Genomic DNA, 82,987 nt, shown 5'->3' with positions numbered 1-82,987 from the left:
GGCCATCGAGCTCGTCACTGCTGATCACGCCATCATTGTTGGCGTCTTCGGTGATGGTGACCGTCGGCGCGCTGTTGTCCTCACCCGCCTGGGTGTCGACCGTATGCTCTGATGAACCGGTGCTCTCTACCGTATTGCCCGCGTCATCCGACGAGCTCACGACCACCTCGAACTCGGTGTCCGCCGCCAGGTCGCTGCCGGCCACGTCCACGCTCCACTCGCCGTTTTCATCCACGGTGGTGGTGTAGTCTTCGCCGTTGATGGTCATCGCAACGGTATCGCCTTCGGCGATGTCGCCGCCGCTCGCGCTGCCGGTGACCGTGATGGTCTCGCCCGCTTCTTGCGCGTTGATCACGTCATCGCTGGTGATGTTGTTCACGCTGACCGTGCCGGCATCCGCGCTGGTATCAACCTCAGCTTGATCACTCCCCGGCTCGGAGGTGTTGCCGGAGGTGTCGGTAATGGTGGCTTCTACGGTTAATGTTTCTCCGTCTGCAGGAGTGTCTGGCAGTGTGATGGTGACGGTGCCGTCTATGATATTTTGCGCGGTAATCGTCGAGGTTTGACCATTTACGGTTAATACATCACCCGGATTAGCACCAGTATCGGACAGATCGATCAATACCTGGATCCCATCACCAAGCTCTTGCCCACTAATAATGCCATCGTTGTTAGCATCATTAACAATGGTTACGCCAGGGATTCCGGGAGCGGTGGTGTCAATCGCAAGCCCCGCTCCGCCTTCTGCATCGCTACCAATCGCCCCGTCGTTGGTTGCAAGCGAATCAGTATCAAATCCTGAGCTTGCAATGGTCTCGCTTCCATCACGCTCAACATTGACATAACTCCATGAGCCACTGCCGGCTGCAGCGTCACCACCAGCGGCGGTCGCTTGGTCATCTTCAATGGTGATCTCGCCTTCACCATCAAGGATTTGTTGCTGAATCTCGGCTATTTCATCTTGAACATCTTGCGGCAATCCATCGAGCACGGCGCCGGGCTGCTCTCCCTGAGCCTCAACGGCGAGTAACGTTCCGTCGCTAAGTACAATAACAGCCTCACTGTTATCTGGCAGAACCAGCTCGGTTCCAGACGGAAAGGACGTACCTTCGGTCACTGTCATTGGCGTGCCATTGACAAGCAGTACACCATTTCCTTGGATACTTTCGACGTTTACATTGCGAGAGAGCGAGATTGATTTCATAGCCGGGACTCTTTATCCATAAAAAATGTGAGGTGCATTCAAAGTCTATCACTTGCATTATCTAAGGAATTAGACTTCTTCGAAAGTAATTTTACGCCGAAATGTGCACTTTGTACGGCTCAACATTGAGACAATACGTAAGTATAGGTGGGTGTTTGAAACGGCGCGAAACTATGCTCTCAAACCATGCCCTTAAAGTATGCTCTTAAATGTCACTATTAACGGGATTGAGTGTTTTATCTCTTAGTCACATCAATGCATTACGGTTGAACTGGCTTTTTCGATGAAGTCTTGGATGTAATCATCTCTTTGTCCCTCGCGTACACCCAAATGGATCGATTTATGAATGCCTGTTTTGCCCATGCGAAGAATATGTAGGTTTAAACGCTGTTGATATTCCAAAGCCAGCCATTTGGGGAGTGCCGCGATCCCGCGCTCAGCGGCAACCATTTGCAGCATGATATCGGTTGTTTCTATGGTTTTGTGTTTGCGCGGTGCACAGTGCGCCGGCGCCAAAAACTGGGTAAAGACATCTAAACGCGATTGATCAACAGGGTAGGTAATCAGCACTTCCTGTGTTACTTGCTCAGGATCAACATGGTCAAACGCCGCGAGTGCACTTCGTCCGCTCACCACCAGCACCTGTTCGTAATCAAACACGGATACGTATTCTATGCCTGGTTTAAGTAAGGGATCGGGCGTGACGAGCACATCAATCTCATGGCCAAACAATGCGCCCAAACCACCGAATTGGAACTTTTGTTTGACGTCAACATCCACATCCGGCCATTGATGTAAGAAAGGCTCAACCACCTTAAGCAACCACTGATAACAAGGGTGACACTCCATGCCGATGCGCAATGTACCGCGCTGGCCTTGAGCAAATTGTTTAAGCTGCTGTTCAGCGTGCTCGAACTGAGGAAGCATACGCTCAGACAGCGTAAGCAAGTACTCACCCGCTCGCGTGAAATGAAGCTGCCGTCCGGATTTTTGCCACAAGCTAATCCCGAGCTGGCTTTCTAGCTTTTTCATCGCATGGCTAATCGCGGACTGGGTGAGATAAAGCGTCTCTGCGGCTGCGGTAAGCGACCCTTGCTCTTTGATCGCTCGCAAAATATGAAGGTGGTGACGTTCTAACATGTCTATTCCATGACTAAAATTCATTGACTGATGAAATAATGCCATTTTAGTTCATAACGAGAAAGCCCTATGCTGAATTCAATCAAAAAGGAGGACGTATAGATGGCTAAAACTCATAATCTCGGCTTTCCACGTATCGGCGCCCAGCGCGAACTTAAATTTGCACTCGAGCGTTACTGGCGTGGCGAATCATCCCAACAAAACTTAACCGATCTTGCGAAAGATCTGCGCCGCAGTCACTGGCAACAACAAAGTGAACTCGACATCGCTCCCGTTGGCGACTTTTCATTTTATGACCATGTACTCGACACCAGCTTTTTAGTCGGCAATGTCCCTGACCGTGTGGCTGACCATCAAGATAACACCCTGGATAACTACTTCCGCGTCGCTCGTGGCCGCTCGGCAAACGATAGTACTTGCCAGTGCGTGCATGCCGGTGAAATGACCAAATGGTTCGATACCAATTATCACTACATCGTGCCAGAATTTACCGCGCAAACAACGTTTAGTCTTCATGCTGAAAATCTATTGACGCAAATAGAAGAAGCCAAAATAACCGGTATAAACACCAAGCCAGTTTTAGTCGGCCCCGTGACTTACCTTTGGCTGGGCAAAGAAAAAGATGCATCGAACAAACTGGATCTGCTCGATAAGCTCTTGCCCGTGTATCAAACACTGCTGAGCAAACTGGCAGAAAAAGGCATTGAGTGGGTCCAAATCGACGAACCGATCTTAGTCACGGAGCTCGCGCCTGAATGGCAGACGGCACTAAAAACCGCGTATCGTGCATTAAGCCAAACCAAGGTCAAGTTATTGCTGGCGAGCTACTTCGGCGAGCAAGCTGAAAATCGTCCATTGGCGCAATCGTTGCCCGTTGACGGCTGGCACTTGGATGCTATTCGTGGTCGAGGGGATGTGGATGCATACCGTGACACGCTTGGCGATCAACACGTTCTGTCTCTGGGTGTAATTAATGGTCGTAATGTTTGGAAAACTAACCTTGATGCCACGTTAGAATGGCTCGAACCGATTCATCAATCTCTGGGGGATCGCCTCTGGCTCGCGCCGTCTTGCTCTTTGCTTCATGTGCCGGTCGATTTGGCGAGCGAACAAAAGCTCGATCCTGAGGTAAAAAACTGGCTTGCCTTTGCGTATCAAAAGCTAGAGGAGCTGGATGTACTCGCGCGCGCCCTTAATCACGGCCGTCAAACCGTTCAGCCCGCGCTGGACAATAACCGTGAGGCAATAGAAAGCCGTCAGCAATCACCACGCGTACACAACCCTAAGGTGCAAGCCGCATTAGCAGCAATTACACCACAATTAGGGACACGGCAGCGTCCGTTTGCAGAGCGCATTCGCTTGCAACACGAGCAGCTCAACCTGCCACGCTTCCCGACCACCACCATAGGCTCATTTCCACAAACCAGTGCCATTCGCCAAACGCGCTTGCAATACAAGAAGGGCGACATTGATGCCGCCACTTATCAAGACATTATGCGCAAAGAGATCGCCCATGCGGTGGAAAAGCAAGAAGCGTTAGGGCTCGATGTGTTAGTGCATGGTGAGGCTGAGCGTAATGATATGGTGGAGTACTTTGGCGAACAGCTGGATGGGTATGTGTTCAGTCAGTTTGGCTGGGTGCAGTCGTATGGCTCTCGCTGCGTAAAACCGCCGATTTTGTTTGGTGATATTGAACGCCCTAAAGCAATGACAGTGGAATGGACCCAGTACGCGCAATCTCTGACGGATAAGCCGCTGAAAGGCATGCTTACCGGACCGGTCACTATTCTTAATTGGTCATTTGTGCGTGATGATCAGCCTCGATCACAGACCTGTAACCAACTGGCGCTGGCGATCCGCCAAGAAGTGCAGGATCTTGAGAAAGCTGGCACCCAAATCATTCAAATAGATGAAGCGGCGCTGCGTGAAGGTTTACCTTTGCGTCGCAGTGAGTGGCAAAATTACCTCGATTGGGCAATCAACGCGTTTAAAATTGCCGCCAACGGCGTGAGTGACGAGACGCAAATCCATACCCATATGTGTTATTCCGAGTTTAACGATATCATCGCATCCATCGCGGATATGGACGCCGACGTGATCACCATAGAGACCTCTCGCTCGGATATGGAACTGTTGGACGCATTTGATCACTTTGACTATCCCAATGACATTGGCCCTGGCGTGTATGACATTCACTCCCCCAATACGCCAAGCCAAGCGCAAATTGTTGGGTTAATGGAAAAAGCCGCCGCCCGTATTCCTGCAGAAAGATTGTGGGTGAACCCAGATTGCGGCCTAAAAACCCGCCAATGGGATGAGGTGATCCCGGCATTAGAAAACATGGTTGCAGCGGCGAAAGCGCTTCGTCAGTGACGCTGCATCAGTGATACTGCGTCAGTAGCGCGAAGATCAAAACATCGTCAAACAAAAAAACGTGCCACGGATTGCTCCGGTGGCGCGTTTTTTATATAAAGAAAAGGGAGCCTGAGCTCCCTTTTCTCCAGAATCTTAGCGACGGATGCCTAGACGCTTGATAACGTCCAAGTAACGGTCAACACTGTTCTTTTTCAGGTAGTCCAGCAGCTTACGACGACGTGAAACCATGCGTAGCAGGCCACGGCGGCTGTGGTGGTCACCTTTGTGCTCAGCGAAGTGCGATTGCAGATCGTTGATTGATGCGGTCAAAAGGGCGATTTGAACTTCCGGTGAACCCGTGTCGTTCTCGGTTTTGCCAAAATCAGCAACGATTTGTGCTTTTGCTTCTGCAGTCAGAGACATAATGCTCTCCTAATAAGAGTGTGTGATTATCATGCACCAGCCAATCTCTGATTCAGCCGGTGCCCGAAGGCGCGTATTCTACTGACTTTCGTCTAAGGTAGCAATCTATCCACGCCGCTTTTTCCGTTAAACACGCGCAAATGGCAGCGTGTTTTTTAGCCTGCTTCCGGCTGGCGACTGGCCACTAAACGACGTGGCGCCACCAAGCCATCGGCGTCAATTTCACCAACACCAATAAAGTGACGTTCCTCGCCCGCGGTTAAGCGAACAAAGCCACTGGTAGGTGCATTCGGCACCTGTACCGCTTGGCCTTGTAATGCATAGCTGGCCATTACCGGCAACAAGTTGATTTCTCGCAAGTCTTGTACCGCGGTATCAAGTGGGAGTAACAAAGGATCCAGCAACTGCTTAGGTTGGATCTCTTGTTCTCTGGCTTCATTCAACAAGCTTTCGAGCTGCTCTAATGTCACCATCTGGCGCGTCGGATAGCCAGAAACACCCGTGCGACGCAGTGCGGTGACGTGGGCACCACAGCCTAGCATTTCCCCAAGATCATCGACGATGGTTCGAATGTAAGTGCCTTTAGAACAATGGACTTCCATCTCAATCTCATCACCTTCAAAGCGCAACAATTCAATTTGATGAACATGAATCGTACGCGCTTCACGCGGTACTTCAATGCCTTGACGCGCATATTCATACAAAGGCTTACCTTGATATTTGAGCGCGGAGAACATCGATGGGATCTGCTGGGTTTCACCACGGAACTTAGCAATACAGCGCTCCAGCAATCCTAAATTGACTTTTACATCGCGGGTTTCTACCACTTCACCATCGGCGTCTGAGGTATTGGTGCGCTGACCCAACTTTGCCACCACCCGATAACGTTTGTCGGCATCCAGCAAAAACTGAGAGAACTTGGTCGCTTCACCTAGGCAAATTGGCAACATGCCCGTTGCAAGCGGATCCAAGGCTCCAGTGTGTCCTGCTTTCTCGGCAAAAAAGATACGTTTTACTTTCTGCAGAGCATCATTAGAGGTTATGCCCGTGGGTTTATCGAGTAGGATAATCCCATCAACGGGGCGACCTCGACGACGTTGACGACGCGCCATCTTTTATTCCTCACCTTTGTCATCATCATCACGGCGCTCATTATCACTGCGCACCGCTTTGCTCACCAGGTTCGAGATACGAATACCTTCAGTCAGCGACTCATCAAATACAAAAGTCAGTTCCGGCGTGATACGTAAACGAATTGCCTTACCGACCAATGAGCGAATGTATCCGCTCGCTTCATTGAGTGCCTTTAGGCTCTCGGTTGGTGCTTGTTCGTCAACGGTTAAAAAGGTGACGAAGACTTTGGCGTAAGCAAGGTCACGCGAGATTTGGACGTCAGAGACGGTCACCATACCGATACGTGGATCTTTCACTTCACGCTGCAGAATCAGTGCAATTTCTTTTTGCAACTGATGGGCGACGCGGTCCGTCCGGCTAAAATCTTTACCCATTTTCTTTTCTCTCAACAAAATGGGGGTAAGCGCATGCGCCTCCCCCCACGGTGTATCCAAACGACCTGGCTGTTTTTAAACGCTTAATTAGTCAATTGAGCGCTGAATTTCAACCGTTTCAAAGACTTCGATTTGGTCACCAACGCGAACATCATTGTAGTTCTTCACGCCAATACCACACTCGTAGCCTTTCTTCACTTCGTTCACATCATCTTTAAAGCGACGCAGTGATTCCAGCTCCCCTTCGTAGATAACCACGTTATCACGCAGAACACGAATTGGGTTGTTACGCTTAATCAAGCCTTCAGACACCTGACACCCGGCAATTGCGCCTAGTTTTGGTGACTTAAAGACATCGCGAACTTCTGCCAAACCAATGATTTCTTGTTTGAACTCAGGCGCAAGCATACCGCTCATCGCTTGTTTCACTTCATCAATCATGGTGTAGATAACAGAATAGTAGCGAAGATCTAAGCTTTCATTCTCGATAGTCTTACGTGCGGTCGCATCGGCACGCACGTTAAAGCCACAAATGATCGCGTTCGATGCCGCTGCCAGTACCGCGTCGGTTTCAGTAATACCGCCCACGCCGGAACCAACAATCTTCACTTTGACTTCGTCAGTTGACAGTTTAACCAGTGAATCGGCAATTGCCTCAATCGAACCTTGTACATCGGCTTTCAGAACGATGTTGAGCTCAGAGACTTCACCTTCTTCCATGTTCGAGAACATGTTTTCCAGTTTGGCTTTTTGCTGACGCGCCAGTTTCACATCACGGAATTTACCTTGACGATAAAGTGCCACTTCACGGGCTTTCTTCTCGTCACGTACAACCGTAGCTTCATCACCGGCGGCAGGGACACCTGACAGACCTAAGATCTCAACCGGAATGGATGGACCAGCATGTTCGATGTCTTGACCGTTCTCATCACGCATCGCACGAACACGACCGTATTCAAGGCCACAAAGTACAATATCGCCTTTATTCAAGGTACCTTCTTGAACCAAGACAGTCGCAACAGGACCACGGCCTTTATCCAGACGAGATTCAACCACAACGCCACGCGCCATGCCTTTCTCAACCGCTTTCAGCTCAAGGACTTCTGATTGCAACAAGATGGACTCGAGCAAGGTATCAATGTTTTCACCCTGTTTAGCAGAGACGTGAACAAAGATGTTCTCACCGCCCCACTCTTCTGGGATAACATCATACTGCGCGAGCTCATTCTTGACGCTGTCAGGGTTAGCACCTTCTTTATCCATCTTGTTGACGGCAACAATCAAAGGTACACCCGCGGCTTTGGCGTGTTGAATCGCTTCTTTGGTTTGTGGCATCACACCATCATCGGCCGCAACCACCAACACAACGATATCCGTCGCACCCGCACCACGTGCACGCATCGCGGTAAACGCTGCGTGTCCTGGCGTATCCAGGAAGGTGATCATGCCGTTATCAGTTTGTACATGGTACGCACCGATATGCTGAGTAATACCGCCAGCTTCACCCGTTGCAACGTGTGCTTTACGGATGTAGTCGAGCAAGGATGTCTTACCGTGGTCAACGTGACCCATGATAGTAACAACCGGTGCACGCGGTGCCATAGGTGCATCGTTATCACGATCAGAGAGTACGGCCTCTTCCAGCTCATTCTCTCTGCGCAGGATAACTTTGTGACCCATTTCTTCCGCGACAAGCTGTGCGGTTTCTTGGTCAATCACCTGGTTAATGGTCGCCATTGCACCCATTTTCATCATGGTTTTAATGACTTCTGCACCTTTCACCGCCATTTTATTCGCGAGCTCAGCAACCGTAATGGTTTCACCGATCTCGACTTCGCGGTTTACTTTCTGGGCAGGTTTTTTAAAGCCATGCTGCATCGAAGACGGCTTAGCCATACGGCCTTTGCCTTTACCACCTTTGCCACGACGGCCTCGGGGGTTTTTGTCTTCTGTTGCAGTGGCTTTTTTCTTTTTCTTACGACGCGGCGCGGCCGTTTCTTCGCGGCGATCCGCTTCGTCTTCCGCTTCGCGGGCATATTCGGAGGTAACCGTATGGTGGTCAGCCGCCTCCATGGTACTTAGCGCTTTGTCTTGATCTGACCAGCGCTCTTGATTTGCTTCTGCCATTTTGCGTGCCTCTTCTAACTGCCGCTGACTTTCTTCTTCAGCTTTACGCTTGGCTTCCTCTTCCTGGCGACGCTTAAGTTCATCAGCTTCTTTCTTCGCTTGCGCATCAGCAGCACGAGTGGCAGCAGTATCCGCTGCGTCGTCTTCAGGCTGCTCAGATTTTGGTTGCGCTTGCGGCTTGGCTTCACGCTTAGCTTTTTCTTCAGCTTCGCGTTTGGCTTTCTCTTGTGCTTCACGCTTGGCTTTTTCTTCGGCCTCACGTTTCGCTTTCTCTTCTGCTTCGCGTTTTGCTTGCTCTTCCGCTTCTAGACGCGCTTTTTCTTCGGCTTCGCGTTGGGCTTGCTCTTCCGCTTCTTGCGCTGACTTTTGGTCTTCAAGCTCGCTACGCTTCACATAAGTGCGCTTTTTACGCACTTCGACTTGGACATCTTTGTTTTTTCCGCCAGCCCCTGACACGCTCAGTGTGCTACGTTTCTTGCGCTGAAGCGTCAGACGCGTCGGAGCATTGCCGTTGTCACCATGCTCACGCTTTAAATGCGTCAACAAAGCTTGTTTTTCATCTTGGCTTACCTGATCGTCCGCCGATTTTTGCATACCAGCTTCTTTAAACTGCTTCAGCAGACGATCAACCGGCGTATCAATTTCCTTCGCCAGTGTATGTACTGTAACCTCTGACATTCTGCTCCTCCTTTGCCGTCTTTACGCTTCGTCGCTGAACCAGCAGATATTACGCGCTGCCATAATAAGCTCGCCTGCACTGGTTTCGTCCAATCCATCAATATCTAACAGATCGTCAGTGCCTTGATCAGCAAGATCTTCCAGCGTCTTCACGCCTTTCGCGGCCAGTTTAAAGGCCATCTCACGAGAAAGGCTGTCTAATGCCAGCAGATCTTCGGCAGGTTCAGCGTCTCCCAGCGATTCTTCTTGTGCGAGCGCGATGGTGGTCAACGCTTCTTTCGCACGTGCGCGCAAAATGTCGACAGTATCTTCGTCTAAGCCGTCAATTTCGAGCATTTCGCTGGTTGGCACATAGGCCACTTCTTCAAGGGTGGTGAAACCTTCTTCCACCAAGGTTTGTGCAAAGTCTTCGTCAATATCGAGATATTTAACAAACAGCTCTAACGAAGCTTGTGCTTCTTCTTGGTGTTTTTTCTGGAGGTCTTCAACCGTCATCACGTTCAGTTCCCAACCGGTCAGTTGAGAGGCCAAACGCACGTTTTGTCCGTTACGCCCAATCGCTTGCGCCAGGTTATCAGCCTCGACGGCAATATCCATGGAGTGGGTATCTTCATCGACGATGATAGAGGCGACGTCTGCAGGCGCCATGGCATTGATCACAAATTGGGCAGGATTATCGTCCCAAAGCACGATATCAATACGCTCGCCACCCAGTTCAGTTGATACCGCTTGTACACGTGCACCACGCATCCCCACACACGCACCGACGGGATCGATACGTTTGTCGTTGGTTTTCACGGCAATTTTAGCGCGTGAAGCAGGATCGCGGGCAGCGCCCATCAGCTCAATCATCTCTTCGCCAATTTCTGGCACTTCGATGCGGAATAGCTCACTGAGCATTTCTGGCTTGGAGCGCGTCATGAACAATTGGAAGCCTCGCGCTTCAGGACGCACAGCATACAACAGACCACGTACTCGGTCGCCAGGACGGAAGTTTTCACGAGGGAGTTGATCATCACGTTGAATAACCGCTTCCGCGTTGTTTCCTAAGTCGACAATGATAACATCGCGATTGACTTTTTTGACCACACCGGTGACAAGCTCACCTTCGTTATCCATGAACTGCTCAACCACTTGTGCACGCTCAGCTTCACGCACTTTTTGTACGATCACTTGCTTAGCGGTTTGGGTGGTAATGCGGTCGAAAACAACCGATTCAATTTGATCTTCTACAAACCCGCCTAGTTCGAGGGTTTCATCATCATATTGGGCCGCTTCCAACGTGATTTCACGCGTTGGCTGGGTGACTTCATCGACGACAAGCCAACGACGGAAGGTGTCGAATTCACCGGATTTGCGATCAATGGCGACACGCACATCGATTTCGGCCTCGTACTTCTTTTTGGTTGCCGTTGCCAGCGCGGTTTCCAGTGCTTCGAAAATACGCTCTCGTGGAACGGCTTTTTCGTTTGAGACCGCTTCGACAACAGCCAAGATTTCTTTATTCATCTACTAATGCCTCATTTACTCTTAAAATGAAGGAACCAGGTTTGCTTTGGCGATGTTACTCAAGGCAAACGCCTCATCTTGGCCGTCCACGCGAACCGTGATGGTATCGCCATCGACAGAAAGGATTTCGCCTTTCCACTTACGGCGGTTTTGCATAGCCATTTTCAGCACGATGTTCACTTCATGCCCGATGAATTGCTGATAGTGATCAGCGGTGAACAGTGGACGATCAACACCTGGAGATGACACCTCTAGGTTGTACGCCACTGTGATTGGGTCTTCCACATCCATTACCGCGCTCACTTGACGGCTCACATCGGCACAATCGTCCACCGTGATACCATTTTCATGGTCAATAAAGATACGCAGTGTTGAATGCTGGCCAGCTCGAACAAATTCAAGCCCAACCAACTCATAATCCAACGCCTCAACAGGCGCGGTTAAAAGTTCAGCCAGTTGTTTCTCTAATCCTGTCATTCCAAACCCCAGAAATAAAAAAAGGGCTTAAAAGCCCAGTTACTATCCGAATGGTCTTCTTCAGATAACAAAAAACCCCGAAAATCGGGGTTTAATGTAACTGGACCCTGATGCTATGCCATCAACATAAGTCGTTAGCATAGCCGTTATTGCTGGTGTCGGAATCATCGCAACAATAACGAGAGAGTAACTCTCTACACAAAGGCTTATTGGTCCGCTTCGTGCTGCCCCGAGGGCAAAAAGGCTAGCACGTGGCTAGCCCGGTCAGCGTGGCTTTGACAACAAACGCTGACGCGTTATTCAGTTTAGCCGTTATTTAAACAACAAACTTAAAATTGGTTGCGGGAGACGGATTTGAACCGCCGACCTTCGGGTTATGAGCCCGACGAGCTACCAAACTGCTCCATCCCGCGTCCGATTCGCGATAATTATATCGCTTTTTACAACAAAGGTGCAAGTGATTGCCCTTTGTGAACTTGGTGCCGAGAGCGGGACTTGAACCCGCACGCCTATAAAGGCACTACCCCCTCAAGATAGCGTGTCTACCAATTCCACCACCTCGGCTCAATTCTTACTGAGGGATCTCACTGTTATCAACAGGGATTTCATCCTCTTTTGGCGCAGCTTGCTGTTGTGTAGCAGGCTCGCTTAAATCTTCAAAACCGCTTTTTGCTTTAGGGTCATGCGCTGTCAAGTTACCGAGCACAAGACTCAGTGCGAAGAACGCGATTGCAAAACCGGTTGTCATTCGGGTTAAAAAGTTTCCAGAGCCGCCAGAGCCAAACACAGTGTTTGATGCCCCAGCCCCGAATGAGGCTCCCATATCTGCGCCTTTACCTTGCTGAACCAGAACCAGGCCAATTACACCGATTGCGGCCAACAGATAAATCACAAGTAGAATTTCGTACATGGTTCCACCTATGCTCCAGGTTGTTGAGCCGGCAGTGTTACTTCTCAGCCAGCGCAGCCCCCTTTGTTGGGAGCGGGTGAATACTAGCGAAAGCGCGGTGATGAAACAAGAGAAATTTACAAAAAACCTTGATTTCGACGTCGTTTGCGCAATCTATGACCACCCGCCCGTTATTATTAACAGTTCGCCTTCACCGCCTCTGCAATTTCGAGTGCGTAGGCGTTCACGTTATCAGCATCCGGTCCTTCGACCATCACCCGAATCAAAGGCTCAGTGCCTGATTTGCGCAGCAACACGCGCCCCTGCTCACCCAGTTTATTTTCCACTGCGGCTTTGGCAGCCAGTACGGGCTCACTTTGGAGTGGGTCGACACTGCCACTAAAGCGCACGTTTTCTAGTACTTGTGGCAATAACGTCATGCCATCGCTTAACGCTTTTAAATCCATTCCCGTGGCGGCAACACTAGCCAGTACCTGCAATGCCGCCACAATGCCGTCTCCGGTGGTGACTTTATCCAAGACAATCACATGGCCTGAATTTTCCGCACCAATTCGCCAGCCTTTTTCTTGGAGTAGCTCCATCACATAGCGATCACCCACTTTGGCACGTGCGAATGGGATCCCGAGCGATTGTAATGCCAACTCCATGCCCATGTTGGTCATCAAAGTGCCAACCACGCCGCCTTTCAGCTCACCACGGCGTAAACTTTCGCGCGCGATGATGTAGGCAATTTGGTCGCCATCAATTTTATTGCCAAGGTGATCAACCATGATCACACGATCACCGTCACCATCAAAGGCTACCCCAAGGTCTGCTTTTTCTTCCAACACGCGTTGCTGCAGCGCGCGTACATCGGTAGCTCCCACTTCATCATTGATATTGGTCCCGTTTGGCGCACAGCCAATGGTCAGCACGTCTGCCCCTAATTCACGAAAAACAGAGGGGGCAATGTGATACGTCGCACCATGGGCGCAATCAAGGATAATTTTTAAGCCACTCAGGCTTAACGCACTGGGGAAGGTGCCTTTACAGAATTCGATGTAACGTCCGGCCGCATCGTTGATGCGGCTTGCTTTGCCCAATTCGGCAGATTCGACACAAGTAAGTGTTTTTTCGAGTTCCGCTTCAATCGCAAGCTCAACATCATCGGGAAGTTTGGTGCCCTCGGAGGAGAAGAATTTAATGCCGTTGTCGTAATGCGGGTTATGTGAGGCAGAAATAACGATCCCTGCTTCAGCGCGAAACGTTTGAGTCAGATACGCAATCGCCGGCGTTGGCATAGGGCCAGTGAAAGCGGCTTCTAAGCCTGCTGCGGATAAGCCTGATTCGAGTGCAGACTCAAGCATGTAGCCCGATATTCGAGTATCTTTACCAATCAGCACTTTGCGGGTACCTTGTTGCGACAAGACGCGCCCGGCGGCCCAACCTAGTTTGAGCATAAACTCTGGGGTGATCGGAAATTCGCCCACCTTACCGCGCACACCATCTGTGCCAAAGTATTTACGTTCTGCCATTGTTTTTATTCTCCTGGTGCTTCATTTTCTTGCATCGTCAACGCCACGACCTTGAGCGCATCGGCCGTCTCTTTAACATCGTGAACACGGATAATCTGTGCGCCTTTCACTGCCGCTAACGTGGCACAAGCGATGCTGCCACCTAGCACGTCGTGAGGTGTTTTATCTAGCGCTTTGTAAATCATAGATTTGCGCGACATCCCCGCCAAGATCGGCAGACCAAAGTGATGGAAATGATCTAATTGTGCGAGCAACTGATAGTTGTGTGCCAAGGTTTTACCAAACCCATAGCCCGGATCCAAAATGATATTTTGCCTGATAACACCAGCATCCAGGCAAGCATCTATTCGCTGGTTTAGAAATTGTATTACGTCTTGGATAACATCCGTGTAGTCGGGTGCCGCTTGCATGGTTCTAGGCTGACCCTGCATGTGCATGATGCACACGGGTACCTGGAGATCGGCAGCGGCAGTCAATGCGCCAGGCTCTCTGAGCGCGCGAACATCATTGATCAGGTTCGCGCCAGCTTCGACAGCGGCGCGCATGACCGCAGCTTTGCTGGTATCAATCGAGATCCAGCAATCCGATCGCTCGCGGATAGCTTTTATCACTGGTACAACACGATTAATTTCGTCTTGCTCTGCCACATCAGCGGCACCAGGACGGGTCGACTCGCCCCCAATATCGATAATCGTCGCGCCATCAGCCAGCATCTGTCGTGCCCGCTCAACGGCTTTGCTTTGTTGTTGAAACAATCCGCCATCAGAAAAGGAATCCGGCGTGACATTGAGGATCCCCATAACGACGGGGCTATCAAGAGACAGGGTTTTATTCTGGTGTGTTATTTCCATGCGTTTACTTCCAAGCACGATCAAAAAAACCCCGACGTATCGGGGTTTGTACTACTGTTGGTTTACGCTTCAGATTGGTTTTCTGAATCTAACGGCTTTTGTTTTTTATCATCTGATTGTTCATCAGATGCTTTCGTCGCTGATTCATCCGGTTTTTTGGGCGTGTCATCCGATGAAGACCCCCCGTCACCGCCTTCCCAACCTGCAGGCTCGCGAACATCACGACGGGCCATCAAGTCATCGATTTGTGCCGCATCGATGGTCTCGTATTTCATCAACGCATCTTTCATCGAATGCATGATATCGAGATTGTCTGCCAAGATTTGTTTTGCACGGTCGTAGTTACTGTCAATGATTTGACGGATTTCTCCATCAATCAAGCGCGCCGTTTCGTCCGAAATATGCTTGGTCTGTGCCATTGAACGGCCAAGGAAAACTTCGCCTTCCTCTTCCGCATAGAGCAATGGACCTAGTTTCTCTGAAAAGCCCCATTGCGTGACCATTTTGCGAGCAATTTCTGTTGCACGTTCAATGTCATTGGATGCCCCGGTCGAGACTTTGTCTTTTCCGTAAATCAGCTCTTCGGCTAAACGACCGCCATAAAGGCTTGAGATCATCGAGTTCAGGTGCTGACGCGACATGCTGATGCGGTCCTGCTCAGGCAGGTACATGGTCACACCCAATGCGCGTCCACGTGGGATGATCGAGACTTTGTAGACAGGATCATGTTCCGGCACTAAACGTCCAACAATGGCATGGCCTGCTTCGTGATAGGCAGTCGACTCTTTGATTTCTTCTGACATCACCATCGAACGGCGCTCTGCACCCATCATGATTTTGTCTTTAGCCAGTTCAAACTCGACCATGGAGACCACACGCTTGTTACCGCGAGCCGAGAACAATGCTGCCTCGTTGACCAAGTTAGCTAAATCGGCCCCTGAGAACCCTGGGGTACCACGTGCAATAAGCGATGCATCGACATCATTGCCGAGGGGGACTTTGCGCATGTGCACTTTTAGAATATGCTCACGGCCGCGGACATCAGGCAAGCTCACCACGACTTGGCGGTCAAAACGCCCCGGACGTAATAACGCAGGATCCAAGACATCAGGACGGTTCGTCGCGGCGATAACAATCACCCCTTCGTTCCCTTCAAAGCCGTCCATTTCGACCAGCATTTGGTTAAGGGTTTGTTCACGCTCATCGTGACCGCCGCCTAAGCCAGCGCCACGTTGACGACCCACTGCATCGATCTCATCGATAAAGATAATACACGGTGCCGCTTTCTTGGCTTGCTCAAACATATCACGGACACGTGATGCACCAACACCCACGAACATTTCGACGAAGTCAGAGCCGGAAATGGTGAAGAAAGGCACTTTCGCTTCGCCTGCAATGGCCTTCGCCAGCAAGGTTTTACCCGTACCCGGAGGCCCTACCATCAATACACCGGTTGGAATTTTACCGCCCAGTTTTTGGAATCGGCTTGGATCACGCAGGTAATCCACCAGCTCTTTGACGTCTTCTTTTGCTTCGTCACAACCAGCGACATCGGTGAACGATGTTTTGACCTGCTCTTCGCTCATCATTTTGGCTTTTGATTTGCCAAATGACATAGCGCCTTTGCCGCCCCCGCCTTGCATCTGACGCATGAAGAATATCCATACCCCGATAAGCAACAGCATAGGGAACCACGAGATGAAGATAGACGCCAACATGCTTGGCTCTTCTGGTGGTGTCCCTTTGACACTGACATTTTTGTTAAGCAAGTCATCTAACAACTTTGGATCGTTCATAACAGGCATGTAGGTGACATAATTCGAGCCGTCACGTCGGGTGACACTCAGCTCGCGATCGTCAAATTTTACTTCCTGTATTTGATCGTTGCCGATTTCGCGTACGAAAGAGGTATAGTCGACTTGACGACCGGCGTTGTCACCTGGTCCAAAACTTTGGAACACAGACATTAAGACAACGGCGATAACCAGCCACAGAATCAAGTTTTTTGCCATGTCACTCAAGGTGTTAGCCTCGCATAACTGAGATAGATAAATGTAAGGGTACTACAGTTTATAACCTGTAGCCACAATGTAGACCTCTCGCGACCGTGCGCGGGATGAGTCGGGTTTACGAATTTTGACCGCTGTAAACATTTTACGGACTTCGGCCAGATAATGATCAAAGCCTTCTCCTTGAAATACTTTTACCACGAAGCAGCCTTTGGGGCCTAACACTTCCCGGCACATATCCAACGCCAGCTCCACCAAATACATCGCACGCGGTTGGTCTGCCGCCTGGTTGCCACTCATGTTCGGCGCCATGTCAGACATCACCACGTCAACCATGTCAGGTTGTATACGATCAAGAAGGGCATCAAGAACGGTTTGTTCACGAAAATCACCTTGGAGAAAGCTGACGCCTGGCATCGAATCCATCGGTAAGATGTCGCACGCGATCACTTGGCCTTCATCGCCGACTTGCGTCGCCGCATACTGCGACCATCCGCCAGGCGCGGCCCCTAAATCGACCACTGTCATACCGGGCTTTAAGATGCGATCTTTTTGCTGGATTTCTTCCAGTTTAAAGATAGCGCGTGAGCGATAACCTTTTTTTTGCGCTTCGTGCACATACTTATCGTCAAAGTGTTCTTTCAACCAACGTCCTGAGCTAGCTGAATGCTTTTTGTTCGCCATGTTGTTCCTAACCAAACCCTATTGTTGGCAACGCATTATCATAAAATTCAATCGATTGCGCACTGAATGTTATTATTAAAGGTAGCTCAAAAGCGGCTATCTAGATAATTCGGTTGCCATGGAGCGTCTTTATACTGTTTCAGTTTGTGATGAGATGGCGTTAGAATGGCATGTTTTCAACCCCTAGCAAATAGAAATCGAGCCAACATGAAACTCAGCACCAAACAAAAACAGTATCTCAAAGGACTGGCTCACCAGCTTAAGCCTGTAGTCTTAATGGGCGCCAATGGCTTAACCGAAGCCGTGGTCGCTGAAATTGAGCTTGCGCTTGACCACCATGAATTGATCAAAGTGAAAGTCGCATCAGAAGACCGCGAGACCAAAAACCTGATTGTCGACGCTATCATTCGTGAAACTGGCGCCGAAAAAGTGCAGGTTATCGGCAAAACACTGGTGATTTACCGTCAAAGCGAAGAGCGTAAAATCACATTACCACGCAAATAGTTTGGGTGGCCTTAGTGGTTTGCCGCACTTGCGCTGAAGCATAACAAAAAAGGCCGCGTCGCGGCCTTTTTACTGTTGAAAACTCAGCGAAAAGTTACATCTCGTAACACTTTACTTAGACGTAATCGACGCTGCCAATCTCAAATTCTTTCACACCACCCGGTGTGGTGATGCTCACTTCTTCGCCTTCTTCTTTACCAATTAAGCCTCGGGCAATCGGTGAGTTCACTGAAATAAGGTTGGCTTTAATGTCCGCCTCATCATCACCCACGATACGATAGGTCAGTTCTTCGTCGGTATTGATGTCAATCACAGTCACGGTAGCACCAAAAATCACTTTGCCATTATTCGGCATTTTGGTGACATCAATCACTTGAGCGACCGATAGTTTGTATTCAATATCGCGGATTTGCGCTTCACAAATCCCCTGCTCTTCTCGCGCAGCATGATATTCCGCGTTTTCTTTTAAATCACCCAGCTCACGCGCCTCTGCAATGGCGTTAGAGATCTCTGGGCGACGTTTGGTCAACTTGTCCAGCTCTTCTCGTAGCAGCTGCTCGCCGCGTACGGTCATTGGCACTTTATCCATAAATGACATTACCTCTTTCAATCCACAGCAAAGGGATTTTGGCAAAACAAAGCCACGCCCAAACAAAAATTTGGGCGCGGCGGAATTCAACGCTTTTTTTCGATTGTAAACAAGAATTGGCGCAAAATCATCTCTGATCCGGCAATAGCGTGACCGACCAGCCGGTGATTGTCCAGCAGATGAGGTGTATCAGGCCATGCGTGCGGCTTGTCTTCAAGGCTGGACAGGGTAGGATAAACACGATGCAATAACACAAAGGCTCTCACTCATGATTCGCGCTCTTTTTCGCTGCCTAGCACCGATACGTTGCCTAGCGGTTATTTTCTGCCTCGCACTTAGCGTATTATTCACGACATCACTAGCTTATGCATCGAATCAGCTGACGATTGAACAGCTGACCCCTTTATTGCCCAAAGGCAGTCAGGCCGCCTTGTGGGTCAGCGATCCCCAACACACACAACCGCAGCTTAGTCAGCAAGTGGATGCATTGCTTCCCCCTGCGAGTACACAAAAGCTACTCACCGGGCTCGCCGCTCGCCTTTATTTACCGAGTACCTTCCGTTTTTCGACACGGCTGGTACAAGCTGGCGATGACATCGCGCTTATTTTTAATGGCGATCCCTTATTAACTCGCAAAGATATTCGTCAGCTACTTAGTCAACTGCCTCGTCGAGGGCTGGATAATATCAATCATCTTTACCTGGACGGCCAAGCCTTCGCCGGTCGCTCTCGCGCCCCCGGATGGCCTTGGGATATTCTCGCCGTCTGTTACAGCGCTCCCTCAACCGCAATAACACTGGATCATAATTGTGTGCAGGGGGCAATATACAGCCAGCCCGATCAAGTACAAACACGCGTTCATGTTCCTCGTCATCAGCCAATTTCAGTGACTAGCGACGCCCTTACGGTGACAGAAGAACAGCAAACAGCGCGTCACTGCGGGCTTGATTTAACCGCCACCGCGGATAATCAGTATCACTTTTCTGGCTGTCTTGCCCACCGGGACAGGCCGCTGCCATTAAATTTTGCGGTTCAAACCCCTTCCGCCTATGTGAAAGCCATTGTTGCCGATGAGCTCGCACGATTGAATGTGCACCTCAATGGTCAAATTCTGGTCGCACCGGCTCCTAGCCAACATCGTGAACTTGCCCGCCATCACTCTGTCCCGTTACCATCACTGCTGACCACCATGTTGAGAGACTCAGACAACTTGATTGCGGATAATCTTTTGAAAGCGCTCGGGCGGCGCTATTTTCAGCAGCCGGGATCTTACCGCAATGGCGTCGCGGCAGCTAAAGCCATCTTGCAAAAGACAGGGATCGATCTATCCCGCGCGATCTTAGTGGACGGATCTGGTTTATCCCGAAACAACCGTTTAAGCGCGCGCCAGTTGGCCAGTGTTCTTCACTATATCTCGACGCACCCTGAGCTGGGACTGATTGATATGCTCCCCACGGCAGGCATGGATGGCACACTTAAGTATCGGCAAAGTGTCCGACACGCACCGATTAAAGGGCGATTAAAAGCCAAGAGCGGCTCGCTTTATGGCAGTTATAACTTGGCCGGTTTACTAGAGGATGACACCGGGCAGGCGCATATTGTGGTGCAGTTGGTCAGTCATTATCATCCGGATGAAGACGCGTTACCTGACAATGTCCCCGCACCGATCACCCAATTTGAACGTGAGTTTTATCACGCATTGATCCGTGGCCAGCTCGTACCTGCTTTCGCTCGCGCTCAGCCATAAACGCGCGATAAGAAAGACCCGCCAAAAAGGCGGGTCTGATGGCTGCTTATTGACGTCTCATCGGGGTTAAGACTTGGTCAGTACTCGTGCGTGCAGCGATTGCACCGGATTCACTTTGGTGGTATCGGCCGCCGTTAACGCCATGCACGTGGCGAAGGCCGCATTCAGTGTGGTGGTATAATTGACCTTGGCGGCCAGCGCACCACGACGTAAGACTTTTGAATCTTCAATCGCTTGGCGCCCCTCGGTGGTATTGACAATATAGCTATACTCACCGTTTTTGATGCGGTCAAGAATGTGCGGACGTCCTTCGTGCACTTTGTTGACAAGGCGCGGATTGATCCCCGCTTCTCCCAGAATAACGGCAGTGCCGTGGGTGGCATCAAGCTCAAAGCCAAGTTTCAGCAGCTTCGCGGCCAGATCGACCACGCGCTGCTTATCGTTATTGCGAACCGACAACAAAGCTCGCCCGCTTTCGCTATAGGCTTTGCCACAGGCTAAGTCCGCTTTAGCAAACGCTTCAGCAAAGGTATCGCCCACACCCATCACTTCACCGGTTGAGCGCATTTCTGGCCCAAGTAAAGGATCCACGCCTGGGAACTTATTAAACGGGAGTACCACCTCTTTCACGGAATAGTAAGGTGGAATCACTTCGTTCACGAACCCTTGCTCGGCAAGTGATTGTCCTGCCATGACGCGAGCAGCAATTTTCGCCAGCGGCACCCCTGTCGCTTTAGACACAAATGGAACCGTTCGTGCAGCCCGCGGATTTACTTCAATCAGATAAATTTCATCATCTTTCACCGCAAACTGGGTATTCACCAAGCCGCGTACACCAAGCTCTAAGGCTAATTTACGTACTTGTTCACGCATCCGATCTTGAACGTCATCGCTCAACGTATACGCTGGTAGTGAACACGCCGAATCGCCCGAGTGCACTCCCGCTTGCTCAATGTGCTCCATAATGCCACCAATGACAACGATGTCACCGTCACACACGGCATCAATATCTACTTCGGTCGCGTCATCAAGGAAGTGATCGAGCAAGACGGGAGATTCATGCGACACACTCACGGCCTCATTAAAGTAGCGACGCAAATCCGTTTCGTCATACACGATTTCCATCGCCCGCCCCCCAAGCACATAAGACGGACGCACCACTAGCGGGTAGCCAATCTCTTTCGCTTTTTCCACCGCCTGCTCTAATGCCGTCACGGTGGCGTTGGCAGGTTGTTTCAGCCCTAGGCGCTCTACCGCATCTTGGAAACGTTCACGGTCTTCCGCGCGGTCAATTGCATCAGGACTGGTACCAATGATCGGCACCCCAGCCGCTTCTAGCGCTCGAGCCAGTTTAAGTGGGGTTTGGCCACCATACTGAACAATTACCCCTTCAGGGTTTTCGACCCGAACAATCGCCAATACATCTTCCAAGGTCACCGGCTCAAAGTAGAGGCGATCGGAAGTATCATAGTCGGTAGAGACGGTTTCAGGGTTACAGTTCACCATGATGGTCTCATAGCCGTCTTCGCGCAGCGCTAACGAAGCATGGACGCAGCAATAATCAAATTCGATGCCCTGTCCGATACGGTTCGGCCCACCACCGATAACCATGATTTTCTTTTTATCGGTTGGTTGCGATTCACATTCATCATCATAGCTTGAGTACATGTACGCGGTATCAGAGGAAAACTCAGCTGCGCACGTATCAACGCGTTTGTAGACCGGATGGATGTTGAATTTATCCCGTAGTTTGCGCACTTCAATTTCAGACACCCCGAGAAGACTCGCCAAGCGCACATCGGAAAAACCTTTACGTTTTAATTGGCGTAGCGCGACCGCATTAAGACCAGCAAACCCATTATCTCGGACTTGTTGTTCATGTTTGACGATGTCTTCGATTTGCACCAAGAACCAGCGATCAATATTGGTGAGGTTGAAAACCCCATCGACCGACATGCCTGCACGGAAGGCATCCGCGACATACCAAATCCGCTCGGCGCCCGGCTCTTTCAGCTCATGGCGAATACGCGTCAATGCGGTATCGTCATCCAGGTTGACTATCTCATCAAAACCAGACGCGCCGGTTTCTAGACCGCGTAATGCTTTCTGTAACGATTCTTGTTGGTTACGGCCAATGGCCATCACCTCGCCCACGGATTTCATCTGGGTCGTCAGTCTATCATTGGCGCCAGCAAATTTTTCAAAATTAAAGCGTGGGATTTTCGTGACCACGTAATCAATGGTCGGCTCAAATGAAGCCGGTGTGGCGCCGCCGGTAATATCATTCATCAGCTCATCAAGGGTAAAGCCAACCGCTAATTTGGCCGCTACTTTGGCAATCGGGAAACCGGTTGCTTTTGATGCTAAGGCTGATGAACGGGAGACACGCGGGTTCATTTCAATGATCACCATGCGCCCATTATTAGGGTTGATCCCAAACTGAACGTTTGACCCACCGGTTTCGACACCGATTTCACGCAGCACAGCCACAGAGGCATTGCGCATCAGTTGGTATTCTTTATCGGTCAATGTTTGAGCGGGCGCGACGGTGATCGAATCACCAGTGTGGACACCCATCGCATCGACGTTTTCAATCGAGCAGACAATGATGCAGTTATCGTTTTTATCCCGCACCACTTCCATTTCGTACTCTTTCCAACCAATCAAGGATTCATCAATCAACAGCTCGTTGGTTGGCGACAAATCCAAGCCCCGCTCGCAAATGTCTTTAAATTCTTCTTGGTTGTAGGCAATACCGCCACCGGTGCCGCCCATGGTAAATGAAGGGCGGATAATACAAGGGAAACCCACTTCGTCGAGTACCTTGTGAGCCTCATCCATGCTGTGGGCAATGCCCGCACGCGGACACTCAAGGTTAATGCTGCGCATCGCTTCATCAAAACGGTGTCGGTCTTCCGCTTTATCAATGGCGTCGGCTGTTGCACCAATCATCTCTACGCCAAATTCCGCCAGTACACCGTGACGCTCGAGATCAAGTGCACAGTTTAATCCCGTTTGACCGCCCATGGTCGGTAACACCGCATCGGGGCGCTCTTTCTCAATAATATGTTTCACTACCTGCCACTGAATCGGCTCGATATAGGTCGCATCGGCCATTTCGGGATCAGTCATGATGGTCGCTGGGTTCGAGTTCACGAGAATAACCCGGTACCCCTCTTCGCGTAGCGCTTTACACGCTTGTGCCCCTGAGTAGTCAAATTCACAGGCTTGGCCGATGACAATCGGGCCTGCGCCCAGGATTAGAATGCTTTTTATGTCTGTGCGTTTTGGCATGCTCAACGACTCCGATTAGGCGCGATGTTGTTTGATAAGGTCGATAAAATGGTCAAAAAGAGGCGCCGCATCATGCGGTCCTGGACTTGCCTCTGGGTGGCCTTGGAAGCTAAAGGCGGGTTTTTCAATATGATGAATGCCTTGTAAGCTGCCATCGAACAAAGACACATGGGTCGCCCGCAATGTGTCTGGCAAGCTATCTTTATCAGCCGCAAAGCCATGGTTTTGGCTGGTGATCATCACCACGTCTCGGTCTAAATCTTTCACCGGGTGATTGGCACCATGATGGCCAAATTTCATTTTCACCGTCTTAGCACCGCTCGCCAGTGCTAAAATTTGGTGGCCCAAGCAAATACCAAATAAAGGCACGCCTTTCGCTAAGAAGGTTTGCGTCGCCGCAATCGCGTAGTCACACGGGGCTGGATCGCCAGGACCGTTGGATAGGAAAACTCCATCCGGATTCATCGCCAGCACCTCGTCTGCGGGTGTGGTGGCAGGCACCACCGTCAAACGACAGCCACGGTCAACCAGCATACGCAAAATGTTACGTTTAGCACCAAAGTCATACGCCACTACGTGATAAGGCAATTCACTATCAGGTAAAGCATCGGGTAAGCCTTGATGAAGTTGCCAAGAGCCTTGTGTCCAGCTATAGCTTTCCTGAGTGGTCACTTCTTTGGCGAGATCCATGCCCTTGAGGCCAGGAAAATCTTGCGCGTTAGCCAAAGCCAATGCTTCATCCACGCTGTCGCCAGCGACAATGCAACCATTTTGCGCCCCTTTTTCACGCAACAAACGGGTGAGCTTACGCGTATCAATGTCGGCAATGCCAACAATGTTGTGTTGCTTGAGGTAATCAGAAAGGGATTGTTGATTGCGGAAGTTGCTAGCTAAGAGAGGGAGATCACGAATCACGAGGCCTTGAGCGTGAACTTGGGAGGATTCTTCGTCTTCGGTATTGGTGCCGGTGTTGCCAATGTGGGGATAAGTAAGAGTGACTATTTGACGGGAATAAGAGGGGTCGGTGACAATTTCTTGATACCCCGTCATCGAGGTATTGAAAACCACTTCTCCCACCGCGGAGCCATCCGCGCCGATCGGGGTACCGTGGAACACTGTCCCATCTTCTAGGACTAAGAGCGCAAACTTGCTCAAGACAACCTCCAGTTTATATAAAAATGCACTTTTAACGACTAACGTTGCATTTACGTATTCCATCTAAGATCAAAACCCGCGTCAAGCTGAATTTTGACAAATTGCGCGCATTCTAGGGATGCATGGAGAAGCTGTCAATCAAACCCGCGTTTTTTTGTTTTCTTTATTCACCACTCAATAGCTTTCTTCATCTAAACCGCCATAAAACACAGCTTAAATCGACTTTACGGTACAAAAAACACCCAAATCACTGCCAGCATCATTACGTAAGACACAATATCTGTCTAAAAAAATAAAAGCTCATTAGCAAACGTTTACCTTTACTTTTAACAGCTGAGAAATACAGTCTCGTGCAAAAATAGCGATATGAGCCCAGTAAAAAATAGATAAAGCTGGAGGAGTAACACAAACAGAGAGGGCGTTTTACGTATAAGCAAAAAACATCGCGCCGAAGCGCGATGAATAGTTATTTTAAATCGAGGACATCTTGCATGGTATAAAAACCCGACGGGTGCTGATTGAGCCAAACCGCTGCACGGACCGCGCCTTTGGCAAAGGTATTACGGTTTGAGGCCTTGTGCGTGATCTCAACACGCTCACCGATATCGGCAAACATCGCAGTATGTTCGCCAATAATGTCACCGGCACGAAGGGTGGCAAAACCAATCTCGTCTTTGCTGCGCTCGCCCGTATTCCCTTCTCGCGCATAGACAGCCACATCGCTGAGGTTGTTACCCATTGCCCCTGCAATCGCTTCGCCCATACCTAGCGCTGTGCCTGAAGGGGCATCCACTTTATGGCGGTGGTGGGCTTCAACAATTTCAATATCGCATTCCTCCCCCATCACTTTGGCGGCTTGCTCGAGCAACTTAAACACTAGGTTCACCCCCACACTGTAGTTGGGCGCCATGACTAAGGCAGTTGACTCAGCGGCCTCATGAATGACTTGTTTTTGCGCCTCGTCAAACCCGGTGGTGCCAATGACTAATTGTTTACCTTGTTGTTGGCATAACGCCAAATGCGCCATCGTGGCCGATGGTGCGGTAAAGTCGATAATCACGTCGAAGTCATCACTGACATTAGCAAGGTCGTCCACCACGTTAACCCCTAAACGGCCAATTCCTGCCAACTCACCCGCATCTGTGCCTACTAGGCTAGATTCAGGGCGCTCACTCGCCGCGCCCAATGTTGCGCCCGAGTATTGTGCAACCGCTTGAATAAGGTTGCGGCCCATTCGTCCAGCCGCGCCTGCAATGGCAATACGTACCATGATTTTCCCCTTTGTCACTTTGCCAGCAAATTGGCTCCTTGATCGTAACTGACCACTCTAGCGCGTTCCCTGGCACTTGTATATTGGCGAAAAAAAGGGAAGCTTTCGCTTCCCTTTTTGGTCTGGATCATCACGGTTAAGTGACTTCACGAATTTGTAATTCCTTCGGCACTTCAAAGAACATGTTTTCTTCTCGTCCAGAGAGATTTTCAACCTCTGTGGCACCAAGCTGCTTGATGCGCTCGATAATATGATTCACCAGCTCTTCAGGCGCCGATGCCCCTGCCGTGATCCCAACGGTATGCTTGCCGTCTAACCAAGCGGGGGCAATGTCTTGTGCTGTATCGACCAAATACCCAGGCGTACCTAGCTTTTCAGAAAGCTCACGGAGGCGATTTGAATTTGAGCTATTTTTCGATCCAACGACAATCATCACATCACAGCTTTGCGCAAGATCGCGTACTGCATCTTGGCGGTTCTGTGTGGCATAACAAATATCATCTTTGCGCGGGCCTTGGATATTGGGAAATACCTGCCGCAAGGTATCAATCACATCTGCCGTTTCATCCACAGACAGTGTAGTTTGACTGACATAGTGTAGGTTATCTGGATCGTTGACCTTGAGGGTATAGACATCGTCTGGGGTTTCAACCAAATACATGCCACCCGTTTCGCTGGCGTATTGACCCATGGTGCCTTCCACTTCTGGGTGGCCCGCATGGCCTATCAGCACCACTTCCATGTTTTTGCGGCTTGCGCGCGCCACTTCCATATGGACCTTGGTCACCAATGGACAGGTGGCATCAAACACGGTCAATTGACGCGATTTCGCCTCGTTCCGCACCGCTTGTGATACACCGTGTGCAGAGAAGATCACAATACTGTCGTCAGGCACTTCGCTGATCTGCTCAACAAAAATCGCCCCACGCTGCTTTAACCCTTCCACGACGAAACGGTTGTGCACCACTTCATGACGCACATAAATCGGCGGTTGATAGATTTCTAACGCTCGTTCAACAATACTGATTGCACGATCGACGCCCGCACAAAAGCCACGGGGATTGGCAAGTAGGATCTTCATGACTACGCCTTATTGCACACTTATAATTTCAACGTCAAAAATGACGGTTTTACCCGCCAAAGGATGATTAAAGTCAACGGTGACTGAGTCGCCAGAGACCGCGGTAATAATCCCCGGAATTTCTTGCCCTTGAGGACCACTAAACGCAATGATCGCACCTTCTTCGGCGGGTGTTTCTCCTCCGAAATGGCGGCGATCCATATAATGAATATTATCAGGGTTTGGCTGCCCAAAGGCATCTTCAGGCGCTAAGGTAAAGCTACTCGAGGCGCCTTCTTTTAAGCCCAGTAAGCAGTTTTCAAAGTTTTCGGTCAGACTGCCGTCTCCCATCACCAATTTCGCAGGCTTCCCCGCATTATGGGTGGTATCGGCCACCGAGCCATCTTCAAGCTTGATGGTAAAATGCATAATCACTTCGCTAGCGGCGCTGATCGCTTTCATGATTCATCCTTTTTGAAAGTCGGAGTGTGCAGATAGATACGCATTATCCCTGCTTGGTCGATGACGCGTCCTGACGAAAACTTTCCAGAATTACCAACGCCGCCCCCAAACAAATCGCGGAATCCGCCAAGTTAAACGCCGGCCAATGCGACGTGCCAATGTAAAAATCTAAAAAGTCGATGACATAACCATGAACAAGCCGATCAAATAAATTACCCAATGCGCCGCCGATGATCATCGCATAGGCAATATTGATCAACCGTTGGCTTGCTGGGGTGGTCCGCATCCAATAAGCCAGTAATCCACTGACTCCTAGTGCAATCACGCTAAATAGCCAACGCTGCCAGCCTCCAGCATCACTCAAAAAACTAAAGGCTGCGCCATGGTTATGCACGTAGGTAAGATTAAAAAAAGGCAACAGTTCAATGCGGTTAGCAAACCCGTATTCCATGGTTTGCATCACCAGCCACTTACTACCAATATCGAGCGCAAACACCAGAGGCGCCAGCCAAAGCCAGCGCCATCCTGATTGCGAGAGGGAAAGAGTCTGCATCACGCAAATTGGCGAGTTTCGCCTTCTCCTGCAATGTTGGTCACACAACGGCCACAGATCTCTTCATGGCCAGCAATGGTGCCCACGTCGGCGACGTGATGCCAGCAGCGTTCGCACTTCGCCGCACTTGAAGCCGTCACCTCAACAGCAAGGCCTTCAACATCCGTTTTCGTCGCAGATATTGGGGCTTCACCGGCGACCACAGTTGCTTTTGACGTTAACAGCACAAAGCGAAGTTCATCGCCCATTAAGCGCAGTTTTTCGGCAAAATCGGCGGGCGCATACAGGGTCACTTCGGCTTCTAGTGAGCCACCAATGACTTTTTCGTTACGGGCCTGTTCAAGCGTTTTATTGACCGCATCGCGTACGTTTAACAATTTCGCCCAGAACGCCTGATTAAGGGCTGCACTGTCTTCTAGATCAAATAGGCCGTCATACCAGACATCGGTAAAGACAAACTTGCTACGCTCACCCGGCATTTCATTCCAAATTTCATCCGCCGTGAACGACATAATAGGAGCCATCCAACGGACCAAGGCTTCGACAATGTGGAACAGTGCCGTTTGGCAGCTTCGGTGCGCATGGCTGCCGGCTTTCGCGGTGTATTGGCGATCTTTAATAATATCGAGATAAAAAGAGCCCATCTCAATCGAGCAGAACTGCATCAAGCGTTGCGTGACTTGGTGGAAATTACAGGCTTCAAATGCTTCTGTAATTTCTTGCTGTGCCGCCAACGCACGTCCCACCGCCCAACGATCAACCGCGACCAAATCGTCTGGGGCAACCAAGTCGGTTTTAGGATCAAAGCCATGTAGGTTCGCCAGCAAGAAACGCGAGGTGTTGCGGATACGACGATACGCATCGGCGCTGCGTTTTAGGATTTCATCCGAAACGGTGATCTCACCCGTGTAATCGGTTGATGCCACCCACAAACGCAAAATATCGGCACCCAGCTTGTTCATCACGTCTTGCGGCGCGATGGTGTTCCCCAAAGATTTCGACATCTTGCGGCCTTTGCCGTCAACGGTGAAACCATGAGTCAGCACTTTTCGATACGGGGCCTTTTCTTTGATGGCGACCGAGGTCATTAACGATGATTGGAACCAACCACGGTGCTGATCCGACCCTTCGAGGTACATGTCAGCTTCTTGGCCGTTGAACTCGTCACGCTGGTTAACCACCGCATAGTGCGTCGCGCCTGAATCAAACCATACATCGAGCGTATCCAGCACTTTCTCGTACTGGTCTGCTTCATCGCCAAGCAGCTCGTTAAGATCCAAATCCCACCACGCTTGAATGCCCGATTGCTCTACCCGCTGTGCAACCTGCTCAATCAGGTTAATCGTATCGGGGTGAAGCTCTGACGTTTCTTTGTGAACGAACAAGGCAATGGGTACGCCCCAGGTACGCTGACGAGAAATACACCAGTCTGGACGGCCTTCAACCATGGATTCAATGCGGCTTTGCCCCCAGTCAGGGATCCATTCAACGTTTTTGATCTCTTGTAAGGCTTTATCTCGCAGACCGGCTTTATCCATGCCGATAAACCACTGTGGCGTCGCTCGGAAAATAATCGGCGTTTTGTGGCGCCAGCAGTGCGGATAGCTGTGTTCATAGGCATGATGATGCAGCAGCGCGCCATGCGTTTTAAGCGTCTCAATGACATTATCATTGGCTTTAAACACGTGCTGACCGGCAAACAGTGGTGTATCAGGTAAATACACACCATTGCTCCCCACAGGATTGGCCACTTCTAGGTCGTATTTTTTCCCCACCACGAAGTCTTCTTGGCCGTGTCCAGGCGCAGTGTGGACAACCCCCGTACCCGACTCAGTTGTCACGTGATCGCCAAGGATCACCGGCACGTCAAAATCATAAAATGGGTGTTGAACACGTTGCAGCTCTAACGCTTCACCTTTACAAAAACCAAGGTTGTGATAGTGCTCAATACCAGCACGATCCATGACGTCTTTGGCCAACTCTGCCGCCAGAATTAAGCGCTGTGGCTGCTCGCCTTCGACTTGCACCAGCACATATTCCAGATCCGCGGACACAGCCACGGCGCGGTTAGCCGGCAGAGTCCAAGGCGTCGTCGTCCAGATCACCGCCGAAACAGGCCCTTCGCCTTGATGCTCACCAGCAAGGGTAAAGGTGTTCACGAGCGCCTGCTCATCGACCGCACGGAACATGACGTCAATCGATGGAGACGTCTTGTCTTGATACTCGACTTCGGCTTCGGCAAGGGCTGAACCACAATCCGTACACCAGTGAACCGGTTTAAACCCTTTGTGCAAGTGGCCATTATCCGCAATCTTACCCAAGGCACGGATGATGCTGGCCTCAGTTTTAAAATCCATGGTGAGATAGGGTTTATCCCACTCACCTAACACGCCAAGACGTTTGAAGTCGGCTTTTTGACCTTCCACTTGCTTGGCCGCGTATTCACGACATTTTTCACGGAACTCGGCGGTGGAGATTTTCTGACCCGGCTTGCCCACTTTTTTCTCTACCATCAATTCGATAGGTAGACCATGGCAGTCCCAGCCAGGGACATACGGTGCGTCATAGTCCGCCAGCGTTTTCGATTTAATAATAATGTCTTTGAGAATTTTATTAACAGAGTGACCAATATGAATATTGCCGTTCGCGTACGGAGGGCCGTCGTGCAAAATAAATGTTTTTTTGCCGTGCTTCGCTTGACGGATTGCACCGTAAAGATCTTCATCATACCAACGCTTGAGCATATCAGGCTCGCGCTTAGCAAGATTACCTCGCATCGGAAACGCAGTTTCCGGCAGGTTTAAGGTATCTTTGTAGTCACTCATTGATTATTGATTCCGTATGGAGGTTACTCTAGACATTATTGCCATCAGCCAGCCACGCACGCGCTGCCGATGCATCTCGTTGAATTTGCATTTTTAATGCGTCTACTGACGCGAATTTGGTTTCATCACGCAATTTGTGCAGTAGGCTAACTTCTAATTGTTTGCCGTATAAATCGAGCGTTTGATCGAATAGATGCACTTCTAACTGCTGATGGGTGCCATTGACCGTCGGTCGATTACCCACGTTGGCAACGCCCGGCAAAGATTGCCCTGCACGCGCACCGGACACGGTTACCGCGTACACACCCGATACAGGAGAGACTCGCCGCTTAAGCAGCACATTCGCGGTAGGAAAGCCGATCGTACGTCCAAGCTTTCGCCCATGCGCGACCCGCCCGCAAATACTGTAGGGTCGCCCCAACATATCGGCTGCCGCCTCTAACTGGCCCGCGAGAAGCGCATCTCGTATTGCGGTGCTACTCACCCGTCGGTCGCTGACACAAAAGCTTTCGGTACTCACTACCGCAAAGTGATGCTCTTTCCCGGCTTGCTCTAATCGAGCGAAGTCACCGGCACGCTTGAGGCCAAAGCGAAAGTCGTCACCCACTACCAGAAACTTAACACCCAATTGATTGACCAACAAGCGATCAACAAAGGCATCCGGGCTCATGGCGGCAAATGCTGGTGTAAAGCTGACACACAACAGCCTATCCACGCCTAACTTAGCCAGTTGAGTATATTTGTCGCGCAGCCGGGATAAACGTGCAGGGGCCTGATCGCCTTGAAACAATTCGAGCGGTTGAGGCTCAAACAGCATGACAGTCGCAGGCAAATCGAGGGCCCTGGCCTTCTCGACCACTTGGCGCAAGACCGCTTGGTGCCCAAGGTGGACACCATCAAAGTTACCGATGGTGAGTACACAGCCTCGGTGTTTGGCCCGGATATTGTGAATGCCTCGAATTAATTCCATCGCCTGCTGACTATTTGAACTATAAAAACTGGCGGATTATATACTAGTCAGCGCTGGCAATCAGCCCTGGATTGATATTCCGCGCTTACCATCATCCTCGGTGGCGGATATCGCCTAATCTCACACCAAACATCACTGCCGTGATCAGATAGAGGCTCCCCCCGCCAAGAATACAGCCAGCCAAGCTAATGCTGCGAGAGAATAATGGCATAGCCACCCATTGTGACAAACTTGGCATTAAAACATAAAGCCCAATAACCATGGCACAAACAGCCACCAGTAACTTAACAATAAACATCACTGTTTCCCGAGAAAGGCGATAAATATGACGACGGTGTAGCCCTTGATACAACAGGCCTGCATTAATCAGCGCCGATAAGGCCGTGGCCATTGCTAACCCCACGTAGCTGAAGAAATAGGCAAAAATCGCGTTAAAGACCATATTGCTGACCATTGCGATGACACCGTATTTGACCGGTGTTTTAGTATCTTGGCGCGCATAATAACCAGGCGCCAGGACTTTGATCACCATAAAATTGACCAAACCACAGGCATAAGCCACCAGAGAAAGACTGGCCGCCTCCACGTCAGGTACACCAAATTCACCCCGCATAAACAGCACCATCAATATGGGCTTGGCGAGCACAATTAATCCAGCCATGGCGGGGATCCCGAGTAGCAGAACCATACGTACGCCCCAATCCATGGTCGCAGCAAACTGATCCGCCGATTTATCGACATGTTTTTTGGATAACGCGGGCAAGATCACCGTCGCAATCGCAATGCCAAATAACCCCAGTGGGAACTCTAATAAACGATCGGAGTAATACAGCCAACTGATAGAACCCGTCATTAAGAAGCTAGCAATAAAGGTATCGAATAACAGATTAATCTGACTGACGGATACCCCAAACAATGCTGGAATCATTAACTGTCGAATTTTGACAACGCCGGGATGATGCCATCCCCATTTAGGCCGCACGAGCATCCCCTCTTGCGCTAAAAAAGGCAGTTGGAACAAAAGTTGAATCACACCGCCTGCAAACACACCGATCGCAAGGCCTATTTCAGGTTGTGCCAAATGCGGGGATAGACCGATCGCCGCAGCAATAATCGCAACGTTTAAAAACACCGGCGTAAAGCTGGAAACTGCAAATTTATTCAGCGTGTTAAGGATAGCCCCCGATAGCGCAACAAAGGTAATAAACCACAAATAGGGGAAAGTGATTTTCAACATCAAGCTGGCCAACTCAAATTTTGCACCATCAGGCCCGCCGTCTAGCCAATCGACAAACCAACCGGTACCAAACAACGCGGCTAAAACGGGCGAACCGACCACACCTAGCAATGTCACAACAGTGACCAGCCCACCAAGCGTGCCGACCACATTGGCCACCAACTCGCGTGAGTAGGCTCGGGTGGTATCATCTTTATCAAGCGCCTGGTATTCGGTTAATACCGGCACAAACGCTTGTGAAAATGCCCCTTCGGCAAATAGACGACGCAAAAAATTAGGGATTTTATTGGCAAAGAAAAAGACATCGGCGGCCGCACCCGCGCCCATTAAGTTGGCAATGACAACATCGCGCACCAATCCTAAAACACGGGACACTAATGTCATGGTGCTCACGATGAGCCCAGAGCGTAAAAGTCGCTTACTCACGGTTACCTCTTGAAAACACGTGCCCGATGCGCGCGTTGCTTCTACTTTTTCGCCCCTGGCGATACGCCGAAAGGGAGAACAAATCGAAATATAGGTGACGTCGGGGCTGAAATGCTGATAGAATCAGCCGCCATATTAACTGTGATAACCCCGCAGCGCCAATACTACCTTGGAGCGGCGGATCTTTGCACAAATGAATTGACAATAGAGGCAAAAAGAGGCATAGTCCTCCGCCTTGAAATGTCACCGAACAAAAAGATTTGGGAGTTAGACCCTTGGCGAATATCAAATCTGCTAAGAAGCGTGCGATCCAGTCTGAAAAGCGTCGCCAGCACAACGCAAGCCGTCGCTCTATGATGCGCACCTATATGAAGAAAACTGCTTCAGCAATTGCTGCAGGCGACAAAGAAGCGGCAACTGCTGCTTTTGCACAAGTTCAGCCTATTCTTGATCGTTCAGCCACTAAAGGCATGATCCACAAGAATAAAGCAGCTCGTTACAAAGCAGCATTCTCAGCACAAATTAAAGCGCTGTAAGATTGCTCTTTGCTTAGAGATAAAAAAAACCGGCCCTGGCCGGTTTTTTTTTGCTTATCACTTGTTGCTTACCTAGGTGCTAATTTGCGGTTTCGCTGCAGTAGAGGTCATGTAAAAGCTGAATGACGGCAACGACTTCATCACTTTTTAGCGAATAATATACCGTCTGCGCCTCTTTGCGCGTTGTCACCAGACCATCTTTTCGTAACCAAGCAAGATGCTGCGATAAGGCTGACTGGCTCAGAGGAACCCGCTCCACTAACTGCCCCACCGACAATTCACCTTGTAGTAAATAACACAGAATAAAAAGGCGTTTTTCATTGGCCATGGCTTTTAGCAGGCTGACTGCCTTAGGCCCATTCTGCTGCATGCGGGCTAAATCCATTCAACTTCCATCATCAGTTAATACTCAATGGCACGAGTCTAGCACGATCTTTATGCTAGCTTGTAATTAAACAAACAAGTGACTGTAATCTGCCTCACAAATCCTTTTTACCGCTGGGTGCTGGATCATACGTTCCGCAAAGATGACGAAATATTCCTCTTTTACCATACTTAGCTCAGCAATTTGTATCGCTTGACCCAAACGGGTGACTTCCTCAGCATAGGTCGTAGGTGCAATAAATAACGCTTGATGACTAATCCCAAACGCTTTCATTAAGGCGGAATCGTCAAATTCTCCCAGAATATTAGGTACGATGCCTTGTTGATCAAACCACTGCGTTAACTTACGTCCCATTGCGGTCGATTTGCTAGGAATTAAGACTTTCTGTGTCGCTAAACGTATGGGTAACGGCACATCAGGATCTTCTGCAGGGTTTGATGAATATAAGCTCATGCTACTTTCACCTAACTTGACGCTAAACAAGCCGGCCTGTTGGGTCGAATCTATCGGGCAATCTGAAAGGATCATATCTAATTTATGCTCTGCGAGTTGCTCAAGCAGCATTTCATGCGTGGATTCAAAACAGCGCAGGTGGATGGCGTTATCGTGAGGTATCGCATGCAAGAGAATTTGGCTAATCAGCCGCTTCGATAATGCATCAGCAACCCCAACATCGAATAAGATATTCTCTTGCTGGCTGTAATTGACAATATCTAGCATTTCGTAGCTCAGACCAAACATACGATCAGCATATTTAAAAACCAGCTGGCCGAGCTCAGTGGGCTCCACGTAGCGCCCATTGCGTTTAGTGAGCTTACCATTTAAGCGCTGTTCCAGAGCCCGAATTTGCCCAGTAACGGTTTGTGGTGTTAAACAAAGCTTATCCGCCCCTTGGGTGATTGAACCTTGCTTGCAGACCATCCAGAAGTAGTACAGGTGGTTGTAATTTAGGTGAGCCATGCTGATAGATAAAAAAACGCCAGACGAAGCAGCTTACGCTGCCTCTCTGGCGCCTTCAAGTGGCATACGCGTTTTAGTTTTTCACATCGTCTTTATCAAGCGGTTTTCTTACCCGCTCACCCGCTCGATGCTCTAAAGCACGCTCTGAGAAGCTTGAGGATTTATCTTGTTCTTCTCTGTCAACCTTATCAACGTTCGATGTCACCATCGCCTTTCCGGCCGCGACACCTGCGCGATAGGCTTGGCAAACATCGCTTTGGTCTTGCTTTCCGTTGCAATACATATCTTGGTTTACCGCCATGGCAGAGCCAGAAACGGTAACCAGGCTAGTAATCAACGCCAGTATTACCTTCTTCATACTCGTCTCCTTGTTCATCTGCAAGCGCGCTGGCTGGTGGCAGTGCAAAGTGCAACACTACGTAGCCAATCACGGCCGCCAAAGTCGATCCTATCAAGATACCAAGACGAGAGAGTGTGACGAACTCGCCATTCACACCAACAAAGGCCAGTGATGAGATGAAGATAGACATGGTGAAACCAATACCACAGAGCACTGACACGGCAAAGATATGGGTGAAATTCACGCGTGCTGGCAGTTTGGCAATACCTAATTTCACTGCGGCCCAACTAAAGGTAAAGATCCCAAGTGGTTTACCCAGAAGCAAGCCCAAGGCAATACCCAGCGGCAACATTTCCGTCAAGTTAGCCAGTGATACACCGTCAAGCGATACCCCAGCATTCGCGAACGCAAAAATCGGCAGAATCAGATACGATACGTATGGATGCAGCGCATGTTCCATTTTTTTCAATGGCGAGGGGGCATCATCCGTTTTACCTTTAAGCGGGATGGCAAAGCCAAGCACCACACCGGCAAGCGTCGCATGAACGCCCGATTGCAACACGCTGAACCATAAAATCAGTCCAACCACGACGTACGCAGGAATACTGGTCACTTTGCGCATATTCATCGCCACCAGTACCACAGTGGCTATAAAGGCTGACGCAAGGGCAACCAGCGATAAATCGCTACTGTAAAACAGGGCAATGATCACAATCACCCCAAGATCATCAATGATCGCCAATGCCAGTAAGAATACTTTTAACGCAAGCGGGACACGATTACCCAACAACGCCAACACACCGAGCGCAAACGCGATATCCGTAGCAGCCGGGATAGCCCAACCAGACACGGCCAGTGGGTCGCCCCAGTTGAACGCCAAGTAAATCAGTGCGGGGGCAAGCATACCTCCGATCGCTGCAACCGCAGGGAATGTGGCTTTGTCTTTTGAGTTTAGGGCACCTTGAACCAACTCACGTTTAACTTCCAAACCAATCAACAGGAAAAAAATCACCATCAGGCCATCGTTGATCCAATGACCAACGGATAAGCCTGCTACATAGGTATGAAGCGTGCTGTCATATAAAGGCTGTAAATCCGAGTTCGCTACGAACATCGCTAATACCGCCGCTACAATCAGCACAATACCTCCTGCGGATTCCATTTTCAGAAACTGACGAATGACATCAGTCATTTAGAGCACTCCATACAATAAAAGTGGATTTCAGTAGTCTAGACAGTCAGACCACTTTTAGAAAAATCGTTTGTTCTGATAGTAAACATCGGGAAAACCGATGTTAAAACTAACTTACCATTGATTTATTCGTAGTCTAACGCTTTTATATCCTGTTTACCGATTTATAGCTTAACGCTTTCTCTCTAGCATAGTGTCGATTTCAACCTTGTTGTTACATTTTTATCTCTGTTTTTTCTAGCCGTGTATTTAGAGACAAATAACGCTAGGAATCAGGGGGGTAACAGCGCTTTTGCTGCGGCATATCCGTGCCAAGATCGTATTTTCAACTCACTGCAGTATTTATGTCATATTTCTGAAATATTCCCTTTTTACTATCGCCTCAGATTTTGCTTTGACACTAAACTGACATCGAATTGTCACGGAGATATCTTATGACTCCCCATGCTACAGCAGTAGAGGCAACTCAGAGCTCCTCAAATTGGTTCCGTTGGACCAAGCTTGCCGTCATGCTTTACCTCCTGCTCGTGGCCGTTGCCATGGTAGGAAGCGGCTTTAAATGGGCCGTAGGCGACGAAGCGAAGACGCTCTTTGCGTTTGCGTCTCATCCCGTAGCTGGCTTAATGATTGGTATTGTTGCCACTGCATTGATTCAGTCTTCAAGTACCGTGACGTCTATTATCGTCGGCCTGGTCGCGGGTGGCTTGCCGGTTGAAGCGGCGATTCCCATGGTAATGGGAGCCAACGTGGGTACCTCAGTGACTAATACTATCGTCAGTTTAGGCCATGCCCGCTGTAAAGTAGAGTTTAGTCGTGCCTTTAGTTGTGCCACTGTTCATGACTTCTTTAATCTCTTTGCCGTAGCTATTTTTCTCCCACTCGAAATGGCGTTTGGAATACTGAATAAAATTTCTGGCTGGTTGGTGTCTCCACTGGCACAAGCGAACGATATGAGTATCAAGGGGTTAAACTTTATTAAGCCATTGACCAAACCCGTCGTTAATGCTGTGCAATCGCCCTTGGATGCTATCTTTCCGGGCAACATTGGTGGCTTCGTGATGATTGCCATGGGGATTGTTACTATTGTCGTTGCCATCACCGTGATGGGTCGCGTGATGAAAAAACTGATGGTGGGTCGGGCAAAAGACATGCTTAAAAATGCTATCGGTCGCGGTCCATTGCACGGTATTTTCTCAGGCTCAATCGTCACTGTGTTGGTGCAATCTTCATCAACGACCACTAGCTTGATGGTGCCATTGGTCGGCTCAGGCGTGTTAAAGGTGCGTGATATTTATCCATTCACATTGGGCGCAAACATTGGTACCTGCATTACCGCGTTACTTGCCGCCACAGCCGTCACGGGCGAGTTCGCCGTCTTTGCGCTGCAAATTGCATTAGTACACCTTAGTTTTAATATCCTAGCCACCGCGCTTATCTTTGGTGTGCCGTTTTTACGCGAATTACCGCTCAAAGGTGCAGACTTGTTGGGCAAAATGGCCGCCAAATCAAAAATGGCCGTCCTCGTTTATATCAGTTTAGTCTTTGTTGTGATTCCAGGCAGCATTGTCTTCTTATCCCAATAAGCCTGAGATTTAGGTCACACACAAAAAACGCAGCCAGCTGGCTGCGTTTTTTTATTGAAAATTGGCTCAAGATGACACCAAGTCGTATCGCCTCGTTAACGTTACTGCCTATCAAACAGCAATGCGTTAAACAGCTATGTGTTAAACCGCAATCGGCGCTTTAATGGTCGGATGCGGATCGTAGCCTGCAATCTCAAAGTCATCGATTTTATATTCAAAGATAGAGGCAGGCTTGCGTTTAATAGTCAATGTCGGCAACGCACGCGGTTCACGCTTTAGCTGTTCATGGACAATATCATCGGTCAGATGGTTATGATAAAGGTGAGCATCACCGAAAGTATGGACAAAATCACCGACCGCTAGGTCGCACTGTTGCGCCACCATATGGGTGAACAGCGCATAGCTGGCAATATTAAACGGCACACCCAAGAAGTAGTCTGCACTACGCTGATAAAGCTGGCATGAGAGCTTGCCATCCGCCACGTAGAACTGAAACAAACAATGGCAAGGGGCCAAGGCCATTTTGCCTTGCTCCGCGTTCTCTGATGGGCTGATGGACTCATCCGGCAAATCGGCAGGGTTCCACGCAGTGATAATATGGCGACGCGAATTGGGTTTGGTTTTAATTTGCTCGATCAATTGCGCAATCTGATCCACGGTTGAGCCATCTGGACACGCCCAAGAGCGCCACTGAGCGCCATAGACGGGACCGAGATCACCTTGCTCGGTGGCCCATTCATCCCAAATACGTACCTTGTTGTCTTGTAAGTACTGGATGTTAGTCTCGCCGTTAAGAAACCACAAAAGCTCGTGGATAATCGCTCGGGTATAGAGTTTTTTGGTCGTTAACAGTGGAAAGCCTTCAGCAAGGTCGAACCGTAGTTGGCGTCCAAATATCGATCGCGTTCCGACACCAGTGCGATCTCCCCTATCTGTCCCATTATCGAGAATATCCTGCATCAACGCCTGATACTGCTTCATAGTGTTTCCTATCATTGACCGAACAAACAAAAGGCACCGCTGAGGTGCCTTGGTGTATCACTTACTATAACCGATTCGCGTTATTCGGTCACTTGGCGGGTTGGCATCGATACGCCCATAGCATCATCAACGCCCCTACGATCACCATCGGCAACGATAAAAGCTGCCCCATACTGAATATTCCTGCAAATAACCCGAGATGTGCATCAGGCTCGCGGAAATACTCCACAATAAAGCGAAATGTGCCGTAACTGGCTAAGAAAAGCCCCGATACCGCACCCATTGGGCGTGGTTTTTGAATATACACGTTGAGGATCACAAATAACACGACGCCTTCTAATGCAAACTCATAAAGCTGCGAGGGATGGCGTGGCCACGGGCCCCCGGTTGGAAAGACCATCGCCCAAGGGACATCCGTTACCCGTCCCCACAGTTCGCCGTTCATAAAGTTGCCCAACCGGCCAGCGCCAAGGCCAAATGGTACTAACGGCGCAATAAAGTCGGCAACGGTAAAAAAGTGACGCTGCGTTTTACGTGCATACCATGCCATGGCGGTGATCACACCCAACAGACCACCATGGAAGGACATGCCTCCTGTCCATACTTTGAACAAAAACAAGGGGTCGGCGATAAAAGCATCCAATTGGTAAAAAAGCACATAGCCAATGCGTCCACCCAATACCACGCCAAGAAAGCCGGCAAACAGCAGATCGCTGACTTCTTCTTTGTTCCAACCACTGTTGGGTTTTGTCGCACGATGGTTTGCCAGCCAAAGAGCAAACACAAACCCTAACAAATACATCAACCCGTACCAGCGTACCGCTATGGGGCCTAACTCGATTAATACCGGGTCGATTGACGGAAAGGTGAAATAACCTTCAGCCATGAATTTGATCCTTTATTTCAACAACATGCTAGCGCCGACAATAACAAGAAAGACGGCAAAAATACGTTTTATTTGCTCAGTAGGTAACTTCACCGCAAGCTGCGCGCCTACCCGTGTCATCCACACAGACGTGGAAACCACCCCGAGCAACGCGGGTAAATACAAGTATCCGACACTGAGTGGCGGTAAGGGTTCCGTTTGTCGCCAGCCCAACCACACAAAGCTAATCATGCCACCGAACGCTAATACCGCTCCCCCCGCTGAGGCACTACCTATTGCTTGATGCATGCTGACCCCACGCCAGTGTAAATATGGAACAGTAAAGGATCCGCCACCAATGCCTGCCAAGCTAGAAAGCGTCCCAATCAAGGTTCCAGCCGCAGAAAGCCGCCACCAATGCGGCAATGGGCGCGCTTGATAGACGCGGCGATTAAGTAACATTTGCAGTGCCATCGCAAGCACAATCACACCAAATAAACGGGGTAGCCAATCAGGAGGCAGCAAGTCAGCAAATCCGGCCCCAAGACTACCGCCTAACAGCATACCAGGAACAAGAGCTTTGACCGCCTCGACATGCACATTACCTAAGCGAAAATGCCGCCATGCCGACGCACTTGAGGTCAAAACGATCGTCGCTAACGACGTCGCCAGAGCAATGGGCATCACCACCGTCGGTGAAATGCCAAAAACCGGCAATAGAAACGTTAAAGCGGGTACCACCACCAGTCCACCGCCAATGCCAAGCAGCCCTGATAAGGTACCTACGCACGCACCGACTAGCATGCAGACCACAAACAACAACAGTGTTAGGCCAGTGATCATCGCATTTGTCCGATTTTGACTAGCGCATCAAGCCCATGTTCGGCGAGAAAGGCTTCGGTCGATGCTCGAATCGCATCAGGGTCGTCTAATGTCAGCATAGTATTCGCCTGCACCACTAACGCCTCATGCGGTAATCGACTTAACAGATATTTGATTTTGGCGACATTCCGAGTGTTCATACTCAGTTGCTGGTAACCCAATCCCACTAATAATGCTGCACCCACAGGATCGCCGGCCAACTCACCGCAGACACTTACCGGTAATTGATGGCGCGCACCCATGGTTGCAATGGATGATAAGGCATGGAGTACTGAAGGATGCAGGGCATCAAAAATATCCGCGACCCGCGCATTATTACGATCAACGGCGAGTAAATATTGGGTCAAGTCATTGGTCCCTACCGATAAAAAATCGATATCACGCGCGATATTATCCAACTGATACAAAATAGAGGGGACTTCGACCATGATCCCGAGCATAGGGATATTAACGCTCTCACCCGTGCTCTCGGCCTCTTGGCTGACCTCTTGATACGCGCGGCTGACCAAGGTTTTCGCTTCCAATAACTCATTGCGGCCAGAGATCATTGGCAGTAGTAACTTAAGGTTATTTAAACCTATGCTCGCGCGTAACATCGCACGGACTTGGATCAAAAAGATATCCGGATGATCCAAGCTGAAGCGAATACCGCGCCACCCCAGAAAAGGATTATCTTCTTCCACACTTAGGTAAGGAAGCGGCTTATCCCCACCGATATCCAACGTACGCATCACCACAGGCTTATCAGGATAACTGGCAAGAATGGCGCGATACTGTTTCACTTGTTCGTCTTCAGAGGGGAACCGGCGTAACATTAAAAAAGGGACTTCAGTGCGAAAAAGTCCTACCCCATCCACCCCTTGATTAATCGCAATTTGACTATCGGCACTAAGACCGGCATTTAAATGGACCTCAACCCGGGTGCCGTCTTGGGTTTGTCCCGGGCTGGCCAGTGCTGTCTCAAAGGTCGATTGTAAGCTGGCTTCTTCTTGAACCAATTGCTGGTATTCGTTGATCAAGGCCTCGGCAGGCTCGATCATTAATATCCCTTTGTGTCCATCGAGGATAACGGTTTTGTGGTGCAAGCGTGAGGGAGAAAAGCTGACCCCCATGATCGCAGGGATCCCTAATGCCCGCGCGAGAATGGCAGCATGAGAATTAGCCGCTCCCTGTTCGGCGACAACGCCTGCCAGTAAGGTACGAGGAATCGAAGCCAGCATACCGGCTGTCAGCTCGTGAGCCAGTAACACAACCGGTGATGAAATCGCTGGAGCACTGCCTGCCGGGGCCATCAAAAAATAGAGTAATCGCTGACCCAGTTCTTTTACATCGTCTGCGCGCGCTTTGAGATAAGGATCGTCCATCAGGGAAAAGCGTGCGGAAAAGGCCTCCACAGTTTGTCGCACGGCCCACGTCGCTTCATCGCCTTGCTGGATCCTGACCGTTATGTCTTCTCGCAACATGGGATCATTGAGCAGATGTACAAACAGATCAAAAATCGCTAATGCGTCTTTTTGTAGCTCCTTATCAAAGCGCTTACGCAAACGCCGGAACTCGGTACTGGCCTCATCAATCGCGGCGTCTAGGCGGTCGAGCTCTCGCGACACATCGAGACTGCTTGCCGGAGCAACGTCTTCTAGCCTTGGTTGCGACTCGTCGCACCAAGCTTGAGCAATACCGATCCCCGGTGACGCCGGCATCCCTTCAAGTAAAATAGGCGATCGGGTACCTTGCCACCCCCCTTGCGCATCCGCATGGGCAAATACCACCGCCAACTGCGCGGCTAAGGTGACAAGAAACGACTCTTCACTTTCATCAAATTGACGCGGTTGGTGTTGCTGAACGACTAGTACGCCCAGCACCTTTTTGCGATAAATAATGGGCGTACCCAAAAAAGATTGAAACGCATCTTCTCCTGTCGCTGGAAAAGGTTTAAACGCAGGATGTCGTCGTGCATAAGCGAGGTTTAAAGGCTCAGCCCGTTGACCAACCACGCCAACTAACCCGTCACCAAACGACATCGACACTTGCGCCGACGGATCGAGCCCCTGCGTTGCCATCAAATCAAAGCTTTGTTGCTCAAAGTTGGCGAGATAGACAGAGCAGCACTCGGTACGCATTGCCAAGCAGGTTTGTTGCACCAACGTATGCAGCGCCTGATCGAGATCGGCTGACACTGCAACGCTTTGCACAATATTCCTTAACTGCGTGAGCACCGAGTTTCTCCTTTACCCTCGCTTATTTTTACGTCGAGGTTTGCGTTCTTTAAAAGGCATCGCAAGCGGCGCAAACTCTTTCATTGCACGCCGATAGACTTCACGCTTAAATGCCACGACTTGACGCACAGGATACCAATAACTGACCCAACGCCAGCCATCAAATTCCGGTGTCCCGCCGCGCGAGACGTTCACCTGTGACTCATCACACTCAAGCTTTAGCAAAAACCATTTTTGCTTTTGCCCAATACATACGGGTTTAGAATCCCACCGCACCAAGCGTTTCGGTAATTTATAACGTAACCAATGTCGACTAGTCCCCAAGATGCGCACATCTTTTTTGGTCAGCCCAACTTCTTCATACAATTCACGATACATGGCTTGCTCAGGACTTTCTCCTTCATCAATACCACCTTGTGGAAACTGCCATGAATGCTGACCATATCGACGAGCCCAGAGTACTTGACCGTGGCCGTTACAAATTACTATCCCCACATTGGGACGATAGCCATCGCCATCAATCACTGGACAACCTCAATGATAAATCTCTACTGAACCTGATTTTTTCACAAAAAGCGGCTGAGGGTAAACAAACATTGTGGATTGACCTTCTTTTTTGCGCTCTCGTCGTCATCTGAGGATAACTCACTCTCTAACAGGAAGTTATAAACATAGCAATGAGAGTTTGCGCACATTTATTCACGCTTTCTGTGGATAGATTTGTGAAGAAGCCTAGAAAAAGTGCATTAAAGCATCAGGTATCGATCATCTAACGGAAGGAAATATTGTCATACAACTAAAATAAGACTTTAAATTCATAAACTTAAAAGTAATTCGTTAAGGTAGGATCCTTGACAAGATCCGACGATCATTAAATACGCACAGATCGCTCAAAGATCCACCAGTTAGTGAATTATCCACATCGATAGCTCAAAAAAACGACAGATCAGCTCTTTTATCCATTTTTCTCTGATTTTTATTACTGTATATATGATCATGTGCCTCATTTTACGCGCATAAAATGATGCCCATGTGGATAACTAAAGGACAGTCATGACATTCTCTCCCCAAGGATCCACTTGCAGCACTGATGACAGTTCTCGATAATGCACGACCGTTATGCCCATAAACAGGATCGAGCCACTGTGATACATCCTCCTGAGTCTGAACAGATACTGATGGACCGAGCACTAGAGCTTGCAGGTCTGACGCTGGGTGAAGTGAGCCAATCACTAGCGATAAGCTGTCCGGAAACACTCTCTCGGGAAAAAGGCTGGATCGGTATGTTACTCGAGACCTGTTTAGGTGCCAATGCGGGGAGTAAGCCTGAACAAGACTTCGCACATTTGGGGATTGAGCTAAAAACCATTCCCGTCAACCAAAACGGTAAGCCTCTAGAAACAACCTTTGTCTGTGTCGCGCCGCTCACTGGGATTGCGGGGGTTCGTTGGGAAACCAGCCATGTAAGACAAAAACTATCACGCGTGTTATGGGTCCCAGTGGAAGGCGAGCGTGATATTCCCGTGGCGAAGCGACGGATAGGGACCCCCCTGCTGTGGTCTCCTAGCTCAGAAGAAGACGCATGCTTACGCGCCGACTGGGAAGAATTAATGGATTGGGTGGCATTGGGACGCGTGACCGAAATCACGGCACGTCAAGGCCAATACTTACAATTGCGGCCCAAGGCTGCTAATGGCAGCGTACTCACCGACGCCTTTGGGCCTCATGGCGAGCCAATTCGAACGCTACCACGTGGGTTTTATTTACGGACACAATTTACCCACCAGATCCTGACCCGTTACTTCCTCGATCCACAATAATAGCGCCTTAAAATCGAATCGGCATGTCTTCGCGACACCCAGGCTCCCCACCGGTCGCGAACTCATCATAGGGATCCATTAAGCGTAACACGCCCTGTTCAATGCCAAGCGCCTTGAGCTTATCCCCCACTTGTCCCACATGATCAAACTGCATCACCTCGCCGGTTTGATCGGAACGTAAAGGCTCGAGCTGCTTCTTGATTTCGACTTCTACCGAATACTTGGCGCCTCCCGCATGAGCCATGATGTAGCATTGCGGACATGACTGGGGATCCGCGCGCATCCACGCCTTGAGTTGTGCATAGTTCATTTGACTTTCCTCTTGTCGCTTTCTTTGGCGCCTGTTGCTACCTGACCCAATACACCCCATCGCCCGGCAATTCATGGCGTCACCCATACAAGTAATGGTTAAAGTTTGCACACCTGTCAAGCCGAGCGGTGCGGTTAAACCGCTTTCGATTAAAGGCAAAATTCTCTACTATGGACTGCCATAGGTCGATTGCAGACAAGGAGACAGGATGCAATACCACCGTTTGCCCCATTCCTCGCTAGACGTGAGTAAAGTGTGTCTTGGCACAATGACATTTGGTGAGCAAAATAGTGAAGCCGACGCGCATGCTCAGCTCGATCTTGCTTTTGAGCGCGGTGTTAATTTTATCGACACCGCAGAGATGTACCCCGTCCCCCCAAGCCAACCGACACAAGGTTTAACCGAGCAATATATCGGTAACTGGCTGGAAAAGTCGGGAAAGCGCGATCGTGTGATCCTCGCCACTAAAGTGGCTGGCCCGCGCAATGTTCCTTACATCCGTGACAACATGTCGCTCAACCGACGTCATGTGCATCAAGCCGTTGAAGATAGTCTGACGCGACTGAAAACCGACTATATCGATTTGTATCAAGTCCATTGGCCGCAACGGCATAATAACTGTTTTGGTAAGCTCAATTATCCTTATCAAGACGAGCATTCTGGGGTGACGATTTTGGATACCTTGGATGCACTGAACGAGCTAGTACAAGCGGGAAAAATCCGTTATATCGGCGTTTCTAATGAAACCCCTTGGGGCGTGATGCGCTATTTGCATCTGGCAGAGAAGCACAGCCTCACACGTATTGTCTCTATTCAGAATCCGTATAACCTGCTTAACCGGACGTTTGAGGTGGGGCTCTCTGAGATCAGCCACCAAGAAGGGGTGGAGTTATTGGCTTACTCACCGCTTGCCTTTGGCGCACTGAGCGGTAAATATTTGCAAGGTGCACGTCCAAAAGGCGCACGCTGTACACTGCATCAACGCTTCGCCCGTTATTTTACTGAATCAGGGCAAAAGGCCACACAAGAATACGTCGATCTGGCTCAGCGTCATGGTCTTGATCCGGCGCAAATGGCGCTGGCGTTTGTGAATACGCGTCCCTTTGTCGCCTCTAACATTATTGGCGCCACCACACTCAAACAGCTAGAGAGCAATCTCGACAGCTTGGATCTGACACTGAGTGATAATGTGCTTGCCGGTATTGATGAGATCGCTAACCGCTACCCTAACCCCTGCCCTTAGATCGCAAAACGGCAACCCCTTGGGGTTGCCGTCCATTTCATGTAATCTGGCCGTATTATCCAGCCTAACGCGGCAACTTGATGAGAACACAGGCAGATAGATGGCGCCATGCTATCGGTTTTGAACTAACGGGCTTGATCTTGGTGGTCTTGGGGCTCAATTGGATCCTTGGGGCTGGGATCGGTCACCTTGGCGTGATGGGGGCGATTTTTTCAGTTCTCGCCACCTTCTGGAATTATGTCTACAACATTGGCTTTGATAAAGCGATGTTAGCGCGGCGGGGCTCGGTGATCAAAACCCTCCCCTTGCGTCTGTTGCATGCTTTACTTTTTGAGGCTGGGCTTCTGGTCGCCACTATCCCCTTTATCATGTGGTGGCTGTCGATGAGCTTTTGGCAAGCTTTGAGCATGGATATTGGGCTCGTCATTTTTTATCTGATTTACGCGTTTGTTTATAACTGGCTGTATGACTATTTGTTTCCGATCCCAGCTCCCCACTCAAAACAAGGCTGAGTGCATCAACCTTCATAGAAATACGTCAAAAGGTTTATTGACGAAACGTGCGTGGCGCGGGGATCAAATTGTGTTTATTTAAAAGCCGATACATGGTCGCACGTGAAACACCGAGCTCTTTAGCCGCGGCCGATACTTGTCCCTTATTTTCCTCTAGCACAGCAATTAACGCATCGCGTTCCGACTCTTCACGGATTTTACGTAAGCTTTGTTTATAATCACCCTGATGGGGCAAATCTAAGTGCTCCGCATCAATCACCAGATGATCGGCCAGCAATACCGCGCGCTTCACCTGGTTGATAAGCTCGCGCACATTACCCGGCCATGAATAACTACTGAGCACACGCTTGGCTTCATCAGAAAAGGTTCGCGCTTGCGTATTATATTGACGTGCAAACTTAAGCAAAAAATACTCTGCTAACTCAGGTACATCGGACTGGCGATCTTTAAGCGCTGGCATATTAATACGCAGCACATTCAATCGATAATACAAGTCTTCGCGAAATAATCCTTCGGCGACACGCTTTTCTAAATCCATATGGGTGGAGGCAATCACACGCACATCGAGATCACGATTATATTGGTCATGGGTGATATCCAAGGTGCCTTCTTGCAGCAAATGCAGTAAGTGCCCTTGCAAGTGCAGGGGTAAGTCGCCAATTTCATCAAAAAACAAGGTGCTTTTATGACACTGGCGGATTTTCCCTGGCATCTTTTCATCGCCCAGCAACGCATGCTGCATCGACTCATCGGCTAACGCCGAGCATTTCACCGACTCAAACGGCGCTTTCGCACGAGTAGATGCATGATGAATCGCTTGGGCCACTAGCTCTTTACCGGTACCGCTCTCGCCGGCGATTAACACAGACACATCGGTTGGCGCGACACGACGTACTTGATCACGCAACTTTTTCATCGCCGAGCTCGTTCCCTCTAGTCCCATATCACTGTGGTCACCGAGTTGTGGCCAGACATGGCGCTCAAGACGCAGCATACCGAGTTGGTGACCAATGGTACTCATCAGTTGCGAATTAGGAACAGGCGAGGTGAAGTAGTCAATACAGAAACTGACAATAAACTGGCAGATCGCTTCATTAATAAGCTGATTTTCTCTCACCAAGGCTAACCAACGCACCTGCTTGTTACGGTTAACTAGCGAAGCGACACCATTGAGGCTAAAGTCGTTATGGCTGAGATCGACAATACCAATACAAGGGCCGATATCTTGTAACAATGACTGCGCAGCACGCAAATCATAGCAGCGATGACAATGCCAGCCAGCTTGCTCAAGGGTTGCCAGCCAAGGCTCATAAGCGCCACCGACCACCACGAGTGAGCTTAAGGTTTTGTCACTCCCTGCATCAAATCCCATAACACCTGCCTTACATCCAGTCTGTCATACTACTTGCCAAACAAAGCCTTATTATAAAGATGGCCGATTTTAAATCTGTCTCAATAAAGAGACATCAGATGGACACCATAAGCATTATTTTAGTCAAATATATGAATAAACCCGATAAAATGTTGAGTCTTTGACCTAAATATCGGGTATGAGGCACAAAAAAAGCGGCTCTATGAGCCGCTTCCATGGTGGTCTTTCCAGCTTTAGCTACCTTGTTGAGGGCGCATCGCTGGGAACAAAATCACATCGCGAATGGTATGTGTATTGGTAAAGAGCATCACCAGACGATCAATGCCAATCCCCTGCCCTGCCGTTGGCGGCAAGCCATGTTCAAGCGCATTAATGTAATCAGCATCGTAATACATGGCCTCATCATCACCGGCATCTTTGGCATCAACTTGGGCTTTGAAGCGCGCATCTTGATCTTCGGCATCATTCAGCTCCGAGAAGCCATTGGCCACTTCACGCCCACCCACGAAGAATTCAAAACGGTCAGTCACGAATGGGTTGTCATCATTGCGACGAGCCAATGGTGAGATATCCGCTGGGTATTCGGTAATGAAGGTCGGCTGAATTAATTGTGGCTCCGCCGTTTCACCGAAGATTTCTTCAAGTAACTGGCCAGCCGTCCAAAACGATTCGACACTGATATTCAGTGATTTCGCAATGGCGGCTAGATGATCTCGCTCTTGCACATTGTCATCGTTCAGCGCTTGAATCTCAGCATGATCAGGGTTGTACTGCTTAATGGCATCAAGCATGGTAATGCGTGGGTAAGGCCCAGCAAAATTAATCTCATGTTCGCCATAAGGCATTACAGATTGCCCCATCACTTCCAGCGCCACACGCGATAACATATCTTCGGTGAGATCCATCAGATCGTTATAGTCCGCGTACGCCATATAGAATTCCATCATGGTGAATTCTGGGTTATGACGTGGCGACAAACCTTCGTTACGGAAATTCCGGTTCACTTCAAACACACGCTCGAAACCACCGACAACGAGACGCTTGAGGTATAGCTCAGGCGCGACACGTAGATACATGTCGATATCTAACGCATTATGATGAGTGGTAAATGGACGTGCTGTTGCTCCACCTGGGATAACGTGCATCATCGGTGTTTCCACTTCCATAAAGTGTTTTTCTACCATGTAGTTACGAATGGCGGTCACCACACTTGAACGCACTTGGAATGCGTGACGTGACTCTTCGTTGACAATCAAGTCGACATAACGTTGACGATAACGCAGCTCTTGATCAGCCAAGCCATGGAATTTTTCTGGCAACGGACGCAATGCTTTGGTCAGTAGCTGGTAGCGCTCCATGTTGACATACAGATCGCCTTTGCCCGACTTATGCAGCGCACCATGCACGCCAATAATATCACCAATATCTAAGCCTTGGTACTCGGCTTTCAGCGCTTTTTGTACGTCTTTCGAGGCATAGGCTTGCACACGGCCCGAGACATCTTGTACCACCATAAATGGTCCGCGCTTGGCCATAATACGGCCTGCGATCGTGACTTTGTGATCAAGTGTTTCAAGCTCGGCTTTGTCTTTATCGCCAAATTCAGCCTGCAGGTCTGCGGCAAGATGCTCACGACGGAAGTCGTTAGGATGGCCGTTTGCCTTACAGTTTTCACGAATGTGATTCAGTTTGGCGCGACGCTCGGCAATCAGCTTATTTTCGTCTGGTAACTGGTCAGTCATAGAAAACCCTTTACATTAAATCGTGATTACAGGCCAGATTTGAGGCTGGCTTCAATAAATTTATCTAAATCGCCATCAAGAACGGCCTGGGTATTACGGTTTTCAACACCGGTACGCAAGTCTTTGATACGCGAATCATCCAAGACATAGGAGCGAATTTGACTGCCCCAACCAATATCCGACTTTGCATCTTCGTTGGCTTGTTTTTCCGCATTTTGCTTTTGTAGCTCAAGTTCAAACAGCTTGGCTCTTAGCTGTTTCATCGCTTGATCTTTGTTTTTGTGTTGCGAGCGATCGTTCTGACACTGCACCACGGTATTGGTCGGAATATGCGTAATACGGACCGCTGATTCTGTGGTGTTAACGTGCTGACCACCGGCCCCCGATGCACGGTAAACATCAATGCGTAAATCAGAAGGATTGATCTCGATATCAATGTCGTCATCAATTTCAGGGTACACAAACGCAGACGCAAATGAGGTATGACGGCGCCCGCCAGAATCAAACGGCGACTTACGCACCAAGCGATGTACGCCTGTCTCCGTACGTAACCATCCGTAGGCGTATTCGCCCGATATACGCACAGTCGCCGATTTAAGCCCAGCGACATCGCCTTCAGATACTTCGATAACTTCGGTTTTAAAGCCTTTTGCATCCGCCCAACGAAGGTACATGCGGAGCATCATGTTGGTCCAATCTTGCGCTTCTGTGCCGCCAGACCCTGCTTGCAAGTCAATATAGCTATCGGATGCATCATGCTCGCCAGAGAACATACGACGGAATTCAAGCTTAGTGAGCTTTGCTTCAAGGTCGGCCAACTCAGGCTCAACTTCATCAAAGGTTTCTTGATCGTCTTCTTCGACCGCCAGCATCAACAGCTCGTTGACCTCTTCGCCCCCTTGGGTCAAGTGATCGATGGTTTCAACCACCGCCTCCAGTGAAGCACGCTCTTTACCCAGCGCTTGGGCACGTTGTGGTTCATTCCATACGTCGGGTTGTTCTAATTCGGCATTAACTTCTTCTAGACGCTCTTTTTTAGCATCGTAGTCAAAGATACCCCCGAAGGACATCGGTGCGTTCAGCGATATCCGCGAGGCGATTTTTGATTGGATTAATCTCAAACATGGTCAAGCATCTTCATTATTTGCGGAAATTTAACCGCCGAATTTTAGCGAATTGTCGCGCTAATAAACAGGGCGTGATGGAAAAAGCCGCACAATTAAGCCGGCTCAAGGTAAGAAACAATCAGCTGAGCACTGCGATTACCACGAAACTCATTGATATCCAGTCGATAAACGAGGTGAAGCGTTTTGACACTGGGATCTGGCCAGCGACGCAAATCCACATTAAATGCGATCGCATCTATCATGGTGCCACCACCTTCAGGCTCAACCATCAATTTTAAGTGTTTTCCTCCCACCAGCTTTTGCTGTAATACATGAAAGTTGCCATCAAACTGCGGCTCTGGAAACCCTTGTCCCCAAGGTCCGCCAGATTGAATGATCTCGGCAGTCTCTATCCCCAGCTCATGGCTTTGCAGCGCGCCGTCGCTCAATAGTACCCCTTTAAGATCATCCTCACTGACCTGCTCGCGCACCTGCGCATCAAACTGCTTGGCGAACGTATCAAACTGTGCTTCGTCGATGGTCAGTCCCGCGGCCATGGCATGGCCGCCAAACTTTTTAATTAACCTGGGATTGAGCGTATCTATCCTATCTAGCGTGTCACGCATATGTAAGCCGGGAATCGAGCGTGCCGATCCTTTGATCAGCCCCTCGCCACCGTCGGCAAAGGCGATCACCGGACGATGAAATTGATCTTTTAAGCGCGACGCGAGAATGCCAATGACACCCTGGTGCCAATCGCGCTGAAATAAGGCCAGTCCCACCGGTAAATCTTGCTCAGAGTGTTCGGCAATCAAGCGCTCGCACCAAGCCACGGCTTCTTGCTTCATACCTTGTTCGATATCTTTACGCGTTTGATTTAACGCATCCAGCTCGGACGCCATCCGTCTGGCCGCATGGATGTTGTCGCACAGTAATAGCTCTACCCCGAAGGCCATGTCATCTAACCGTCCTGCCGCATTGATCCTGGGTCCTAGCGCAAAACCAAAATCACTGGCGACCAGTGTTGCCATATTGCGATTGGCGACCTCGATCAAGGCTTGAATCCCTGGCCGACAACGACCTGCTCGGATCCGCTGTAACCCTTGATGAACAAGAATGCGGTTGTTGCTATCAAGCGCCACCACATCCGCCACCGTGCCGAGTGCGACTAGATCGAGTAGCTCAGCCAGATTAGGGATAGCCAAACCTTGTTGCGTAAACCAACCTTGGTCACGCAAGTGCGCACGCAAGGCAAGCATTAAATAAAACGCGACCCCGACCCCTGCTAACGCTTTAGAGGGAAAGTGGCAGTCATCTAAATTCGGGTTGACCATCGCATCCGCATTCGGCAGTTGATCGCCGGGCAAATGATGATCGGTTACCAATACGTGCATACCGAGGGCTTTGGCATGGGCAACACCTGCTAATGAAGATACGCCGTTATCGACGGTCATAATCAGCTCTGCGCCTCGCTCAGCGGCTTGATCAACCACCTCTGGGCTCAAGCCATAACCATCATCAAAGCGATTGGGCACCAAATAATCTACGCGTGTCGCGCCCATCATACGCAGTGCTTTCACTGATAGCGCCGATGAAGTCGCGCCATCAGCATCAAAATCTCCAACGATTAAAATAGACCGATGGGCCGCCAAGGCCTCGGCAAGCAAGTGTACGGCGGCATCGATCCCTTTGAGCGCTTGATATTGATGGAGCCCCGCTGCGCTGCGATTTAGCTCGCTATCTGTTTGTAGCCCACGGTGCGCATATAAACGCTGTAAGAGCGGAGGAATGGCATCGCTGAATGCTGGCGTGACTGACGGCGTCCGTCTTTTTATTTCTATCATGAAGTGATTGCCAATTTGCGGATTAACCTCGAGGATGATGCGCTTGATGAAGCTGTTTCAAACGCTCCGTCGCCACATGGGTATAAATTTGCGTCGTTGAAAGATCACTGTGCCCCAACAACATCTGTACTACCCGCAAATCCGCACCATGATTAAGCAGATGGGTCGCGAAAGCATGTCGAAGGACGTGTGGAGATAAATCATCGGTCTCAATACCGGCCAGTTGAGCATAATATTTAATTCGATGCCAAAAAGTTTGTCGTGTCATTTGCCGCGCGCGTTTGCTCGGAAAAAACACATCGGTGCTGGTTTGGCCCAATAAGACGGGACGACTGTGAGCTAAATACTGTTCGAGCCAATCCACCGCCGATTCCCCCATCGGTACTAACCGCTCTTTATCGCCTTTCCCTGAGACACGCACGACACCTTGTCGGAGGCTCACGGTTTCAGTGGTGAGTTCAATTAATTCGGTTACACGTAGCCCGGTGGCATAGAGTAGCTCTAGCATCGCTTTATCTCGCAACTCTAACGGATCGCGCGTGTTCGGTGCCTCTAATAAATCGTCGATCTGCGCTTCAGTTAGATCTTTTGGCAATCGTTTAGGTTGTTTGGGACTTATCAGCGTCGCACTCGGATCGTCGGGACGCAACTTCTGACGGTATACATATTGAAAAAGCCGACGTAATGCCGACACCATTCGGCTGCGAGAGCTGGATTGGTAGCCTTGTTCGTGTAACCAATACTGATAATCTTGTAAATCTTGCTTACTCACTGCCACTAATGCGCGACGGTCGAGCCAGTGACAAAGCTTGAGTAAGTCGGCACGATAGGAATTTAAGGTATTCTCGGATAACCCGCGTTCCATCCACATGGCGTCCAGGAACTGTTCGATTAATTCAATGTTTTTATTCACGTTCAGCCTGCTTGGTTATAAATCGGAAAATACGTGGTTTGCCGGGGTAGGGACGGCCAACATTATACAAAATGTCGCTAGCCCTTGCTGGATCAAATTGCCGTTCAACAGGTAAACTGCCCGCATGATAAACAACAGAGTCGCGCTATGAAAATCGGTCTTTTTTATGGCTCTACCACCTGCTACACCGAAATGGCCGCGGAAAAAATCCGTGATTTTATCGGTGACGATCTGGTCGAGCTCCACAATGTTAAAGAAACGCCGCTCGCCAAGATGGCAGACTATGACTTACTACTGCTAGGCATTTCCACCTGGGATTTCGGCGAACTCCAAGAAGACTGGGAAGCCGTTTGGCAAGATATTGATAGCTTGCAGCTAAACGATAAAGCCATCGCCCTGTTCGGTTTAGGGGATCAGGAAGGCTACGCGGAATGGTATCTCGATGCCATGGGCATGCTTCATCAGCAGTTGCAAGGTTGTGGCGCGCAGTTTATTGGCTACTGGCCTACCGCAGGCTACCGCTTTGATGCATCCAAGGCGGTGACGGAGGATGGTAAACAGTTTGTCGGCTTAGCCCTCGATGAAGACAGCGAATACGATCTCAGTGATGAGCGCATTCAAACCTGGTGCGAGCAAGTGCTGGTAGAATATCAGGCAATGCTTTAGCGCGCACTGCGTGCAATCAATCCGACGCTGAACACTTGCTAAGCGTGAGCGCTTGAATCGCCTAGGCGGTGATAGAGTTACCACTACCATAATAAAAAAACCGCGCTACTTGGCGCGGTTTTTTATCTTAATGCAAGACGATTACGCTTCGGCTAAGGCCGAGTCTCGGGCGCCAACAAACTTGGCCACCACCATGGCGACTAACGTCGGCAGTAACCACGCCATACCGACATCAAACAATGGCAAGAAGTTGAAGGTGCTCATATCGACTCCCATTACTTTTACCGCATCGAGTAAGCTAAATACCAAGGCAACGCCCATCACTAAACGATAACCCAGTGCTGGATTCGGCAACCAGCGACGAATAAAGGTCAAGCCAATCAGGGCAATCGCGACGGGGTATAAAGCGAACAACACCGGAACGGAAATGGCGATTAACTGCTTTAGGCCAACATTGGCAACCACGGCACAGACGGTTGCCACCACTACCACCCAGCGGCGGTATGTCCATGAAGTCAGTGAGCTAAAATAGTCTGCACATGCGCTGACCAAGCCAATTACCGTGGTCAAACACGCCAAACCGATGATGGCGGCAAGGATCATTTGTCCAACCGGACCAAACAGCGCATCCACATAGGCGGCCATGATTTCGCCACCGTTTTGTGTCCCCTGTGCCACCACACTCGCGGTTGAGCCTAAATAAAACAAGGAAACATAGACAAACGCTAAGCCTGCGGCAGCAATAATGCCGGCGTAAATCAGATACATGCAGGTCGCTTTGTTGTCTTCAATACCTTTTTTGCGGATAACATCGACAATCAACATACCAAACATCAAGGCGGCGAAGGTATCCATGGTGTTATACCCTTCAAGAAAACCGGTCGTCAGCGCATTCTCAACGTAACTTCCTTGCGCGGCGGCCACCTCACCTTGTGGATTAACAATCACCGCGATCGCCAAGATCGCTAATGCCGCAAATAATAAAGGCGTCAAGAATTTACCGATCGTGTCGATCAGTTTTCCTTGCGAAAGAGAGAAAAACATCGCGGCGGCGAAAAAGACAACAGAAAACGCACCCAGCTCAAGCTGTCCAGGCGATGACAAAAAAGGCTTAAAACCAATCTCGTAAGCGACCAATCCGGCACGAGGCGCCGCAAAAGCCGGGCCAATGATAATAAAAATCAACACTGCCATCAGGGTCGCGACACCGGTTGGCAAATCACGAGTGAGCCCTTTCCAGCCCCCTCCTGCGATGGCAACGGCGATAATACCAATCAGCGGAAGACCGACGGCAGTGATCAAAAATCCGATCATGGCGGCGGTGTAATGGTCGCCAGCTAACATGCCAGCTTGTGGTGGAAAGATTATATTTCCCGCGCCTAAGAAAAAGGCAAAGGTCATAAAACCTAACGCTAAAATATCTACTAATTTTAAACGTTTAGTCACGATGAATACCTACAGCTTTAGAGGGTGTTTGCAAATGAATAATCTTTCGCCCATCTGAAACGCTGATTTATAATATTTTGTTTCAGACGATAGGCGGAATGCAGAATAATGAACAAGTTCCCTGTCACAGTAAAGGCATTGGCAAAAAACCTTGTGATCTTCTGCTTTAGCAATAACAATCAGCTCAATAAACTGGCTAAATAATTATCTCTGGCATTTTTCAATAACGATATCTTGCAACACTCTGATCACATTAAAGCAAAAAATGCTATCGGCTTGCTGACCAAACTACGGAGACACTGAGCATCTTGTGAGTCAATTTCGATTTAAACAGTTCACGATTGAACACAGTCACTGTGGCATGAAAGTCAGTACCGACGGGGTACTGTTAGGGGCGTGGGCCGAACCGAATCAGGCACAACACAGTTTAGATATAGGAACTGGCACCGGATTATTAGCCCTTATGTTGGCACAACGTTTTCCTAACCTGGCAATGACAGCCGTCGACTATGACGTGTCAGCGTTTCACTGTGCATACGACAATGTGGCAAGGTCACGGTTTATGGATCAAATTCAGGTACAACAGACCGATATCAACACCTATCGCAGCCCGCACCTATGGCCTCACATTGTGTGTAATCCGCCGTATTTTACCAGTGGTGTTTCATCAAAAAACAAGCAACGTGCGATCGCCAGACACACGCAAACGCTTAGCCATGAAGATTTAGTTCACTGCTTGGCTCGTCTTTTAACGCCAACAGGATGTGCTGATCTGATTTTACCCGTCAAAGAGGCCGAGGCGTTGATCGAACAGGCCGCTGAATGTGGTCTCTACTTACGCCGCTATGTCCGCGTGAAGCCAAGCTCGAATAAACCGCCATCACGATTATTGTTCACTTTAAGTCCCACGACGGGAACGCTAAGATCTGATACGATCACCGTGCGTGATCAACATGGCAACTACACCCAAACGTTTGCCGCCTTGACGCGCGCGTTTTATCTCAAATTGCCGTAAGCAAAACATTGCAGTGTAGGACAACCCGTATTGGTGATGACGCGCTGCCTATTTACACCATTTGCGTCTATAATGCCGCGCTTAACTATCCTTGGAGAATTACCCTGTGCGAAGCTTTGCCGAACTAGAGCTGGATCCTGAACTGCTCAGTGCACTCGACGATATGGGCTATCAGCGCCCAACGCTTATCCAATCGGAGGTCATCCCCCATGGTATGGATGGGCGCGACATCCTCGCGTCGGCACCAACCGGAACGGGAAAAACCACGGCTTTTTTGCTGCCAATGCTGCAGCACTTGTTAGATTTTCCACGGCAAAAGCCAGGACCAGGCCGCGTGCTTATTCTGACCCCCACGCGTGAACTGGCAATACAAGTCGCTGATGAAGCGCGTGCATTAGCCAAAAACACAAGTCTAAAGGTGTTCACCATTACGGGCGGGATTTCGTATCAAGAGCACGCCGAGCAATTGGGAAAAACCCAGGATATTGTCGTCGCGACCCCAGGTCGCTTAATGGAGTACATCGAGGCAGAGCGTTTCGATTGTCGCGCCGTTGAGTGCCTTATTCTCGATGAAGCAGATCGCATGTTGGATATGGGCTTTGCCAATACGGTCAATCGCCTATCTGATGAGTGCCAACGTCGTCGTCAGACCATGCTATTTTCAGCAACGCTTGAAGGTCGCGGCGTTAGCGGATTCACTGACAGTCTTTTGGACGAGCCAGAGCTAATTGATGTCACCCCTCCTCGCCGTGAACGCAAAAAAATCACCCAGTGGTATTACCGTTGTGACGACCTCAATCATAAACGCGCGCTACTCAAAGCCATTGTGAACGATCAAGCGGCGCGCGCGATTGTCTTCATAAAAACACGTGAACGCTTGGCGGAACTTCGCGAGTATATGCAGTCACAACAACTCGAATGCGCCTGGATTCAAGGTGAAATGCAACAAGCCAAACGCAATAATGCCATCAGCCGTTTTAGTGAGGGAAAAGTGCGTATTCTCCTCGCGACCGATGTGGCCGCTCGCGGCATTGATGTGCCTGATATCACCCACGTGATTAACTACGATCTTCCGCGGACTGCCGATGTGTATTTACACCGTATTGGTCGCACAGCACGCGCGGGTAAGAAAGGATCTGCCATTTCGCTGGTTGAGGCCCACGATCAGCCCATGATGGATCGGATCACCCGTTATATGGATGAAGATATCAAAGAGCGAACCATTGATGGTTTGAAGCCAAAACATAAAAAAGCAGAGCACAAAAAGAAAAAAAAGAAGCAAAGCGATAAAAAGACAACCACAGCTAAAAAGCCCAAAAAACGCAAATAGATTTAGACATCCATCCGTCACACTGACTGGCTGAAATATAAGGATTTACTCAAGGAGGCCCTACACGGTCTCCTTTTTTTCGCCTGTCACGTCCATTTTACTGCACACTAAACGATCAATTTCACACATCACGCAATGCAATGACACAAAATATTAACAATTGAGCTGCAAATCAGTTTAAGATGCTAGCCGCGATTACAATAAAACATGATGCAAACACAGTAGAAGGAACTCACTATGCAATCGTTTGTCGATTTCTTAAATAGCATCATATGGAGCCCAGTGCTGATCTACACCTGCCTAGGTGCAGGACTGTTCTACTCCATATTGACACGTTTTGTGCAAGTCCGTCATTTCTCCGAGATGTGGCGACTACTTTTTTCTGGGAAAAGTTCGGAAAAAGGGATCTCTTCATTCCAAGCGCTCGCCGTTTCCCTTTCTGGTCGTGTCGGTACCGGTAATATTGCCGGTGTGGCAGCAGCGATCGGTTTTGGCGGTCCAGGCGCTGTTTTTTGGATGTGGGTTGTTGCCTTCTTAGGGGCAGCAACGGCATTCACCGAGTCAACCCTCGCGCAGATTTATAAAGAAGAAGACAACGGTGAGTTCCGCGGTGGGCCAGCGTATTATATTGAAAAAGCGATGGGGCAAAAATGGTATGCCATTCTTTTTGCACTCGCGACACTCCTCGCGTGTGGCGTCATGTTGCCGGGCGTACAGTCGAATGCCATTGGTAATGCCGTTGAAACCGCCTTTGGCTCAGGTGCTATGGTTGATACCGCCATGTTTGGCGCACTCGAGGTGTCTAAAATCATCACCGGCGCCTTTATTTCTGTCGTACTGGGTTTCATTATTTTTGGTGGTGTGAAGCGTATCGCCCACTTTACCCAGATCGTCGTGCCATTTATGGCGCTGGCGTACATTATTATCGCCTTCGTCATCATTTTGCTCAACATCAGCGAAGTACCTACCGTGTTTGCCATGATTGTTGGCGATGCCTTCACACCAATGGCCGGTGCCGGCGCAGCAATCGGTTGGGGGGTGAAACGTGGGGTTTACTCTAACGAAGCCGGTCAGGGAACAGGCCCTCATGCTGCCGCTGCTGCGAACGTTGAGCACCCAGCTCAGCAAGGTTTGGTGCAGTCGTTCTCCGTGTATATTGATACGCTATTGGTCTGTTCAGCCACCGCATTTATGATCATCATTACCGGTGCTTACAATGTGCACGGTGCCGGTGACGCCTTTATCGTGCAAAACTTAGCTTCATCGGTGGCAGCCAATAGCCCTGAGTTTACTCAGCTTGCCATTGAAGCGGCGATGCCTGGACTGGGCAAACCCTTTATCGCGTTTGCACTTTTCTTCTTCGCCTTTACTACCATTCTTGCCTACTACTACATTGCGGAAACCAACATTGCGTACCTACGTCGCACGTTTAAAGTGCCTGGTATGATGTTTGTACTGAAACTGGTGCTGATGTCCGCGGTATTCTATGGTTGTGTTCGTAGTGCTAACCTCGCTTGGGCATTTGGTGACGCTGGCGTTGGCTTAATGGCTTGGCTCAACATTGTCGGTATCATCATCATCTTCTTCATGTCCAAACCAGCGATGAAGGCGTTGAAAGACTATGAAGAGCAGCAAGCCCAAGGGGTTGAAACTTACACCTTTGATCCCGTCAAACTAGGAATCAAAAATGCTGACTACTGGGAGCAGCGCTTAGCGCGTCGCAATGGTACTCAGGACAGCCAAGCAACAGATGCGGATGGAAAGCCGATTAATCCAACCGCGTAATCCATCCTAAAGCGATAAAATACAGGGCGCCTTAGAGGGCGCCCTGTTTTATGGATATAGCGGTAATGCTGTGCACATTACGTATTACACGCTTAGTCTTCTAAACGAAAAATAATATCGACTTGATCGCGTATCTGCATAGTCGCATCCTGATAGGTTGCTGCCACTTCAGCACTGTCACTCCGCATTTGTGCGTTCATCATCACCGGGCGCGGATGACTTGAGCGGTAGCGAACTTGCCAAACGCCATCAATGCGCATCCCCAGGCTTTTAGCCAAGGAATCTGCTTTATCTTTTGCGTCGTTAACAGCAGCCTCGCGCGCCTTGTCTTTAAGCGCCAACTGTTCGCTACTGGTTAGCTGTACCTGTCGGATACGGTTGATCCCCTCGCCCAACGCACCATCTAGCACTGCATTCAATTTGTCTAGCTGATTTAGCGTCACCGTCACCTGTCGTTCGGCACGATAACCTATCAGTTCAGGCGCTTTGTCTTTTGTATGTTGATAACGTGGAGATAGCTGGATATGGGCGCTCTCTATCTGATCACGTTTCACACCTTGTTTTGCCAGCCGTTCGATAAAAGCAGCAACCGCTTTATCTGATGCGCTTTTTGCTGCTTTGGCGGTTTTTCGCTCAGTGACCACGCCAACATCAATATTGGCCATATCAGGCGCTGCCGTGATTTCCCCAACACCTGTGATCTCTAAATGAGGAAAATCGATGTTGGCCATCACCGCCGGGGAAATAACCAACGCGCCGGTGAGCCATATTATTGCTTTAAACTTACGCATCATCTCTCCTTTTATGGATTCAAATTATCATGAGGTTACAGGTCAGACTCTTTTATCAGCGAAAGACTCCCTCGCTTAGGTCAAGTTTATGTTAAAACCCGCTCAACGCCATTTATTACTCGGCACAAGCCTGTGTGTGATCGGCAATTTCTCTTCCTGCTCCCGTATCCGTTACATGATGAAAAAAATTCGATTCCCTTTCCGGGTCGCTCTGCTTAAAGTGAGGGGAATGACACGAGATAAAAGGAATAAACCGTGAGCAGTTTTTTAGTTGCACTTCAAGGCTTAGGATTAAGTCTCACCATGATTATCCCCATTGGCGCGCAAAACGCCTATGTGATTAACCAAGGGATAAGCCGTGAACACCATATGATCACTGCATCCATTTGCTTTGTCTGCGATATTGTCTTGATCTCGACAGGTATCTTCGGTGGAGGCGCTTTATTAGCGAGCTATCCTTTATTGCTGAATACGATAACTATCGCTGGCATCGCGTTTCTCAGTGTGTATGCGTGGCAGTTTATACAAAGTGCGCGTCAGCAACATCAGGAAGACGACTTAACAGTACCGAGCATGAGCCGCGGGCGCCGAGCAGTGATCATTGGTGCGCTTGCGGTGACCTTGCTTAACCCGCATGTTTACCTTGATACCGTGGTGGTGTTAGGGGCGATTGGCGGCCAGTTTGCATTCGATGAGCGAATTGCCTTTACGATCGGCGCGCTGATGGGGTCATGTTTATGGTTTTATGGCTTATCCGCAGGGGCTGCCCGCTTATCGCCTTGGCTGTCGACGCCATCGATACGTCGATTACTCGACCTGTTAATGGCCAGTATGATGATCTTTGTTGCCGGCAAACTGGCGTTCGGTCTTTATGCACGCTTGCTCGCCAGTTAAGCCATGGGAATGGATGCGGCACACTTACCGCACCCATACCAGTGAAAACCAATAGACTGCTCAAATCAATAGACTGCTTACGCTTGGCTCTCACCGCGCTCGAAATGAACACTCATTTGCGGGAAAGGGATTTCAATACCGTTTGCGTCCAGCGCTTCTTTGATGGTCGGCAGGAGCTCAAAATACACACTCCAGTAATCTTCTGTTTTCACCCAAGGTCGAACGACGAAGTTCACCGATGAGTCGGCCAATGTCATCACCGCCACATTAGGCTCAGGATCTTTTAGAATAAGCGGATGCTGCGTCACAATATCGGTTAACACCGCTTTGGTTTTCTTCAAATCCGCGCTGTACGCCACACCAATGGTTAAATCAATGCGACGTGTCGCATGCTTAGAATAGTTAGTGATAGGGCTGCTGATCACTGAACCATTCGGCACCACCACCATTTTGTTGTCAGGGGTAGTCAGCACGGTAGAGAAAATTTGTATCGACTCGACAGAGCCTGCAACACCTGCCAGCTCGACATAATCCCCTGATTTAAAGGGGCGAAACATCACAATCAAGACGCCAGCGGCAAAGTTAGCTAACGATCCTTGTAAGGCCAAACCGACGGCTAAACCAGCAGCACCAAGAATCGCAATCACAGAAGCGGTTTGTACGCCAACACGGCTGAGTGCCGCAATCAGCACGATGATAAAAAGCAAGTATCGAACCAAGCCATGGATGAACTCAACCACCGCATTGTCCATATTACGCTTGCGCATCACTCCCGCCATGGAATTGGCGAGCCCTTTTACCACCATGTTACCGATCACTAAAATCAATAATGCTGAGACAATATTGACCCCATATTGAATCAATAAATCTTGGTTGTTGGTGAGCCATGTTTGTGCCCACTTCGCCCCTTCTACCACCGTGTTCTCTTCACTCATTCCTTTTTCCCTCTATGATTGGAATAAATCATAACCTAATAGTAACAGGCTTTTACCCTCCGCTGTCTATCTTCGCGTCTTCGTTCAGTGAACGCGGCATCACCATATATAAAAAAAAAAAAAAAAAAAAAAAAGCCCGCCAAATATGGCGGGCTCATGTCTTCTTGTGCTATCAGTACTGTAACTTACAGTACGTCAACCGCGTTAAGATCTTTAAAGGCTTGCTCAAGACGTGCAACCATTGATTCTTGACCTTTACGCAACCATACGCGTGGATCGTAGAATTTTTTGTTTGGCTGATCATCACCTTTCGGGTTACCGATTTGGCTTTGCAGATAACCTTCGTTGTCTTGATAATACTGACGGATACCATCCCATGTTGCCCACTGGGTATCGGTATCGATGTTCATTTTGATCACGCCATAGCCAATAGACTCTTGAATCTGCGCTTCTGAAGAGCCCGAACCGCCATGGAAGACGAAGTTTAGGCCATTGGTCGGTAGACCAAATTTCTCTGAGCAGTAAGCTTGTGATTCACGTAGGATTTCTGGCTTAAGTACCACGTTACCTGGCTTATAAACACCGTGAACGTTACCGAATGAAGCGGCAATGGTGAAGCGAGGGCTTACAGCAGACAGTTTTTCGTATGCGTACGCCACTTCTTCTGGCTTGGTGTAAAGGTCAGCGGTATCAACATCGCTGTTATCCACGCCGTCTTCTTCACCACCAGTAATGCCCAGTTCGATTTCCAGCGTCATGCCCATTTTGTCCATGCGCGCCAGGTATTCGGCACAGATTTCCATGTTCTCTTCCAGTGACTCTTCAGAAAGATCAATCATGTGAGAAGAGAACAGTGGCTTGCCGTGTTCTTTAAAGAAAGCTTCACCGGCATCAAGCAGACCGTCGATCCACGGTAGCAGTTTTTTCGCTGCGTGGTCAGTATGCATAATCACTGGCACACCATACACTTCAGCCATCGCGTGAACGTATTTCGCACCGGCAACAGCGCCTTTAATTTGCGCTTCTTGACCGTCTAGCTTCAGGCCTTTGCCTGGGAAGAAGCCTGCACCACCGTTAGAGAATTGAATAACCACTGGCGCTTTTACTTTCGCCGCAGCTTCCATTACAGCGTTGATAGAGTCAGTGTTTACCACGTTAACCGCTGGCAACGCGAACTTGTTCTCTTTAGCAACTTCAAATACTTTCTGAACATCATCGCCAGAGATAACGCCAGGTTTTACAAAATCAAAAACTTTAGACATGGCTCTTGTCCTATTAAATCGGGTTGTCTTTGCTGAACTGAGTAAAGATGCGCATCGGCACCCTTATCAATACGGTGCAATCGTTTACGACTCGGCCTATTGTAGTCAAACGAAAGCAAAAACGGGAGACATCACTCCCGTTTTATCGTCGGATTTATGCGTCTTTCGCACGCGCTTCCAGCATTTCTACCGCTGGAAGTGGTTTGCCTTCAACAAACTCAAGGAAGGCGCCGCCGCCGGTTGAGATGTAAGACACATCGGCTTTAATGCCAAATTTATCAATTGCAGCCAAGGTATCACCACCGCCTGCAACCGAGAAGCCTTCAGACTCAGCGATTGCTTTTGAAATCCCAGCGGTACCCGCTTCAAAGTTTTTAAACTCGAAAACACCCACTGGGCCATTCCAAAGAATGGTTTTGGCATTTTTCAAAATGTCAGCCAGTGCTTGGGTAGATTCTGGCCCTAGGTCGAAGATCATGTCATCGTCTTGCACGTCTTCAACACGCTTGATTTCAGCCTCTGCATTTTCATCAAACGCTTTGGCACACGCAACGTCGGTCGCAACAGGAATATGGCACTCTTCCATCAAAGATTTCGCCGTATCCACCAAATCTGCTTCATAAAGCGATTTGCCCACATTGTGGCCGTCCGCCGCAATAAAGGTGTTGGCAATACCACCACCGACAACCAGTTGGTCTGCAACGGTAGACAGTGATTTCAAAACGGTCAGTTTGGTCGACACTTTTGACCCACCCACAATCGCCACCATTGGGCGAGCAGGGTTATCCATTGCTTTACCAAGCGCGTCGAGTTCGTTCGCCAGTAATGGTCCGGCACATGCGATCGGTGCATGCGTGCCCACACCATGGGTTGATGCTTGCGCGCGGTGCGCAGTACCAAAGGCGTCCATCACAAAAATATCGCACAGTGCGGCGTACTTTTTAGACAGTGCTTCGTCGTTCTTCTTCTCGCCTTTATTAAAGCGAACGTTTTCTAGCACGACGAGCTCACCGGCGTTCAGTTCAAGACCGTCTAAGTAATCTTTAGCCAGGCTAACGTTGCAGTCTAGCGCGTCGTCAAGATAGTTCACGACAGGTTGCAGTGAGTATTGGTCTTCAGGTTGTCCTTCTTCAGGACGCCCCAAGTGAGAGGTCACCATCACTTTCGCGCCGGCTTCCAAGCAGTGTTTGATGGTAGGCAATGACGCCAAAATACGTGCGTCAGAGGTAACTTTACCGTCTTTTACCGGCACGTTCAGATCCGCACGGATAAAGACACGCTTTCCGGCAAGATCTAAGTCGGTCATCTTAATTACAGACATAGGGTCCTCTCTATAAGGTTGCAAATTGAAACTGACTTAATCAGGGCGACCCCCTTGCGTTAACGCGCTCATTGCGCCATCGCCAAGGTGGTATCCAACATTCGGTTGGCAAAGCCCCACTCGTTGTCGCACCAAACCAACGTTTTTATCAGCTGATGATTACTCACCCGCGTTTGCGACCCATCGACAATGGCACTGTGTGAGTCGTGGTTGAAGTCTATCGACACCAAGGGCGCTTCGGTATAATCCAGTATACCGTCTAATGTACATCGAGATGCGGTTTGCAGAGCTTGATTTACGTCATTAACTTTCACTTTAGTACGTACAGTGACACTTAAATCCATAGCTGTCACGTTTATCGTCGGCACACGCACAGAAATCGCTTCGAACTTGTCAGAAAATTTCGGAAAAATCCTACCGATCCCAACATGTAATTTGGTATCGACAGGAATGATAGACTGGCTAGCCGCGCGTGTACGACGAAGATCGGAATGGTAGGCATCGATCACCTGCTGATCATTCATTGAAGAGTGAATGGTGGTGATGGTGCCAGACTCAATACCAAAGTGCTCATCCAGCGCTTTGATCACCGGCACAATGCAGTTTGTGGTACAAGATCCATTGGAGACAATACGATCGTCTGTCGTCAATGCCTCGTGATTGACGCCATATATCACGGTTCGGTCGACATCTTGGCTCGCAGGGTGTGAAAACAAGACTTTTTTAGCGCCAGCGGCAATGTGTGCTTCGCCGTCTTCACGGGTACCAAATTTGCCCGTACAGTCTAAGACAATATCGACATCAAGATCACGCCAAGGTAACAGTTGTAATTCCGGTAAGTGAAGAAGGCGAATGCTGTCGGTGGCGACAAACAAATGTTCTTGATTGTAAGAAACAGGCCAACCGAATCGACCGTGGCTCGAGTCATACTGGAGCAGATGCGCCATCGCTTCCGGCTCGGCGAGTTCATTAATCGCCACCACTTGAATGCGATCGTGCTTACCGCTCTCGTACAGGGCACGCAATACGCTGCGCCCTATGCGGCCAAATCCATTAATTGCGACTCTGAGTGCCATGTCCATCGGTGCTTGTTTGACGATGGTACACAGTGTATCTCAAGCACGTAAAAGACGCACGTATTGTGTGAGTCTTCTCACGCGAGTTGAGAACAAAACGTAGTAAAAAAACGCCCGTCCGGTAAAAGTCCGAGACGGGCGTGGCAGTGTGATGGCGGCTGCAATCGATGCAGCAAAGGCCATCCTTTTATTGTGACTTAGAAGCTGATATTCATGCCTAACCAATATCGGCGTTCATCACTGATATAGCCGTAATCCTCATAGTCACGTTCTTTGTCCAATAGATTATAAACCGCACCTTGAAGCTCAATGGCGTCGCTGAGCTGATAGTTCATCCCAGCGTCTACCAAGGTGTAGCTCGGCTCTATATTGCTTCGAGAGGATGGGCCTTTGACAGGATCCATTTCTTCGCCACGGTAGGTCGCGCTGACCCAAGGGCTCAACCGCTCGGTGGCTTGCCAGTTTACTTCGCCATACGCGAGCTGCTGAGGAATTTGATTCAGAGGTTGACCTTTATACGCACCGGTCTTCTGCTCCGAATCGGTGTAGGTATAACTGGCGCTTACATCGAGCGTCTCCGTGACAGGCACGAATATGCTCGCTTCAACCCCCTGAGTAACCGCTTCATCAACGTTAATCCGAGTAGTGGACGGTTTAGTTTTTGTCACTTTCTTATCGTCTTGGTCTTTGCCTGTATAAACAGTAGGTGGACAAGTTGACGCGGGACAAGTCACACGGGTGATCTTATCTTTAAAGTCATTATGGAATGCTGTTAACGAGCCACTGACTCCGGTGTCGCCTTGATAGTTAATACTCACTTCTGAGTTCACAGACGTTTCAGGTTCCAGGTCGGCGTTACCATAGATATTACCGCCACGACTCACTTGCGCCCAATTCGGCGCAATTTCTCGCAGTTGTGGTGAACGGAATCCGGTCGCGACCCCACCCTTCACTATCCAGCTATCGGTGAGCTGATAAACACCATACAGGCGTGGACTGGCGTGATAATCATAGTTTTCATCATGATCAACACGTAGGCCTAGCGTCACGCTAAATGGGTCAATCACTCGCCATTCATCCTCCACAAACAAGGCGGCCTGAGTATTGTCAATTTCAGTTTGGCTCGATGCTTGATTAGAGGAAAAGTCTTCCAGTTCGGCATGGGTCACCGAGCCGCCAACCGTCAAAGTGTGTGTGTCAAAATCACGGATCAGACGGGTTTTAAACTCGGTGTTGTTAATCGTCATCTCACGACTTTTATTGCGGCTTTGCTCGTGCTGTAGGTGTGAGTCTGACCAGCCCCACGTCCAATGCCCTTCATGGCCGAGCGCTACCGATTGTCGCCGATATTCATTATTGCTGTTTTCACATTTGTTGCCTCGACACTGGCTATCATCGGTCGGCACGGTTTTACCCATTTGTCCATTGCGCTCTTGCGAGCTCGCGCCTAAGTCCAGGGTCCATTGTTGAAAATCGCTGGCATCATAGGTCAACGAGGTTGATAGGCTGCGTAAAGATTTATCCTCGTAACCGAAAGTAATGTCGTCTTCTTGACGTTGAACCGTTTGGCCCGATACCTTCATACCCAGCTTATCGCTTAGGGCGCCAGAAAGGTAAAAGTTGGCACTTTGTTCATCGCCTGATGCGCGTTTTTCTTGTAATAACGTACTCAGCTGCACATTACCGTGCCACTCTTGCTGGTTACGACGCGTAATAATGTTAATCACCCCACCAATGGCATCAGAGCCATACAATGTCGACATCGGCCCGCGAATCACCTCAATACGCTCAATCGCTTGCAAAGGCGGCAGCCAACCTTGCTCAATGCCGGGTCCGTCGCTATTTGGGCGTGTTTCACGACTGGTGGTACGCTTTCCATCCACCAGCATCAGGGTATATTTTGACCCCATACCGCGAATGCTTATATCCGTGGTATCGCCACCGCCTGTCACGACCACGCCAGGGATGCGTTTTAGGGCATCCGTGACATCTCGATAATAACGACCTTCTAGTTGGTCACGGCTAATCACACTGATACTTGCTGGCGCCTTTGCTGTGGCTTGCTCAAATCCTGAGGCCGTGATGACCATGGTTTCAGTATTTTGATCGACCGCTTCAGCCGCATGAATGGCACTTAAGGGGATACCGGCTAATACCATCCCAAGTACGCAGGGACGAAGACAACTGGACATAATCAACTCCATTCTGTGATAATGATTATCGTTTGTTAACTGATAATTATTCACATCTAAGTCAGGACAACTAGTGGCAAAACAGGAACACTTCGTTCCAGTGATAGAACGACGTCATAGTCACCAAACGACAGGTGTGGACTTTCAACGGAATCAAAAAGGACGATTATGCAGGACTTCTCCTCTATTCGTGCATTTGTTGCTTTATGCCAACATCAAAGCCTAACGGCGGCCGCGAAAGCACTGGGACAGCCCAAATCAACTCTCAGTCGTCGTTTAGCGCAGCTCGAGACAGATATGGGGCAGTCACTGACACAACGGCAAGGAAACCGGCTAGTGTTAACCAAAGCAGGCGAGATATTTTCCCGTTACTGCCAACAAATGCTCGATTTGGTCGAGGAAAGTGAAGAAGCGATCCAAGGGTTAAATAATCACCTTCAAGGGCCAATTGACGTGATTTGCCACCCAGGCATGATGCGTGGATGGGCAGGGCCATCGATTAATGCCTTTTTAGCGCAACACCCCAAGGTTTCCATTACATTAACGAGTGACGTTAGCCCACCGCGTATCCAGTCTGCGGATCTGATTATTTGGGCGGGCGATATGATACTGCCGATGAACTGTCGGGCTCATAAGCTAGGCACTTGGCAATATGGTATTTATGCTGCACCACACTACGTGGCACAACACGGCCCTTTTATGCATCCAAGCGCTTTGGACGGCCATCCATGGCTGGATGTTTTTGCCCTTCGGCGGCAAGGGTTGACGCTCCATAATCACGATAAAACCTATCATTTAAGCGCCATGCCTAGCCGTTTCAATTGCGACATGATAGCGATCCAGTTAGATGCGATTGCAAATGGACAAGGTGTCGGACTTCTGCCGACTTGGAGTGCAGCTGGCTATCAGAAACACCACCCTGATAAAATTATACGGTGTTTAGCGCAATGGCACTCAGCGCCGGTTCCATTGCATCTTTATTGCAGTGCTGGCCGCCTTCCTCTGCGTGTCGAGTCACTCAAACATTGGCTGCAAGAAGCGGCTCCAACCGGCTGGCAACCCGCAAGTTCGCCTCAAGCCGTCACCTAGAACAATACGATACGACTCGCCTTTGCTATACCTAGAGAGGTCCCCTGATGCATTAACTGACTTGCGTTTATCGTATTTGCGAATAAAATAGACGTCTAGAAGTTAAAACATCTGAGATGTTCGGCGAGACAACTCGCTACGTATCGTCGGTATTCTTGATAACCAATGAGAGTGTCACATGGCTAAGCACCTGTTTACCTCAGAGTCCGTCTCTGAAGGCCATCCTGATAAAATCGCCGATCAGATTTCTGATGCGGTCTTGGATGCCATTCTTGAGCAAGATCCCAAAGCGCGCGTTGCCTGCGAAACCTATGTGAAGACCGGAATGGTCATGGTAGGCGGGGAAGTGACGACCTCAGCCTGGGTTGATATTGAAGAGCTCACTCGCCAAACGGTATGCGATATTGGTTACGTCCATTCCGATATGGGTTTTGATGCCAATTCTTGTGCAGTATTGAACACCATTGGCAAGCAATCGCCTGATATAAACCAAGGCGTTGACCGCGCTGATCCCAAAGATCAAGGTGCCGGCGATCAAGGGATTATGTTTGGTTTTGCCACCAATGAAACCAATGTACTGATGCCAGCCCCTATTACTTACTCACACCGTTTGGTTGAGCGCCAAGCGCAAGTGCGTAAAGATGGCACCTTAGATTGGCTACGTCCTGATGCAAAAAGCCAGGTCACTTTCGCCTACGACAACGGCAAGATTGCGGGCATTGACGCCGTGGTGCTGTCAACACAGCATTGCGACAGCATTTCAACCGACGATCTCCGCGAAGCGGTCATGGAAGAAATTATCAAACCGGTTCTGCCTGCAGAATGGCTCACCAAAGAGACCAAATTCTTTATTAATCCAACGGGTCGCTTTGTGATTGGTGGCCCGATGGGAGACTGTGGTTTAACCGGCCGTAAAATTATCGTGGATACCTACGGTGGCGCAGCCCGTCACGGTGGCGGGGCATTCTCAGGCAAAGATCCATCAAAAGTGGATCGTTCTGCCGCCTACGCCGCACGTTATGTAGCGAAAAACATCGTCGCAGCTGGCCTTGCTGACCGCTGTGAGATTCAATTGTCGTACGCCATTGGTGTGGCCGAGCCAACGTCTATCATGGTCGAAACCTTTGGCACTGAAAAAGTGGCGCCAGAGGTGATTATTAAAGCTGTTCGTGAGCACTTCGATCTACGTCCGTATGGCCTACAAGAAATGCTCGACTTACTGCAACCTATTTATAAGCAAACTGCTGCGTATGGCCATTTTGGTCGTGAAATTTTCCCATGGGAGAAAACCGACAAAGCAGACCTATTGCGTGAATTTGCCAAGCTTGGTTAATCTGGCCTGATTCGCTTTTTACAAAGGGAAGCGTTCGCTTCCCTTTTTTGATCGCAGTGTGAGTCGACACCTATGCCTTCTCTTTCTAACACCTTGATACAGTCGGTCACCGACCAGGTTCACGCCTGTATTGATCGTGCCAACCGGCAACTAGATCGCCAACTGATTTATCCAACAATTGGCTTTACGTTACGAGGGCGCGCCGCAGGCACCGCGCATCCGACAGAATGGCGATTACGGTTTAATCCGGTATTGCTCCAGCAGCACGCCGACGCTTTTTTTCATGAGGTGATCCCGCATGAAGTCTGTCATTTAGTCACGTTCGCGCTGCATGGGCGTGTCAAACCTCATGGTCCGGAATGGCGCGACCTAATGACTAACTTGTTTCATGTTCCAGCAAACACGACCCACCAGCTTGATATCACAGCGGTGCAAGGGAAAACCTTCTCGTACCAATGCCGTTGTGGGCCAGTGGCCTTAACGATACGCCGTCATCATAAAGTTCTGCGCGGCCAAGCAACCTATCGGTGCAAACAGTGCCAACAGATACTGACGCCGGTCAGCGAAAAACATTAGCTATTTGCTTTTCCGTTCACCGTCCCCATATTATTGACACGTTCCCGATTAACACATCACCTATTGCCACCGGTAGCCATGTTACACTGGAGGCTGATTGATAATGGAAAGCGAACACCATGCGAATTCCTCGAATTTATCACCCGGCGCCTTTACCGTCTCAAGGCACGGTGACCTTAAGCGATGAAGCGGCGAATCACCTAGGCCGCGTATTAAGAATGCAAGCAGAGCAACCAATTCTGCTTTTTGATGGTTCTGGGGCACAATTTCCAGCGACCTTGACGCAAATCAGTAAGAAACACGTCACCGCAACCATCTCAGCCCGCGAAGAGGTCGGTGTTGAATCGCCACTAGATTTTGAACTGGGACAGGTTATTTCTCGTGGTGAGAAAATGGAATTTACCGTACAAAAATCGGTTGAGTTAGGGGTAAATACCATTACGCCACTTTTATCGGCGCGATGTGGGGTCAAGATCAATGCTGATCGACTGGAGAAAAAACGCCAACAATGGCAAAAAATAGCCATTGGCGCGTGCGAACAAAGTGGGCGCAATATCGTCCCCACCGTGAATCCCGTGATCAACCTAGACACTTGGTGCCAACAGGCATTTGATGGACTGAAACTCAACCTTCATCCTCGTGCACCGTATTCCCTCAATACACTTCCTCAAGCCCCTTCTAAGCTACGTTTGCTGATTGGGCCAGAAGGCGGATTGTCAGAAGAAGAAATAGCGATGACACGTGATCGTGGTTTTGAAGAAATTTTATTGGGCCCTCGGGTCTTACGCACAGAAACGGCAGCGCTGACAGCCATTACCGCGCTACAAGTCCGTTTTGGCGACCTGGGTTAACGGCAAACAGGAGAGACATGATGAAAATAGGTGTAGTGATGGATCCCATTGAGGCCATCAGTGTAAAAAAAGACTCCACGTTTGCCATGATGTTGGCGGCACAACAACGCGGCTGGGAAATACATACTATTTCGATGAATGATATGTCGATGCTGCAGGGTGAACCGAGTGCTCGCACCCAAACAGTGAGTGTCATGGATGATCCTAACAATTGGTATCAAGTACACCAAACACAAACCCTACCGCTGCGCGCGTTTGATGCGATCTTGATGCGAAAAGATCCCCCCTTTGATACCGAGTATATCTATGCGACCTACATGCTAGAGCGCGCAGAAGAAGCCGGTGTTTTAATTGTGAACAAACCGCAAAGCCTCCGTGACTGTAACGAGAAACTCTATACCGCTTGGTTCCCTGAACACACACCCACCACCTTAGTGACACGACGTGCCGACGAGATTCGTGCATTCCAAGCCCAGCACGGTGATGTTATTTTGAAGCCACTCGATGGCATGGGAGGCGCCTCTATTTTCCGGGTCAAACAAGGTGATTCGAATATTGGTGTGATCATTGAGACCCTTACTGAGCATGGCCAACGTTTTTGCATGGCACAAACCTTCGTCCCTGACATCAGCAATGGTGATAAGCGCATATTAATTGTTGACGGCGAACCGGTGCCCTACTGTTTGGCCCGCATTCCAGCAGAAGGTGAAACGCGCGGTAATCTCGCCGCCGGTGGCCGTGGTGAAGCACGTCCTTTATCGGAGACGGATTGGGCAATTGCACGTGCAATCGCACCGACATTGAGAGAAAAAGGGCTGATCTTCGTTGGACTCGATGTGATCGGCGATAAGCTCACAGAAATCAATGTCACCAGTCCGACCTGTATTCGTGAAATTGACGCCGCGTATGATATTTCCGTAGGCGACATCTTGATGGAAGCGATCGCCCAACGCTGCCAATAAAAAATGAGGCGCATAGCGCCTCTATGATTGTCTAAATACACATTTTTTGCGCATACTCAACGTAAGCGTACGAACAGGAGACGGCGATATGGATCTGAAAAATCATTTTTTAATCGCAATGCCGAGCATGGCCGATAGCCGTTTTCAACAGGGTGTTATCTACGTGTGTGAGCATAATCATGACGGCGCCATGGGGTTAATGATCAATCACCCTATCAACCTGTCCGTGGGTAAAATGCTGGACCAAATTGAGATAGAGCGCGACGTGCCGCTTTCCAAAACAACCGAAAGTCTGACCCAATCCGTTTTATTTGGCGGGCCGGTGTCTGAAGATCGAGGATTTGTGCTGCATCCTGCCAATTGTTCGTATGGCACCAGTGTGCCCGTATCAGATCAATTAGCCGTGACCACCTCAAAAGATATCTTGTCGATTCTCGGGACCGAGCAACAGCCAGAGCAATTTTTGGTGGCCTTAGGTTATGCAGGCTGGGAGGCCGGACAGCTTGAACAAGAGTTAGCCGAAAATAGTTGGCTCACACTGGAGGCCGATCCTAGCGTAATTTTTGATACCCCTGTTCACCAACGTTGGCAAAAAGCGCTCGACCAACTCGGCATTGACGCCGCCAACCTTTCTTCACAAGTAGGACACGCATGAACGCACAAACCGTGATGGGTTTTGATTACGGGGTAAAAAGCATTGGCGTTGCCATCGGTCAGTCGTTAACCGGCACCGCTCGCCCTTTATGCGCTTTGAAAGCGCGCGATGGTATTCCTAACTGGGATGACATTGATGCCCTATTAAAAGAATGGCAACCTGATTATTTAGTGGTTGGGCTGCCATTAGATTTACAAGGTGAACCTCTCGATACCATTACACCCAGAGCGAAAAAATTTGCCAATCGCTTACATGGGCGCTTTGGTTTTCCGGTCTCGTTACATGATGAGCGCCTATCAACACGCGAAGCCCGCGCAGCACTTTTTGAACAAGGCGGCTACAAAGCCTTAGGTAAGGGAGCTGTTGACGCTCAGTCAGCCGTTGTGATTATTGAAAGCTGGTTTGAGCGCCAATATGCTGAGCCGTTTCACGCCTCGGAATAACCCCTTGGTCGGTCAGCCGTGTTATCGCCTGCTCCATAGTTTGCATCCCCTGGGCGACGCCTGTTTGCATCATGGAGGTCATCTGCGCCACCTTGTCTTCACGGATAAGGTTAGCAATCGCAGGGGTGGCTTTCATAATTTCATACGCAGCGACCCGTCGGCCCTGGGTGTTTTTGACGAGCTGCTGCGATACTACCGCCTGCAAAGAGGCAGACAACATAGAGCGAACCAAGGGCTTATCACTCCCTGGAAACACATCGATAATCCGGTCAACGCTTTTCGCCGCACTCGCGGTATGTAACGTGGCAAAGACTAAATGACCAGTTTCTGCGGCCGTCAATGCTAAGCTTATTGTCTCTAAGTCTCGTAGCTCGCCGACCAGAATCACATCTGGATCCTCCCGTAAGGCCGAACGCAGCGCCTGCTGAAAGGATTGCGTATCACGATTCACTTCCCGCTGATTCACTAAACTTTGTTGCGGCGAGTGAATGAACTCGATCGGATCTTCAATAGTAAGAATATGCTTTTGTTGATGACGATTAATATGATCAACCATCGCTGCCAACGTCGTTGATTTGCCCGATCCCGTCGGCCCAGTCACGAGTACCAGCCCCTGAGTGAGCGACGCGAGCTCTGTTAAGACAGAAGGCGCGTTTAACGCTTCCAAGGTTGGCAGCGCTTCTGGGATAACCCGGAACACCGCCGCGCACCCATGTTGCTGATGAAAAGCGTTCACCCGAAACCGGCCAACCGAGGCCAGCTCAAACGAAAAATCCACCTCCCATTCGGTTACAAACGTTTGGCGTTGTTCGGGATTCATCACAGCGATAATCAATTGCTCGACCGCTTGATGATTGAGCGCAGGTAGACTGAGCTTGCGCACATCGCCATCTACCCGCACCATTGGCGGCACGCCCGCAGAAAGATGTAGATCTGACGCACGATGCTTTACACTAAAGGCCAATAGCTCAGTAATTTCCATTCATTTTCCTCATAGAATCAGGTATGTGTAATATTAAGCAGAATATTGAACAGGTCAGGGAACAAATAGACCTCGCCACCCAAAAATGCGGCCGACCCGATCATTCGGTGCAGTTGCTTGCGGTGAGTAAAACAAAACCCGTCGAGGCGATCGCAGAGGCCGTGGCCGCAGGTCAAACCGCATTTGGCGAAAACTACGTGCAGGAAGGCGTTGAAAAAGTGGAGCACTTTGCCACACATGCCCCAAACACAAAGATTGAATGGCACTTTATTGGTCCAATTCAGTCGAACAAAACGCGCTTGATCGCCAGCCACTTTGATTGGGTCCACTCAGTCGATCGGTTAAAAATTGCTAAACGTCTGAGTGAGCAACGTCCCGCGCATTTGCCGCCACTCAACGTTTTAGTACAAGTGAATACCAGCGGTGAGGCGTCTAAATCAGGCATAACACTGGATGAAGCCATGGATTTGATTGAATCAATGCGGGCTTTACCCAACCTCACCGTGCGAGGATTCATGTCGATCCCTCAACCGGAAACAGATTATCAGCGCCAATGTGCCGCGTTTGAGCCTTTAGCGACCGCGTTTGATTCGCTCCACGCACATACGCCGACTATTGATACCTTATCGATGGGTATGAGCGGTGATATGGCAGCTGCCATTGCATGTGGCAGTACCATGGTAAGAATCGGCACCGCCGTTTTTGGTGCACGTGATTATCGCTAACGACACCGACACAGAATGATCAGAACAACAGGAACCGAATACATGGAACATCGCCCTCTCACCTTTATTGGGGCTGGCAACATGGCTCGATCCATCATTGCCGGACTCGTGGATGCAGGATATCCCGCCTCAGCCATTACAGCCGCGTCACCCAGCGCGCATCCTAACGATGTGCTGACAACGCAATACGGGATCCAAACCACCACAAACAACCTTCTTGCTTGCCAACAAGCGGAAGTGATCGTTTTAGCGGTAAAACCCCAATTAATGGCAAAAGTATTAAGCGACTTGCCAGCGGTCGATTGGTCGTCGAAAATGGTGATCTCAATAGCCGCTGGCATCAATGTTGCCCGTCTTAATCAAATGGCTGGTACGTCACTTAATCTGGTGCGCGTGATGCCGAATACGCCTTCGCTGGTGGGTAAAGGCATGAGCGGCCTGTACGCATCACCGGGTGTGACGACGGGTGATCAAGACTATGCCTCCGCGCTGATGAAAGCGGTGGGTGAAGTCTGCTGGGTCGAGAATGAGGCGAGTATCAATGGTGTGATTGCGGCTGCAGGTAGTGCGCCGGCCTATTTTTTCCGCTTTATGGAAGCCATGCAGCAAGAAGCCATTCGCCAAGGTTTTACTGACCAGCAAGCAAGGGCGTTGGTACAACAAGCCGCACTGGGAGCGGCAGAAATGGTGGCCGCGAACCCAGACACCACGCTTGGAGAACTACGCGAGCAGGTGACTTCAAAAGGAGGAACCACCGCAGAAGCGTTGCAAGTATTCGAGCAGCACAATATTAGCGACATAGTCGCACAGGCCATGCAAGCGGCGGTGAGCCGTGCTGAGCAAATGGAACAAGAATTTTAATCACTAAGGCGACGATATGAATGCAATGACCTTTCTGATCAACACCGCGTTTGATCTTTACATCATGGTGGTGTTACTCCGTATATGGCTACAATGGTCTCGGGCCGATTTTTATAACCCGTTCTCTCAATTTGTGGTGAAGGCGACCCAGCCTGTTGTGGGTCCACTGCGCCGGATGGTTCCCGCGCTCGGTGGATTAGATCTCGCGACCGTACTCTTTGCTTATCTGCTGATGGTCGCTAAATTTGTGGCACTGGATTTAGTCGCCGGCAATCCATTAGCAATGAGTTCAGGAATGTTCCTGTTTTCTGCCATTGCGCTGCTTAAAGCAGCCGGTAAACTGCTGTTTTGGGTGCTGATCCTACGTGCCATTCTCAGCTGGGTAAGCCAAGGCAATAACCCTGTAGAGCAAGTGTTCCATCAATTAACCGAACCGGTTTGCGCCCCAGTGCGTCGCATCCTCCCTCCTATCGGTGGACTGGATCTCAGTATTTTGGTGATCTTTATCGGTCTGCAATTTATCAATATGTTAATTGGCGATATGGTCGGCCCAGTTTGGTACGCCCTATAAGGGATATGCGCCTCACCCTGACAAGGATCGGGCTGAGGCGCTCGTGCGTACTGGTTTCGGTATGCTCATGCGATCACAACAAGGAAAGATTATGCGTAACCTCATTGCTTTGATGATTAGCCTCTGTGGCATAGTCATGACCCCAGCTTGGGCGGGCAGTTTAAAGAAATCGGCGAATTAGAGGTGCACTACAACACCTTATCAACGACGTTTTTAACCCCTGACATCGCCAAGCAATATGATATTACCCGCAGCGGCTATCGCGGGTTGGTTAATATCGCGGTTCTCGACACCATGCAGCTTGGAAAACCGGCGATTGCCGCCAAGGTCCAAGGCCAAGTCAAAAACTTGGTGGGTAACAGTCGAGAGCTAGATTTTACCGAGATCCGCGAAGGCGACGCGATTTATTACATTGCGACCTTTGCCGCTGATGATGAGGAAACCTATCAATTCCAGATTGATCTCAACGCAGCGGGCAATCGCAGTGCCTCCTTCGACTACAATTACACGTTTTACGTCGATACCCCTTAACAGGGTGACAAACACATAGGTAACCGACATGAATAAAGTTGTGCTGGCAACCGGCAATGCAGGCAAAGTAAAAGAAATGGCCGGGCTACTCGGCGAATTTGGTTTTGAGGTTCTGCCGCAAAGTGATTTTGCGGTGACAGAAGCTGACGAAACAGGGACCACTTTTATTGAAAATGCCATCATTAAAGCCCGCCACGCGGCGAAACTGACCGGGCTTCCAGCCATCGCCGATGATTCAGGCCTTGAGGTGGATGCGCTAAAAGGCGCACCTGGCGTCTATTCAGCTCGCTATGCTGGCGATGACGCCAATGATGCCGATAATGTCGCCAAGCTACTCGACGCAATGCATGATACTGATACCCATGCACGCCAAGCACGTTTTCATTGCGTATTGGTGTACATGCGCCACGCGAATGATCCGACGCCATTGGTCTGTCATGGCGTTTGGGAAGGTCAAATTGCCCATGCACCACAAGGTGACAACGGCTTTGGCTACGATCCAGTATTTTTGCCCCATGATCAGCAATGCACCGCTGCCGAAATGCCTGCGTCAGAGAAAAAACAACGCTCACATCGCGGTCAAGCCCTCAACGCCCTATTTCAAGCCTTAAAAGCGTCGCAATAACCCATGATCCCATTAAGTTTGTATGTACACATCCCGTGGTGTGTACAAAAATGCCCGTATTGTGACTTTAACTCACACACGCAAAAAGGCGCGATCCCAGAAGACGATTATATCGATGCGTTGCTCGACGATCTCGACACCGACCTGGCCGCTTATCCCTCAATAGTCACGCGTCCACTGCACTCTATTTTTATCGGTGGCGGCACACCCAGCCTGATGTCGCCCGCTCAGATTGAGCGTTTGCTCGCCGGGATCAATGCGCGACTGACCCCGAGTAACAATATGGAAGTCACCATGGAGGCCAACCCGGGCACCGTCGAGGCGGATAAATTTATTGGCTATCGCCAAGCGGGCGTGACTCGTATATCCATTGGCGTACAAAGCTTTTCTGCCGATAAGCTTACCCGGCTAGGCCGTATTCATGGCCCTGGTGAGGCAGAACGGGCAGCTCACCTTGCCCACCAAGCGAGACTGACGAGTTTTAATCTCGATCTAATGCATGGTTTGCCCGATCAATCCGAACAAGAAGCACTCAGCGATTTGGAGCAAGCCATTGCACTGAAGCCGCCGCATATTTCTTGGTATCAACTGACTATCGAGCCTAATACTCAGTTTTACTCTAAGCCGCCCACCCTGCCAGAAGAAGACACCTTGTGGGACATCTTTGATCAAGGCCATCAACGACTGACCGATGCGGGATATGTGCAGTATGAGACCTCCGCCTATAGCCTGCCAGGCCACCAATGTGCACATAACCTCAACTACTGGCGTTTTGGGGATTATTTGGGAATTGGCTGCGGCGCACATGGCAAACTGACCTTGTTAGAGCATGACCAACCTCGTTTACTTCGTACCGTCAAAGTGAAACACCCACGTGGCTACCTCGATCCAGACAAAGCCTACCTCACCGACAGCCAGTGGGTAAAACATACCGATCTTGCGTTTGAGTTTTTTATGAACCGTTTTCGCTTGCTCGAGCCCTGCCCCAAAGCTGATTTTGTCAGTCACACTGGGCTACCGCTGTCACATCTCGCCGCGCCTATCTCTCAAGCTTCTGAGCAAGGCTTAATCACAGAAACAAGCACCCATTGGCAAATCACGCCAAAAGGTAAATTATTTCTCAATGATCTGCTGGCCATTTTTTTAGCTGACTAATGCAACAAACGATGTGTTAAGGTGCCTATAAATTAGGCGCCGTTACATAAGGCGAGCCCAGTCATTCAACAAGCTAAAAAGGATATCTCTGTGACTCCGTCATTTCGCGTCGAGTCCAAGCATTGGACCTTAATTGCGGCCCTTATTATCGCCGTTTACGCCTGTTACCTTTTGATCGAGCCCTATATTGGTGCGATTGTGCTCGCCTTTATCGTGTCGTTGCTGTTCTTCCCCGTCCATAAACGCATCGAAGAAAAGATTGGTCAGCGACCCAATACTGCATCGGTCTTATCTTGCATTCTGATCACCTTTATCATCTTTATTCCACTCACTGTCGTGGCGGGTGCGATCATCGATCAAGGTGTGAGCTTTTTCACTCGTAGCTATGAATGGCTCAATAACGGCGGGGCCAGGCAACTGATCAATAACCCGCAGACACAATCAGCCTTACACTTTGTCAATCAGTGGCTACCGTTTGATGTCATCGACCCTCAAGAGACGGTTAAAAAACTGGCCGCGTGGATGTCCTCTTTTAGCGGTCAAATGCTTGAGTTCAGCTCTGGGGTACTGGGCGATGTCACTAACTTTTTTATCACCTTTATGCTGATGTTATTTGTGCTGTTCTTTTTACTGCGCGATCACGACAACATTATCCAAACACTGCGTCATGTTATCCCTTTGTCACGCAGCCAAGAAGACCAACTGCTTGATGAAGTGGAGAAAGTCGCCAAATCGGCTGTCCTCGGTTCATTCCTCACTGCTTTAGCACAAGGTGCTGCAGGCGGCTTAGCGATGTGGGCAGTAGGCTTACCGGCCCTTTTTTGGGGCACCATGATGGCCTTTGCCTCTTTTATTCCTGTGGTAGGGACAGCACTTATCTGGTTACCAACAGTGCTATATCTCGCAGTGATCGGTGACTGGCAGTGGGCGCTCGCGCTTTTAGTATGGAGCGTTGTGGTTGTGGGCTCCATTGATAATCTGCTTCGCCCTTTTTTGATGCAGGGAAACTCTGGCATGAACACCCTGCTTATCTTTTTCTCATTGTTGGGCGGTTTGCACCTCTTTGGCTTAATGGGATTAATTTACGGTCCGATTATTTTCTCATTAACATTGGTGTTATTCCGGATGTATGAGCTCGAGTTTGCACACTTCCTTGATCGCCAAGACAACGCCTAACCCGTTAAAGATTGGCCTGGTGCGTGCTTTGTGGGAAAATTCGACTCCCGACGCGCCAGGTTATTTCGGTGCGCTTTATTACCGTCGATAATGCAAAGAGAACAATCATGACCCTCACGGCCCCCAGTGAAATTGCTCAGCGTCACCTTCCGTTGTTTGATAATAAACACCTGCTGTTGGCAGGAGAGCTCGAAGATGACTTTGTCCAACAATTATCGCAACGTGCCGCAAGCGTCACTGTCTTTACGACGCATCACGGTTTCGCCACACGCCAGAAAAAAGCGTCGATTACTGTTCATGCAGGCGCGACGCTCGATATCGATCATCCCATCGATCTGGTCTTATTTTATTGGCCTAAAGCAAAAGCAGAAGCTGATTACTTACTCGCAATGTTGACACACGCATTGGGGAAAGAGGTTGATTGGATGGTAGTGGGTGAAAACCGTAGTGGCATCAAAAGCATTGAAAAACGCTTCGCTCCCTACGGGTCTATTAGCAAATACGATGCTGCGCGGCGCTGCAGTATGTATTACGGCACCTGCCACACCCCTGCGAGCTCTTTTTCGTTGGAAGCGTGGTTTACTGACTACCCATTAACCCTCGGCGAGACGTCACTGACCATTCGTGCGTTACCCGGCGTATTTAGCCAAAAAAGTTTAGATGACGGTACCGAGTTGTTGCTTCATCATCTTCCGTCGATCAAAGGAAACGTATTAGACGTAGGTTGCGGCGCAGGCGTGATAGGTAGCTATATCCTTGCTACTTATCCTGATTGCCAAGTGACGCTTGTGGATGTTAATTACCTCGCCATTGCATCAAGCAAAGCCACACTTGCCGCCAACGGCTTAGATGGGCAAGTTTTACCTTCAGATATGCTTGATGGTGTTGAGGCGACATTTAATACTATCATTAGTAACCCCCCTTTCCATGATGGACTGGATACCCGCTACTCACCAACCGAGTCTTTGTTACGTAACGTCCCCTCTCACCTCTCCAAAGGTGGCCAGCTCATTGTGGTGGCCAATAGTTTCTTACGCTATCCGCCGATAATCAAAGACAGTCTCGGACAGTGTGAATCGATCGCCAAGACTCGACGCTTCGCGGTCTATCACGCATATAAAACACGTGAGTAAGATCAGAGCAACGGGTTACCTTTAGCAGCTTTATTATCACCGCATTTATCATCACTAAAGTCTGCATTGAAGACTCATTACAACAAAAAGCCCTGACCGTCAGGCCAGGGCTTTATTGGTTTTTCATCAAAGATTAAAGATACAAAAAACCCCGACCGTTAGGTCAGGGCTTCGTATTTCACTCATCAAAGTCTTACATATCATTGCTTTGATGCTTAAATTTTTGCTAACTAAAGCCTAATACTAAGCGCTAATTAGATTATCTTGTTTGATGCGATGAGGATTTTGAATCGAGACGCGCAGTGTATGCCAATACATGAGCA

The 82,987-nt window shown here is 49.6% G+C and carries 74 protein-coding genes and 2 tRNA genes; 28 read left to right on the top strand and 48 right to left on the bottom strand.

The features are described from left to right. Both BZJ21_RS06715 and BZJ21_RS06710 read right to left on the bottom strand, forming a co-directional pair. Nucleotides 1-1,204 (bottom strand): Ig-like domain-containing protein (locus tag BZJ21_RS06715; protein WP_131826335.1); only part of this gene is annotated, 1,204 nt, incomplete at its 3' end. 252 nt (nt 1,205-1,456) lie between these two features. Next, nucleotides 1,457-2,344, bottom strand: coding sequence for a LysR family transcriptional regulator (locus BZJ21_RS06710; RefSeq protein WP_201788216.1), 888 nt, complete (start codon nt 2,342-2,344; stop codon nt 1,457-1,459). 102 nt (nt 2,345-2,446) lie between these two features. Between BZJ21_RS06710 and metE the strand changes: the two genes are divergently transcribed. Next, a complete protein-coding gene (gene metE / locus BZJ21_RS06705) occupies nt 2,447-4,717 on the top strand; it encodes a 5-methyltetrahydropteroyltriglutamate--homocysteine S-methyltransferase (RefSeq protein ID WP_077669404.1) in 2,271 nt (756 codons plus the stop codon). Between the two features lie 135 nt (nt 4,718-4,852). Here the strand turns inward: metE and rpsO are convergent, their stop codons facing one another. From rpsO to rlmE, 13 genes are all read right to left on the bottom strand, one after another. Beyond that, entirely contained in the window at nt 4,853-5,122 is a 270-nt protein-coding gene (rpsO, locus tag BZJ21_RS06700) for a 30S ribosomal protein S15 (RefSeq protein WP_025673889.1), read from the bottom strand. A gap of 155 nt (nt 5,123-5,277) precedes the next feature. Next, nucleotides 5,278-6,234 (bottom strand): tRNA pseudouridine(55) synthase TruB, encoded by a 957-nt coding sequence (gene truB / locus BZJ21_RS06695; protein ID WP_077461712.1) that lies wholly within the window; start codon nt 6,232-6,234, stop codon nt 5,278-5,280. A gap of 3 nt (nt 6,235-6,237) precedes the next feature. Then, a complete protein-coding gene (rbfA, locus tag BZJ21_RS06690) occupies nt 6,238-6,630 on the bottom strand; it encodes a 30S ribosome-binding factor RbfA (protein ID WP_077461713.1) in 393 nt (130 codons plus the stop codon). A gap of 87 nt (nt 6,631-6,717) precedes the next feature. Continuing rightward, the gene (infB, locus tag BZJ21_RS06685; RefSeq protein ID WP_077661330.1) at nt 6,718-9,435 is read right to left on the bottom strand and encodes a translation initiation factor IF-2; all 2,718 of its coding nucleotides are present in this window, start codon (nt 9,433-9,435) and stop codon (nt 6,718-6,720) included. 21 nt (nt 9,436-9,456) lie between these two features. Continuing rightward, nucleotides 9,457-10,944 carry a transcription termination factor NusA gene (gene nusA, locus BZJ21_RS06680; protein WP_077461715.1) on the bottom strand — a complete coding sequence of 496 codons (1,488 nt, stop codon included), beginning with the start codon at nt 10,942-10,944 and terminating at the stop codon, nt 9,457-9,459. Nucleotides 10,945-10,965: 21 nt separating this feature from the next. Continuing rightward, nucleotides 10,966-11,421 carry a ribosome maturation factor RimP gene (gene rimP, locus BZJ21_RS06675; RefSeq protein WP_021023286.1) on the bottom strand — a complete coding sequence of 152 codons (456 nt, stop codon included), beginning with the start codon at nt 11,419-11,421 and terminating at the stop codon, nt 10,966-10,968. A 336-nt stretch (nt 11,422-11,757) separates the two neighbouring features. After that, a tRNA-Met gene (locus BZJ21_RS06670) sits at nt 11,758-11,834 on the bottom strand. Nucleotides 11,835-11,898: 64 nt separating this feature from the next. Then, nucleotides 11,899-11,985, bottom strand: a tRNA-Leu gene (locus BZJ21_RS06665). A gap of 7 nt (nt 11,986-11,992) precedes the next feature. After that, a complete protein-coding gene (gene secG, locus BZJ21_RS06660) occupies nt 11,993-12,331 on the bottom strand; it encodes a preprotein translocase subunit SecG (protein ID WP_021023287.1) in 339 nt (112 codons plus the stop codon). A gap of 176 nt (nt 12,332-12,507) precedes the next feature. Continuing rightward, nucleotides 12,508-13,845, bottom strand: a complete 1,338-nt coding sequence (glmM, locus tag BZJ21_RS06655; protein ID WP_021023288.1) for a phosphoglucosamine mutase — start codon at nt 13,843-13,845, stop codon at nt 12,508-12,510. A 5-nt stretch (nt 13,846-13,850) separates the two neighbouring features. Further along, nucleotides 13,851-14,696: a dihydropteroate synthase gene (folP, locus tag BZJ21_RS06650; RefSeq protein ID WP_077461717.1), complete on the bottom strand. Its 846-nt coding sequence runs from the start codon at nt 14,694-14,696 to the stop codon at nt 13,851-13,853. A 62-nt stretch (nt 14,697-14,758) separates the two neighbouring features. Beyond that, nucleotides 14,759-16,708 (bottom strand): ATP-dependent zinc metalloprotease FtsH, encoded by a 1,950-nt coding sequence (ftsH, locus tag BZJ21_RS06645; RefSeq protein ID WP_077661332.1) that lies wholly within the window; start codon nt 16,706-16,708, stop codon nt 14,759-14,761. Nucleotides 16,709-16,759: 51 nt separating this feature from the next. Further along, nucleotides 16,760-17,389 (bottom strand): 23S rRNA (uridine(2552)-2'-O)-methyltransferase RlmE, encoded by a 630-nt coding sequence (rlmE, locus tag BZJ21_RS06640; RefSeq protein WP_077461719.1) that lies wholly within the window; start codon nt 17,387-17,389, stop codon nt 16,760-16,762. 207 nt (nt 17,390-17,596) lie between these two features. Between rlmE and yhbY the strand changes: the two genes are divergently transcribed. Beyond that, a complete protein-coding gene (gene yhbY, locus BZJ21_RS06635; protein WP_021023292.1) occupies nt 17,597-17,893 on the top strand; it encodes a ribosome assembly RNA-binding protein YhbY in 297 nt (98 codons plus the stop codon). A gap of 115 nt (nt 17,894-18,008) precedes the next feature. Here the strand turns inward: yhbY and greA are convergent, their stop codons facing one another. Continuing rightward, on the bottom strand, nt 18,009-18,482 hold the full coding sequence (gene greA / locus BZJ21_RS06630; protein WP_021023293.1) for a transcription elongation factor GreA: 474 nt from the start codon (nt 18,480-18,482) through the stop codon (nt 18,009-18,011). Nucleotides 18,483-18,750: 268 nt separating this feature from the next. Between greA and dacB the strand changes: the two genes are divergently transcribed. After that, on the top strand, nt 18,751-20,229 hold the full coding sequence (dacB, locus tag BZJ21_RS06620) for a D-alanyl-D-alanine carboxypeptidase/D-alanyl-D-alanine endopeptidase (protein WP_077669403.1): 1,479 nt from the start codon (nt 18,751-18,753) through the stop codon (nt 20,227-20,229). A gap of 66 nt (nt 20,230-20,295) precedes the next feature. Here dacB and carB read toward each other — a convergent pair whose 3' ends face one another. From carB to murJ, 9 genes are all read right to left on the bottom strand, one after another. After that, nucleotides 20,296-23,523, bottom strand: a complete 3,228-nt coding sequence (carB, locus tag BZJ21_RS06615; RefSeq protein ID WP_077669402.1) for a carbamoyl-phosphate synthase large subunit — start codon at nt 23,521-23,523, stop codon at nt 20,296-20,298. A gap of 15 nt (nt 23,524-23,538) precedes the next feature. After that, on the bottom strand, nt 23,539-24,678 hold the full coding sequence (gene carA / locus BZJ21_RS06610; protein ID WP_077669408.1) for a glutamine-hydrolyzing carbamoyl-phosphate synthase small subunit: 1,140 nt from the start codon (nt 24,676-24,678) through the stop codon (nt 23,539-23,541). Between the two features lie 466 nt (nt 24,679-25,144). Beyond that, nucleotides 25,145-25,948 (bottom strand): 4-hydroxy-tetrahydrodipicolinate reductase, encoded by an 804-nt coding sequence (dapB, locus tag BZJ21_RS06605; protein WP_077669401.1) that lies wholly within the window; start codon nt 25,946-25,948, stop codon nt 25,145-25,147. Nucleotides 25,949-26,084: 136 nt separating this feature from the next. Next, nucleotides 26,085-27,029, bottom strand: coding sequence for a 4-hydroxy-3-methylbut-2-enyl diphosphate reductase (gene ispH, locus BZJ21_RS06600; RefSeq protein ID WP_077461723.1), 945 nt, complete (start codon nt 27,027-27,029; stop codon nt 26,085-26,087). 9 nt (nt 27,030-27,038) lie between these two features. Further along, nucleotides 27,039-27,470, bottom strand: coding sequence for an FKBP-type peptidyl-prolyl cis-trans isomerase (gene fkpB / locus BZJ21_RS06595; RefSeq protein WP_077669400.1), 432 nt, complete (start codon nt 27,468-27,470; stop codon nt 27,039-27,041). A gap of 43 nt (nt 27,471-27,513) precedes the next feature. Further along, nucleotides 27,514-28,023, bottom strand: a complete 510-nt coding sequence (gene lspA / locus BZJ21_RS06590) for a signal peptidase II (protein WP_021023300.1) — start codon at nt 28,021-28,023, stop codon at nt 27,514-27,516. Next, entirely contained in the window at nt 28,023-30,848 is a 2,826-nt protein-coding gene (gene ileS / locus BZJ21_RS06585; protein ID WP_077646829.1) for an isoleucine--tRNA ligase, read from the bottom strand. Before ileS ends, lspA begins: the two co-directional genes overlap by 1 nt. Before the next feature lie 28 nt (nt 30,849-30,876). Beyond that, complete coding sequence (ribF, locus tag BZJ21_RS06580) at nt 30,877-31,818, bottom strand: bifunctional riboflavin kinase/FAD synthetase (RefSeq protein WP_077669399.1); 942 nt, start codon at nt 31,816-31,818, stop codon at nt 30,877-30,879. A 91-nt stretch (nt 31,819-31,909) separates the two neighbouring features. Then, nucleotides 31,910-33,481: a murein biosynthesis integral membrane protein MurJ gene (gene murJ / locus BZJ21_RS06575; protein ID WP_077669398.1), complete on the bottom strand. Its 1,572-nt coding sequence runs from the start codon at nt 33,479-33,481 to the stop codon at nt 31,910-31,912. A gap of 275 nt (nt 33,482-33,756) precedes the next feature. Between murJ and rpsT the strand changes: the two genes are divergently transcribed. Further along, nucleotides 33,757-34,017 carry a 30S ribosomal protein S20 gene (rpsT, locus tag BZJ21_RS06570; protein WP_021023304.1) on the top strand — a complete coding sequence of 87 codons (261 nt, stop codon included), beginning with the start codon at nt 33,757-33,759 and terminating at the stop codon, nt 34,015-34,017. Between the two features lie 79 nt (nt 34,018-34,096). On the opposite strand, the gene BZJ21_RS06565 is transcribed toward rpsT, so the two are convergent. The 4 genes from BZJ21_RS06565 to nhaA all read right to left on the bottom strand — a co-directional run bounded on the left by BZJ21_RS06565 (nt 34,097) and on the right by nhaA (nt 36,894). After that, on the bottom strand, nt 34,097-34,402 hold the full coding sequence (locus BZJ21_RS06565) for an ArsR/SmtB family transcription factor (RefSeq protein WP_077576778.1): 306 nt from the start codon (nt 34,400-34,402) through the stop codon (nt 34,097-34,099). A 66-nt stretch (nt 34,403-34,468) separates the two neighbouring features. Beyond that, a complete protein-coding gene (nhaR, locus tag BZJ21_RS06560; RefSeq protein WP_077669397.1) occupies nt 34,469-35,362 on the bottom strand; it encodes a transcriptional activator NhaR in 894 nt (297 codons plus the stop codon). Nucleotides 35,363-35,435: 73 nt separating this feature from the next. Next, nucleotides 35,436-35,720 (bottom strand): hypothetical protein, encoded by a 285-nt coding sequence (locus BZJ21_RS06555; RefSeq protein WP_021023307.1) that lies wholly within the window; start codon nt 35,718-35,720, stop codon nt 35,436-35,438. Beyond that, a complete protein-coding gene (nhaA, locus tag BZJ21_RS06550; RefSeq protein ID WP_077669396.1) occupies nt 35,689-36,894 on the bottom strand; it encodes a Na+/H+ antiporter NhaA in 1,206 nt (401 codons plus the stop codon). The genes BZJ21_RS06555 and nhaA overlap by 32 nt, the downstream gene beginning before the upstream one ends. 434 nt (nt 36,895-37,328) lie before the next feature. On the opposite strand from nhaA, the gene BZJ21_RS06545 reads away from it, so the two are divergent. After that, on the top strand, nt 37,329-38,477 hold the full coding sequence (locus tag BZJ21_RS06545; RefSeq protein ID WP_077669395.1) for a Na/Pi symporter: 1,149 nt from the start codon (nt 37,329-37,331) through the stop codon (nt 38,475-38,477). 141 nt (nt 38,478-38,618) lie between these two features. Here the strand turns inward: BZJ21_RS06545 and BZJ21_RS06540 are convergent, their stop codons facing one another. From BZJ21_RS06540 to rppH, 5 genes are all read right to left on the bottom strand, one after another. After that, on the bottom strand, nt 38,619-39,458 hold the full coding sequence (locus BZJ21_RS06540) for a thymidylate synthase (protein WP_077669394.1): 840 nt from the start codon (nt 39,456-39,458) through the stop codon (nt 38,619-38,621). A gap of 88 nt (nt 39,459-39,546) precedes the next feature. Next, nucleotides 39,547-40,344 (bottom strand): prolipoprotein diacylglyceryl transferase, encoded by a 798-nt coding sequence (gene lgt, locus BZJ21_RS06535; RefSeq protein ID WP_077669393.1) that lies wholly within the window; start codon nt 40,342-40,344, stop codon nt 39,547-39,549. Between the two features lie 12 nt (nt 40,345-40,356). After that, a complete protein-coding gene (locus tag BZJ21_RS06530; protein WP_077576783.1) occupies nt 40,357-41,166 on the bottom strand; it encodes a sulfite exporter TauE/SafE family protein in 810 nt (269 codons plus the stop codon). Next, nucleotides 41,163-43,421, bottom strand: coding sequence for a phosphoenolpyruvate--protein phosphotransferase (gene ptsP / locus BZJ21_RS06525; RefSeq protein WP_077669392.1), 2,259 nt, complete (start codon nt 43,419-43,421; stop codon nt 41,163-41,165). Before ptsP ends, BZJ21_RS06530 begins: the two co-directional genes overlap by 4 nt. A gap of 12 nt (nt 43,422-43,433) precedes the next feature. Further along, nucleotides 43,434-43,946, bottom strand: a complete 513-nt coding sequence (rppH, locus tag BZJ21_RS06520; protein ID WP_074211929.1) for an RNA pyrophosphohydrolase — start codon at nt 43,944-43,946, stop codon at nt 43,434-43,436. Between the two features lie 581 nt (nt 43,947-44,527). Between rppH and mutH the strand changes: the two genes are divergently transcribed. Then, entirely contained in the window at nt 44,528-45,241 is a 714-nt protein-coding gene (gene mutH / locus BZJ21_RS06515; RefSeq protein ID WP_174566338.1) for a DNA mismatch repair endonuclease MutH, read from the top strand. A 7-nt stretch (nt 45,242-45,248) separates the two neighbouring features. Here mutH and BZJ21_RS06510 read toward each other — a convergent pair whose 3' ends face one another. Further along, nucleotides 45,249-45,551, bottom strand: a complete 303-nt coding sequence (locus BZJ21_RS06510) for a DUF6482 family protein (RefSeq protein ID WP_077461734.1) — start codon at nt 45,549-45,551, stop codon at nt 45,249-45,251. Nucleotides 45,552-45,759: 208 nt separating this feature from the next. Here BZJ21_RS06510 and BZJ21_RS06505 point away from each other — a divergent pair, with 208 nt between their 5' ends. Continuing rightward, complete coding sequence (locus BZJ21_RS06505; RefSeq protein WP_021023317.1) at nt 45,760-46,794, top strand: NADP(H)-dependent aldo-keto reductase; 1,035 nt, start codon at nt 45,760-45,762, stop codon at nt 46,792-46,794. Between the two features lie 80 nt (nt 46,795-46,874). Next, a complete protein-coding gene (locus tag BZJ21_RS06500; RefSeq protein WP_077669391.1) occupies nt 46,875-47,306 on the top strand; it encodes a PACE efflux transporter in 432 nt (143 codons plus the stop codon). Nucleotides 47,307-47,340: 34 nt separating this feature from the next. On the opposite strand, the gene BZJ21_RS06495 is transcribed toward BZJ21_RS06500, so the two are convergent. The 5 genes from BZJ21_RS06495 to xerD form a co-directional block, all read right to left on the bottom strand. Continuing rightward, nucleotides 47,341-48,678 (bottom strand): sigma-54-dependent transcriptional regulator, encoded by a 1,338-nt coding sequence (locus BZJ21_RS06495; protein WP_077669390.1) that lies wholly within the window; start codon nt 48,676-48,678, stop codon nt 47,341-47,343. 233 nt (nt 48,679-48,911) lie between these two features. After that, complete coding sequence (lysS, locus tag BZJ21_RS06490) at nt 48,912-50,420, bottom strand: lysine--tRNA ligase (RefSeq protein WP_077669389.1); 1,509 nt, start codon at nt 50,418-50,420, stop codon at nt 48,912-48,914. Nucleotides 50,421-50,446: 26 nt separating this feature from the next. Continuing rightward, nucleotides 50,447-51,545 (bottom strand): peptide chain release factor 2 gene (gene prfB / locus BZJ21_RS06485; protein ID WP_101494558.1). Its coding sequence is split into 2 segments (ribosomal slippage): nt 50,447-51,469 and nt 51,471-51,545, totalling 1,098 coding nucleotides; the frame shifts between segments, so codons are not numbered across the junction. Between the two features lie 94 nt (nt 51,546-51,639). After that, the gene (gene recJ / locus BZJ21_RS06480) at nt 51,640-53,370 is read right to left on the bottom strand and encodes a single-stranded-DNA-specific exonuclease RecJ (RefSeq protein WP_077669388.1); all 1,731 of its coding nucleotides are present in this window, start codon (nt 53,368-53,370) and stop codon (nt 51,640-51,642) included. A 22-nt stretch (nt 53,371-53,392) separates the two neighbouring features. Beyond that, nucleotides 53,393-54,241: a site-specific tyrosine recombinase XerD gene (gene xerD, locus BZJ21_RS06475; RefSeq protein ID WP_217706594.1), complete on the bottom strand. Its 849-nt coding sequence runs from the start codon at nt 54,239-54,241 to the stop codon at nt 53,393-53,395. A 189-nt stretch (nt 54,242-54,430) separates the two neighbouring features. Here xerD and fldB point away from each other — a divergent pair, with 189 nt between their 5' ends. Continuing rightward, nucleotides 54,431-54,949: a flavodoxin FldB gene (gene fldB, locus BZJ21_RS06470; RefSeq protein ID WP_025744416.1), complete on the top strand. Its 519-nt coding sequence runs from the start codon at nt 54,431-54,433 to the stop codon at nt 54,947-54,949. A gap of 141 nt (nt 54,950-55,090) precedes the next feature. On the opposite strand, the gene brnQ is transcribed toward fldB, so the two are convergent. Further along, nucleotides 55,091-56,395 (bottom strand): branched-chain amino acid transport system II carrier protein, encoded by a 1,305-nt coding sequence (gene brnQ / locus BZJ21_RS06465; protein WP_021023325.1) that lies wholly within the window; start codon nt 56,393-56,395, stop codon nt 55,091-55,093. Nucleotides 56,396-56,705: 310 nt separating this feature from the next. Here brnQ and BZJ21_RS06460 point away from each other — a divergent pair, with 310 nt between their 5' ends. The 3 genes from BZJ21_RS06460 to BZJ21_RS06450 all read left to right on the top strand — a co-directional run bounded on the left by BZJ21_RS06460 (nt 56,706) and on the right by BZJ21_RS06450 (nt 60,525). Beyond that, nucleotides 56,706-57,410, top strand: coding sequence for a tRNA1(Val) (adenine(37)-N6)-methyltransferase (locus BZJ21_RS06460; protein WP_236719528.1), 705 nt, complete (start codon nt 56,706-56,708; stop codon nt 57,408-57,410). Between the two features lie 106 nt (nt 57,411-57,516). Further along, nucleotides 57,517-58,740 carry an ATP-dependent RNA helicase SrmB gene (srmB, locus tag BZJ21_RS06455; RefSeq protein WP_077461742.1) on the top strand — a complete coding sequence of 408 codons (1,224 nt, stop codon included), beginning with the start codon at nt 57,517-57,519 and terminating at the stop codon, nt 58,738-58,740. Between the two features lie 237 nt (nt 58,741-58,977). Beyond that, nucleotides 58,978-60,525, top strand: coding sequence for an alanine/glycine:cation symporter family protein (locus BZJ21_RS06450; RefSeq protein WP_077461743.1), 1,548 nt, complete (start codon nt 58,978-58,980; stop codon nt 60,523-60,525). A gap of 92 nt (nt 60,526-60,617) precedes the next feature. Here the strand turns inward: BZJ21_RS06450 and BZJ21_RS06445 are convergent, their stop codons facing one another. After that, nucleotides 60,618-61,316: an oxidative stress defense protein gene (locus BZJ21_RS06445; protein WP_236719527.1), complete on the bottom strand. Its 699-nt coding sequence runs from the start codon at nt 61,314-61,316 to the stop codon at nt 60,618-60,620. A gap of 303 nt (nt 61,317-61,619) precedes the next feature. Here BZJ21_RS06445 and BZJ21_RS06440 point away from each other — a divergent pair, with 303 nt between their 5' ends. Further along, a complete protein-coding gene (locus tag BZJ21_RS06440; RefSeq protein WP_051109689.1) occupies nt 61,620-62,210 on the top strand; it encodes a LysE/ArgO family amino acid transporter in 591 nt (196 codons plus the stop codon). 77 nt (nt 62,211-62,287) lie between these two features. On the opposite strand, the gene mscS is transcribed toward BZJ21_RS06440, so the two are convergent. The 5 genes from mscS to BZJ21_RS06415 form a co-directional block, all read right to left on the bottom strand. Next, nucleotides 62,288-63,145: a small-conductance mechanosensitive channel MscS gene (gene mscS / locus BZJ21_RS06435; RefSeq protein ID WP_021023331.1), complete on the bottom strand. Its 858-nt coding sequence runs from the start codon at nt 63,143-63,145 to the stop codon at nt 62,288-62,290. Nucleotides 63,146-63,330: 185 nt separating this feature from the next. Then, nucleotides 63,331-64,407 carry a class II fructose-bisphosphate aldolase gene (fbaA, locus tag BZJ21_RS06430; protein WP_021024526.1) on the bottom strand — a complete coding sequence of 359 codons (1,077 nt, stop codon included), beginning with the start codon at nt 64,405-64,407 and terminating at the stop codon, nt 63,331-63,333. A gap of 154 nt (nt 64,408-64,561) precedes the next feature. Then, nucleotides 64,562-65,728 carry a phosphoglycerate kinase gene (locus BZJ21_RS06425; protein ID WP_077461745.1) on the bottom strand — a complete coding sequence of 389 codons (1,167 nt, stop codon included), beginning with the start codon at nt 65,726-65,728 and terminating at the stop codon, nt 64,562-64,564. A 68-nt stretch (nt 65,729-65,796) separates the two neighbouring features. Then, complete coding sequence (gene epd / locus BZJ21_RS06420; protein ID WP_077669406.1) at nt 65,797-66,804, bottom strand: erythrose-4-phosphate dehydrogenase; 1,008 nt, start codon at nt 66,802-66,804, stop codon at nt 65,797-65,799. Between the two features lie 197 nt (nt 66,805-67,001). After that, nucleotides 67,002-68,996 carry a ligand-gated channel protein gene (locus BZJ21_RS06415; protein ID WP_077669386.1) on the bottom strand — a complete coding sequence of 665 codons (1,995 nt, stop codon included), beginning with the start codon at nt 68,994-68,996 and terminating at the stop codon, nt 67,002-67,004. Between the two features lie 168 nt (nt 68,997-69,164). On the opposite strand from BZJ21_RS06415, the gene BZJ21_RS06410 reads away from it, so the two are divergent. From BZJ21_RS06410 to ruvX, 7 genes are all read left to right on the top strand, one after another. Then, complete coding sequence (locus tag BZJ21_RS06410; RefSeq protein ID WP_077669385.1) at nt 69,165-70,085, top strand: LysR family transcriptional regulator; 921 nt, start codon at nt 69,165-69,167, stop codon at nt 70,083-70,085. Between the two features lie 178 nt (nt 70,086-70,263). Next, the gene (gene metK, locus BZJ21_RS06405) at nt 70,264-71,418 is read left to right on the top strand and encodes a methionine adenosyltransferase (RefSeq protein ID WP_077669384.1); all 1,155 of its coding nucleotides are present in this window, start codon (nt 70,264-70,266) and stop codon (nt 71,416-71,418) included. A 72-nt stretch (nt 71,419-71,490) separates the two neighbouring features. After that, a complete protein-coding gene (locus BZJ21_RS06400) occupies nt 71,491-71,994 on the top strand; it encodes a SprT family zinc-dependent metalloprotease (RefSeq protein WP_021024532.1) in 504 nt (167 codons plus the stop codon). Between the two features lie 119 nt (nt 71,995-72,113). Continuing rightward, the gene (gene rsmE, locus BZJ21_RS06395) at nt 72,114-72,845 is read left to right on the top strand and encodes a 16S rRNA (uracil(1498)-N(3))-methyltransferase (RefSeq protein WP_021024533.1); all 732 of its coding nucleotides are present in this window, start codon (nt 72,114-72,116) and stop codon (nt 72,843-72,845) included. A gap of 17 nt (nt 72,846-72,862) precedes the next feature. Continuing rightward, nucleotides 72,863-73,807 carry a glutathione synthase gene (gene gshB, locus BZJ21_RS06390; RefSeq protein WP_077669383.1) on the top strand — a complete coding sequence of 315 codons (945 nt, stop codon included), beginning with the start codon at nt 72,863-72,865 and terminating at the stop codon, nt 73,805-73,807. Between the two features lie 88 nt (nt 73,808-73,895). Then, complete coding sequence (locus BZJ21_RS06385; RefSeq protein WP_077669382.1) at nt 73,896-74,462, top strand: YqgE/AlgH family protein; 567 nt, start codon at nt 73,896-73,898, stop codon at nt 74,460-74,462. Next, the gene (gene ruvX, locus BZJ21_RS06380) at nt 74,459-74,905 is read left to right on the top strand and encodes a Holliday junction resolvase RuvX (RefSeq protein WP_021024536.1); all 447 of its coding nucleotides are present in this window, start codon (nt 74,459-74,461) and stop codon (nt 74,903-74,905) included. The genes BZJ21_RS06385 and ruvX overlap by 4 nt, the downstream gene beginning before the upstream one ends. Here ruvX and BZJ21_RS06375 read toward each other — a convergent pair. After that, entirely contained in the window at nt 74,850-75,887 is a 1,038-nt protein-coding gene (locus BZJ21_RS06375) for a type IV pilus twitching motility protein PilT (protein WP_077646801.1), read from the bottom strand. The two genes, ruvX and BZJ21_RS06375, sit on opposite strands and share 56 nt — an antisense overlap. 23 nt (nt 75,888-75,910) lie before the next feature. On the opposite strand from BZJ21_RS06375, the gene BZJ21_RS16590 reads away from it, so the two are divergent. The 8 genes from BZJ21_RS16590 (at nt 75,911) to rsmC (ending at nt 82,664) form a co-directional block, all read left to right on the top strand. Beyond that, entirely contained in the window at nt 75,911-76,612 is a 702-nt protein-coding gene (locus BZJ21_RS16590) for a YggS family pyridoxal phosphate-dependent enzyme (RefSeq protein WP_021024538.1), read from the top strand. A 42-nt stretch (nt 76,613-76,654) separates the two neighbouring features. Then, nucleotides 76,655-77,473: a pyrroline-5-carboxylate reductase gene (gene proC, locus BZJ21_RS16585; protein ID WP_077773864.1), complete on the top strand. Its 819-nt coding sequence runs from the start codon at nt 76,655-76,657 to the stop codon at nt 77,471-77,473. Nucleotides 77,474-77,489: 16 nt separating this feature from the next. Further along, nucleotides 77,490-78,044 carry a YggT family protein gene (locus BZJ21_RS06365; protein WP_077461754.1) on the top strand — a complete coding sequence of 185 codons (555 nt, stop codon included), beginning with the start codon at nt 77,490-77,492 and terminating at the stop codon, nt 78,042-78,044. 147 nt (nt 78,045-78,191) lie between these two features. Continuing rightward, a complete protein-coding gene (locus BZJ21_RS06360) occupies nt 78,192-78,575 on the top strand; it encodes a DUF4426 domain-containing protein (RefSeq protein ID WP_394329754.1) in 384 nt (127 codons plus the stop codon). Between the two features lie 28 nt (nt 78,576-78,603). Continuing rightward, on the top strand, nt 78,604-79,200 hold the full coding sequence (gene rdgB, locus BZJ21_RS06355; RefSeq protein ID WP_077461755.1) for an RdgB/HAM1 family non-canonical purine NTP pyrophosphatase: 597 nt from the start codon (nt 78,604-78,606) through the stop codon (nt 79,198-79,200). Between the two features lie 3 nt (nt 79,201-79,203). Beyond that, the gene (gene hemW / locus BZJ21_RS06350) at nt 79,204-80,355 is read left to right on the top strand and encodes a radical SAM family heme chaperone HemW (RefSeq protein WP_077461756.1); all 1,152 of its coding nucleotides are present in this window, start codon (nt 79,204-79,206) and stop codon (nt 80,353-80,355) included. Nucleotides 80,356-80,445: 90 nt separating this feature from the next. Further along, a complete protein-coding gene (locus tag BZJ21_RS06345; protein ID WP_077669381.1) occupies nt 80,446-81,531 on the top strand; it encodes an AI-2E family transporter in 1,086 nt (361 codons plus the stop codon). Nucleotides 81,532-81,638: 107 nt separating this feature from the next. Continuing rightward, a complete protein-coding gene (gene rsmC, locus BZJ21_RS06340; protein ID WP_077669380.1) occupies nt 81,639-82,664 on the top strand; it encodes a 16S rRNA (guanine(1207)-N(2))-methyltransferase RsmC in 1,026 nt (341 codons plus the stop codon). Nucleotides 82,665-82,987: the final 323 nt, after the last annotated feature.

The organism is Salinivibrio costicola subsp. alcaliphilus, assembly GCF_001996185.1.
Lineage (GTDB): Bacteria > Pseudomonadota > Gammaproteobacteria > Enterobacterales > Vibrionaceae > Salinivibrio > Salinivibrio costicola.
Note: the sequence above shows the minus strand (reverse complement) of the source record. Positions and strands in the feature narration are given on the sequence as shown.

Bases quoted from the DNA above. Each gene is read 5' to 3' on its own strand.
- BZJ21_RS06710 (WP_201788216.1), bottom strand. From the start codon at position 2,344: ATGTTAGAACGTCACCACCTTCATATTTTGCGAGCGATCAAAGAGCAA.
- metE (WP_077669404.1), top strand. From the start codon at position 2,447: ATGGCTAAAACTCATAATCTCGGCTTTCCACGTATCGGCGCCCAGCGC.
- rpsO (WP_025673889.1), bottom strand. From the start codon at position 5,122: ATGTCTCTGACTGCAGAAGCAAAAGCACAAATCGTTGCTGATTTTGGC.
- truB (WP_077461712.1), bottom strand. From the start codon at position 6,234: ATGGCGCGTCGTCAACGTCGTCGAGGTCGCCCCGTTGATGGGATTATC.
- rbfA (WP_077461713.1), bottom strand. From the start codon at position 6,630: ATGGGTAAAGATTTTAGCCGGACGGACCGCGTCGCCCATCAGTTGCAA.
- infB (WP_077661330.1), bottom strand. From the start codon at position 9,435: ATGTCAGAGGTTACAGTACATACACTGGCGAAGGAAATTGATACGCCG.
- nusA (WP_077461715.1), bottom strand. From the start codon at position 10,944: ATGAATAAAGAAATCTTGGCTGTTGTCGAAGCGGTCTCAAACGAAAAA.
- rimP (WP_021023286.1), bottom strand. From the start codon at position 11,421: ATGACAGGATTAGAGAAACAACTGGCTGAACTTTTAACCGCGCCTGTT.
- secG (WP_021023287.1), bottom strand. From the start codon at position 12,331: ATGTACGAAATTCTACTTGTGATTTATCTGTTGGCCGCAATCGGTGTA.
- glmM (WP_021023288.1), bottom strand. From the start codon at position 13,845: ATGGCAGAACGTAAATACTTTGGCACAGATGGTGTGCGCGGTAAGGTG.
- folP (WP_077461717.1), bottom strand. From the start codon at position 14,696: ATGGAAATAACACACCAGAATAAAACCCTGTCTCTTGATAGCCCCGTC.
- ftsH (WP_077661332.1), bottom strand. From the start codon at position 16,708: ATGGCAAAAAACTTGATTCTGTGGCTGGTTATCGCCGTTGTCTTAATG.
- rlmE (WP_077461719.1), bottom strand. From the start codon at position 17,389: ATGGCGAACAAAAAGCATTCAGCTAGCTCAGGACGTTGGTTGAAAGAA.
- yhbY (WP_021023292.1), top strand. From the start codon at position 17,597: ATGAAACTCAGCACCAAACAAAAACAGTATCTCAAAGGACTGGCTCAC.
- greA (WP_021023293.1), bottom strand. From the start codon at position 18,482: ATGGATAAAGTGCCAATGACCGTACGCGGCGAGCAGCTGCTACGAGAA.
- dacB (WP_077669403.1), top strand. From the start codon at position 18,751: ATGATTCGCGCTCTTTTTCGCTGCCTAGCACCGATACGTTGCCTAGCG.
- carB (WP_077669402.1), bottom strand. From the start codon at position 23,523: ATGCCAAAACGCACAGACATAAAAAGCATTCTAATCCTGGGCGCAGGC.
- dapB (WP_077669401.1), bottom strand. From the start codon at position 25,948: ATGGTACGTATTGCCATTGCAGGCGCGGCTGGACGAATGGGCCGCAAC.
- ispH (WP_077461723.1), bottom strand. From the start codon at position 27,029: ATGAAGATCCTACTTGCCAATCCCCGTGGCTTTTGTGCGGGCGTCGAT.
- fkpB (WP_077669400.1), bottom strand. From the start codon at position 27,470: ATGAAAGCGATCAGCGCCGCTAGCGAAGTGATTATGCATTTTACCATC.
- lspA (WP_021023300.1), bottom strand. From the start codon at position 28,023: ATGCAGACTCTTTCCCTCTCGCAATCAGGATGGCGCTGGCTTTGGCTG.
- ileS (WP_077646829.1), bottom strand. From the start codon at position 30,848: ATGAGTGACTACAAAGATACCTTAAACCTGCCGGAAACTGCGTTTCCG.
- ribF (WP_077669399.1), bottom strand. From the start codon at position 31,818: ATGGAATTAATTCGAGGCATTCACAATATCCGGGCCAAACACCGAGGC.
- BZJ21_RS06565 (WP_077576778.1), bottom strand. From the start codon at position 34,402: ATGGATTTAGCCCGCATGCAGCAGAATGGGCCTAAGGCAGTCAGCCTG.
- nhaR (WP_077669397.1), bottom strand. From the start codon at position 35,362: ATGGCTCACCTAAATTACAACCACCTGTACTACTTCTGGATGGTCTGC.
- BZJ21_RS06555 (WP_021023307.1), bottom strand. From the start codon at position 35,720: ATGAAGAAGGTAATACTGGCGTTGATTACTAGCCTGGTTACCGTTTCT.
- nhaA (WP_077669396.1), bottom strand. From the start codon at position 36,894: ATGACTGATGTCATTCGTCAGTTTCTGAAAATGGAATCCGCAGGAGGT.
- BZJ21_RS06545 (WP_077669395.1), top strand. From the start codon at position 37,329: ATGACTCCCCATGCTACAGCAGTAGAGGCAACTCAGAGCTCCTCAAAT.
- BZJ21_RS06540 (WP_077669394.1), bottom strand. From the start codon at position 39,458: ATGAAGCAGTATCAGGCGTTGATGCAGGATATTCTCGATAATGGGACA.
- lgt (WP_077669393.1), bottom strand. From the start codon at position 40,344: ATGGCTGAAGGTTATTTCACCTTTCCGTCAATCGACCCGGTATTAATC.
- BZJ21_RS06530 (WP_077576783.1), bottom strand. From the start codon at position 41,166: ATGATCACTGGCCTAACACTGTTGTTGTTTGTGGTCTGCATGCTAGTC.
- mutH (WP_174566338.1), top strand. From the start codon at position 44,528: ATGCACGACCGTTATGCCCATAAACAGGATCGAGCCACTGTGATACAT.
- BZJ21_RS06510 (WP_077461734.1), bottom strand. From the start codon at position 45,551: ATGAACTATGCACAACTCAAGGCGTGGATGCGCGCGGATCCCCAGTCA.
- BZJ21_RS06505 (WP_021023317.1), top strand. From the start codon at position 45,760: ATGCAATACCACCGTTTGCCCCATTCCTCGCTAGACGTGAGTAAAGTG.
- BZJ21_RS06500 (WP_077669391.1), top strand. From the start codon at position 46,875: ATGAGAACACAGGCAGATAGATGGCGCCATGCTATCGGTTTTGAACTA.
- BZJ21_RS06495 (WP_077669390.1), bottom strand. From the start codon at position 48,678: ATGGGATTTGATGCAGGGAGTGACAAAACCTTAAGCTCACTCGTGGTG.
- lysS (WP_077669389.1), bottom strand. From the start codon at position 50,420: ATGACTGACCAGTTACCAGACGAAAATAAGCTGATTGCCGAGCGTCGC.
- recJ (WP_077669388.1), bottom strand. From the start codon at position 53,370: ATGATAGAAATAAAAAGACGGACGCCGTCAGTCACGCCAGCATTCAGC.
- xerD (WP_217706594.1), bottom strand. From the start codon at position 54,241: ATGTGGATGGAACGCGGGTTATCCGAGAATACCTTAAATTCCTATCGT.
- fldB (WP_025744416.1), top strand. From the start codon at position 54,431: ATGAAAATCGGTCTTTTTTATGGCTCTACCACCTGCTACACCGAAATG.
- BZJ21_RS06450 (WP_077461743.1), top strand. From the start codon at position 58,978: ATGCAATCGTTTGTCGATTTCTTAAATAGCATCATATGGAGCCCAGTG.
- BZJ21_RS06445 (WP_236719527.1), bottom strand. From the start codon at position 61,316: ATGCGTAAGTTTAAAGCAATAATATGGCTCACCGGCGCGTTGGTTATT.
- BZJ21_RS06440 (WP_051109689.1), top strand. From the start codon at position 61,620: ATGATTATCCCCATTGGCGCGCAAAACGCCTATGTGATTAACCAAGGG.
- mscS (WP_021023331.1), bottom strand. From the start codon at position 63,145: ATGAGTGAAGAGAACACGGTGGTAGAAGGGGCGAAGTGGGCACAAACA.
- fbaA (WP_021024526.1), bottom strand. From the start codon at position 64,407: ATGTCTAAAGTTTTTGATTTTGTAAAACCTGGCGTTATCTCTGGCGAT.
- BZJ21_RS06425 (WP_077461745.1), bottom strand. From the start codon at position 65,728: ATGTCTGTAATTAAGATGACCGACTTAGATCTTGCCGGAAAGCGTGTC.
- epd (WP_077669406.1), bottom strand. From the start codon at position 66,804: ATGGCACTCAGAGTCGCAATTAATGGATTTGGCCGCATAGGGCGCAGC.
- BZJ21_RS06415 (WP_077669386.1), bottom strand. From the start codon at position 68,996: ATGTCCAGTTGTCTTCGTCCCTGCGTACTTGGGATGGTATTAGCCGGT.
- BZJ21_RS06410 (WP_077669385.1), top strand. From the start codon at position 69,165: ATGCAGGACTTCTCCTCTATTCGTGCATTTGTTGCTTTATGCCAACAT.
- metK (WP_077669384.1), top strand. From the start codon at position 70,264: ATGGCTAAGCACCTGTTTACCTCAGAGTCCGTCTCTGAAGGCCATCCT.
- BZJ21_RS06400 (WP_021024532.1), top strand. From the start codon at position 71,491: ATGCCTTCTCTTTCTAACACCTTGATACAGTCGGTCACCGACCAGGTT.
- rsmE (WP_021024533.1), top strand. From the start codon at position 72,114: ATGCGAATTCCTCGAATTTATCACCCGGCGCCTTTACCGTCTCAAGGC.
- gshB (WP_077669383.1), top strand. From the start codon at position 72,863: ATGATGAAAATAGGTGTAGTGATGGATCCCATTGAGGCCATCAGTGTA.
- BZJ21_RS06385 (WP_077669382.1), top strand. From the start codon at position 73,896: ATGGATCTGAAAAATCATTTTTTAATCGCAATGCCGAGCATGGCCGAT.
- ruvX (WP_021024536.1), top strand. From the start codon at position 74,459: ATGAACGCACAAACCGTGATGGGTTTTGATTACGGGGTAAAAAGCATT.
- BZJ21_RS06375 (WP_077646801.1), bottom strand. From the start codon at position 75,887: ATGGAAATTACTGAGCTATTGGCCTTTAGTGTAAAGCATCGTGCGTCA.
- BZJ21_RS16590 (WP_021024538.1), top strand. From the start codon at position 75,911: ATGTGTAATATTAAGCAGAATATTGAACAGGTCAGGGAACAAATAGAC.
- proC (WP_077773864.1), top strand. From the start codon at position 76,655: ATGGAACATCGCCCTCTCACCTTTATTGGGGCTGGCAACATGGCTCGA.
- BZJ21_RS06365 (WP_077461754.1), top strand. From the start codon at position 77,490: ATGAATGCAATGACCTTTCTGATCAACACCGCGTTTGATCTTTACATC.
- rdgB (WP_077461755.1), top strand. From the start codon at position 78,604: ATGAATAAAGTTGTGCTGGCAACCGGCAATGCAGGCAAAGTAAAAGAA.
- hemW (WP_077461756.1), top strand. From the start codon at position 79,204: ATGATCCCATTAAGTTTGTATGTACACATCCCGTGGTGTGTACAAAAA.
- rsmC (WP_077669380.1), top strand. From the start codon at position 81,639: ATGACCCTCACGGCCCCCAGTGAAATTGCTCAGCGTCACCTTCCGTTG.